Consider the following 113030-nt stretch of genomic DNA (forward strand, 5'->3'; position numbering starts at 1 on the left):
ATCCCGCTGGACGGCGCGAATATGCCGGCCTATCTGATTCCGGCCGTCGGCCATCAGAAGGACGTCAGGCCGCTCGTCATCTTCACCAACGGTTATGACGCCACGGTGACGGATATGTATTTTGCAAGCGCCGTGGCCGCGTCGCGCCGGGGTTATCACGCCCTGGTGTTTGACGGGCCAGGGCAGGGCGGCATGCTGTACGAACAGGGCGTGACAATGCGGCCCGACTGGGAGACGGTGGTGCGCGCCGTGGTGGACTACGCGATCACGCTGCCTATCGTGGACGCCAAACGCATCGCACTCAGCGGCTGGAGCCTGGGCGGCCACCTGGCGCCCCGCGCGGCGTCCGGCGAACCCCGGCTGGCGGCCTGCATTGCGGACCCGGGCCAACGTAGCCTCGCGGGCTCGTTCCGGCCGTTGGCCGTCAAGCTGGGCGCCAGCCCGGAAAGCGCGCAGAACCTGGGTGAGGTGGACCAGCCCGTGATGGACCGCCTCTGGCAGTTCGTCACGGGCAGCCCCGTGCTGACGTGGAAGGTGGTGCAGCGCGGCTTCTGGGTGCACGGCGTGGACAATCTGCGTGACTACCTGCGAGCAATCGAGCCGTTCACCCTGGAGGGCCGGGTCGACCAGATTACGTGCCCGACGCTCATGACGCTGGCCGAAAACGACCCGCTGGCGTCTGGCACGCTGCAGTTCTTCGACGAGTTGCGCTGCCCCAAAACGCTGCTGCGCTTCACCGCGCAAGAGGGCGCGGGGGATCACTGCGAATCCGCGAACCGCTCCCTGTTGAACCGCCGCGTGCTGGACTGGCTGGACGGCGTGCTGTAGGGCGGACCGGGCCGCGCCCGCCGCGCTGCCTATAATTGCACCGATCCCCGCTTTTTAGACGGCAGTCCTGCCGTGCCTCATGTCGACCTTGCCTTTGCGCGTGCTGTCGGTGATTCCACCGATGACGCAGCTGAATACCCCGTACCCGTCCACCGCCTACCTGACCGGCTTCCTGCGTTCGCGCGAGGTCACCGCGTATCAGGAGGATCTGGCGCTTGCCCTGGTGCTGCGCCTGTTGTCGGCCGACGGCCTGCGCGCCGTGGCGCAGCGTATCGACGCGCTGCCCCTTGAAAAACACACGCAACCGATCCAGGCCTTCGTCGCCATGCAGGCGCGCTATCTGGCGACCATTGGGCCGGTGATCGGCTTTCTGCAAGGCCGCGATCCCACGCTGGCGCACCGCATTGCCGGGCGCAACTATCTGCCGGAAGGCCCGCGCTTCAGCTCGCTGGACGTCTATCTGGACGAGGATGGCGGCGATCCGCTGGCGTGGGCGTTTGGCGCGCTGGGCCTGCAGGACCGTGCCAAGCATTTGGCCACGCTGTATCTGAACGACCTGGCCGATGTGCTGCGTGACGCCATCGACCCGCGCTTTGAATTCGTGCGCTATGCCGAATCGCTTGCGGGCAGCCAGCCGACGTTCGACCCGCTGGCAGAGGCGCTGGCTGCACCGATGAACCTGGTGGACGAAACGCTGCGCGAACTGACGGATGCGGCGCTGGCGCGTCACAAGCCGACGATGGTTCTGCTGTCGGTGCCGTTCCCGGGGGCGGTGTATGCAGCCTTTCGCATCGCGCAGGCCATCAAGGCGCAGGACCCCACCATCGTCACCGTGCTGGGCGGTGGCTTCGTCAACACCGAGCTGCGCGAACTGAAAGACCCGCGCGTGTTCGATTACTTCGACTTCGTCACGCTGGACGCCGGCGAGCGCCCCTTGCTGGCGCTGCTGGAGCACGTGCAGGGCAAGCGGTCGCGCCAGCGGCTGGTGCGCACGTTCGTGCGCGATGCGGACAGCGGCGCGGTGCGGTACGTCAACCTGGTTGAACCGGACGTCGCGTTCGCCGAAGTGGGCACGCCCACGTGGGACGGCCTGCCGCTGGATCGCTACCTGTCGCTGCTGGACATGCTGAACCCGATGAACCGCCTCTGGAGCGACGGCCGCTGGAACAAGCTGACCGTCGCCCACGGCTGTTACTGGAAGAAGTGCAGTTTTTGCGACGTGGGGCTGGACTATATCGGCCGTTACGAGGGCGCATCCGCATCCGTGCTGGCCGATCGCATTCAGACCATCGTGGCCGAGACCGGGCAGACCGGCTTTCATTTCGTGGACGAAGCGGCGCCGCCCAAGGCGTTGAAGGCGCTGGCGGCCGAGCTGATCGAGCGCAACGCCGGCATTTCGTGGTGGGGCAACATCCGCTTCGAAAAGACCTTCAGCCCGGAACTGTGCGAACTGCTGGCCGACAGCGGCTGCATTGCGGTGTCCGGTGGCCTGGAGGTTGCGTCGGACCGGCTGCTGAACCTGATGAAGAAGGGCGTGTCGATCGACCAGGTGGCGCGAGTGACGCGCGCGTTCAGCGATGCTGGCGTGCTGGTGCACGCCTATCTGATGTACGGCTTTCCGACGCAGACCGTGCAGGACACGGTGGATGCGCTGGAATATGTTCGCCAGCTGTTCGAAAACGACTGCATCCAGAGCGGGTTCTTTCACCGCTTCGCCTGTACGGTGCATTCACCCGTCGGACTGAACCCGGACGAATACGGCATCACGCTCAAGCCCTTGCCCGACGTCACGTTCGCCAAGAACGACGTGGGCTTTCACGACCCCACGGGCGTGGACCACGACGCGCTGGGCAAGGGCTTGAAGAAGGCCATCTACAACTTCATGCACGGCATCGGCCTGGAAGAGGATGTGCGCAGCTGGTTCCCGTTCAAGGTGCCGCGCACGACGGTGGCGCGGCATCGGATTGCGCGCGCGCTGAGCCAGCGGGGGTAGTGGTCCAGGCCTGGCTTGCGTCGTTACAGCACGAAGCCGCCATCCGCAGTCAGGCTGGCGCCCGTGATGTAGCCGGCGTCGGCCCCCGCCAGAAATCCCGCAAGACCCGCGATTTCCGTCGATTTGCCCATGCGCCCCAGCGGAATGCGGGGAATGAGCTGCGCCGTCCATTCCGCCGTCAGGTCCGTCTGGATGGGACCCGGCTGGATGTTGTTGACGGTGATGCCGCGCGGCGCAAGGTCCAGCGCCGCGCCGCTGACCATCGCGGCGACGGCGGCCTTGGTCATGGCGTAGACGCTGCTGCCGGGCGAGCCGGTCCGGATGGCGGTGTTGCTGCCGATGGTGATGATCCGTCCGCCGTCGCGCATGTTGGCGGCCGACGCCTGGATGGCGAGGAACACGCCGCGCACGTTCACTGCCAGCATCTGGTCCAGCTCGTCGAGCGGGACTGCGCCGATCGGATTGGCGCGGTAGATGCCGGCGTTGACGACAGCGACACTCAGCGGCCCGAACTGTTGCACGGCGGTGTCCACTGCGCATGCGATGGCTTGCGGGTCGGCGCTGTCGGCTTCAATGGCCAGCGCGCGACCACCGCTGGCCTCGATGGACGCGACGACCGAGTTGGCGCTGTCCGCGCGGCTGGCGTACGTTAGCGCCACTGCATAGCCGGCTTCCGCGAGCCTAGCGGCAATGGCGGCGCCGATGCCGCGGGAGCCGCCGAACACGAGCGCGGCGGGGGATTCAAGGGGTGGGATTTGTTCCATGATGTGCACCGTTTTCAGTAGGTGCTTGCATCATCCCGCTGAACCCGCGCCCGTGCATCACCGGATTCAAGTCGCAGTGTGTGCGGCAGGAATCGCGGATACATGCCGGTACGATTCCCCTTGCTTGCGCGCGTTCCGGCCCGCCGTGTTGGCGCAAAGACGTGCGGAATCTGCCGCTTGATGCCGCCCCTCAGGCCGTCGGCGGTGCGTCCGGCACCGTGTTCAGCACCGGCTCAGCGGCCTCGGCGCCGTGTACCGCGTTGGTCAGATCCTCGGTCATTTCGTGATCGAGCGCACCCTGGATCAGGTCATCGGTCACGCGCAGCTCCACACCCACCGGCGACATCTGCGCGGCGGCCGCAAAGGGCGCCACGGGGGCGGGCGCGGGGCGTTCGTTGCGGCGCCAGACAAAGAACGTGACCAACCCCAGGTTCAACAGCGCAAAACACCAGAACAGGCCCGCTTCGCCAAACTTCGCCATGACCGGCGAAATCGCCAGCGGACTGAGCGCCGATCCCAGCGAGTTGATCAGCAGCAGCCCCTGGATCATACGCACCAGCGCGTCGGCCGGCGCGCGGTCGGCCGCGTGGCTGACGGCGACCGGATAGATCGCAAAGACGCCGCCGCCCAGCAGGAACAGCAGCGGCATCAACAGCGACGAGCCCGGCGGCAGCATCAGGATCAGCAGGCTGAGCACGGCGCAGAATACGGCCAGCGCGATCAGCACCACCTGCCGGTCTCGCAGATCCGACCAGCGTCCCACCGGGTACTGCAGCACCATGGCGCCCAGAATCACCGCGCCCATCATCTTGCCGACCTCGGCAACGTCCAGGCCGATGCGCTGCAGATAGAGCGGCAGCAGGGTGTAGACGGCGGCAATGGCCACGCCCGAGCCAAAGCAACCCATCACGCCCGTGGGCGTCATGCGCGCCAGATGCTGCGGCAGCAGCGGCTCGACGCGTTCGACCAGCGGCGACACGCGCGGAATGATCACCATGGGCAGCACGGACAGCGACGCCAGCAGGCCGGCCACCATGAACGGCGCCATGTCGCCCAGCCGGGTGATCGCGCCCAGCTCCAGCTGGCCCAGCATGCCCGAGCCATACAGCGCGATCATGTACAGCGCCAGCAGACGTCCGCGCATCTTGGCATCGCCCGCCAGCAGCAGCCAGCTCTCGACCACCAGAAAGACGCCGACGCTTGCCCAGCCGTTGATCAGGCGCAGCACGAACCAAGCCTCGCGATTGAAGATCAGGCCCTGCAGCAGCACCGTCACGGCGATCAGCGACGCAAAGCTGCTGTAGGCGCGGATATGGCCGATGCGCAGGATCAGGCGGTCATTGAAGATCGCGCCCAGGGTCAGCCCGATGAAGTACGACGAGGAAATGATGCCGACCACCGTGGCCGATTCGCCGGCGGCGTCCAACTGCAGGGTCGTGAGGGAAGAGATGAAAGCGTTGCCGATGCAGACAACGAACAAGCCAAGTAGGGGCCCGAGCACCAGGCCCAACAACTGCCGAGACATGAAATCCTCGATTTCCAGAACAGCAAAAGCATCCGGTGCGACCGGACAAACGATCAATGGGGTTTGGGGTAATGCGTCATGGTTCGCCTGGCTTGGGAGGGCAATGCCATGCGCTTGGGCGCGGGCCGGGTGGCGCGGGGCACGCTCGGCGGGAATCCGGCGCGGATTGTAGCGCTGATTGGCGGGGGGGCTGTCGGGCCCTCCGGGCGCTTGCGGCTGGCTTGCCAGATCGGGCTGAACCGGTCAGCATCGCGCCCCATGCGACCTTTGAACGAACTCATCAACGAAACCGAGCCGGCCTTGCCGCTCGTCCATGATTGGATTGCCGGTGCGGCTATTCAGTGTGAAATCCTGCCGCCTTCCCCACGCAACGACGACGTCCTGCTTGCGTTGCAAGTGACGACCCGGTCCCCGATGGGAGCCATCGCGCACGGCACGGGCGGCCTGCTGCTTGATGGCGGCTGGCTTCGCGTGCTGGGCAGCGGGCATCCGCGCCTACCGCGCCACCTGGCCGGCTGGAACGCGGGGCGGGCGGATGGCTTCCTGCTTGTGGCGGACGACGCAGCGGGCGGCTTCTTTGCGCTGAACGGCGGTGCGCTGGGCGATGATCCGGGCATGCTCTATTACCGCGCGCCCGACAACCTGCAATGGGAGGCGCTGGAGCTGGGCTACTCCGATTTCCTGCAAGCCATGCTGGCCGGACGGATCGAGGACTTCTATGCCGCGTTGCGCTGGCCCGAATGGCAAGCCGACGTGAAGGCATTGGGCCCGGATCAGTGCTTTTCGTTCTATCCGTTCCTGTGGACCCAGGAGGGCTCGCCGGCGGCCAGTTCGCGCAAGGCGGTCGATGTCGCCGAACACTACGCCCTGACATTGGGCGTTGACGTTGGGCATTGAGGTTAGGCATTGAGGTTGGGCATTGGCCCGGCCGGCTGACAGCCCGCCCGGCGCGCCGGCGCCCTACGTCAGCGCCATCCCGCCGTCCAGCCGCAGGTTGGCGCCTGTGACAAAGCTGCTCTCGTCACTGGCCAGATACAGCGCGGCGCGCGCCAGTTCGTCGGGGCGGCCCATCCGGCCCAGCGGAATGGCGGCGGCCATGGCGTCGTCCAGCCCCGCGCGCTGATCAGCGGGCAGTCCCAGCTTTTCCAGGATGGGCGTATCCACCGGGCCGGGGCTGATGACATTGACGCGGATGCGCCGCGCCTTCAGTTCCAACGCCCAGCTGCGGGCCATGGCTTCGATGGCGGCCTTGCTTGCCGCATAGACGGCATGGCCTTCCAGTACCTTGGCGCTGGCAATCGAGCTGACCAGGATGATGGACGCGCCCTCGTTCAGTACGGGCAGGGCTTTGGTCACGCCAAAAAACACCCCGCGCGTATTGGTGGCGAACTGACGGTCGAAGTGTTCGACGGACACCTGCGCCGACGGCTCCAGAATGGCGACGCCCGCGTTGGCCAGGTAGATGTCCAGGCCGCCGAAGCGTTGCCGGACGTCGGCGGCCACGCGGTCGTGCGTGTCCAGGTCGGCCACGTCCCCCGTGATACCCAGCGCGTCATGGCCGATGGCGCGCACGGCTGCGTCCACCGCGTCCTGCCGGCGGCCCAGGATGACGATCTGCGCGCCGGCCTGGGCGAAGGCGAGGGCGGAAGCGAGCCCGATGCCGCTGTTGCCCCCGGTGATGAGGGCGACTTTTCCCTGTAGTTGGGTCATGGTTTTTCCAGAAAGATGAAGGAAAGCCCACTCTATCTATTCCAGAAGGCGTTAAATAGGAGGTCTTTGTACAAGCACCTATTCCGCAAGGTCATCAATGGACATGCCGCCTGACGTCTCCGCGTTGGTTGCCTTTGCCACTGCCGTCGAGGCCGGCTCCTTCAGCAGCGCCGGCCGGATCCTGGGCACGTCGCCTTCTGCCGTGTCCAAGGCCATCGCGCGGCTGGAGCGGCGTTTCGGCATCCGGCTGTTCCAGCGCTCTACGAGAGTGCTGTCGCTCACACCCGAGGGGGCGGCCTACTACGAGCGCGTGTCGCCGCTGCTGCGAGCGTTGGATGATGCCAGCGAGGTGATGCAGCCGGCAGCGACCCCGCAAGGGCGCCTGCGGATCACGGCGCCCGGCGACCTGGGGCGCTTGCTGATGACGCCCATCGTCAACCGCTTCCTGCCCGCGCACCCGGACTTAAAGCTGGAAATGAGTCTTGCCGACCGCCATGTGGATCTGATCCGCGAAGGATTCGACCTTGCGATCCGCGCGGGCCGTGTCGCGGATTCGGAACTGAATGCGCGGCAACTGGCGCAACTGCCACTGACGCTGGTGGCGTCGCCTGCGTATCTGAAGCGGTGTGGCACACCGCGCAGCATCGGTGATCTGCCGCGCCACGCGCATGTGCGATATCTGCTGGCCGGAAGCCCTTTTCCCATCACGTTTGCATCGGGGGAGGTGGTGCGCCCGGAGGGCGTGTTCGACACCGACGACGGCACGGCGCTGCGCGCGGCCGCGTTGGGCGGCCTGGGCATTATCCAGATCCTGCGGCTGGCGGTCGCCGACGACCTTGCGGCCGGGCGGCTGACCGAGGTGCTGCCCGAGGCGCAATTGCCCCGCGTGCCGGTGTCCGTGCTGCACGCTTTCGGCCGCCACGCGCCCATGCGGGCGCGGCTGTTCATCGAGTTCATGGCGGATCAACTGCAGTCGCTTGCATAGCGTCATCCGACCGAGCGCAGGACGTGTGGCGGAATTAAAACAGGTCCACATCGAATCGTTTGCGCGAGCGCAAATTCTTCGCGCCCGCCAGGCTGACCACTGCCGTGTTAACGATATTTTTCGTAAGATAAGCGCCTATCATTCTCATTTGCATTGAACTTGAGGGCGTGGAAAGTGTCTGAGGAAAAATTGTTTTTGATGGATTCGCGGGTAGCGCGAATCGCCCCTGGCGTGGCGCTCACCCTGATGTTGCCGTTGCACGCGGCGTACGCGCAGGACGCGCAGCAGGCGACGACGTTGCAGCCGGTCACCGTGACGGCGGGCGCCTTGGGCGACGGGGACCTGCCACCGGTCTATGCCGGGGGCCAAGTCGCAGAAGGCGCGCGGCTCGGCCTGATGGGAAACCAGTCCGTCATGGACACGCCGTTCAACGTCACCAGCTATACGTCCGAACTCATCAAGAACCAGCAGGCGCGCACGCTGGCCGACGTCATGGCGAACGATCCGTCCGTGCGCTTCACGACCTCCAGCGGCCACGCCTACGAGAACTTCCGCATCCGGGGTTTCGACGTCAACCAGAACGACGTGGCCATCAACGGCATGTACGGCCTGGCGCCCATGGGCCGCACGCCCGTGGAATTCGTCGAGCGGGTTGAAGTGCTGAAGGGGCCCAACGCGCTGTTCAGCGGCATGGCGCCCAGCGGCGCGGTGGGCGGAACGGTCAATCTGGTCACCAAGCGCGCGACCGACACGCCCACGGCCACGTTCGGCGTGGACTGGCTGTCCGATGGGCAACTGGGCACCACGATTGACGCCGGCCGGCGCTTTGGGACCCGCAACGAATGGGGCACGCGCTTCAACGGTTCGTTCAGCGACGGCGCCACCACGCTGGACGGCCAGTCCAGAAAGCGCGAATTCCTATCGGCTGGCCTGGATTACCGCGGCAGCGCGCTGACGGCGTCCATCGACGCCTACCACAGCCAGGAATCATTCACGGGCGGCACGCCGGCCATGTTCTGGTTTGCGAGCCCGGTGGTGCCGGTCGCGCCCGATCCTCGCATCAACCAGTTCAGCACCGCCTACGGCAGCATCCAGAGCAACGCCGTCATGGGGCAGGCCGAGTACCGCTTCAATGAGCACGTGTCGGCGTTCGGGGGCGTTGGCCGGCGTGACAGCGACCAGTCCGGCCTCATCAACGGCACGCATGCCCGGCAGATCCAACCCAACGGCGATTTCACCGGCCAGATCGTAGGCCAGCGCGCCTACACCGACGCCACTACCGCCGAGGGCGGCTTGCGCACACGCTTCAAGACGGGGAGCGTGGGCCATGAACTCGTGCTGCAGGCGTCCTACCTCAAGCTCGAGGACGGATCTGCCACCGGTCCGGCATCGGTGTTCCGCTCCAACATCTACAACCCCATCACGCCGGTCATGCCGGCACTGCCGGGCAGCCCGCCCAAAACCAGCGAGAACACGCTGACCAGCCTGGCGCTGGTCGACACCATGTCGTTCCTGGACGACAAGCTGCGCGTGACCGGTGGCGTGCGCAACCAGCGCGTGAAGACCAGCAACTTCGACAAGACTGGCAAGACCACGGCGCGCTACGACGAAGACGCCGTGACGCCAGCGGTGGCCGTCGTCGTCAAGCCGTGGGGGCCCGATCTGTCGTTCTACGCGAACTACGTGGAAGGCCTGAGCAAGGGCGACAGCGTCACCGACACCACCGCGACCAACTTTGGCGAAGTCTTTGCGCCCTACAAGACCAAGCAGAAGGAGCTGGGTGTGAAGTGGAACGCCGGCACCTTCACCAACACGCTGGCGCTCTTCGAGATCGACAAGCCGATGCTCGTGACCGAAGGCTCCACCGCCCAGCCCACCTATGCGGACGGTGGCGAAAAGCGCGTGCGCGGCGTCGAGTGGAATACGTTTGGCGAGATCGCGCAGGGCGTGCGCGTGCTGGGCGGCGTCACGTACACGCAGGGTACGCAGGTCAAGACTTCATATGGCCGCTACAACGGCAATACTGCCGTCGGCGCGCCGCGCTGGCAGGTCAACACCGGGGTGGAATGGGATACGCCGTGGGTACCTGGCCTGACGCTGACCGGACGCGTCCAGGCGACGTCGCGCCAGTACGCGGATTCGGCCAACAACATCGATATCCCCGGCTGGGGCCAGGTCGACCTGGGCGCGCGCTATGCGACGAAGGTCAATGGCCGCGACGTGGTGCTGCGCCTGAACGTCAACAACGTGTTCAACAAGTATTACTACGCGGGCATCTTCAGCGACACCACGCCCATTGCGACGTTGGGGCCCGCCCGCAGCGTCATGGCGTCCGCCGCCATCACCTTCTGACAGGCGGCCTGCATGGCGTCCGCCGCGCCCTCCGTTCCAGCGATCGGGGCGTGCGGCGGACCCAGACATCATTTATTCCGGGGTGACCATGCCAGTCCTCATTCTTGCCAGCCTGATTGCCGTGTGCATCGGCTGCTTCTGCATCTATCGCGCATCGCCCAACCAGCAATGGGCAAGCGCCCCGTGGCCCGCCGCGCCCGCCCGCACGGCAGGCATCGCGCTGCTGGCGTTGGGCGGCTGGGGATGCTTGTACGGATTCACCGTGGTCACCGCGGTGTTCGTATTCTGTACGGCGCTGATGCTGTTCTTCTGCCTGATTCCGCATCTGGGCGTATTGCGTCGGATGTACGGCAGAGGCGTGCCCGGGGGAGTACGCGATGACGCCCGCTAAGCCCGCGCCCATCCGCCGTGACTGGGTCTCAAAGACCCTGGCCGGCACGTTGTTGGGATTCGTGATCGCCCTGGGCGGCAGCGCGCTGCTGGCCGCCTTGACTTCCGCCGTACCGCTTGCGACGCGCTCGCAGCTTGCCATGTGGCTGGTGCCGCCCGTGTGGCTGGGCATCGCGTCCACCGTCTACTTCTTCGGCAGCGGTCTGCGCGCCTGGTGCTGGCTGGGCGGGATCTGCCTGGCGCTGTACGGCGGGCTGTACGCGGCCGGCGCGTTATAAGCAGGAGGATCGCCATCATGCGAGCCGACTACATCCGCATCTACAAATCCGTCCATACCTGGACGGGCATTCTGACCGGCATGGCGCTGTTCATTGCGTTCTATGCGGGGGCGCTGACCCTCTTCAAGGAACCTATCGCGCGCTGGGCGTCGCCGCGGCCTGACGTGGCGATGGCGCCGCTTGACACCGCGCCCGACCTGATCGCCAAGACGCTGGCGGCGCGGCCCGACGTGGCCAAGGGCTTCACCATTCATCTGCAGCCCACCGAGAACGTGCCTGCGCGCATGGCATGGGAAGTGCGCGACCCGCAGGCCGACGACCATGACGAGTCATCCGTGCGGCATTATGTCGCCCGCCTGGACGCGGCCGGGGCCGTGCAGATCGGCGAGGCCGAGCCCAGCGGGCTGGGCAATTTCATCGACGTGCTGCATCGCGTGGTCGGTTTGCCGGCGGACAGCGACCCCAACCGCTGGTTCATGGGCGTCGTCGCGTCGCTGTATGCGATTGCGCTGGTGTCCGGCGTCATCGTCCTGATTCCTTCGCTGGTCAAGGACTTCTTCGCGCTGCGGGTGGGCAAGAACCGCAAACGCATGTGGCTGGACGCGCACAACGTGGTGGGCATCATCTCGCTGCCGTTCCATATCGTGATGGCGCTCAGCTCGGTCGTGTTCGCGTTTCACGATGGCATCTACGACATTCAGGACCGGATGATGTACGGCGGCAAGCTGGAATCGGTGTTTCAGCGCGGTGGTGGCGCTACGCCCGACGCCGCGCCGCGCGATCCGTCCGCCATGCTGACGCCGCAAGAGTTGCTGCAGCATGCGCGCAGGCTGTCGCCATCGTTCGAGCCCATTGCGCTGCAGTACACGCAGGTGACCGCGCCACGCGCCATCGTCCGCATCTGGGGCAAGGACCCGGCCGCGGTGTCGCCCCGCGCCCGCGGCGGCTTCGTGGCGATGGACCCGTACAGCGGCAAGGTGCTCAACACTGACTACCTGCCGGGTCGCCAGGATGCGGCCAACCTGTGGGTCAGCAGCTTCTTTGCATTGCACATGGCGTCCTTCGGCGGCGCGGCGGTGCAGTGGTTGTATTTCCTGCTGGGGCTGGCGGGCGCGTGGCTGTTCTACAGCGGCAACCTGCTCTGGATCGAGTCGCGGCGCAAGCGCGCGGACCGGCGAACCGGCGCGGTGCCGGTGCAGCGGCTCGACACGCGGTTGATGGCGTCCGCGACAGTGGGCGTGTGCCTGGGCAGCGTGTGCGGCATTTCGCTCATGATGTTCGCCGCCAAGGGTTTGCATGGGAATGTCGCCGACTTGGACATGTGGATCAAAGGGCTGTACTACGCGGCGTTCTTCGGGGCCATTGTCTGGTCGTTCTTGCGAGGCGGTGCCGCGGCGGCGGTGCATCTGCTATGGCTGGCGGCCGCGTTCACATTGGCAATTCCGTTGACTTCACTGTTGGGCGTGGTGGCGCCGTCAACCGGCTTGTGGGCGCACTCGTCGGCAGCAACGTTGGGCGTGGATGCGACCGCGCTGGCCATGGCGCTCGGGTTCGCATGGAAGGCGCGAGTCACGCAGCGACGGCTGGCGCACGGCGAGGCAGATAGCGCGTGGGCGCTCCGGCGCTCGCGCCCCGAGGCGGACACCACAGCTGAAACGCACGCTTGAGCGCCGGGCCGCCGGCCCGGCGCCTCATACAAGCAAAAAACCGCGCGCTATTGCAGATTTTTAGTCTCTGTGCCCGGCGATCCAATCCTCGTTAAAACATGAATACCAGACAGATCTGATTCAGTCAGAGTATTTGTGCTCAATGTTTATTCGGAAGGGTTTTCTAGCATTGCCCCCTAATGCAAACGTCCTGCGTCGAGCGCGACCAATTGAAATTGGCTGCGCCGCTCCCGGTCCACTCGCTGGGCGTGATGACGACGCGGATTTATCAGCCAATCCAAGCAGGGGGGAACATGCGTTGCAGGTGCGATTCTGTGGAAAGCGGCGTGCATGCGGTTTCAAAGGCAACCGGTCACGCAAAAATAAAGAAATCCATATTCGTTGATCGCGGGAACGCCGGTCCAGGTGCTTTCAGACACCGCCGTGCAACGTGTTTCATCGCGAGCGTGGCGTTGCTGGCGCCGGTTTCGGCGCTGGCGGACATTATCGGTGAAAGCGGTGTCGCCGGCTTGGGTGGCACATCCGGCATGCGCGGCGGCGATGGCGGCGCCGGGCACACCGCTGTCGTTATCACGGACACCACGCCGTTCGAGAACGCGGAACGTCTGATCGGCGGCGCGGGGGGCGGTGGCGGCGGTGGCGGCGGGGGCGGGGGCCAGGTAAGCGGCAGCGGCGGAGCCGGCGGCAATGGCGGCCAGGGCGGACACGGTGTCGAGCTGTCCGCGGACGGCGCGGTGTTGACCAACCGGGATCTGATGCAAGGGGGCGCCGGTGGCGGCGGCGGGGGCGGCGGCGGCAGCGCGTTCAACATGGGGTCGGCCGCCGGGGGGCGAGGTGGCGATGGCGTGGGCGGCGCGGGCGGCGGCGGCGGCGGTGGCGGCGATATTCCCTTGAATGGAGTGCCTATGCTGCCAGGCGACGGCGGCAACGGCGGTCAGCCAGGGCTGGATGGCACCGTGGGCACCGCTTTTTATGGCGCCGGCGGCGGCGGTGCGGGCGGCAGCCTCAATCCGTTTGGCTGCGAAAGCGGCAACGGCGCCGATAGTGGTTGCGGTGGCGCGGCCGGGGCCGGCGGCGGGTTGGCCTACGGCGCGGGTGGCGGGCAGCCTGGCGCCTCCAACAACCTGAATGGCACGAACGGCGCGAACATCGTTTCTTCCCGGACCGGCGCCGGAGGCGGAGGTGGCGGCGCGCCCGGTGGCCTGGGGGGCAGAGGCGGCGGCGCCGAAGGCGGGCCTACGGGGTCAAGCGCTGGCGGCACGTCGTTGGGCGGCTATGGCATACACGTCGTGGGCGCCAACACTGTGATCACGAACGCCGGCCGCATTGTCCCGGGCACGGGGTCGGAGCAATCGGTGGCGATCCTGTACGCCGACACGGCCCACAATTCAGTGCTGAGGTTGCAGGCCGGCAGCGATATCCAGGGCACCGTGGATGCCACCCGATCCACCAACAACACGCTGGTGCTTGACGGCACGGCAGGCGTCGACCCGACGACCGGCGCTTCAATGGCTTTCGACGTTTCGAAGTTGGGCGCTGCGGGGGGCGTTGGCGCCAACAAGGACGTGTACCAGGGCTTCTCCGCTTTCGAGAAAGCCTCCGAAGGCACCTGGCAATTGGTCCATGCGCCCACGCAGGCACGCACCGCGTGGCGCATCACGGGCGGCACATTGGCCATCACCAGCGGCGACAGTCTTGGCAGCACGCTCGATGCCGTGACGCTGGACGGCGGAACGCTGCAGCTCCAGGACAACGCGGCCCTCCACCATGATGTGGTCGTTGACAGCACGGGCGCGATCAGCGTCGACGACGGACAGCAGTCAGTGCTGCACGGCGTGCTGACCGGAGACGGCAGCGACTTTGCCAAGACGGGCGGGGGCACCCTGGCCATCGCAGCCGACGGCAACTTCCACGGCGTCACGCATATTGACGACGGCACGCTGCAACTCGGCGCGGGCGGCACAAGCGGCGCCATCGGAAGCGGCGCCTTCATCAACCACGGCACGCTGGCGTTCAACCGCGCGGATGACTTCGTGTTCGGCAATGCGATCGCCGGCACAGGGAACGTGGTGAAAGCGGGCCCGGGCCTGACGACGCTGACGGGGCCGCTGACTTACACCGGCTTGACACTGCTGAACCAGGGAGAACTGGCCATTGACGGTACGACGCTGGGCTCGATGTCAAGCGCGGCGGGCGTCATGGCAAAGCTCCCGCCGCAACACACGCTGACCTTGCGCAATGCAGAGTTGAACGGCTGGATGCATGTGCCGGACACATTGAACGTGGATGCCTCCAGCCGCTGGAACATTTTCACCGGGCCGGACAATCCCGCATACAACCCCGTATACGCGACCACCAGTCACGGGACCATAATTAGCTTCGCTGGCGAGATCAACCTTGCCGGCCGCATCAACTTCATGCCGCCCGGCACGGCCAATGGCCTATCCGGCGGCAGCGTGCTGGTCGCCGACAACCTGAACGGCCAGGACGGTATCGTCCAACTGCATGTGCAGTCGACGGAAACCGGATTCACCGATCTCATTCGGCTCAACGGCGGCGCCGTCGGAACGACACATCTGGTTCTGCAAATGGATGAATCCTCCGTTGGGGACGCGCTTACCGGCGACGGCGTGATGGTTGTCCAGGCAAATGGCCTGACCGACAACGCGTTCGTGCAACGGGAGGAAACGCCAGGGGCAAACCGCAGAGGGGCTTTTCTCTACCGGTTGCAACACGGATCAAATGTTGTCAATGGCGTACAGGCTGCTCCGCATAATTGGTATGTGCGCAGCGAAGCGCGGCCCGAGGTTTCCCTGTATTCCCAACTGGGCAATCAGGCCGCGCGCCACGGAGAACTGACCGTCGGCACGCTGAATGACCGGATGGGGGCCACGGAAAGCCTGGCCCGCAAGGTTTACCCCATCGTGTGGGCACGCAGCCTGGCGGACTTGGGGCGTAATCACGGCAGCAGCGCCGGACTGGCCGCGCAAGACGTCGCGACGCGCTCCAGGCTGGCGGGCGTCCAGCTTGGAACCGACGTCTATGTAAACTTTCAAGGCTTGTCGCGGCGCAGTGCGGGGGTCTTTGCGTCAGCCAGCACCATGAAGACCGACGTGGACCATTATCTGGAAGTCAGCAAAGAAACCGTCGACGCGGGGCGCAGCGAGCAGACGGCGTATAGCTTGGGCGGCTACTTCACGCTGCTGGATGGAAAGGGCAGCTATCTGGATCTGGTCACGCAGGTCAGCCGCTACGACGTCAAGGCCAATTCGGCTGCGGGCGCAGGTCAGTTGACGACCACGGGGTGGGGCGGCTTGATCTCCGCGGAGGCCGGGAAATCATTCACCGTCGGCGACGACGCCAGCAACCTCCGGCTTGAGCCCCAGGCGCAGGTGATCTATCAGCGGATCAAGTTCTCGGGCAGCCAAGACGACGCAAGCGCGGTGGAGTTTCCCGGCGTGAACAGCTTGACGGGCCGACTGGGCCTGCGCCTGTCCAAGACATGGGATGCCGATTCCGCCAAGGCCAGTACGGCTTGGGCGACGGTCAACCTCCTGACCACCGCAGGCCACTCGTCAAGCCGCTATGCGACGGCCACGCAGGGCGACATCACCTTCAAAAACAAACTTGCGGGTCCGCGAGCGGGTCTGACGCTGGGATACGACAGCCTGCTGGGCGGAAATACCTTCCTGAATGTTCAAGCCGGCACGGAGCAAGGTATCGGTAGCCGCAAGTCCAGCAACTACAACCTCAACGCCGGGATCAAAATCATTTTCTAACGATGGCGGAGCATCGCGCGCGCTAATTACTTGACGACGTAATTCTTCGCCTCGGCCTCGCCCGCCCACTTGCGCAGCGCGCTGATGAACTCCGGGCACACATTGCCATCGACGCTGGTGTCGGTGATGACGCTGTCCTGCATGCGCATCAGCACCTTGCACTCATACACACGCGTGCGGTTGGCGTAGTGGCCGGTGCTGCTGTTCTGGAACACCGGCGTGGCCGCCGTGGTGTTGGTAGCGGGGATCATGCCCACGACCTGCTGGCTGGTGCTGTCCACCACCCATTCGGTGTAGGGGGCGGACTGGTAGTCCGACCATTCCAGCTCCATCGTGTTGCCCACCGGCCGGATTTTGGAGGGCTCGCCCAGCGCCGCAATGGCGTCGTCGATGGAGCGGCCTTCCATGTTCTTGGCCACGTTCACGCTAGGCGAAAACGACAGGCCCGATTTGAACACTTGGCTCAACGACGGCATCGTGGAACTGCCGCCGGTGGGCATCGGCGCGCAGCCGGCCAGGCCCAGCGTGAGGAGCAGGCCGGTCAACAGATGGAAGGAACTGCGGTGTCGGTTGGAATGCGGTGTCGGCTTCATGGTGTGTGGTCCAGGCTTGCGGGGTGGCAGGTCCCTCGGTAGGCGAGGACACGGCGCCGATTGTTTCTGTTCGTGACGGGGCCATTGATCGCTGGCGCCCGCGACGGCAATTCGCGCGGCCGAGACAAGGATGGCCCGCGCTGGAAAGTGCGACATTTTTACCGAAAAAGGGGGCCGGAGTTCGCAATCCGAAGTGTGAAATTTGTTACCTAATATGCCGGTTAAGCAACGCCATAGAGGGACGGACCCCGGGGACGCTGCGCTAAGATCGTCCCCGCCCAATCCACTGGATTTCACGACGATCATGCCCGCTCGCTTTCAATTCCTGATCCGCGCCGCGTTCGCGGCCCTGGCCCTGGTGGCGGGGCTGGCATCGCCCACGGCGCACGCCGCCGAAAAGCTCTACGGCGGCATCGCCACGGACGGCAAGCATTCCCGGATTTTCTGGGTGCTGCCCGAGACCGACGGCAAGGCGGCCGAAGCCGCCGCGCTGGCCGAATGCCGCAAGGCCGGCGGCAAGGAATGCAAGGTCTTGAGCTGGTTCTCCGACAGCTGCATGGTGTACGCGCGCAACTCCGTCCAGGATCTGTTCCCGGGCAACAGCGTGTCGCCCGAGATGGCCGCCAAGAAGGCGATCCGGCGCTGCACCGCCGGCAGTCCCGACGGCAAATGCCGCCTGACCACCATGCCGCTGTGCGTGGGCCCGGGTTACAGCGCCGCCGACATGCAGGCGCCCGTGAAGGCCACGCCCGCCGATCTGGAGCGGCTGTCGGCCAAGCTGAACCAGCGCGAATACTGGGGCGCCATCGCCGAAAACGAAGAAGGCGGCCTTCTCTATGCCGACGGCTATCCCAACGAAAACGATGCGCTGTCCAAGCTGCTGGATTGGGAAGACTGCAAGGGCTGCCGGAAGGTGCTGACGTACACCGACAGCTGCGTCGGTCTCGCGTGGCCCAAGGGAGCCAAGGGGCGCGGCACCAACTTCACCGTCCTCAACCCTGATCCGAAGACGGCCCGCGATGAGTCGCGTGCCGCTTGCAGCGCCAAGACCGGCAGCCCGGCCTGCGTGGCGATGGTGCGTTGCTCGGGCCGCCCGTATATCGACGGCTATGCCGGCGAGGGCGAAAAGCCGAACTGATGTTGGCGCAGCACAATGCCGCATTCAAAACAAACGGGCCTGCGGGCCCGTTTGTTTTGTTGAAGGCGCCGCGCGGCGGGGACCGCCAAAGCGCGCAAGCTATCGGCGCATATATGCAAATAAGCCCGCGTCTTTAAGGCTTCTGGCAATGTCCAAGCAATTACAACCTCTTTGTCTGGTTGTACTTGCGCGGCCTAGAATCAGCCCTGTTCCATAGCAGGCGGCAGGGCATGTCATCGCGACTTTCGATCGAATCGGTACAGCTTCCATTCCTGTCGCAACGGCATCAGGCCGTCCGCGATTTCTACCATCGGATCATCGGTTTGGAAGAGATGCCGGGCGACGGCGACCGCCTGCGATTCGCCTTGGGCGACGCCACGTTGTCGCTGTCGCCGGTGGACGAAGTGAGCCGCGCGGTCAAACCCGACTACCTGGGCATCAAGCCCAGCGCCTACGACGACATCCTGTCGCGCCTGCGCCTGGCGGGTCATCATCCCGTGTGCTCGCTGCCGGATGCGCTGCCGCGTGTCATGTACGTGAAGGATCCGTCCGGCAATCAGCTGGCCATCCTGGACTGAGGCGCGCACGATGAACTTCCAGCAATTGCGATCCGTGCGCGAAGCCGTGCGCCGCGACTTCAACCTGACCGACGTTTCGGAAAGCCTGCACACCTCCCAGCCTGGCGTCAGCCGGCAGATCCGCGAACTGGAAGAAGAGGTGGGCGTCGACATCTTCGTGCGTTCGGGCAAACGTTTGATCGGACTTACGCCGCCCGGCGAATTGATCCTGCCGCTGGTGGAGCAGATCCTGCAGGCGGCTGACAACATCCGGCATGCGGGCGCAGAGTATGCGGACAGCCGGAAAGGCGTGCTGTCGATCGCGGCCACGCACTCGCAGGCGCGCTATGCCTTGCCGCCGGTCATCAAGGAATTTCGCCAGCGCTACCCCGAGGTCGTGCTGCATCTGCACCAGGGCTCGCCCAGGCAGGTCTCGGAGATGCTGCTCGAAGGCGAGGCCGACATCGGCGTGGCGACCGAAGCCGTGGCGGACTACCCAGGCCTGGTGAACCTGCCGTGCTACCGGTGGAGTCACAGCGTCATCGTGCCGCGAGGCCATCCGCTGGCGCGCCAGCACGACGGCGTCACGCTGTCGCAGCTATCGCGCTATCCCATCATCACGTATGGGCGCGGCTACACGGGCCGCGCGCATATCGACGAAGCCTTTGCACGCGCAGGCATCACGCCCGACATCGTCATGACCGCGATGGATGCGGATGTGATCAAGACGTACGTGGAACTGGAATTGGGCGTCGGCATCGTGGCCGCGGTGGCCTGGGACGCCGAGCGCGACAGCCGGCTGTGCGCCATCGATGCGCGGCATCTTTTCGAGATCAACCTGACGCGGCTGGCGATCCGGCGCGGCGCATGGCTGCGCGGCTACGCCTTCCATTTTGTGGAGATGTTCGTGCCCACGCTGACACGGGAAGTGGTGGAGCGAGAGCTGAAGGGCGACGGCTGACGCCGCGGTCATCGGGGCGAAAAAAAAGGAAGGCGCGGTGCCTTCCTTTTTCATATCGCAACTACCGGATCAGCTCTTGATGAATGCCAGCAGGTCGGCGTTGATCACGTCCGCGTGGGTCGTCAGCATGCCGTGCGGGAAGCCCGGATAAACCTTCAGCGTGCCGTTCTTGAGCAGCTTGACCGACAGGCGCGAGGCGTCGTCGATCGGCACGATCTGGTCGTCGTCGCCATGCATCACCAGCGTCGGCACGCTGATGGCCTTCAGGTCTTCGGTCTGGTCGGTCTCGGAGAAGGCCTTGATGCCTTCGTAGTGCGCCTTGGCGCCGCCGATCATGCCCTGGCGCCACCAGTTGTTGATCACGCCCTGCGAGACCTTGGCGCCGTCGCGGTTGAAGCCGTAGAACGGGCCCGCGGCCACGTCCAGGAAGAACTGCGCGCGGTTGTCGGCCAGCGCCTTGCGGAAGCCGTCGAAGACTTCGATGGGCGTGCCGCCCGGGTTCGATTCAGTCTTGACCATCAGCGGCGGGACGGCGCTGACCAGCACGGCCTTGGCGACGCGGCCCTGCGGCTCGCCGTGGCGGGCGACGTAGCGGGCGACTTCGCCGCCGCCCGTCGAGTGGCCGATGTGCACGGCGTTGCGCAGGTCCAGATGTTGAACCACGGCGGCGGCATCCGCGGCGTAGTGGTCCATGTCGTGGCCGTCGCTGACCTGGGTCGAGCGTCCGTGGCCACGGCGGTCGTGCGCAATGACGCGATAGCCCTGGGCGAGGAAGAACAGCATCTGGGCGTCCCAGTCATCGCTGGACAGCGGCCAGCCGTGGTGGAACATGATGGGCTGGGCCGTCTTGGGGCCCCAGTCCTTGTAGAAGATTTCAACGCCATCGGGGGTAGTGATCGTGCTCATGTCTGGTTCTCCGGGGGGTAGTTGGACCGCAGGGATAGACTAGGGCCTTATGCGTCACCGGGAAATCCTACGCTGGGCTTGGCGCGTCATACAAAGGTATAGGCGGGGTTTGGCGGCGGATGTGTCCAATCTGCCACCTCCCGCCTTTACGCGGGCTGCGCGCCTTGCAACGCGTCGGCCACGCACTGCGCCATGGCTTCGCCGTCCACCGGCTTGTCCAGGTAGGCACAGGCGCCCAACGCCAGCAGCCGCTGCCGCGCCGCCTCGGTGGGGAAGGCCGTCATGAAGATCAGGGGAAAGCGGCGCCCTGACGCGATGAGCTCGGCCTGCAGCTGATCGCCCGTCATCGGCGACATCTGGACATCGGTGATCATGCAGTCCGGGTCGCTGCCTCGCGGGTCGTTCAGGAACTCGGGACCCGAGCCATAGGCGCGCACCTCGTAACCAAGCGAGCGAAGCAGGCTGCAAAGCGCGATCCTGACCCCCTCGTCGTCGTCGACAACCGCGATAGTGGGTGTGTGGTTCATGTAAGAAAATCCTTCGGGCCGGTCGGATCACGATGCGCATCCGATGCCCGGCATGTTCCGTTATGAACCTTTGCGCCTGGCGCGAAAATCATACGGAGGTTTGTCCCATCCCCGGGTCAGGACGCGGAAACGCCCAGCGCCTCGGCATGGCGGACCAGATCGGCGAGCGATCGGACCCCCATCTTGCGCATGACGTGGCCGCGGTGGATCTTGACGGTGATCTCGCTCAGGCCGATCAGGCCCGCCACCTGCTTGTTCATCAAGCCCGACACCACGTGCGCCATGACCTCCCGCTCGCGCGGGGTCAGGGTCTCGTAGCGGGCGCGCAGGCCGTCCATGGCTGCATCGCGGGAGCGGCGCTGGGTGTCACGCTCGATGGCAGCCGAAACCGCATCCAGCATGTCCTGTTCGCGGAATGGCTTGGACAGGAAGTCGACCGCGCCGGCCTTCATGGCGCGCACGGTCATGGGAATGTCGCCGTGGCCGGTGATGAACACGATCGGCAGGTCGATGCCTTGGCGGATGAGCTGGTCCTGGAAGTCCAGGCCGCTGATGCCCGGCAGCCGCACGTCCAGCACGATACAGCCGGGCGCGTCGGGAATCTGGATCTGCAGCAGTTCGGCGGGCGAGGCGCACAGGGTGGTGCGCAGGCCGATCGAGCGGAACAGGCTGTCCAGCGAGGCGCGCACGCTGGCCTCGTCGTCGACGACGATCACCTGGGATTGCGGAGCAGCGGGCGCGGCCCCGGTGGCGGTAAGGTGGTTCATGTGGAAGGGTTCCCCTGCGTGGTGGCGAGCGTCAGCGTGAAGGCCGCACCCGCGCCAGGCTTGTTTTCGACGGTAAGGCTGCCGCCATGGGCCTGCGCCGTGGTGCGGCAGATCGGCAGGCCCATGCCCATGCCTTGCGGTTTGGTGGTGAAGAAGGGATCGAACAGGCGTTCCAGGTCGTCCGGCGCGATGCCCGGACCGGTATCGCCCACGGAAACGGCGACCAGACCGTCGTCGTGGCGCCGGGCGCTGACGGACAACTGGCGGGCCTGCGTCTGGCCGGACATGGCCTGGCTGGCGTTGACCATCAGGTTGACCAGCACCTGCTGAAGCTGGATCCGGTCGCCCATGATGAGCGGCAGGCCCGGCTCGATGTCCACCTGCAGCGCCACGCGCTCGCGCGTGAGTTCGTGTGCGACCAGGCGGGTGGCTTCGTCGATGACGGCGCCGATATCCAGCGGGGCCTGCTGCACCGGCGCCTTGCTGAGGAACGCACGAATGCGTTTGACGATCTCGCTGGCGCGCCGGCCTTCGGAAATGATGCGTTCCATGGCCAGCTCGACCTCATGCAGATCGGGCTGGGGACGGCGCAGCCAGCGCATGCCCGCGTCGCCGCTGGTGACGACCGCCATCAAGGGCTGGTTGACTTCGTGCGCGATCGACGCCGTCAGTTCGCCCAGCGTGGCGACACGCGCCGCGTGCGCGAGTTCGGTCTGCGCCAGCAGCAGCGCGTCCTGCGCCTGCCTGCGCTCGGTGATGTCCACCACGAAGACCAGCACGGAACCGTCCACGTCGTCGGCCGGCGGAAAGGTGATGGTGAACAGCACCGGCACCCGCGAGCCGTCCGCGTGCACGACCTCGGTCTCGCCTTCGTGGAAGGCGTCGCCCTGGGCGAACGCCGTCAGGGACCGCGCAAACATGCGGTCGTCTTCGCACAGGATGTCGTCCACGGAGTAGGGTGCGCTTGGGGCGGCCGGCCGGCCCACCATGGCCAGGAACGCGGGATTCATGTCATCCACGTCGGTCAGCTTGCGCATCTGGCCGATGAACTCGGGATGCTGGGCGAGGTGGGCGGTGAGGGCGGGGCCATCCATCAGACCCAGGGCGGTCAGCTCGGTGCGCACGGCGCGCCAGTCTTCCTGGATGACACCGATGCGGCTGGCGTCGAACATGCGGCGGTAGCGTCTTTCGCTGCTGACCAGCGCGGTGTAGGCGGCCTTGCGGTCGGTCACGTCGCGATGCGTTTCCATGACGCCGGTGACCCGGCCCTGATGATCCCGTTGAAGCACCCAGCGGCTTTCCAGCACCAGCGTGGCGCCGGCCTGGGTCTTCTGTTCCAACGTACCATCCCAGCTGCCGGTAGACAGGAGTTCGGCCTCGATGGCCTCGCGGCGGTCGGGGTAGCGGGTATGCAGCAGGTCATCGGCAACGCGGCCCAGCGCCATGCTGGCGGGCCAGCCATAGGCGTCTTCGGCGGTGCGGTTCCAGAAGTTGATCACGCCTTGGTGGTCGCGCACGAAGATCATGTCGTGCGACAGATTGAGCAGGCGCGCCTGCGCGGCGAGCCTGCGGGTGGCGCTCTGGTTCTGCAGCGCCAGCAGCGCCGCAATGCCGATGGCGGCCAGGCTGACCAGCGCCCGGGCCGTGGGCGAACCCACATGGTTCAGACCGTGGGAATTCAGATAGGCCGCGATGGTGAGCACGATGCCGCCGGTGCCCGCCACGATGATGTCCAGGCGCCGGAATGTGCGCGCCGCCAGCAGCACCACCACGACATAGAGCACGGCCACGGCGCCGTCGAAGTCGGTGAATGTGTCCACCACGGCAATGACCAGCGCCAGCAGCAGGGCGGCCGCGCGAAACAGGAATTGCATGCGATGCGGGCCCGCGGTCTCCGGGGCGCCGGGACGCGACTGCTGCGGCGGCTGGCCAGGTGCGCGGCCGAGTGTCGACGTGAGCAAGATCCACCTCTGGGTAAGGGCGCGCGCGTCGGGCAGGAAACCGGGGGCACGCAATGAGACCCGCACATTATCAGCCATCTTTGGAAGAAGACACGCGTATTTCCTGGGTAAACCTTGGTATGACCGGAGAAAACGATGAGCCGATTTTGCTGGCGGGGCGCCGTGGCTATTCTGGTTTCCATCGGGAATCGAAGCCCGAATCGTGAAGCCAACCCCTGAAGCCAACCCGGAGAAATTCCATGAACGATCTTTCGCTTCAAAGCCGCATCACCGCTCCCCTGCGCACCCCCACCGACCTGGGCGCCGAGGCCAGGGTCGACATCGCCGCCGCCCTGACGGGCCTGCTGGCCGACATGTTCGCGCTGTATCTGAAGACCAAGAACTTTCACTGGCATATGTCGGGTCCGCACTTTCGCGACTATCACCTGATGCTGGATGAGCAGGGCGACGAGATCTACGCCACGACGGACGTCATTGCGGAACGCGCCCGCAAGGTAGGCGGCACGACGCTGCGTTCGATCGGACACATCCAGCGCCTGCAGCGCCTGGCCGACAACGACGCCGACTACGTGACGCCCGAAGACATGCTGGCCGAGCTGGCCGACGACAACCGCCGTCTGACGGGCTTTCTGCGCGCCACGCACGCCGTGTGCGAGGAACACAACGACGTCGCCTCGACCAGCCTGATCGAAAACTGGATCGACGAGGCCGAGCGCCGCACCTGGTTCCTCTACGAATCGACCCGCGCCGCACGCTGATCCAACCCGGCCACATGCAGTCCTGACCTTGGCGCCGCGTGCGGCGCGTCCAGGAGACGTTTCATGTCATACGACTATCCCGCGGTCGTCCTGCCTGCCGGCACGACCGCTCCGTCCTTCGCCTTGCCGGCCACGCCGGACCAGACGGTTGCGCTGGAAGAATTGCGCGGCCGGCCGCTGATCCTGGCGTTCTATCCCGCGGATTGGAGCCCCGTCTGTGGCGACCAGATGGCGCTGTACAACCAGATCCTTCCTGAATTCCACAAGGCCGGCGCGCAGCTGGTCGGCATTTCGGTGGATGGGGTCTGGTGCCACGCCGCGTTCGCCGCGGACCGCAAGCTGCATTTCCCGCTGCTGGCGGATTTCGAGCCCAAGGGCGAGGTCGCCCGGCGCTACGGCGTCTATCGCGAACAGGAGGGCATCGCTGATCGTGCGCTGTTCGTCATTGACGCCGAGGGCGTCATCCGGTGGAGCTATGTGTCGCCGCTGGGCATCAACCCGGGCGCTGACGGCATCCTGGACGCGCTGGACAAGCTTGCCCCCGCTTTGCAAGGAGTTCAATCATGAGCCGCCTTTTCATCCCCGTGAATGCCCAAGATCACGCCGAAGGGCCGGACACCGCGCCCGTGACGCTGGTTGAGTATGGCGATTACGAATGTCCGTATTGCGGCGAGGCCTATCCCGTGCTGAAGGCGGTGCAGCGTGCGCTGGGCGACCGGCTGCGCTTCGTCTTTCGCAACTTTCCCATTTCGGAACTGCACCCGGACGCGGTCGCGGCGGCGGAATTTGCCGAGGCCGCCGCGCAGGCGGGCAAGTTCTGGCAGGCGCACGACATGCTTTATGAGCGCCAGAACGCGTTGAAGGAGAGCGATCTGTTCACCTATGGCGAGGAGATCGGCTTGTCGCCGCAGGTGCTGCATCGCGCCTTTGGCGGCGCGTTCGACTCCAAGATCGAAGTGGACTTCAGCGGTGGCGTGCGCAGCGGCGTGAACGGTACGCCCACACTTTTCATCAATGGCGTGCGGTACGACGGCCCGCGCGATGCGGACAGCCTGATTGACGCGCTGAACCAGGCGGCGCGTACCGCCCCGGTCCATGCGTGAAGGGGTAGGGACCGGCATCGCCCGGTCGCCGCGTTGCCCTGGGACTTAAGTCTGGCGTTTTGCTGCCGTTACATTTCTCAAAGGAACCCCGGCCGGGTGGCAGGCTTGCCTCCGGCTTTCCAGAGGAAGAGACGCCATGACATCCGTTGCCTCCATCGGCCCCGTGACCACGATCGGTCTGGCGCCGCCAGCCACCGGCGTGACCCGTGCGGGCGACAAGGCCGATATCGCGGCCGTGCCTGCATCGACGACGGTCACGCTTAGCCAAGGCACGTCCCCCGCGCTGACCTACACCTCGCAGCCGGCGGCCGCGGGCGTGGTCTGGGAGCGCGAGGCGGCGGACAAGGAGTCCTCCGTCATCGCCGACACGATTTCCGCGCGCACGCTAGCGGGGCGTCTGGAAGGCGTGGCTTCTGCGCTGCTGGACCGGTTCCAGACCGACGGCAGCAATTATTCGCAGTCTGCCAGGTTGTCGCCGGGCGCCGGCCAGATCGACGCCCTGGGCAACGTGCAGGCAGGTACGGCCACGCAGGCCGAGGATGCCTACACGCTGCGCATCACCACGGCCAGCGGCGTGAAAGTCCAGGTCAGCCTGACCAACACCGCAGATGGCATTGGGGTGCAGATCGACGTGGCCGAGGGCGAGCTGTCCGAGACCGAGCGCAAGGCCATCGCCGGTCTATCCAAGGCGTTCCAGGACGCGGTGGATGGCTTGGCGTCGGTGCCGCCGCGCATGGCGTGGTCTAGCCTGGCGAAGTTTGATTCCGCGGTGCTGTCGTCGGTATCGCTGCAGGCCACGACCACGACGGATGGTGTCGTTTCGCAATCCATCGATTTTTCCGCGGACAGCAAGCAGCGGTCGCTGACCATCAAGAACGCCGATGGCGTGGTGAAGGTCGACGTCGACGTAAGCAAGGCCGCGCTCTTTGGCAATGCGCAGCAGCGCGCTGCTGCCGTCAGCGATTATCTGCAGCAGTTCGACGCGGCCCGCAGCCGCGGCAAGGGCAACGAGGCCCAGATGGCGGTGTTCAAGGACGCATTTGCCGAACTGCACCAGAGCTACGAAGCCGGCGCCGCCCCGTCCAGCCAGTCGCCGCGCATCGTGGCGGCCGGCTACACGTACCGAAGCCTGCTGTCGGGCGTGGCGGACTTCTCGGCCTCGATCTCGCAGACCATGGACGCGAGCAATCCGTACAGGACCACCGAAGTCGATCAGTTCACCTATCAGGTCTCGCAGAACAGCAGCACGAGCGGCCGGCCCTTGTTCGACCTTGGCGTCAAGCAGGAACAGCGCGCCAATCTGACCGCCAGCTACCATTTGGCACTGACGCCGCAGCAGACGCTTGACCTGTCCAAAGACAAGGACTCGCAGAACTACAAGTTCATCCAGATCAAGGACGAGGTCACCAGCCAGACCGGCATCCAGTACGAGCTGGGCGCGCTGGCCGAAGCCACTTTCACGCATACCCGCAATCTGTCGACGCGGGTGCAGTCGTACGTGAAGGGCGAGCTGATCGAAGACACCTTGACCCCCGTGATTGAAACCCGCACGCGCGACCTGCTGTCGCTGGTGCGTGCCGCGGAGCTGGAACCTTCGGAGAGCGAGCGCCTGCAGCGCCGCGACCCGGCGGCGGCGGATGCGATGCTGCTGAACAAGCATCTGGCGCTGTCGCGCGCGGTGGCGCGGGAACGGCAGGACTGAGCGGGCTGCGGGGTCGGAAGATCGCCCGCAGCCGAGCCGCTTTTTACTTGAACAGCGCGGCGTTCTCTTCCAGCACCGCATCGGCGCATTGCGCGTCCAGGTTGCCGCCCGGTGCGCCGGCCACGCCGATGGCGCCGATCACGCTGTTGCCGGCCTTGACCGGCACGCCGCCGCCCAGCAGCAGAAAGCCCGGAATGTCGGTCAGGTTGGCCGCGCCGGGGTTCTTTTGCGCGTTTTCCATCATGGTCAGGGTGGGGGTCTTGGCAGACACCGCGGTAAACGCCTTGGCGCGGCTGGCTTCGATGGTGTGCGGGCCGGCGTTGTCGGCGCGCGCAAAGGCCTTGAGCAGGCCGGCGCGATCCACCACCGAGGCGCTGACGTTGTAGCCCTTGGCCTGGCAGGCGGCGACGGTGGCGGTCGCGAGCTTCTGCGCGTCTGCCATCGACAGGTTGTTTTCGCTCAGCACGGCAGCGTTGGCGGCGCCGGCGAAAGCCAGCGTGGAGAGCAGGGCGGCAAGCGACAGTTTCTTCATGGTCTGCATCCTTTTCGGGGGTGTTGCGGTAGGAGCAGACAGTGTGGCCAAAAGGCCGCGGGCGCGGTATACGCCCGACTACGCGCGCGCCTCCGTAGCGTTACGGAGGCGGCGCTTCAATCGAGCAGCGTCGCGTACTGGCGTATCAGCTGCGCCAGCGACTCGGCTTCCAGCTTGGCGAAGACGTTGGCACGATAGGTCTCGACCGTGCGCGGCGACAGATCGAACTCGCGCGCAATCTCCTTGTTGCTCATGCCACGCACGATGCGCTCCAGCACCTCGTGCTCGCGTCCCGACAGCCGTGCCAGGCGGTCCGCCGCCGCCTGCGTGACGGCGAGGCGTTCGCGGCTGGCGATGTGCGTGCGCACGGCCGCCTGGACCGCATCGAGGAACACGTCGTCGTCGACCGGCTTTTGCAGGAACTCCATGGCGCCGCCCTTGAACGCGCGGCGGCACAGGTCTACGTTGGCATGGCCGGTCAGCATGACCACGGGCAGGTCGGACCGTTCGGCCAACTGCGCCAGCACGTCCAGTCCGCTGATGCCGGGCATGCGGATGTCCAGCACCACGCAGCCGATCACCGGCTGCGCCAGCGCGGCAAGAAACGCCATCGGGTCCGCAAAGCCCGCGCTGCGCAGGCCAACGCTGCGCAGCAGCAGCCCAAGACCGTCGCGGACCGCGTCGTCGTCATCCACCAGATAGACCAGCGGGGAATGATCGTTGGGATTCATGCGGCGGCTCCGGCCTGCGGCAGGCTGACGGTAAAACAGGCGCCAGCGGGGCTGAGGTTGCGCGCGGCGATGCGGCCGTCCATGGAACCGGCCAACGTATCGCACAGCGCCAAGCCCAGGCCCATGCCCTGATCGCGGGTCGTGAAGAACGGTGCGAAAAGGCGCGGCATGGCGTCCGCGGCAATGCCCGGGCCGGTGTCGCTGACGCTGAATTGATAGCTGCCGTCGGCTGCGCGGCCTTCCAATGCGATCTGGCGCGTACCCGAGGCGCCGTCCAGCGCATCCGCCGCGTTCTGCACGAGGTTGTGCAGGATCTGTTCGAGGGCCACGCGATCGCCCAGCGGCCGCGCGCCGGGACTGGCGTTGGTCCAGGTCAGGCGGATGCCCTGCCTTGCAAGCTCCGGCTCGCGCAGAAAGCGCAGTGAGGCCACCAGCGCGTCGGGGTCGATAGCTTCGCGCCGCGCGGGCGAACTGGGCTGCACCAGCGCGCGCATGCGGCTGATGATGTCGGCGGCGCGCTTGGCTTGTTCGGCGCTGGCAAGCAGCGCGTGGCGCACGACCGGGCGCTCGTCCTCGTCATCCAGCAGGCGTGCAGCGGCGCGGGTTTGCGCCAGGATTGCGGTCAGCGGCTGGTTGAGCTCGTGCGCGATGCCGGCGGCCATTTCGCCCAGCGTGCTCAGGCGCGCCATGGCCGCCAGACGCACCTGTTCCTGCTGCCGGCGCGCTTCTGCGCGCGAGCGATGCCAGGCGGCGGCGCCGGCCACCAGCAAGCCGCTGGCCACGGCCCAGGCCAGCCAGGCGGTCCACGGCCAGAATCCGGGCGTCAACGTGCGGGTGCTGCGCATCTGAAACGGCTGGCTGGCCGCGCCCAGCGGCTTTTGCAGCGCCAGCGTCCAGCCGGGCAGCGCATCGTTGGGTTGCTTGTCCAGCAGCGGTAGCGGGGTGCGATCCACCGTCAGGGTCAGGTTGCCCAGGCCCGGAGGAAAGTCGGCGGCCGGCACGAGCTGCCGCGCGTCGATCAGCAGGCTCCACCCGGAAGGCGACACCAGCCAGTAGCGCGCGTCGTCCACGGCAATCGTCACGGGGCGGCCCAGTTGCCGGGCGCGCTCCACCGCTTGTTGCAGGCCAGCCGGCGCGGGCAAGCTGCCCGCCCAGACGCCGCCCGGCAGATGGCCAAGCCCCAGTAATTGCGGCATGGCGGGGTGCAGGCTGGGAAAGAGACGTTCGGGAGCGGGAGGATGCGACAACGCGGCCAGCGTGGCCAGGACGGCTTCATGCTGCACCGTCTTCTGGCTCAGCATGCGCTGGGCGATGCTGGTGCTCTGGAAGAAGCGCTCGTACTGGTCCACGTACTCCTGCCGCGCGATCCAGATTGCGCCCAGAAAGAACAGGACCAGCCAGCAGATGAAAGCGCGCGTGCGCGAGAGGGGATTCACGCCGGCAATTATGCCTTGCGGCAAATGCGCACCGGAATCCGTAGGGCTACGGAGGGTCAGGCGGCCAGCTTGTGCGGTCCCGCACCGCCCGCGGGCTGCGAGTTCGCGGACACCGCGATCTGATACAACGCGGCCACCAGATCCGATTGCGTCACCAGCCCCTGCAGATGGCGCGATTCGTCCAGCACCGGCACGCAATGCAGGCTGTCCGACATCGGACGGGCCAGCTCGATCACGGGCAAGCCGGGTGTAGCGAATGGCACTTCGCTGCGCATGCAGTCGGCCACGAGCAGGTCGGGCGCCGATTCGGCATCCGTGGGGACCGGGGTCAGACGGCTCTTTCTCGCCAGCACATCGCCCTGAGCGATCATGCCGGCATAGCGGCCCGCTGAATCCAGCACGGGCAGGGCCTGCACGCGGTGCTTGTCGAAGAGGCGGACCGCGTAGTCCAGCGGATCCTTTTCCATCACGGTCACCACATCGCGCGACATGATGTCGGCGCAACGCACGTCGCCAAAACGGCGGACGCTGGCGCGCAACTCCGCAGCCAGCACGATCTCTTCCAGGTCTTCCTTGCTGATGTCCAGCAGCTCGCCGCGCTGGCTCAGCGCTTCGTCCAGGTCGGTTCGCGAAAAGCCCAGTCGTGCGCTGGGAATCGGATCGCGCGTGTTGTGGCCGGCAGCCGGTTCCGCGTGGCGGCGGGGATAGTTGCGTTTCAGCGCGCCGTTAAAGACCACGGCAATGCACAGCAGGATGACGGAGTTCAGCGCAACGGGCCACAGGGCGAAGGCGTAGCCCAGCTTGGCGACCGCGGGGCCCCCCAGCACGGCGGTCAGCGCGACGGCGCCGCTGGGCGGGTGCAGGCAGCGCAGCGAAAACATGGCGCCAATGGCAAGCGCCACGGCCACGGCCGCGGCGATACCAGGGACAGGAATGAATTGGGCGCAGAAGACGCCAATCAGGGCAGACACCAGGTTTCCGGCCATCAGCGACCAGGGCTGGGCAAGCGGGCTGGCAGGTGCTGCAAACAGCAGCACGGCCGACGCGCCCATCGGGGCGATGAACCACGGGTTGTCGGCGCCCAGCGCGTGACGTCCCACCCACTCTGTGCAGAACAGGCCGAGCAGGGCGCCTACCGCGCCGTAAAGTTTCTCGCGTCCGTTGACGCCCACGGGCGCTGGCGCGAACGACCCCAGCCAGCGCTTGAATGCAACACCCAAGACAATCTCTCCTCGCGACGCATTGATATGTCGCGGGGCGACAATTTATCACGCCGCTTATTTCCGGGCGGCATGAGCTTATGCCGCGCAGACGCAGTCGAGGGTGAAAAACGGTTGGATCAGTCCTTGCCGGTCTCGGCGCCCATGCGTGACAGCAGCCGCGTCAATAGCGGGCGCATCGCGTGCAGTTCTTCGAGGTGAGAGGCGGACAGATCTTCGAGCATGCGCTCGGCCTTGGCAGTCAGCACGACCTCGACGCGGCGTCCGTCTTCGGGGTCGGCTTCGCGGCTGACGAGATCCAGCCGCGCCAGACGGCCTACCAGTTCGGCGGCGGTGTGCGGCCGGATCAGCAGACGGTCGGCGATTTCGCCGACATATAGTCCGCGCCGTCCGGGCGCGGTCTTGCGCGTGCCCTTGATAGCGAGAAGCGCCTGATGCTGCTGCGGCATCAGGTCCAGGCCCGCGGCCGCGCTTTCGCTGAACGCCGCGAATTTTCGCAGCGCATAGCGGAAATCCGCGAGCAGTTCGTAGTCGGCGGGAGACAAGCGAGTGGGTGTCGGGGAGGCGTTCACCCGGCGATTCTAATATATGTCGTGCTACGATATATATGACTTTTCGCAAACTCCGTGCGAATACTTCCAACCCTTCCTTGACCATGCCCCCCATTTCCTCTTCCGCCAAGCCCGGACTGCGGCTTGGCGACTTCACCACCGACCGTCGCGTCGTCCTCTTGATGGGCCTTGCCATACCGGTCGGACTGGCCAGTGTCGCCGCCGCCTGGCTGCTTCTTCGCCTCATCGCACTGTGCACCAATCTCGCCTATCACGGCCTGTTTTCGTTTGCCGACCTCCCCATCACGACGGGGCGGCTCGGACTCGGCTCCGTGTTCATTCCGGTCGTTGGCTGCCTCATCATTGGCCTGATGGCGCGCTACGGTTCCGAGAAGATCCGTGGTCACGGCATCCCCGAAGCCATGGAAGCCATCCTGATCGGCAAGAGCCGCATCCAGCCGAAGGTGGCGGTCCTTAAACCCGTGTCGTCGGCGGTGTCCATCGGCACCGGCGGCCCGTTTGGCGCCGAAGGGCCGATCATCATGACCGGCGGCGCGATCGGCTCACTGCTCGCGCAGACCATTCACCTGGACGACGGCGAACGCAAGACGCTGCTTGTTGCGGGTGCGGCCGCCGGCATGACCGCGATCTTCGGCACGCCGCTCGCCGCCGTGCTGCTGGCGGTCGAGCTGCTGCTCTTCGAATGGAAGCCCCGCAGCTTCCTGCCCGTGGCCGTGGCGGCGCTGGTGGCGGCCGCAACGCGCGCCTTCATCATGGAGCCCGGCCCGATCTTTTCGTATGCCGGCGCGCTGGCCTTCACGCCGTGGCACCTGGTGGCCTGCGCCGCCGTGGGTGTGCTGGCGGGCTTGGGGTCAGGCGTGCTGACCTCGTTGGTGTACGCAGCCGAAGACCTGTTCGAGAAGCTGCCGATCCACTGGATGTGGTGGCCGGCCATCGGCGGGCTGGCGATCGGCATTGGCGGGTTGATCGAGCCCGCCGCGCTTGGTGTGGGCTATGACAACATCCGGCACATGCTCGCGGGCGATCTGGCTTTTCAGGCCGTGCTGGTGCTGCTGGTGGTCAAGGTTGCCATCTGGTCGATCGCGCTGGGCTCCGGCACGTCCGGCGGCGTGCTGGCGCCGCTGCTGATCTTCGGCGGCGCGATCGGTGCGCTGGCGTCGCCCGTGCTGCCGCAGGCCGATCCCGGCTTTTGGGCGCTGGTGGGCATGGGGGCGATGATGGGCGGCACGATGCGCGCGCCGCTGACCGCCACCCTGTTTGCCGTCGAATTGACCGGCAACATGCACGCGCTGCTGCCGGTGCTGGCAGCCTGCGTGTTTGCGTATGGCGTGACGGTGCTGCTGCTCAAGCGGTCGATTCTGACCGAGAAGATCGCGCGTCGCGGCCACCATATCAGCCGCGAATACCGCGTGGATCCGTTCGATCTGCTGCGCGTGGCCGACGTCATGACCACGCCGGTGCAGACGTTGCCCGACACGATGACGGTGGCGCAGGCCGTCGCGCATTTCACGACCGCGCAGCCGGGGCATACGAGTTATCCGGTGCTGGACGGGCAGGGCGTCGTGGTGGGCGAAGTGACGCGCGCCGACACCCTGGCGTGGGCGCTGCAAGGTGCGCCGGACGAACGGACGCTGGCGCAGGCGCTCGATGGGCGCGAGCTGGTGTACGGGCACGCTGATGAATTGGCCAGTCAGATCGCCGACCGGATGGCGTTGTCCGGGGCGGGGCGCGTGCCTATCCTTGATCGCGATAGCGGCCGCCTTTTGGGCATCGTTGGACGCAAGGATCTGTTCCGGTCCCGCGCGCGGCGGTTGCGCGAGGAAAGCCAGCGGGCGGCGTTCTTTCGCCGGGCACAGAAGCCAGTTTGACTAAGTCGCCGCAGCGCCTTTGCCGCCCGACGCGCGTAATTCCCACAGCACGTCCAGTACGTGCTGCGTGGCGGCTTCCACTTGCCCGGCACGATGCGCGATGCCCAGTGGACGCCACAACGCGGGCCGCACCGGCCGCATGATGACGCGGGGATCGGGTTGCGGCGCGGTGGCCTCATGGGGCAGTAGCGTCGCGCCATAACCTGCAGCCACCAAACTCTTGATGGCGTCGTTGTAGTTCAACTGAATGCGCGCGCGAGGATTGAGTCCAGCGGCCGCGAACCATTCTCCGGTCAGGCGCGACAGCCGCGTGCTGGCGTCATTCAGAATCAGCGGCCGTTCAGCCAGCCACGCGGGCGTGAGGCGCGCTGGCGCTTTCCAGGCCGCCGGCAGAAAGGCCATCACCGGGTCGCGGCGCCACGGACGCAGCACCAGACCGTCGATGGGCGGCTGGGGCAACGCGACCAGTCCCACATCCAGCGTGCCTTCGGCCAACCGCAACAAGGTTTCCTGCGACGTCAGCACCGCGACTTGCACGTCGATGCCGGGGTGATCGCGTCCCAATGTTTCCAGCGCCTGCGGCAGCAGGTGGGCGATGGCCCCGGTTGACGCCCCAAGCCGCACGCGGCCCGCCAGCCCTTGCACTTGCCGCTGCACGTCATCCAGCGCCTGGTCTGCCTCCGCGAGCAAGCGGCGCGCACGTTCCAGCAAGGTTTCTCCGATTGACGTCGGCCGGACCTGGCCGCGTTTCCGGGTGAGGAGCGGGGCGCCGACGCGGGATTCGAGGTCCGATACGTGCAGGCTGACCGTGGGCGGCGCCAGATGCAGGGCGCGCGCGGCGTCGGCGAACGAGCCGAGGTCGGCAATGGCGACCAGGGTGCGCAGACGGTCCAGGCTGATTTCGCGCATGAGAGTTTCCGGGGCTGGGTGTCGGCTTCGGTTGCGGATTCAGGGTCAAATCCGATATCGGCTCAGTTCAGAAATCCTGAACCAAACGATCATGATATTCGACTTTTCTTATCTCGCCCGCAGATCGAAGATAAGGTCCATTCCTGAACGAATCAGGCAACGCCGAACCACCCGGACAGCATCATGACCCAACCACTTGTTTTCATCGACGGCGACCAGGGCACGACCGGTCTGCAGATCCACGAACGGCTCAACGGCCGCAGCGATCTGCAACTGCTAACGCTGCCCGAGTCCGACCGCAAGAACCCGCAGCGCCGCGCTGACGCGATCAATTCCAGCGACATCGCAATCCTCTGCCTGCCCGACGATCCCGCGCGCCAGGCGGCCGCGTCCGTCGTCAATCCCAAGGTGCGCATCATCGACGCCAGCTCCGCGCATCGCACGGATGCGGGCTGGGTTTACGGGTTTCCGGAAATGAGCGATGGCCAGGCCGAGCGCATCGCCCACGCGCTGCGGGTCAGCAACCCGGGTTGCTACCCCACCGGCGCCATTGCGCTGCTGCGGCCGTTGGTCCAGGCTGGCCTCGTGCCCGCCGACTATCCGGCGGTCATCAACGCGGTGTCCGGCTACTCGGGCGGCGGCCGGGCCAGCGTGGATGCCTACGAAGGCGCGGATGGCCCGCGCGGTCCCGCGTTTCAGGTCTACGGTCTGGGCTTGGGGCACAAGCACACCCCCGAGATCGAACGGCACGCCGGCCTCACGCAGCGTCCCGTTTTCGTGCCGTCTTATGGCGCTTTCCGCCAGGGCATCGTCCTGACGATTCCGCTGCACCTGCGCCTGCTGCCTGCTGGTGTGGATGCCGAAAAAATTCACGAATGCCTGCAACAGCACTACGCCGGCGCGAAGCACGTGCAGATCGTGCCGCGTGACGAGGCCGCCGCGCACACGAACCTGAATCCCGAGGCGTTGAACGGCACGAACGATCTTCGCTTGGGCGTCTACGGCAATGCGCAGCACGGCCAGGTACTGCTGACGGCCGTGTTCGACAACCTGGGCAAAGGCGCCTCGGGCGCGGCGGTGCAGAATCTGGATCTGATGCTGGCGGCGATGCGTTGACGCCGATGGCCGCGGGGCCGAGCCATCGGCCGCCGCCCCGGGAACACATCTCTACTTGTCGAGCCAGGGCGCTTCTTTCCAAAGCTGCTGGAACTGCGCTTCGCCCGCCTTCAGCTCTTTCGCATACTCAGCGGGCGGCAAGTAACGCAGCGGCGCGAACATTTCCCGGGCCTTGGCCTGGAATTCCGGATCGTCCACCGTACGCTTGACCGCCGTGACCAGCTTCGTGCGCACGTCGTCCGGCAACCCCTTGGGTGCGGCCAGCCCGCGCAGCGAGGCCAGTTCAAAATCGAAGCCCTGTTCCTTGAACGTGGGCACGTCCGGCAGCGCGGCCGAGCGCGTGTTGCCCATCTGGCCCAGGAAGCGCAGCGGCGTGCCGCCTTTCTGATATTGAAGCGCCTCGCCGACGTTGATGGCGCCGATCGTGATCTCGCCGCTTGCCAGCGCGCCGCGCACTTCGCCTGCGCCCTTGTACGGGATGTGGCTGAGCTTCGTGCCCGACGCCCGCTCGAACCGGAGCATGGCCAGGTGGTCGTCCGACCCCGTGCCCGTGGTGCCGACGGTAACCTTGCCGGGGTTCTTCTTCGCGTAGGCGGACAATTCCGCAAGGTTCTTGACCGGGTTGTCGTTCAGGACTGTGAAGGCGCCGGGATCATCGATCAGATTGCCCAGCAGGTCAAAACTCTGCCAGGTGAAGGCGGTCTTGCGTTCGATGGGAATCGTCAACAGGTTGGGCGTGTTGATGAAGCCGATGGTGTAGCCGTCCGGCTGCGCGCGCGCCAGTTCCGCAAAGCCGATTGCACCGCCCGCGCCCGGCCGGTTCAGCACGACGATGCGCGCGTCACCGCCCAGGTGCTTCTGCAGGTAGGGCGCCATCATCCGGGCCACCAGATCGGTGCCGCCACCCGGTCCGTATGACACGATCAGGTTGATCGGTCGGTCCGGATAGCCGGCGGCCTGCACGGCGCCGGAGAACATTGCGGCGCCCGCGAGCAGGGTGGCCAGGGTGCGCAGCGTGCGGCGCTTGTTTTGTTGTTGCATGGTTGTCTCCTCAGGGGTTCTGGCGGTCACCGCGCCGGCCGTTGTATCTGGACCCGCGCGTGTGCCGCGTTGTTATGTCAGCGTGGCGATACGTTTGGCGGCCAGAGGCCATACCTCCGGATTCACAAGTTGCGGCGGCCGCTCGCCGCGCAGCATCGCGGCAAGCTGCGTCGCCGATGAGCGGGCGACGCTGCGGCGCGCCTCGTGCGTGACGCCCGCGGTGTGGAAGGTGGCGACCACGTTGTCCAGGGCCAGCAGCGGGGCCGAGCGTTCGGGCGGCTCCTGTTCCCAGACGTCGAGCCCCGCGCCTCGCAGATGCCCATTACGCAGCGCGTCATGCAATGCGTCCTCGTCGTGGATGCCTCCGCGCGCCGTCGAAACGAACACCGCGCCGGGCTTCATCGCTGCAAAGGCCTTCGCGCCGATCAGTCCTCGCGTGGATGCGTCCAGCGGGCAATGCAGCGACACGATGTCCGATTGCGCCAGCAACTCGTCCAGCCCGACCGGTTCAGCGCCGCGGCTGCGGATGGTGGCGGCTTCCAGCAACGGATCGTGGGCGATGACGCGCAGGCCGAAGCCTTGCGCGATACGGGCGACGCAGGTGCCGATCTTGCCGATGCCCACCAGACCGATGACGCTGCCGTGGATTTCATGGCCCATCAAATCTTCGCGGGAAAAGCCCGTGTCCCGGCGCAGGCGGTTGTGCGATTCGACAATTCGCCGTTGCACGGCCAGCAGCAGCGCATACGTGTGTTCGGCCACGGATTCCGCGTTGCCGCCGGCCTGATTCACGACCGCGATGCCGGCCGCGGTGCAGGCCGCCACGTCGATGGTGTCGTAACCCGCGCCGCCCGACGACACGCACACGAGGTCAGGGCATTGCGCGATCAACTCGGCGTTGACGAACCACTGGCGCGGCAGCTCATCCTTGGCCGCGGACACATGGTAGGCGTGTGCGGTCTTCAGGCCGGCCAGCGTGCGGGCGTCGTCGCCGGTCGCAGGAAGCACCGACAACGTGATCCCGGGCGTGGCGCCGATGATCTCGTCGAACACCGGATTGAGCCAGAGATCCAGCCTGCAAAGGCGTGCCGAGTGGCGGGGCGTAGCGGTCGTCACAGCACGCCTCGCGACTTGAGGGCCGCGTCGACCCAGCTGCGATCCAGCGTGCCGCTATCGATGTCCTTCAGGACTTGCGCCTCGGCTTGGGCGATGGCGCGAACGCGTTCTGCAATGGCCGGGGCCTCGTCAGGCCGGATGGCCAGCAATCCGTCGGCGTCACCCACCAGCAGGTCGCCGGGCATCACGACCATGCCATCTACGGTGACGGGCACGTTGATGGCGCCAGGGCCGTCCTTGTAAGGACCCCGATGCGCGACGCCGCGGGCATAGACGGGAAAATCGCCCTCGCCGATGGTTTCGCTGTCGCGGATGGCGCCGTCAATCACAAAGCCGCCCAAGCCGCGCTTGGCAGCCCAGCCCACCATGATTTCGCCGATGATGGCGTTGCTCATGTCGCCGCCCGCGTCAACCACGATGACGTCGCCGGGCTGCGCGGTATCAATGGCCTTGTGCACCATCAGGTTGTCGCCAGGCCGGGTGCGCACCGTGAAGGCGCGGCCCAGGATCCGGCGCGTCCGGTGAATGGGTCGCAGGGACGACGTGCCCGTGCCGCGGCTCATCGCATCGCTGATGTTTGCCACCGCCAGGTCTTGGTAAGCCGCGAGCGTCTCGCGACTGGGACCGGGCGGGCAGTCGTGCAGGGTGAATCCAAAATCCGGCATGTCGCCTCGTCTCCAGAGTGATTGTTTGAGGCGACTCTACGCCCGCATATTCCGGAGATAAAGCGAATAATTTGACTGCGTAAACAACGCTTTTTGGAAACGGTGGCAAGCGGGGTCAGCGTTCTGCGCGGTCAGATCATGCCGGTGGGCGCGTGGAAATCCAGGCACGCCTCGGCTTGCGCGCGCAGGGTTTCAAGCATCGGCCGGGTATCGTCACGGCGCCATTGGAAGGTGTAGGTGAGGGGGCGCAACGGCGGAAATGCAGGCAAGGGTTGCAAATGGCCCCTTTCGATCAGAATGCCGGCCCACGCTGATGGCAGGAAGCCCACGCCCAGGCCTTGCTGCAACATGGCTGCAATGCCGCCCCAGCCATTGCAACACTGGTTGCGGCCGGGCGATACGCGCTGCTCGGTGAGCCAGTCGTCGAGAATGCGGATGGCGCCCGAGCTTTGCGGGAGCGTGATAAGCGTCAGGCCTGGCAGGTCGGCCGGGGTGACCGCGGCGGGGTTCGTGACGGCGCTTGGCGCAGCGACCCATTCGAATTGCGCGCTGCCGATAACGCGGGACGCGATGGCGGGGCGGGACGAAGGGCCCGCGATCACGGCGAAGTCCAGTTCGCCTTCCTCCAGACCGCGCTCGACCAATTCGCCGACGCCCACGAATGGCTCGACGAGCAGGTTGGGGTGGGCCTGCTGGATGACTTCGATCAGCTTGGCCATCCACGTCAGCGAGGTCAATTCGCCCGCGCCAAACCGGCAGCGGCCCGAGTAGCTGAGGTTGTTGCTGGCCTGCTGCATGAACTGGTCGGCGTTGCGCAGCAGATCCTTGGCGTGCGGCACCAGTTGTTCGCCCAGCGCTGTCAACGTCGCGCTGCGCGCGCTGCGGCTGAAGAGCTCAGCGCCGATCGATGATTCCAGTTCGCCAATGCGCTTGGACAATGACGAAACCGAAATATTCAGGCGATTCGCGGCGATCGCAAAATTCTTGCACGTGGCGGCCCAGTAGAAGGCCTCGAGTTGCTTTAGCGTCATGGGGGGCGGTAGGCTGGACGACATCGAGAGTGAACAAAAGTGTATGAAAGGCGCTCGATAAAGTCACTTTATTCAAACGGCGCGCGCGCCTATAGTCCCCGGCGATATCGAAAAAACAATAGACGGCCACTCGCAGCAGTGGCCGCCGGAGGAGCCAGACATGTCCGATCCCCTGCGCCGCATGCTCAGCCTGCACGACTTCGAACCCGCAGCCAAAGCGCTGCTGCCCGCACCCATCTACGCTTATGTGTCGGGCGCTGTCGAAGACGGCCAATCGGAACGCGCCAATCGCGAGGCGTTTGCGGAATTTGCTTTCCGGCCGAAGGTGCTGGTGGACGTGTCCGCGCGCAGCACACGGTGCACGGTGCTCGGCCGCGACTATGCGGCGCCCGTGGGCGTTGCCCCGATGGGCATCTCCGCGATCTCCAGCTATCGCGGCGACGTCGTCCTGGCGCGCGCGGCAGCCGAGGCCGGCGTGCCCTGCATCATGAGCGGCTCGTCGCTCATCCGCCTGGAGACCGTGATGGAAGCGGCGCCGGACACCTGGTTTCAGGCATACCTTCCCGGCGACGAAGCGCAGATCGCCGCGCTGATCGACCGCGTGGCTGCCGCCGGCGTCAACACGCTGGTGCTGACGGTAGATACGCCCGTCGCCGCCAACCGCGAGAACAATGTGCGGGCCGGCTTCTCCACGCCGCTACGGCCCAGTCTTGGCCTCGCCTGGCAGGGCGTGACGCATCCGCGATGGCTGTTCGGCACGTTTCTGCGAACGCTTGCGCGCCACGGCATGCCGCACTTCGAGAACAACTACGCCACACGCGGCGCGCCCATCATGTCGTCCAGCGTCCTGCGGGACTTCTCCGACCGAGGCCACCTGAACTGGCAGCATGTATCGGCCATCCGCCGTCGCTGGAATGGGCTCATGGTGCTGAAGGGGATTCTCCATCCGGACGACGCGCGCGCCGCCCGCGCGATGGGCATGGACGCGATCATCGTCTCCAACCACGGCGGGCGACAACTGGACGGCAGTGTGTCGCCCCTGCACGCCTTGCCCGCCATCATGGATGCCGTGGGTTCCATGGAAGTGATGCTGGACAGCGGCGTGCGTCGAGGCACGGACGTGCTGAAGGCGATGGCCCTGGGCGCGCGCTGCGTGTTCGTCGGCCGTCCGTTCAACTATGCCGCGACAGTGGCCGGCCAACGCGGCGTGGCGCACGCGATCGCACTTATCAACGAAGAAGTGCGGCGCAATATGGGGCTGTTGGGGGTGGTTGATTTGAAGGAGTTGGGCGTGGAGTTTCTGCAGCGCGCGGGGGCTGATGTGTCGCGCGGGCGCTGATATGTGGCGCGGGCGCTGATGTGTTGCGCAAGCGCTGATGTGTCGCGTGGGCGCTGATATGTCGCCCATGCGTTGATATGTGCGCGAGATCGCCAACAGGTAAATCGCCTGGCGTTGCCTGTTCCGAAATGGGTTTGGCGTACCGCAGCGCGTCCAGCCGATTCGGACACCTGGTCAATAGGATTAGGTGGAAGGTGACGTGGGGGGCATTGGGCGGCAATCCTGCTGCGGATAGTGCATTTGACCTAGAATGCCCGCATCACTTTCATGTGCGGCGCCGCCGCCGATGCCGTTTTGCTGCCTCCTACGAAAACAGTTCCACCGGATCCCCGCCTTGCGCGGATATGCACGACCGTCGCGCTAGGGCTGTCGCTATTCATGACGCTGCCGATAGTGGCCCACGCGCAGGCGAGGCCAGCAACGGTCACTGATTCCTCCCCGAACAGGTTGGCGCCGCTAGGCGGCGACTTTGAATTGGTAGGCGAGCCGGGTTCGACCCTCCACCGGCTCACATTCCGCGGCAAGCCATACCGGCCTCTGAACGCGTACAAGTTCGCGCACGTCAGGGCGCTGGGTCCAACCCAGGGCGGCCAGCCGATCCTCCTGGCGGTCTCGAACGATTTCATAGGCGTGGGCACCATCCTGATCGCAGTGCAGAACGACACGCCGCTCGCGCGAGTGCTGAGTCCCTCTGTCGATTCGCGCGACCCGGACATGGGTCTGGCGCAGCCCGGACGTCAGGACGTGCTGCTGTTCACCGCCGGTTCGCGGGCGCTCGTGACGTCGACGGGAAAGGTGCTGTGGTTTGAACATCTGCAACCCAAGGAGCGCCTGCAGTCGACCCCGCTATTGGTGTCGGTGTCGCCAGACAATCGCCACGGCGCCGTGCTGCTAGACAACGAGATCCGCCTTAGCGTGGCGGACGAAGGTCCGTACGCCAGGGTCGCATTCACCAAGGCAATGCAGCGCGATGCTTTCAAATCGGCGTGGGACCAAAGCGCCGCACGTGCGCGCAAGGCGCTCGACGAAGGCAAGCATATCGACCAGCGGCGGCTCTACGACAACCTGAAGGCGGAATGGATCAACCGGAATTTTCGATGGCAAGAAGGGAAGGGCGGCTGGCAATTTGTTGGGCAGGGGTTGAAGCCAGCGCCGTTGCCGGTTCAACCGCGAAAGGAGCAATGAGATGACGCCGATTTCCGCGGTAAGTGGGTTGCGGTGGCTGGCGCTCGTGTGCACGGCGGCACTTGCCGGCTGCGCAAGCAACGCCGACGTGTATGAAAAACATGTCCGCACCGAAGACGCCACTTCGGCGGACGTCGTGATGACGCTGGATGTGGTGTTCGCACGGGCACCGGACCACGAGCCTCGGACGCTGGAGTACGGGTCGACGGTGAAGCGCGTGGAATATTCCGGCTATCCCAGTATCGAGGTTCCGTTCTATCAGAAGGGCGTCGGTTTCGACTTGGGCGTGGTAGGGGACCCGCGGACGTTGCTGGCCTTGCCGTATCCATCGCCTACGACGCGGACCACGTCCGCGCAATTGAAGATCTTTGGTGAGCGCCTGGATGCTACGCATTACCGGTTCGTGGTTTTGCCTAGGGCAGGGTGGAGCAGTATGAACAGCTTCCAGGTGTCGTTCGCGGTCAACGGGCGGCGCGAGGCGATGACGTTTGTTTATAGCGCGAAGAAAGTTTGCGAGAGCCAGTTTGATGTGACTACGCCGACTTATGGGTTTGGTATGTCGGTTGCGGCCAAGTTTCCAGGGGGAAAGGCGGGATGCTTGAAGGCATGTGACGCACGACCTGGGTTTCCGGGGCAGTGCGCCTTTCTTTCCGGCATTGAGTAAGGCTGGAACAGGCAGACTAGCCTGTTCGCTTTCCATACGCCCGTCGCCTAAAACGGGCCGTGCTTGCAGCAAGCTTATACTCACCTGACTTGCACGTCGCTCGCGATTCTCCTGGCCGTCAGGGTCACGGTCAAGAACTCCTCACGCTTATCGGCCGGAACGCGGTCCATTCTGTCACGCCCAAAGTCGGTGTGTTTCCCCTGCTCGAAACGGGGGTAATACCCCTTCCAAAAATAGCGTGCCTGTGTGCCCCCAGCGAACACCTTTTGAGCCGGCAATCCGGCCACGAAGCGCGTGTCAGCAGCTTCCTGCCGCGCGCGCAATGCGACACGTGCTTCGGCCAATTTCCAATGACATACCCCCCTTCCGTAATAGTCTTCGTCAAGCAGCATGTCGGCATATACGATGCCCACGTATTCCGTGGCCGATATGCGGGCCAGGCGGAATGGTTCGTGGCTGGATATCGTCGGCACGTGACCAGATACGGCGTTCGATGCAGCGCAGCGGGGGGCATCGCTGACGTCGAACTGTGCGGTACCGTCTCCCACGGTAAACGCCGATTTGCCGTCGGCTGCACTCGCGAGGTCCGATGCATTGTCAAGGATCAGCCGTACTTCATACGCGTGCGCAGGAGCGGGGTTCAGCTTGCGCAGCGCTGGCTTGGGCGCCGTGGAGTTAGCGCCAACCTCGGCCTGAGTATCGGCATAGCTCGTCTCGCAATGCGCAGCGGCAAGCAGCGTCAAGGCGGGTAATACGAGGCGCAAGGCCGGCGCCGAGAGAAATCGAAAAGCGTGCGGCAAGGCGACGTTTCCTTTCTAGTTATCGATATTGAAGGCCTATTCAACGACCAGCGAACGAATCATCCGCGATCGCTGCGCCGAAGGCGGGATTATCGCATCGCTGATATGAAGGCGTAGCTGTCTTTAGCTTGTACGGCAATCCTCCTTGCCGAAGTCTGGCGCTCTTGGCGACATTGATGCGTGGATGAGCCTGCATGACTTCCAATCGCCCGCTCGAAATCGGGTACGCTCCGATGCTGGAAAATTCGGGACAACACGATATGTGGCGCAAGTTAGGCAAGATGTCTCTGCTGGTGGGTTGGGCGCTTTGGTTGGCTGCCATGGCGTGGTTCGCGGTGGGCATGCTGCGGTATGTACCATCCGCGGATGCGACGCTGACGCCGATTGTCCTTACGCCAGGGCAGACGGGGCACGCCGAGGTCTACCGTATCCGCGAGGCGCCATGATGGATGGAGGCGCGTTTCGGCGGACCGATGGGCAGACAGCGGCCCGAATTGGGAGAATCTAAGACGCGTGTGGGCGCGCCTAATGCGGCGCCGGGCTTCGCCGACCCTGGAGAGCCGGTGCGGATTCGTGTACGAGATGGTAGGGAACTAGACGTAGTGATGGTCGCGGCTGCGCGCAGCAGCGCCAGCTCGACGCATTTCTATCGCAAGCTCTGGCCTGAAAGTCATATAGATGGCGTGCTGCCCGAGACCGTGCCGTCCTTTCCAAAGCTGGCGAAGGGGACTTCGTCGCTTACCTTCACGGTGCAAGAAATCGGGCCGACGCTTTTGGGCGAGCAGATCGAACTGGAAATCAGCACACCCATCGGCCTCAAGCGTACCGCGCCCGGCTGGGACGACGTCTCCACCTTCATTTTTTGGCCTTTCATCGCTGCGATCCTGGGCGTTTGGGCACTAGTGTGGGCGGGGCTAACCTGGTGGTATCGTTGCCGGCTCCGCCGGTCGCGCCCCTTGCATTGACCCAAAGGTCGTCCATATTCACCATCGTCGAAGACCAACCATTCCACGGGACCGCTGGTGCGTCTTGGGAGCGGCGGCAGTCATTCCCGTATCGTCGTGGGCGGTGACAGCGGGAGTTGATTAGCAGCCGCGGCGGATAGGGTTTGTAGCCTACTCCGTAAGCCTCCGATGCTTTAATAATGTTCCTCACTCCATGCTGCAATTACCGCTGCGTATTGGTACTTATGCTTGGTATATAAATGACCGGTCCTGGCTGGTTGCAGAACTTGGTGGCCCGTCCGCCTTCGACCCAAAGTGGTCTCTCGTCTCTACATTTCGAAGATTCCGATGGCGGTTAGCAAAGAAAGCGTTGGATCACAGCCATTGCAACGCGCCACCATGCGGATCCGTCCAGGCCGACGCATGGCCATTGGTACATAACAGGAACATCCCGGACGGTTGCGGCGTGGCTGCGGGCAAGAACTGCGGAAATACCAATGGACTTTCATTGCTGATCCAGACGCAACGCGAGGCCAACATGCTGCGTGCAAATTCATTGCGCAGTGCCTGGTCCATAACGTAGTTCAGAACAGCGGAGTGATACACAACCACGGTCGCTTCCGCCGGAGCCTTTTCGATTAAGGAAGCAAGATCCCGCAGCAGATCGCCCCGGACGATCTGAGGCGGCTCGCGTCCGCAGATCCGCAGCGCCGACTGAAGGCGTGCGAGTCGATTGCCATCCTCGGGCCACACCAGGTCTTCAAGCCACTTCCTATCTTCGTCGCAATGAACGTCGATTGGGCTCAAATCCAGTCCAGCCCTCCACATGATTTCAGGATAGGTGTGGGGGAGCGGACCCGCGCCGGTGACCTCACAAGGGAATACCGGATAGTCCGAATCGTCTCGACACGGAACCAGGCGTTGGGAACCCCAGTCGTAGCCGTATTTGTCCATCAGCAGGCACAGCCCTGCGGAGGCCCCCACCTCGATGAGCGCTATCTTGCCCGCGATCAAAGCGAGAGCAGGCAGCAATACCGCACAGCGCCCTGGTTCGTTGGTCTGCGTGGAACGCGCCAACATGAGGGCCCGGATGGCGTCGCCATGTTGCGCCAAGCCTGCATCGAATTCCGCCGTCGAGGTAGGCGCACCTACGGTATGCCGGAACGCTGCAAACAGCAGGTTTGGTTGCTGCTTATCTGCAGGCAGACCCTGTAAAAACGCCAGTGCGTCAAACGAATTCGCGACATGCAATGCCCATTTTTCATACAACGGCGAGCGACCCGCCGCCTCGATCTTTGCAAACCTCAAGTAGCGGTCAGCAATCGGATCCATTCCATCCCCCCTTACGCAGATGAGTCCCGGCTGAGTAGCACCGCTCGCGGAAGTCAGCCATGCTACTAAGCACCTAGCTGCTGGAATTGACGTTGCATTATGACCGCTCCTGGCCGATGGAGGTCGTTGCCAATATCACGCCTGAGTTCCTTCATGACGTATCCGGGGTATTGGGGGCGCCTGCAAGCCGCGGAAAGTCATGAGACGCCGCAGAGTCATACGCCGCTGGTCGTGCCACCTCTAAGGCCAATCCGTCGCCATTTAGACTGTCCAAGGCCAGCGATACGGTCCGGCCGTCCTCGAGGCTCATGACCGCCATTCCCGCCCCCGCCAGCAAATCCCCCCAACAACGCTAAAATACCGCCTCGCGGCATACCGCCCGCTTTCCCGGCTTTCTTCAATCCTGCGCCTCGCGCCCTCACAACGATGAAAAAACTGACTGCTGTACTTCTTGTGTCCGCCACCGCTCTGCTCACGGCTTGCGGTCCCAGCGACAACGCGCCTGCCGCTGGCGCCCAAGCGCCGGCCACGCCCAAGAAGGTCGTCGTTGGCCTGGACGACAACTTCCCCCCGATGGGATTCCGCGACGCCAGCAACCAGATCGTCGGCTTTGACATCGACATGGCCAAGGAAGCCAGCAAGCGTCTGGGCATCGAAGTGGAATTCAAGCCGATCGACTGGAGCGCCAAGGAAGCCGAATTGAACGGCAAGCGCGTCGACGTGCTGTGGAACGGTCTGACCATTACCGAAGAGCGCAAGAAGAACATCAGCTTCACCGCGCCGTACATGGCCAACCACCAGATCATCATCGTGGGCAACACGTCGCCGGTGAAGGTCAAGAATGATCTGGCTGGCAAGGTCATCGGCGCGCAGGACGGCAGCAGTGCCACCGACGCCATCGCCAAGGACCCGGTTGCCGCGCAGATCAAGGAAGTGAAGAAGTTCGGCGACAACGTCACCGCGTTGATGGACCTGGCTGCTGGCCGTCTGGACGCCATCGTGGTGGATGAGGTGGTTGGCCGTTACCTGATCAGCAAGCGTGCGGGCGAGTATCGCGTGCTGGAAGAGAACTTCGGTACGGAAGACTACGGCGTTGGCGTGCGTAAGGACGACAACGAGTTGCTGGCCAAGCTGGATAAGACGCTGGATTCGATGAAGCAGGACGGCACCGCCGGCCGCATCGCCACCCAGTGGTTCGGCGCCAACATCATCAAGTAAGCGGGAAGGCGCCTGTGGCCTAGCCGGCCGCGGCGCCTTTGCCGTTGCAGTTCGCAGCCCGCCGCAGTGCCGCAAGGCCAGGCGGGCTTGCCCATGATTCTCTCTTGCCCTCGCGGCGCGAACCCACTGCATGGACTACGTACTCTCCCTTCTGGGGCCCTTGGCGGAAGGCGCGAAAGTGACCTTGACGCTATTTTTCATCACGCTGGCGCTGGCCGTGCCGCTGGGGCTGGTGCTGGCCCTGGCGCGTATCTCTAAGTGGCCGCTGCTGAGCCGGGCGGTCAATGGCTATATCTGGCTGATGCGCGGCACGCCGTTGATGCTCCAGATGCTGTTCATCTACTTCGCGCTGCCGTTCGTGCCGGTGATCGGCATCCGGCTGCCAGATTTTCCGGCGGCGGTGGTGGCGTTTGCGCTGAACTATGCGGCGTATTTTGCCGAGATCTTCCGCGCCGGTATCCAGTCGGTGGATCGGGGGCAGTACGAGGGCAGCAAGGTGCTGGGCATGACGTACCTGCAGACGCTGCGCCGCATCGTGCTGCCGCAGATGGTGCAGCGCGTGCTGCCGCCGATGAGCAACGAGACCATTACGCTGGTCAAGGACACTTCGCTGATTTACGTGCTGGCGCTGAACGACATCCTGCGCACCGCGCGGGGCATCGTGCAGCGCGATTTCACGACCACGCCGTTCCTCGTCGCCGCTGCCTTCTATCTGTTGATGACGCTGCTCCTGACGTGGTTCTTCCAGCACATGGAAAAGCGCTATGCAAAATATGACCAATAATTCCCCGGCCGGGCTTAGTCAGCGTCCGGTCATGATCGAAGCCCGCAATATCGTCAAATCGTTCGGTTCGAACCGCGTGCTCGACAACGTGTCGCTGAACCTGGAGCAGGGCGAGGTCGTGGCGGTGATCGGCCCGTCGGGGTCGGGCAAGAGCACGTTTTTGCGCTGCTTGAATCATCTCGAGACGATCGACGAAGGCAGCATCCAGATCGAAGGCGAAACAATGGCTGCCTCCGTACCGGGCGGCCGCAGCCAGTACGCCAGCGACGGCGACGTGCGGCGCATCTGCCGCAAGATGGGCATGGTGTTTCAGTCGTTCAATCTGTTCCCGCACATGACGGTGCTGCAGAACATCATCGAAGCGCCCATTACCGTGAAGGGTATGTCGCGCGCGGAGATCGTGCCGAAGGCGGAAGAGCTGCTGCGCAAGGTGGGTCTGTCGAACAAGCGCGACAACTATCCGACGCGCCTGTCCGGCGGTCAGAAGCAGCGCGTGGCGATCGCGCGCGCGCTGGCGATGGAGCCGGACATCATGCTGTTTGACGAGCCGACGTCGGCGCTGGACCCGGAGCTGACCGGCGAAGTGCTGCGCACCATGAAGCAGCTGGCTGACGAGCGCATGACGATGTTGGTCGTGACGCACGAAATGGGGTTTGCGCGTGAAGTGGCGCACCGGGTCATTTTCATGGACGATGGCCGCATCGTCGAGGAAGCGCCGTCCGCCGAGTTCTTTGCCGCGCCTCAGCATGCACGCAGCCGTGAGTTCCTGGCGCATATGCTCTGATCCGAGCCGCCGCCGCATACCGTGAAGCCCGCCTTGCCGCGGGCTTTTCTATATGATGCCTACCCATGCAATCCGCGCCGATTCCCTCGCAAGTTGTTTCTGACGCGCCGCCGTTGCTCAGGCTTCGAGGCCTGTACAGCGAGCGCCTGGCGCCAGTTAGCCTGGATCTGGCGGCGGGCGAGTGCGCGGCTGTGGTCGGCGCGTCGGGATCGGGCAAGTCGCTGCTGTTGCGGCAGATTGCGGATCTGGACCCCGGGCATGGTGAAGCGGAACTGGACGGGCGTCGCCGGTCGGCCATGCGGGGTTTCGAGTGGCGGCGTCTGGTGATGTATTGCCAGGCCGAGGCCGGATGGTGGGATGACCATGTGTCCGCGCACTTCGCTGACCGCGCTGGTGCTACCGCCATCATGGGGCGTCTGGGCTTGGTTGAGTCCAAGTTGGACGCGTTGGTCCATGAGCTGTCCACGGGCGAGCGCCAGCGGATGGGTTTGGTGCGCGCGCTGATGCAGAACCCGCGCGTCCTGCTGCTGGATGAGCCGACCGCCGCGCTGGATCAGGAGGCGACAGCGTTAGTCGAGGCGGAACTGTCACGCGTCCTGGCGGCCGGGGCAGGCATTTTGCTCGTCACGCACAGCGCCGAGCAGGCCGAACGGCTGGCGCGCCGGCGTTGGCGGATGGCGCAAGGTCACATGGAGCCGCTATGGACGTGATCAAGCTGCAGGCGCTGGATTTGGTGATCGCGTCGCTGCTGGTGCTGCTGAGTGCCGGCATTTCCTTCGCGCTGCGGTTGAACCTGCAACGGCAGGTGTTGTGGGCGGCGGTACGCACGGTGGTGCAACTGCTGCTGGTCGGTCAGATCCTGCGCATTGTGTTCGCCCATGCCGCGCCGTGGCTGACGGCGCTGGTGGTGGCGGTGATGATGGCGCTGGCTGCGCGCGAGGTAGCGGCGCGGCCCAAGGTGCGTTTGACCGGGCATGGCAATGGCTGGGTCGGCACGTTGGCGGTGGTCAGCACCACGCTCGTCACGGCGCTTTTCATTCTGAATACCGCCCTGCGTCCGGACCCTTGGTTTGATCCGCGCTACACGATTGCGTTGGTTGGCATCGTGCTGGGCAGCGTCTTGAATGCGGCCAGTCTGGCATTGGACGGAATGCTGTCGGGCGTGCGCCGCGAAAGGCTGGGCATCGAAGCGCGCCTGGCGCTGGGCGCGACCGTGCACCAGGCGTTTTCGTCGTTGCTGCGCGAATCGGTGCGGCGCGGCATCGTGCCCAGCATCAACCAGATGTCGGCGGCCGGGATCATCACCTTGCCGGGCATCATGACCGGGCAGATCATTGCGGGCATGGATCCAGTGGACGCGGCCAAGTATCAGATCTTGTTGATGTTTCTGCTGTGCGGCGCGAGCGGCATGGCGGCGATGGGAGCGGCTTATGGTGCGATGCGCCGATTGACGGACGAGCGGGGGAGATTGCGGTTGGACAGGCTGATGCCGGGAGTTGCTGCGAAGCGATAGCAGGGCGTCAGAGGATGGCTTGCAGGCCTTTGTCCGCCAGGATGTTCAGCAGTTTAAGGGCCGGCCCTGTCGGGCGGGTGTCGCCTTGCTCCCACTTTCGGACGGTCGAAGCGCTGGTATGCAGATGCAGGGCGAATACGGGCTGGCTGAACCGTAAATCTTCGCGAAGCCGCTTGATGTCGCCAGGACTAAAACTTCGGACAGGTGCGGGGCAGATGGCGTCAAAGTCTCGCATTGTGACTTTGTCTATCGACCCGGCCCGGTAAAGCGCGGCGAGATCGTCGCGCAAAGATTCAATGAGTTTGGTCACAGTTCACCTCAAGTAACACGCCTGCCTGTAGTGCGCTCAAAAGGGCGGATTCCGTCAAGGCAAGAAAGACCTTGCCGGCGAATTGCAGGGCCTTGTACCCGTAACGGGCATGTTTATGCCGTGTATTTTTTACGCAGGCATTCGCTAAAGCATACGTTTGAAAGAGGCGAAAGAGGCTATCCAGTGGGCCGTAAGTCAGTCGTATTTTGGATAACGGCAGAATGGTGGTGCTAGGTGTCAGACACCCATCCGAGGACGCAGGCATCCAGAGAGCGCCGCAAAAAAAAACCGGCAGCCCCAACGGGACTGCCGGTTTTTCACATGCCCGCCAGCCGGCTAACGCCAGCCAGCAAGGGCAGAAGGCTTAGCCGATCGAGGCCAGCACCTTGTTCAGCGTGGCGCTGGGGCGCATGGCCTGGCTGGCCTTGGCTTCGTTCGGCTGGTAGTAGCCGCCGATGTCCACGGGCTTGCCTTGGGCTGCCTTGAGTTCGTCCAGGATCTTGTTCTCGCCTTCGGAGAACGCAATCGCGGCCGGGGCGAACTGGGCGGCCAGGGCGCGGTCTTCGGTCTGGGCGGCCAGGGCTTGGGCCCAGTACATCGCCAGGTAGAAGTGGCTGCCGCGGTTATCCAGGCCGCCGACCTTGCGCTCGGGTGACTTGTTTTCGTCCAGGAACTTGGCCGTGGCTTGATCCAGCGTCTTGGCCAGGATCTGGGCGGTCGGGTTCTTGTACGTGCGGCCCAGGTGGTCGAGGGACTCGGCCAGCGCCATGAATTCGCCCAGCGAATCCCAGCGCAGGAAGCCTTCTTCCAGGAACTGTTGCACGTGCTTGGGGGCCGAACCGCCCGCGCCCGTTTCAAACAGGCCGCCGCCGGCGACCAGCGGCACGATCGACAGCATCTTGGCGCTGGTGCCCAGTTCCATGATGGGGAACAGGTCGGTCAGGTAGTCGCGCAGCACGTTGCCGGTGACCGAGATGGTGTCCAGGCCTTCGCGGATGCGCTTGACCGAGAACTTGGTGGCTTCGACGGGGTCGAGGATGCGCAGGTCCAGGCCGCTGGTGTCGTGGTCCTTGAGGTACTGCTTGACCTTGGCGATGACCTGGGCGTCGTGGGCGCGCTTTTCGTCCAGCCAGAAGACGGCGGGCGTCTTGGTGGCGCGGGCGCGGGTGACGGCCAGCTTGACCCAGTCCTGGATCGCGGCGTCCTTGGTCTGGCACATGCGCCAGAGGTCGCCGGCTTCGACGGCCTGTTCCAGCAGCACGGCGCCAGCGGCGTCGGTGACACGCACGGTGCCGGCAGCCGGGATGACGAAGGTCTTGTTGTGCGAACCGTATTCTTCAGCAGCCTGGGCCATCAGGCCGACGTTGGGCACGCTGCCCATCGTGACCGGATTGAAGGCGCCGTTGCGCTTGCAGTCGTCGATGACGGCCTGGTAGACGCCGGCGTAGCTGCGGTCGGGGATGACGGCCTTGGTGTCTTGCAGCTTGCCTTCGGCGTTCCACATCTTGCCGGAGTCGCGGATCATGGCAGGCATGGACGCGTCGACGATGACGTCGCTGGGCACGTGCAGGTTGGTGATGCCCTTGTCGGAATTCACCATTGCCAGTTGCGGCAGCGTCTTGTAGGCGGCGTCGATGTCGGCGGTGATCGCGGCCTGCTGGTCAGCGGGCAGCGACTGGATCTTGGCGTACAGGTCGCCAATGCCGTTGTTGGGGTCGAAACCGGCCTGCTTGAGGGCGTCGGCGTGCTTGGCCAGAACGTCCTTGTAGAACACGGAGACCACGTGGCCGAAGATGACGGGGTCGGAGACCTTCATCATGGTGGCCTTCAGGTGGACCGAGAACAGCACGCCGTTGGCGCGCGCGTCGTCGATCTGGGCCTGCAGGAAGGACTTGAGCTTGGCGGTCGACAGCACGGCGGCGTCGATGATCTCGCCGGGCTTGACCGGGGTCTTTTCCTTCAGGACGGTCTTGGTGCCGTCAGCGGCGGTCAGTTCGATCTTGACGTCGCCGGCATCGGCGATAAGGGCCGACTTTTCGGTGCCGTAGAAGTCGCCTTCGCTCATGTGGGCAACGTGCGACTTGGAGTCGGACGTCCAGGCGCCCATCTTGTGCGGGTGCTTGCGGGCGTAGTTCTTGACCGACAGCGGGGCGCGGCGGTCGGAGTTGCCTTCGCGCAGGACCGGGTTGACGGCGCTGCCCTTGACCTTGTCGTAGCGGGCCTTGACGTCGCGCTCGGTGTCGTTGGCGGGGGCGTCCGGGTAGTCCGGTAGCTTGTAGCCCTGGTCTTGCAGTTCCTTGATGGCCGCCTTCAGTTGGGGCATCGAGGCGCTGATGTTGGGCAGCTTGATGATGTTGGCTTCGGGCTTGACCGCGAGGGCGCCCAGCTCAGCCAGGGCGTCGGACAGCTTCTGGCTGTCATCGAGGTAATCCGGGAACAGGGCGATGATGCGGCCTGCCAGCGAAATGTCGCGGGTCTCGACCGTGATGCCTGCGGGTTTGGCGAATGCCTGGACGATGGGCAGCAGCGAACGGGTTGCCAGTGCCGGAGCTTCGTCGGTGAGGGTATAGATAATCTTCGGAGTAAGAGACATGATCCTTGAATCTGTTCGGCTCAGGCGATTAACGCGCAAACCCGAACATGCTATGCGGCGTACGCCGGTAGATGTTGTCGAGAGTGGGTTCGTATGGCGGGACGCGCAGGCAAGCCGCCCCACCAACATGACTGCCGCCCGTCCTATTGTTCGGCTGGACCGGCCGGCCGATAAATGGGCCGTATCCGGGTCCGCCTTGGAAGGTGCGACCGCCACGAACCTTCCATTGTAATACCGTGCTACGCATTGCGCCGGGAAATGGTTCTGTTTCTTGATGGCGACGCAATATGCTTATGGCAGTTTTTGGGGGACGCATGAACGGGCGGGCGGAATTTGGCATCAAAGCTTCCACAATCGTCGTTTGACAAAGCCGGGCGATAGGAGGAAAGTACGCCCCATGAATTTCCGCGCCGTCCGCATTTCGCTGATTATTACCATCATTCCTGGAATGGTGGGTTAGCGCGCGACCGCAACAGTCACAAGCCACCCGCCCCACGAGGCGGGTTTTTTGTGGCCGCCTCTGCCGGGCAAGCAACCCAAAGCAGAGAAACCATGTCCGATTCATCCTCGCACACACCCTCGGCATTCCAGGCTGGCTCCGCTACGCCGATGGAGTACCTGCGGCAGATCCTGACCGCCCAGGTATACGACATTGCCCGTGAAACCGAGCTGGATCTGGCGCGTGGGCTGTCCGCCCGGCTGGGCAACACCGTTCATTTCAAGCGCGAAGACAACCAGCCGGTGTTCTCGTTCAAGGTGCGTGGCGCCTACAACAAGATGCGCAACACGCCGCGCGCCGCGCTGGAGCGCGGAGTCATCACGGCGTCGGCGGGCAACCATGCGCAGGGCGTCGCGATTTCGGCGGCCAAGCTGGGTGTGCGGGCCATCATCGTCGTGCCGCAGACGGCGCCGCAGGTGAAAGTGGACGCGGTGCGCGCCCACGGCGGCCCGACCGTGACGGTGGTGCAGGCCGGCGATTCGTACAACGACGCTTATGCGCATGCGCAGACGCTGGCGCAGGAGCAGGGCCTGACGTTCGTGCCTGCGTTCGACGATCCCTACGTGATCGCGGGGCAGGGCACGGTGGGCATGGAGATTCTGCGCCAGCATCCCGAGCCGCTGCACGCGATTTTCGTGCCGATCGGCGGCGGCAGTCTGGCGGCTGGCGTGTCGACCTATGTGAAGGCGGTGCATCCCGGCGTGAAGGTCATCGGTGTGCAGACCGAGGATTCCTGCGCGATGGCGCAATCGCTGCGCGTGGGCGAGCGGGTCATCCTGGCCGATGTCGGTCTGTTCTCGGACGGGACGGCCGTCAAGCTGGTGGGCGAGGAAACCTTCCGCCTGTGCCGCGAGTATCTGGATGAAGTGATCCTGGTGGACACGGACGCGGTCTGCGCGGCGATCAAGGATGTGTTTCTGGACACGCGTAGCGTGCTGGAACCCGCGGGTGCGTTGGCGGTGGCGGGGTTGAAGAAGTACGTGGAGCGCGAAGGCGCGCGCGGGCAGTCGCTGGTGGCGATCACGTCGGGCGCGAACATGAATTTTGACCGCATGCGCTTTGTGGCGGACCGCGCCGAAGTGGGCGAGGCGCGCGAGGCGGTGTTCGCGGTCACCATCCCCGAAGAGCGCGGCAGCTTCCGCCGGTTCTGCCGGGTGATCGGGCAGCGCAGCGTGACCGAGTTCAATTACCGGATCGCAGACGCGCGTACCGCCCGCATCTTTGTCAGCGTGCAGATCGCGCGGCGCGGTGAGTCCGCCGAAATCCTGGCCGCGCTGCAGGCAGAAGGATTCTCGGCCTCCGACCTGACGAACAACGAAGTCTCGAAGCAGCACATCCGCTACATGGTGGGAGGACGTTCACCGCTGGCTGGTGGCGAGCGCCTTTTCCGCTTTGAGTTTCCGGAGCGGCCGGGCGCGCTGATGAAGTTCCTGTCGGCGATGGCGCCCAACTGGAACATCAGCCTGTTCCATTACCGCAATCAGGGCACTGACTTCAGTTCGGCGCTGGTGGGCATTCAGGCGCCGGTGGCGGATGATGCGGCGCTGGATGGGTTCTTGCGGCAGCTTGGGTATGCGCACGCCGAGGAAACGGATAACGAGGCTTACCGGCAGTTCCTGATTTGAATGTTCGGCTGGGCATGCAGCCGGATGATCAGCCGGGCTTCCAAGCGGGCGTCCAATCCGCTGTGTACTTGGTCGCTACTTCGGCGCTATCTGGGCGTTAACTGGATGTCCCGCCACCTTTGCAGCCCGGCTTGCGCGGTAATTCCACGCCGGGCTTCAAGCGCAGCGTCGAGCGGCCCTGCGTTTGGGTCAGTTCCAATGCGCTCGCGCGCCACGCCGGGACGTCGTCGAACGCGATGGCGGGCGTGGCGCTGGAAGCGGATTTCGCGTCGGGCCGTTCGAATTGCAAGGCTGGCAGGCCCACACATGTGTCGTCGAAATCCAGCCGCGCCAGCTCGCGTCCATCGCTCAGGCGCACCGCGCGGAACGCCAGGGGCGCATCCACGAATTTGGTGATCTCGGGCACGTATTGCAGGTCGCCGTGCGCGTCTTGTACGCGGGCGGCCGGCTGCAGCACGACGACCTTTCTGCCCGGCGGCACTGCCAGATAGGCCACGTCGCCGGCGATATCCAGCAGTTTTCCTGGGCCAAGGTTTTGCGCCTTCAGCGGCGCATGGCGGATCATCACGGTTTCGTTCCAGGCCGAGTCCACGCGCGTCCAGCCGGGCAGGCGGGCGTCCTCGAACCGCGTGCTGTGGATGCTGTCGCGGTCCGGCTTGTCGGAAAGCGGCAGGCGCTGCACACGTAGGGAGCCGTTGACGACCTGCAGATGCGCGAGCACGGTGCTGGCGCTGGAACTGGTAAAGAACGCCAGCACCGCATCGGTTTCCAGCATAGCGACCGGACCGGGGCAGAAGAACGCGCGAGCCTGCCGCGCATTGCTGCCAGGATAGAGCAGCGCGCCGACGTCGGTGCCGCACAAGGGCTTGCCTTGAAAGGTGATGGTGGTGGCGCGCGTGGTCTGGCGCTGACCGGTGTTCCAGTCGCTGCGGCTGCCGGTTGTCACGTCGACGACGAGGCCGTGATTTTCGTAGACCACGGCGGCGCCGGAGGGCGCGGCAAACAGGCTGAGCAGAAACGCGAGGGCGCGGCGGGTGGGCACGGCGGACTCCCTGAATGGCACAAGGGGTGACTATATACCGGTGTGTCTGCGCTGGGTGTCTGACATTGATGCTGAAGGCCGGTGCACGTTCGCCCGGTGTCTGACACCCGTGTGAGATGGTCTGCACCCTGCGGGGCTGCGGCAGGGGTGTCAGACACCTACGATGCTGAGACTGGCGTCAGACACTCAGGAGGCTAAGCGATCAGCCAGCCCATCCACGTGGATCTGCGCCTGGCCCTGCGGACAATGCTCTACTCGCGCCCGCACGCGGTATACGCGGCGCAGCGTATCGGGCGTCACCACATCGCCCGGCAGCCCCTCGGCTTCGATCGCGCCAGCGTGCAGCAGCAGCGCGTGGTCAGCGTGACGCAGCGCGATGTTCAGGTCATGCAGCACCACCAACGTGATCAGGCGGTGCAGCCGCGTCTGGCGGCGCAGCACATCCATGACGTGGAATTGATAGTTCAGATCCAACGCCGACAAGGGCTCATCAAGCAGCAGCAGGCGCGGACGCCGCACCAGCGCCTGCGCCAGCGACGCCAGCTGCTTCTGCCCACCGGACAGTTCGTCCAGGTGGCGGCTGGCCAGCGGCGCGATGCCCAGTTCGGTGATGACCGCCATGGCGTCTTCCATCAGCGCATGGCCAGGCTGTCCGTGACGGCCGGATCGCGCCGCCACGAGCACGGATTCGAAGACGGTCATGTGCACGCCCTTCGGCAGGGCCTGTGGCATGTACATCGCGCATTCGGCGCGGCGGGACGGGCTGGCGTTGGCCAGGTCCTCGCCGTCCAGCCAGATCGCGCCTTGCATTACCGGGTGCAAACCGGCCAGCGTCTTGAGGAGCGTCGATTTCCCGCTGCCGTTCGGCCCCAGCAGCACGGTGACGGCGCCTTCGGCCATGGGACCGGCGCTGGCGTTGCGCAGCACCGGCCGCCCGCCATAGCCGGCGGACAGGGCCTGGATGCGTAGCTGCGTCATCGTCAGGATTGCAGCACCAGCGTGCCGCGCATGTGCTGCGCGTGCGCGGGGAACGAGCAGTAGTAGGTGTACGACTGGCCCGCGCGCAGGCGGCTGACGGGGAAGGTGACGGTGGCCGTTTCGCCGCCGCCCAGCATGGGCGTCTTGGCAAGGATGCGGGCGTCGCCCGGCGCCAGGAAGTCGCTGCTTGCGCCGGCCTTGATGCCGTCGACCATCACGGCATCGATGTCTTCCGTCTTGGTCAGCACCCAGTTGTGGCCCGCTTTTTCCTTGCTGTTCTTGCCCGTGTGGATCAGGCGCACGGTGAAGTCCTGGCAGGTCGCGGGCACGACGATGTGGTCGGGGCCGAATTGCTTGCCGGGACGGCCTTCGACGTCGATGGAGCAAGCGGGCGCGGCATGGGCGGTGCCGGCGATCGTCAGGGCCGCGAGCGTCAGCGTCAGGCGGAATTTCATCGGGGTGTCTCCTTGTTGCGGTTAATGCCGTCAGGCGCGCTTGAGGGCGCGCACGACGATGGTGAGAAAGAAGGGAATGCCGACCAGCGAGGTCACGATGCCGACCGGGATGAGCGCGCCGGGCAGCACGGTCTTGGATGCCACGGACGCCAGCGACAGGATCAGCGCGCCGGCCAGCGCGCTGCCGGGCAGGTAGTAGCGGTGGTCTTCGCCCAAGAGCAGCCGGGCGATGTGCGGGGCGACCAGGCCGACGAAACCGATCGTGCCGACGAACGACACGGCCAGCGCCGCCAGCGCGCTGACGCGCAGCAGGCTGACGAGGCGCAGCCGCTTGACGTCGATGCCGAAGCTGGCCGCGCGTTCCTCGCCCAGCCGCACGGCCGTGAGCTTCCAGGCGTCGCGCATTGAAAACGGAATGGCCAGGACCAGCGCCGCGGCCATGACGCCGACGGTGGTCCAGTTGGCGCGCGCCAGGCTGCCCATGGTCCAGAAGACGATGCCTTGCAGGGCCTCCTCGCTGGCGACGAATTGCAGCAACATCACCAGCGCCTGGAACGAATACACCAGCGCGATGCCAAAGAGCACCACCCCCAGCGTCGAGCCGCCGCGCCAGCGCGCCACGCGTTCCAGCACCAGCACGGACAGCAGGGTGCAGGCGAAGGCCGATACGGAAACCGTCATGCCCGCCGGCAGCGCGGGCAGATGCCAGTCCAGCGTGATGGCAAGCGACGCGCCGAACGCCGCTGCGGCCGAGACGCCCAGGGTGTAGGGGCTGGCGAGCGGGTTGTCCAGCATGGTCTGCATCTCGGCGCCGCCCAGGCCCAGCGCCACGCCGACCAGCAACGCCATCAGCGCATAGGGCAAGCGGAATTGCCAGACGATGACGCGCGTGCCGGTGTCTGACACCTCGGGGTGCAGCAGCGTGTGCAGCAGGTCGGGCAGGGACAGCGAAGCCGGTCCGCTGGCGATGTCGGCCAGCAGGCTGGCCACGATGGCCAGCACCAGTACAACGGTCAGCAGCAGGCGCTTGCGCACCGCGCGGCGGTACGCGGCGATGGGATCGTCAGGCACTGACGCCGCGGGCGATGGGGCGGCGGGGGCGAATCCGGTCATGGCGGACTACTTTGCAGGTGCGGCCGGAGACGTCCAGAAGGCGCCCGCGTTGTCCAGATCCAGGAACTGGCCGTACAGCGCGTCCAGCGTGCCTTGCGGATCCAGCGCGGCGGCGCGTTCGGGATACAGCCATTTCGCCATCGCCTCGATGGCGGCAACGTTATAGGGCGAGTTGTAGAACGCGTGCCAGATGCCGTAGGCGCGATGCTGCTTGACGGCGTCCAGATCGCGGATGCCGTCGCGGTCCAGCAGCGTGGCCAGGCTGTCGGCGGCTACCTTCGGATCGGCGCCGGGACCGGCCAAGAGGCCTGGACGGCCGGGTTCGGAGCGGCTGCCGGTGGCGATGTAGACATCCGGCTTGGCGTCGATGACGAACTCCAGGCTCACGTCGCCGATCGCGCCGGGCAGCACGGGCGCCGCGACATTGACGCCGCCCGCGGCTTCCAGCAGGTCGCCGAAGCTGCCGTTGCCAGTGGTATGGCAGCAGGCCGGCCACACACCCGCCAGCATCTCCACGAAGACGCGCGGCCGCTGCGCGGGCGGCACGGGTCCCACGACCTTGCGCACGCGGGTCAGGTGGTCTTCATAGAAGGCGATGTAGCTTTCCGCCTCGGCTTCGCGATCCAGCGCTTGGCCCAGGATGCGCATGCTAGGCACCGTGTTGCGCACGGGGTGCTGGCGGAAGTCGATGAAGACGATCGGGATGCCGGCTTCCTGCAAAGCCGGGATCATCGGATTGTTGCGGCCAGGGCCATGGCCGCTGACGCTGAAAATCGCCACGTCGGGCCGCAGCGAGACGATCTTTTCGGGGCTGACGCTGGCTTCCGACGTCTTGCCGATCAGGGGTACGTCGGCCGCCTTGGGGAAGCGTTTGACGAGCTGGTTCCAGGAGTAGGGATCCTGTTGCTTCAGCTCTCCCTGCCAGCCGACTACACGCGCCACGGGATCGTGCCGGTCCAGCAGCGCCATCGCAAAGGCGAAGCGGCCTTCGCCCAGCAGAATGCGTTTCGGGTGGTCGGGCACTGTCACGACGCGGCCGGCCAGGTCGGTGACCTCGCGGGCATGGGCGCCGGGCAGGGCGCAGATCAGGGCGGCGGCGGTCACGGCCGCACGGAAAAGGGCAATCGAACGCATGGCGAATCCTTCAGGGGCGTCAGCCGCGGGGTGCAGGTAACGCGAACCATTCTTATCGCCGGGCAGTGTCCGCCAACCCTCCTCAAGAATTCGTTAAGACGCGCAGCGGCTGTGGCAATGGCGCCGCAACGCTGCCGCGCTCTTGGCCGCGCCCCTACAATGTGAGATTGATTGTTATTCGCCGAGCGGTCCCGCCATGCGCGTTCTCGTCATCGAAGACGACCCCGACATTCTTGCCAACATCACCCATCACCTGACGCGGCGCGGCTACATCGTCGACTGCGCCGAAGACGGCCAGCGCGGCTATGCGATGGCGGCCTCCGGCGAGTTCGACCTGATCGTGCTGGATCTGATGCTGCCGCGGCTGGACGGCTACGAGTTGTGCCGCCGGCTGCGCACCGAGGCCGCGTGCAACACCCCCGTCATCATGGTCACGGCACGCGATACGCTGGACAACCGGCTGACCGGCTTTGACGCGGGCGCTGACGATTACCTGGTCAAGCCCTTTGCGTTGGCCGAGCTGGCCGCGCGGGTGAAGGCGCTGCTACATCGCGCCAGCGGGGCGGGCGCGGCCCGCGTGCTGCGTGTGGGCGACCTGACGCTGGACACCGGCACCTTGGCGCTGGCGCGCGCGGGCCAGCCGCTTCGCCTGCCGCCGTCTCCGCTGCAACTGCTGACCCTGCTGATGCGCGCCAGTCCGTCGGTGGTGCATCGCGCCCGGCTGGAAGAGGCGTTGTGGCGCGACTCGCCGCCTGACAGCGACAGCCTGCGCACCCACATCCACCAGATCCGCCATGTGGTCGACAAGCCCTACGACACGCCGCTGCTGCACACGGTGCATGGCATCGGCTACCAGTTGCGGGCCGCGAATGAAGGTTAACCAGGGCAGACGCGCGGCGCGGCGCGGGCTGGCGCGCCATCTCGTATTGACTTATGTCGCGCTGGCGCTGCTGGTGGCGGGCCTGCTGACCTGGTTGTCGGTGTGGAGCGTCGGCAAGCTGGAGGCGCATCTTCAGCGCATCGACATGGGCATGGCGGTGGAGCGGGTGCGGGGCGATTTCCTGGCGGGCATCGACCCGGGGCGGCCCAACCGCTTCTTTCATGGCGATCCGGGAAGCGCGGCGTTTCCCGATTGGCTGCGGCCGCTGGCGCCGGGCTTTCACAAGATCGAGCGCAACGATCGCGTGTGGCACGTGATGGTCGACGACTTCGAGGGCCAGCGCTACATGCTGCTGCGCGACTACACCGAATACGAGCAGAACCAGTCGGCGTCGCACTGGACCGCAGTGACGGGACTGGCGGCCAGCCTGGCGCTGGCGTTCGTCCTGGGCATCCTGGCCACGCGGCGTCTGCTGCGTCCGCTTGCGCGGCTGGCCGCCCAGGTCAATACGCGGGGCGCGCAGCCGCCGCAGACCCGGCTGGCCGAAGACTATCCGCCGGACGAGATCGGCCAGCTTGCGGCGGCCTTCGACTCGACCTACAACCAGCTCGAACAGGCGCTCAGGCGCGAGCAGCTCTTCACGGCCGACGTGGGGCACGAGTTGCGCACGCCGCTGATGGTGATCTCCAGTTCCTGCGAACTGCTGCGCGAGGAGCAGACGCTGGACGTGGCGGGACAGGCGCGCCTTGCCCGCATCGAGGCGGCGGCGGCCGACATGGGCGAGCGGCTGGACACCTACCTGATGCTGGCGCGCGGCGGCGACGCGGCCGGCCTGTTTCCGCGCGAAAGCGCCGCGGACACCGCGCGCGGTCAGTTGGCCGCCTGGTCACCGGTGGCGCAGCGGCGCGGCATGCAGTTGACGCTGAACGCATCGGGTGCCCCGGAAGCGGCCTTGCTGTTTCCCGCGCCGCTGCTGCGCGCGGTGCTATCCAACCTGATCCGCAATTCGCTTCAGTACGCGGGTCCGCAGGCCAGCATCGTCGTCACGGCAGGGCCCGATTACGTTCAGGTGAACGACAACGGTCCCGGCATTCCGGTGGAACGGCAGGCTTCCATCTTCAACCCCTTCGTACGTGGCGATCAGTCGGACGACGGCAATCTGGGGCTGGGCTTGTCGCTGGTGCAGCGCATCTGCGAGCACCAGGGCTGGCGCGTGTCGCTTCAGTCGCGCCCCGGGCAGGGCAGCCAGTTCCGGGTGGACCTGGCCGGCCCCGCGCCGGCCCCTGCGGGTTAGAACGCGACGTCGGCCGTGAACAATGCCGTACGTCCCGCGCCCGGCACCCCGTACAGCTGGAAGCCATCCAGCGAGGCGCCGATGCGGCTGTAATAGAACTTGTTGAACAGGTTGTCCACGTTCACCCCTAGCGTCACGTTCTTGTTCAACCGGTAGCGCGCCGCCACGGAATGCAGCCAGTAGGACGGCGCCTTCTCGTTGTCGCGGACCCAGACCGGATGCGTGCCGTACGGTCCGGATACGGTGGAACTGTTGTTGTTCTTGCCGCCGACGTACTTGTTGTCCGTGTAGCGCCGCTTGCCCACGTACTGCGCGCCATAGCTCAGCGATAGGTCTTCCGTGGCCGCGTAGGTGGCCCACAGGTTGAACGTCAGGTCCGGCACGTTCTTGGCTTCTTCGCCCTGGTTTGCGCCCTTGGTGATGCGGCTCTTCATGGCGCTGACGCCGGCAAAGGCGGACCAGCGCGGCGTGATGTTGCCCGACAGGCCCAGCTCGATGCCGTCCACGCGCTTGGCGGGCAGGGCGCGCACGACATCGGTGGCGTCGTCGCCGTATTCCCATGAGTCCGTCAGTTCCGTGCGGAAGATGGCGCCCGTCAACGACAGGTCACCGCCCGCCACGTCCCACTTCGTGCCCAGTTCCCACGTGCGGGCAACGGCCGGCTTGTAGGTGTCGGAACCGGTGGCGCCGTAGATGTTGTTGTTGGTGGATGCGCCCATCGCCGACGGTTGCGCGGCCTGGCTGTATGACACATAGACGCTGCCGTTCTCCACGGGCTTGTACGTCAGGCCGACGCGGCCGCTGAAGGCGCCGTCGGTGACGCGTTGCGTGGCGGCGCCCGCCGTTTGCGTGACGCGGTAGCGGTCGTAACGCAAGGCGCCTTGCAGCATCCATTGCGGGTTGAAGGTCACGGTGTCCGCAGCGTACAGGCCGGCATTGAAGACTTCGGCCTTGTTTCCCGAATCGCCCTTCAGCGTATCCACGCCGCCCATGTCCACGCCGCCGGTGTTGCGCAGGTCGAGCACGGGATTCACGGACGGGGCGCGGATCGTGCGCGCATGGTCGCCGTAGGTTTCTTTGTAGAACTCCACGCCCGTCACTACGGCATGCTTGATGCCGCCGGTATGGAAGTCGAGGTTCAGGTTGGTCTGGTTGGCCAGGATGGTGTAGCGCTTGGACGTGCCGAAGTCGTTGCCGCGCAACTGGGCATAGGGCGAGGGATCGCGCAGCGGCGTGAAACCGCTGTACGAGGCAATGCCGTCCGCGCTCTGCACCAACGGGCCGGCACCCACATAGCCGTATGAAGTGCGCGACGTGGAATTGAAGCGCGCGGGGGCCAGCACGCCGATGCGGTCGGTCTGCTGCCAGCGGCTGATGTTGGTCACGCGCGCCGCGTGGGTGAAGTCATGCTCGACCTTCATCGTTGCCTGATCGGTGCGCGTCTGCTCCGTGTACAGGCCGGGGTCGCCGTACCAGGCATTGCGCGCTACGTTGGGCATGCGCTTGCCGCCCGTGCCGCGCTGGATCGGCACGCCGCCGTCGGGAATGTTGTCGTCTTCCTGATGCAGGTAGTTCACGGTGACACGGGTGGGCGAACCCAGGCCCATTGCCAGCGAGGCCGCGACGCCAGATCGGTCAAACTCCGTCACGTCGCGCTCGGCCACGCCGTTGTGATGGCGCATGAGGTTGACGCGCAGGGCGGCGCTGTCGGACAGCTCCTGGTTCAGGTCCGCGGTGATGCGCCGGTAATGATCCGTGCCCAGTCCGCCGGACAGCTTGTAGAACGAGCCCAGCCGAGCTTCCTTGCTGGCCAGGTTGACGCTCCCGCCCACGGCCGAGATGCCGGATTCGATGGAGCCCGTGCCCTTGAAGACCTCGGCCTGTTCCAGGTTGAAGATGTCAGTGCGGCTGGACAGGCCCGCGTCGCGGATGCCGTCAACGGTAATGCTTTGCTCCGCCGAAAACCCGCGGATCGTGAACATGTCGCCCCAGCCGAGGTTGCCTTCGCCCGAACTGAACGTGATGCCCGGCACGTTGCGCAGCACATCCTGCAGGCTCTTGGCCTGCTGCTCTTCCAGCACCACGCGCGGCACGACGGTGATGCTTTGCGGTGTGTCGAGCAGCGGCTCGGTGAACTTGCCGGACTGCACGCGATCCGCCTTGAAGGGCGGGGCATCGGCCTGCACGGTGACGGGCGCCAGCAGTACGGCGTTGTCCGCCGGGGGCGTCTGGCCGTGGGCCTGCGTGGAGGCGGCGGCGCCCAGCGCCATGCCCAAGGTTTTCAGGGCGAACGCGCCCTGGGTGTGTGTTTTTTGTTGTTGCGCCATGGCGATCTTGAGTGCCTCAATGAGAATCGTTCCGGATTCTAGGGAGGCGTGTCTCAAGATCCTGTTAAGACGCTGGAACGGCGGCAGCACGGACGATTGTGCAGGTTGGCCAACCGCCGGGTGGGCTGCGAGCGCGTCGATTTGTCTTGGAATAGTAATGTTATTACATTACTATTCTGGCTTTTTTCGTGCGGCGCGCCGCCCGGCGTGCCACCAGCATTTCAAGCATCTCCCGCATTCCTCCATGGCTTCTCTCATTTCCCCTCCCGCCGCCACCCGGCTGCGGTCCATCGACGCGCTGCGCGGCCTGGTCATCGTCATCATGCTGCTCGATCACGTGCGCGAAACCTTTTTCCTGCATCACCAGGTCGGCGACCCGATGGACGTGTCCGCCACGCCGCCGGACCTGTTTTTCTCCCGCCTGCTGGCGCATCTGTGCGCGCCGGTGTTCGTGTTTTTGACGGGCCTGTCGGCCTGGCTGTACGGCGCGAAGGCGGGTGACCGCAGCGCCACTGCGGCGTTTCTGGCGAAGCGGGGCGCATTCTTGATCGCGCTCGAAGTCATTGTCGTGAACTTCGCGTGGACCTTCCAGTTTCCGCCGTCCGTCGTGTACCTGCAGGTGATCTGGGTGATCGGCCTGTCCATGCTGTCGCTGGCGGCCTTGCTGTGGTTGCCGCGCTGGGCGCTGGTCGTCGTGGGCGTGGTGCTGGTCGCCGGCCATAACGCGCTGGATGCCGTGCACTTTGCCGCCGGCCACGTGATGCACGTGCCGTGGGCAGTGCTGCATGATCGCGGCTGGATCGAAGTCAGCGACACGTTGCGCTTGCGCACGTCGTACCCGTTGCTGCCGTGGATCGGCGTGATTGCGCTGGGGTATGCGGCCGGACCGTGGTTCCAGCCGGGTTCGGACGCCGCCGAACGCCAGCGCCGTTTGTGGACGGCCGGGCTGGCGGCGGTGGCGGGCTTTGTGGTCCTGCGTGCGATCAATGGCTACGGGCAGTCGCAGAAGTGGGCGGTACAGGATGACACGCTCCATACCATCATGAGCTTTGTGAACATCACCAAATACCCGCCGTCGCTGATGTTCCTGCTGCTGACACTGGGGCTGGGACTGTGCTTGCTGGTCCTGATCGAACGCGCGCAGTCGGCGGCCTGGGTCCGCGCGTTGTGCGTGTTTGGCGCCGCGCCCATGTTCTTCTATCTGCTGCACCTGTATGTCTTGAAGGCGCTGTACCTGGGCGGCGAAGCGATCTGGGGCCTGAACCAGGGCAAATACTTCGGCGTTGATGGCATGGCGTCGGTGTGGGTGATTTCGATCCTGCTGGCCGTGGCGCTGTTCTGGCCCGTGCGCTGGTTCGGACGCCTGAAGGCCGCGCGCCGCGATATCGCGTGGCTCAAGTACCTGTGAGGCAGGCGATGGCAGCACGCAGGTTTGCCGTGGGCGTCGCGGCATTGATGGCGCCATGGGCGGCCGACGCGCAGCAGAACGCAGTGACGCTGTATGGCGTCGTGGACCTGAGCATCGCGGGCTTTTCCACGCAGGAACGCGGCACGGCCATCAACATGCAGTCGGGCGTGCAGTCCGGCTCGCGCTGGGGGCTGCGCGGCAGCGAAGAGTTGGGCAACGGCCTGCGCGCGAACTTCCAGCTGGAAAGCGGCTTCCTGGCCAACAACGGCAATTCGGCGCAAGGCAGACGCCTGTTCGGCCGCGCGGCGTGGGTGGGCGTGTCGGGCGGTTTCGGCGATCTGCGGCTGGGGCGGCAGACCTCGGTCTCGTCCGCCACGCTGGCGGACTACGATGCGTTCCTGGCGTCGTACCTGATCACCGGCGCGCAGACCGCGCTTCTGCCGTACAACGCCAATCGCGCCGACAACACGGTGTCGTATTGGAGTCCATCCGTGGGCGGCCTGCGTGCGGGTGTGGATGCCAGCATGGATTACGACGGCGGCGGCGGATTCAAGACCGCGTCCACCAACAAGCTGTACAGCGCCGCCGTTGTGTTCGACCAGCCGGGTTATTCGATTGCCGCTACCTACGAAGGCGCGAGCTGGGCGGACGGGACGGTGCAATCGGCCGCCATGGCGAATGCCGGGGCAGACCGCCGGCCGTACGCGTACACGCTGGCAGGCCGCGCGACGGTGGACGCGTTCACGCTCTATGCCGGCTGGTCGGTGATGCGCAATGGCTCGACCATCCCGGCGGTGCCGTCACCCGGGCAGCGGGTGTACTTTCCGGGCAGCACGGTGCACGGCGTAATGGCGGGCGCCGCCTGGCGCACGGGCGCGAGCACCGTGATGGCGTCGTGGCAGGGCAGCCTGCCGGGCGGTGGGGCGCTCAAGCGCGATGGCGCCACGCATTCCCAGCAGATCTATTCGGCAGGCTACGTGTATGACCTGTCCAAGCGCACCAACGTGTACGCCATCTACGGCTATATGCGGGGCGCCTGGGACGATCCGTCGTGGCATCAGTCCCAGTACGCGGTGGGCATGCGCCACCGCTTCTGACGCTGTATCAGTAGGCCTTCCCGGCAATCGAATCCGCATAACCGAGATCCAGCCATTTGCCATCGGCCGGGATGCGATCCAGATTGCCCAGGTCGATCTGGGTCTGGAGCGCGTCCTTCAAGGCCTGCTCGGGCACCGCCACGGAATCGGCGAAGACGCCATCGTCGATCAGGCGCTGCACCGACGCGCGCACGACGGCGGGGTCCAGGTTGGGGAAGAGCTTCAGGCCGCTGGCCACGGCGGCGGCCGGGTCCTTGCGGATCGTCTTGAGCGCGCGGTCGATGCCGGAGACGAGCTTCTGCGAGACCTGAGGGGAAATGTCCTGGCGCGTGGAAATGGCCGAGAACGTGTACGGACCGATCTCGCGCGAAAACGCGGAAACCACCTTGAAGCCCTGGGCCTGCGCTTGGGATGCGCCCGGCTCGTAGAGCACCGCGCAATCGGCCTGGCCGGAACTGAGCGGGCCGATCTCGTTGCCCAGGGGCACTTCCAGCAGATTCACGTCGCGCTTGGGGTCCAGGCCTGCGTTCTTGACCAGCTTGATGAACGCGGACGAACTGGTGGTGGGCATGGCGCCGGTGGCGATGGTGGCGCCTTTCAGGCTCTTGAAGCCATCAAACGCGAAGGCCGGCTTGCAAGTCAGCCACACGCCCAGGCGGTTCAGCGTGCCGCCCACCACCTTGACGGGCGCGCCGCGGCCGAAGGAGATTGCGGTCCATTCGGGGCCGTGCAGGGAGAAGTCAGCACTCTTGGAGATGACGGCGGCCAGCGCGTTGGTAGACGACGACGCAACGTCGATGCGCACGTCCAGGCCTTCGTCCTTGAAGTAGCCGTGTTCCTCGGCGAAATACACCGGCAGGTAGAACACGGACTTGAACGCGGCCGAGACGACGGCCTTGTCATTGGCCATCGCCGACACGGACAGCAGGGAGGCAGCCGCGGCGGCGGCGATGCGCAGGGTGGTACGGATTTTCATGGGTTTGCAGCGGCGCAATGTGCGCTTCACAGTTTAAATTGAGTGGCGTAGGTCTGGTCTTTCCAGCGCAGCAGGCGCTTTTCGGCGATGTCCACGCCGGCATACAGGACGAAGCCCAGCGCCATCAGCGAGAAGATGCCGACCCAGACCGTGTTCAGGTCATAGAGCGACGAGGCGACGAAGATGATGTGGCCCAGGCCGTACTTGGACGAGATGAATTCGCCCACGACCGTGCCCACCAGCGCGAAGCCGATGTTGATGCGGAACGTGGCGATGATGGCGGGCAGCGCCGACGGCACGACGACCTTGGCGAAGATCTGCCGTTTGGTGGCGCCCAGCGACACGAGCATCTTCTGGATGTCCGGGTCCGCGTCCTTGGCGGCCTGAAAGGCGGCCAGCAGCGCGACGATGGACGTCAGGGAGATCGACAGCGCCACCTTGGAAATCAGGCCCGTGCCGAACCACAGGATGACCAGCGGCGCGAACGCGATCTTGGGGACGCTGTTGATCGCGACCAGAAAGGGTTCGACCACCTTGGCGCCATAGGGCGAATACCACAGCGCCAGACCCGGAATGGTGCCCACCACGGTGCCGACGACGAAACCGGCCGCCGACGCCCACAGTGTGTAGTTGGCGTGCTCCCAGAGTTCGCCGGACACGATCAGCTTCCAACCCGCCTGCACCACGCCGGCGGGGGATCCAAAAAGAAAGCCCGACACCGCGCCGGTGCGCACGGCGGCTTCCCACGCGCCAAACAGCACGGCAAGAATGAACAGCTGCGTCGCCAGGACAGGAACGCGAAAGCCCGGACGCGGGCGCGCGGGTGCGGGCGAAGCGACGCCCTGGGCAAGAGATGCGGAGGTCTGGGTCATGCGTGGGTGCCGTCCTTGCGGGCGGTCTGTATGTCGAGTTCCTGGCACAGCAGGTCGAAGTAGCCGGGAAAGCGGCTGTCGTGGCGCGCATGCAGCGGCGAGCGTGTGCCCAGCTCGATCCGGTGCTCGCTTTTCAGGCGGCCGGGGCGGGCGCTCAGCACGAAGATGCGCTCGGACAGCGCGATGGCTTCGTCGATGTCGTGGGTCACCAGCACCACGGTCTTGCCTTGCTTGCTGACGGTGTCGGCCAGCATCGATTCGAGGAACAGGCGGGTCTGGTAATCCAGCGCTGAGAACGGTTCGTCCAGCAGCAGCACGTCCGGATCGGGCAGCAGCGTGCGCGCCAGGGCCACGCGCTGGCGCATGCCGCCGGACAGCGCCTTCGGATAGCTGTCCTGAAAGGGCAGCAGGCCGAAGGTGTCCAGATACTCGCGGGCGCGTTCCACGGATTCGGCCTTGGGCGCGCCCCGGATTTCCAGGCCGACCAGGACGTTGTCCAGCACGGTGCGCCACGGCATCAGCAGGTCGCGCTGCAGCATGTAGCCGACGCGCCCGCGCAGGTTGGGCAGCGGGCGGCCGTCCAGCGCGATGGTGCCGGCGTCGTGTTCCAGAAGACCGGTCAGGATGTTGAACAGCGTGGACTTGCCGCAGCCGGACGGGCCGATGATGCTGACGAACTCGCCGTTGGCGGCGTTCAGGCTGATGTCGTCCAGGACCTGCACCGGGCCGGTGTCGGTGTGGAAGCGCTTGGAGAGATTGCGGATCTCAAGTTTCAGGGGCGGGGTAGGGCTCATGGCGAAACGACTGCACGGCGCCTCAAGCTGCGCCAGGCTCCAGTTCCAGGGCCACCACGTCTTCATGCGGCACTTCCAGCGCCTCGTTGAAGCGCTTGAAAAAGCTGCACAGTGCGATGCGGATGGTCAGCTCCACGATCTGTTCTTCGCTGAAGAACGATTGCAGCTTCGCGTAGAAGGCATCGCTGACCTGCGCCGGCGTCAGCGTGACCAGCACCGCGTAGTCGCGCACCACCAGGTCTTTCTCGTCCAGGCCCGGCACCTGCGGTTCCAGCAGGCGGTCGATGGCTTCCTGCGAGATGCCGTGCGCCGCCAGCTTGGGTGTGTGCAGCGTGACGCAGTAATGGCAGGCATGCGCCTTGGACGCGGTCAGCAGCGCGATCTCCAGGTGCCGCGGCGAAATCAGCCCGTCTTCGCGCGACTGCACCAGGTACGAAAAGAAGTGCTTCAAGGCCGGCGGGCGGGGCGCGAACGCGCTCAGCATGTTCGCGTACGGGCCGTAGTCCTGCAGAAGCTGATTGAAGAGTTGGGCGGTCGCGGGATCCAGCTTGGCGGGATCCAAAGGAGTGAGGCGTGACAAGGCAATTCCAGCGTAGGGAAGAAGAACGCTGGAATCCTAAGAGACATGCGGCCGCGTGAAAAATACCGATATCACATATGTATATGGGTATGCCGGCGTCGCGGGCGGCTCCGCTGCCTTGCCGCGCCAGCATCGCGCCTGTCTACAGCCGCTGTCCTCCCGTCGCGTCGATGCGCTGTCCCGTGACCCAGCGCCCCTCGTTGGATGCCAGGAATGCCACGATGTCCGCGATGTCGTCAGGCTGGCCCACGCGGCCCAGCGCGATGCTCTGTGCGATGACGCGGCTCAGTTCCGGGTCGCGGGCGCGCTGGTTCAGATCAGTGGCGGTGGCGCCGGGCAAGACCGCATTCACGGTAATGCCGCGCGCGCCCAGTTCGCTGGCCAGCAGCAGCGTCAGCGCTTCCAGGCCCGCCTTGGCTGGCGCGTAGACGCTCATTTCGGGATACGCGGCGCGCGTGCCCATCGAAGAGATGTTGATGATGCGGCCGCCATCGCGCAGGAACGGCAGGCAGTGCTGGATCAGGAAGAACGGCGTCTTCAGGTTCACTTGCAGCACACGGTCGAAGTCCAGCGGCGTCACCTCGGGCAGCCGGGCGCGCAGGCCTACGCCCGCGTTGTTGACCAGGATGTCCAGGCCCTCGTCGCCGGTGCGTTCGCGCAAACTGGCGCGTGCTTCCTGCGCCAACCGCTCGGCCGCCTCGGGGTCCGCCAGGTCGGCCTGCAACGTCCAGGCCTGGCCGCCGGCCGCCTGGATCTGGCCGGCGACTTCATCGGCAGCGTCGGCCTGCGCGTTGTAGTGCACGGCGACGAGCGCGCCGCGGCGGCCCAGCGCCAGCGCGATCGCGCGGCCAATGCCCCGGCTGGCGCCGGTGACGAGGGCGGTCTTACCCGCCAGGGAATCTGGTGTGGCGCTCATGCGGCCTCCTTTTCGGGTTGTGTCCAGGCTTGCCGGGCTTCCAATGCCCGCGCCTGCAGCAGCAAGGCATTGCGATCGACCTTGTTGGTGCCCGCCCACGGCAGGTCGTCCAGGAAGCGGATGCGGCGCGGGTGCTGGTAAGCCGGACCGTTATCGAGAGCGTGCTGCTTGAGCGTGTCGGCGTCCAGCGTGCTGCCGGCACGCCGTACGACGAACGCGACCGGGATGTGGCCGCGCTCTTCGTCGGCTAGTGGCACGACGCAGCTCTGGCGAACGTCGGGGTGCGATTCCAGCAGCTTCTCGACTTCAACGGGATAGATGTTCTCGCCCGCGCAGACGAACATGTCGTCCGCGCGGCCTACAAAGTAGTGGAATCCGTCGGGATCGCGGCGCATCACGTCGCCGCTGTAGTACCAGCCGTCTTTCAGCACCTGCGCGCTCTTCTCCGGCAGGTTGTGATAGCCGCCCAGCACGGCGGGATTCTTCATTTCCAGCACGCCTTCGTCCGGGGTGGCGCCGCCCGTCAGCCGGACCTGCGCGGCGTCCAGCGGATAGCCGACCGACAGCGGCGGCGTGGGCAGGCCATCAGGATGCGGTCCGAACACGGCGGGACCGGCCTCGGTCGTGCCATAGCCGTGGGTGATGCGCACGTGCGGCAGCGCGCGCTGGATGCGGTCGAACAGAGCCGTCGTCATCGGCGCAGAGCCCAGCATCACGCGCTCCAGCGCCGACAGGTCGCGGTCCTGCAGCAAGGCGGGATCCTTGACCAGCCGCGCAAACATCGTGGGCACGGCGGTCAGGATGGTGATGCGATAGCGCGCCAGCGCATCGGCGTAGGCGGCCACGTCGAACCCGGGCTGGATCACCAGCAGGCTGTTGCTGGCAAATGCGCGCTTGGACATGAAGAGACCATTCATGTGAAAGAGCGGCTGCGCCAGCAGGTAGCGCGCTTGCGGCGCGTCCGGATTCGCGGGGCCGGACGTGGCGGTCAGCGCCCACAGTTGTCCGGCATGGGTCAGCGGCACGCCCTTGGGTTTGCCGGTGGACCCTGACGTGTACAGCATCTGCGCGATGTCTTCGGGCGCGGGCGTGACGCTCGTGAATGTGGTGGGGACGATCTGCGCCGCAAACCCCTGCGGGCCCGCGTCATCGAAATCCAGCACCGGCACGGTTGCCTCGAAGCCGGCGCGGCGGGGGCCATCCACGAACGCGAGCGCAATGTCCGCGTCGCGCAGCACGTAGTCGATATTCTCCTGCGACTGCTTGATGTTGATGGGCACGGCCACGTGACCGGCCCGCATGATGCCGAAGTACGCCAGCAAGTATTCGGCGCGGTTCAGCGCCGCGATGGCGATGCGCGAGCCCGGCGGCAGGCTGCGCGCGGTCAGCCACGCGGCCACGCCGCCGGCCAGGCGGTCAGCCTCGCCGTGGGTCAACCGCCAAGGTGCGTCAGGCACGCGCAGGTCGATGAGCGCGGGCAGCTCGGCCGGCAGGCGCGGATCGGCAAGATCGCCAAGGTTTCGGGGGGAATGCGTCATAAGAAGGACTTCCAGAAGTTGGCGGCTCAGCGCTTTTGCAGCTTGGGATTGAGCGCGTCGTTCAGGCCGTCGCCGACCAGGTTCAGCGACAGCACGGTAAGCATGATGGCCACGCCGGGCACGGCGCAGATGTACCAGGAGGATCGGATCAGGCTGCGGCCTTCGCCCACCAGCCGGCCCCAGCTTGCGATGTTGGGATCGCCCAGGCCCAGGAAGGACACCACCGACTCGTAGAGGATGGCGCCGGCCACGACCAGCGACGACATCACGATGACCGGCGGCAGCGCATTGGGCAGGACTTCTGCGGCGGCGATGCGCCACGGGTTCATGCCGACGGCGCGGCAGGCCTGCACGAACTCGCGCTCCTTGAAGGACAGGAATTCCGCGCGGGTCAGGCGGGCGATCGGGGGCCAGGACACCACGCCCACGGCGAGCGTGATGTTCTCGATTCGCGGTCCCAGCACCGACACGACCGTCAGCACGAACACCACATTGGGAATGATCTGGAACAGCTCGGTCAGGCGCATCAGCCCCTCGTCGATCCAGCCGCCCGCCCACGCAGCGGCCGCGCCGACGGTGACGCCGATCAGCGTGGCGGTGGCGGCGGCCACCAGGCCGATCAACAGCGTGGCGCGCGCGCCGTGGGCAATCAGTGCGGCGATGTCGCGGCCCATGGAGTCCGTACCCAGCGGATAACGCCAGGACTCGAACGGCCAGATCTCGGGCGCGCCCACGATGCGCAGCGGATTGACGGGGTATAGCCAGTCGGCGCTGGCCGCCACCAGCGCGACCAGCAGCAGGAGCAGCGCGCCCGCCACGGCGCCGCGGTTGCGGGCAAAGCGCACGGCGAATGCGTCCGGCCGACGGGCGGCCGGCGCGCCTGCAGGAATAGTTGCAGCGGAAGGTGCGGACATGTCAGGCGGCCTTGATGCGCGGATCCAGGCGCGTATATGCCAGATCCACGAAGATATTGGCGATGATCACGACGACCGAACTGAGCACCAGGATGCCCAGCACGACGGGATAGTTGCGGCTCATGACGCTGTCGAACAGCACCGCGCCGATGCCGGGCCAGCTGAACACCGACTCGATCACGATGCTGCCGCCCAGCACGGCGCCCAGTTGCAGGCCCAGCAGGGTGACGATGGGAAGGACGGCGTTGCGCAACACGTGGCGCAGCACCACGGCGACGCGCGTCAGACCCTTGGCGTAGGCGGTGCGCACGTAATCCATGCGGCTGACTTCCAGCATCGATGCGCGCATCACACGCGCGTAGGCTGCCGAATAGAACAAGCCGAGTGCCACCGCCGGCAACGCCAGATGATGCAGGATGTCCAGCGCCTGCCGCCACAGCCCGCCGTCCAGCCCGATGGTGACCATGCCGCCCACCGGAAACCAGCCCAGCTTCACCGAGAACATGATGATCAGCATGATTCCCAGCCAGAAGCTCGGCGCGGCAAAGCACAGCACGGCGAAGGCGGACACGGCGCTGTCCCACCATGTGTTGACCTTGACGGCCGACACGATGCCGGCCGCCACGCCCACCAGCACGGCGATGGCAATGCTGGCCAGCATCAGCACCAGCGTGGCGGGCAAGTGCGCCAGGATGACGTCCAGCACCGGCAGGTTATGCCGGTAGGAATAGCCCAGGTCCAGCTGCGCGACCGACCCGATGTACTTGAGCAACTGCACTGCCGGTGGCTGGTCCAGCCCGTAGGTCACGCGCAGGCGCTCGATCAGCGCCGGGTCGGTGACCTGCTGCTCGGCTGTCATGACATCCAGGAAGGTCCCCGGCACGGACTGGATCAGGGCAAAGTTCAGGACCACCACGCCCAGCAGCAGCGGGATGGCCTGAAGCAGCCGGCGCGAGATCAGGCGCAGAGCCATGTCGTCCTCAGGCCTGCAGCCAGACGTCGGCCAGCGTCTCGCCCTGGACGTTGGCGCCGGTCGTGAAGTTGCGCACGTTCTTGCCGGCCAGGGTGAACGACTGGATTTCCACCAGCGGCACGATCGGCACGTCGGTGGACGCCAGGCGGGCGAACTGCGCGGCCAGCTTGCGGCGGGCCTCCGGATCGGTTTCGACGGCCAGCTTGCCGACGATGCCATCCATCTCCGAACTGGAATAGCCCGTGGCGTTGCGGAACGCGGCGCCCTTGACGATGCCGTCGGTCGTGAAGAACTGCGTCACGGTGGGCACCAGCTCCAGCGGTGACGTGAAGTTGGACACCGCGATGTCGTAGTCGTATTCGCCATAGATGCGCTTGAGCGCGGTAGCGCGGTCCACGGAATCGAGCTTCACGGCGATGCCCACGTCTTCCAGCGCCTGCTTCAGGTACTGGCCGAGCTTGGCGTTTTCCTCGAACCAGGCCGCGGCCAGCAGGTTGACGGTGAAGCGCTTGCCGTCCTTGACCGGCAAGCCTGCCGCATCCAGCAGGACGGCCGCCTTCTTCGGATCGAAGGCATAGCGCGGCACGTCCCCGGTGAAGAACAGCGGATTGCTGCTGAAGATGGGCGCAATCGCCGGCTTGCCGCGGCCGTAGTAGATGGTGTCGACGATGAACTGGCGGTCGATGGCGTGCAGAATGGCTTGGCGGACCTCGCGGCGGTTGACGATGTCGCGCCGCTGGTTGAACTCGACGGTGACCGTCCACGCGGTGTTCTGATAGCCGCGCGTGTCCACGACAACCTTGCCGGTCTTGACCAGCCGGTCGATGTCGCGGGCCGGCACCGGGTTGGAATAGGCCAGGCCCAGCTCGCCGGTTTCCAGCGCCGCACCGCGCGAGGCCGGGTCGGCCCACCAGCGGATCACCAGCTTGTCCAGGTTCGGCTGCGTGGCGTTCCAGTACTTGTCGTTGCGCAGGTACTCGACATGGCTGCCGCGCACCCACTTGCCGTACTTCCACGGACCCGTGCCCACCGGCGTGTTGTTCAGCGGGTTGGTGATGAGGTCCTTGCCGTCGTACAGGTGCTTGGGCACCAGCAGCTGGTATTGGCCAGACAGCGTGGACTTCAGGAAGAACTCGGGCACCGGCGCATTGAAGGTCAGCACGACCGTGTGCGGGTCGGGCGCCGTGGCTTCTGTCAGCGACTTGAGCGCGATGCCCGCGGAAATGGGCTTCCAGTGCTGCAGCACGTTGTAGACCACGTCGGCCGACGTGAATGGCGTGCCGTCGTGCCAGGTGACGTTTTCGCGCAGCTTGATCGTGTAGCTGCGGAAATCGGCGGCCGGCGTGACCGACAGGGCCAGTGCGGGCTGGAACTTCAGGTCGGCGTCCAGCTTGAGCAGGCGTTCCAGGATCTTGGTGGATGTCTGGAACGGGCTGGAACCACCGCCACCGGGCACGAACAGGGCTTGCGGCTCCAGCCCGCCCCACGTGGCGACGAGCGTGCCGCCGCGGCGGGCGGGGCCGGCGTCGGACCCGGGGCGGTCCGTGGCAGCGAGCAGCGTGCGCGGCGTGACGCCCAGGCCGGCCGCAGCCAGACCGCCGGCGGCGGAGCGGGTCAGAAAGGCGCGCCGTCCGGCGCGGGTTGCTTGTTTCATGACGGAAGTCCTTGTCTTGAGCGCGCGGCTCAGCCCTGGCTGAGCGTGGCGTAGGTGGCGCGGCCGATGGCCACCAGCGCGCCCTGGTCGTTGTAGAGGTCGACGTCGGCCACACCCACGCTGCGGCCGTTGCGGCGCACGCGTGCCACCGCGGTCAGCGAGGTATTGATGGCAGGGCGCAGATAGTCGACGCGAAAGTTGATGGTGGGCAGGCCGCGTCCAAGCAGCATGCCGACGGCAAAGTCGCCGACCGTGTCGATCACGGCGGCCAGCGGACCGCCATGCCATTGGCCGCTCTGCGCGCCGCGTTCGAACTCCGGACGGAAGGGGGCGACCACGGTCAGTTCACCCTGTTCGTGGTCGACGTTGCGTACCGACAGGTCCAGCCACGCAATGAAGGGCGATCCGTCGAACTTGGCCTGGATATCCACGGCGTTCAGCTGCGCGCTCATGACGCCACCAGCACTTTGCCGACGATCTTGCGATCTTCCAGCGAGGCCAGCGCCTCGGCGCCTTGTTCCAGCGGCCACACGCGGTCCACTTCGACGCGCAGGCGGCCATCGCGCACCAGCGCCAGCAGCTCGTGCAGGTCCTCGCGGTCCCAGCCGTTGGAGCCGCGGATCTGCAGCTCGAAAGTCCAGATGTAGCGCAGGTCTTCCTTGGGATCGAAGCCCGCCGTCGCGCCGCAGGTCAGGAGGCGTCCGCCCAGGCGCAGGCAGCGCAGGGACTTCACCCACGTGTCGCCGCCCGTGAAGTTCACCACCACGTCCACGCCGCCCGGCTTGCCGCCGCGCCGGCGCGAGGGCTTGCCGAAGCGTTCCTGCACGGCCTTCAGGAAGTCTTCCTCGGTGTACAGGATGATGTGATCGGCGCCTAGCGCGCGCAGCGCTTCGCCTTTCTCCGGCGTGCCGGCGCAGGCGATGACTTCGGCGCCCGCCAGCTTGGCGAGCTGCACCGCGCACACGCCCACGCCGCCGCTGGCGCCCAGGATCAGCACCTTTTCGCCGGCCTGGACCTGGCCGATGCGGTTCATCATGCGCAGCGCGGTGCCATAGGCCACCGGCAGCGCCGCGGCCTGCTCGAAGCTGACTTCGTCGGGCAGGCGCAGGAGCTGGTGCGCGGGCACGCGGCACAGCTCGGCCAGTCCGCCGTGGATGGTCTCGCCGACCAGTCCGCCATCCACGCGGTCGATCGGGTCGACCAGCACGCGGTCGCCGGCCTTCCAGTCGTGCACGTTCTCGCCGGTCTTCACGATCTCGCCGGCCACGTCCAGGCCAATGATGACGGGGAAGGGCAGCTTGATGCCGGGCATGCCGCGGCGGGTGAAGACGTCGTGGTAGTTCAGGGACGAAGCCTTGACGCGGATCACCACGTCATCGGGGCCGGCCACGGGATCGGGGAAGTTGGTTTCCAGGCGCAGCTTTTCGTTGCCGCCGTGCTCACGCAAAACAATCGCTTTCATGAATGCCAGATAAAAGGGGATTTAGAGAAAGGAAGTCACCAGCCCGCGACGCCGTCGATGGCCTGGCGGGTGATGTGCAGGCCATGCGAGACGACGCTGCGCCGCCACACGCTGGATACCGGTACAAACGCGTCCACCAGGTCCGCGCGCAGTTGCGCATCGCGGGCGGCATCGGGCGTCTGCGGCGCCTTGAAGCGCAGCCATTGGTCCAGCCGCAGCGCGGGCCGCATCTGCAGACCGCGCGTGCCGAATTCGACGACCGCGCCGGCCAACGGACGATCGCCCAGGGCCTGCTGCACGCCGCGGAACACCAGGCCCTGATAGTCGGGGCGTGCCAGGCCGTGCGGGCGCTGGTCGCGCACGCGTTCAGTACCCCACCAGCGCGCGGCCTGCGTTTGCTCGGCGCTGTCTTCGTCGTTGAAGCACAGGAAGAAGGGCTCGCCGTATTCGCCGATGCCGGTGTGCCAGTCGATGAACGCGACACGCTCGCTGGCCGCCAGGTGCTCGTCCACAATGCGCCGCAGCGTGCGGTTGGACCATTCCGGCCCCTGGCCGCCGTAGACGAGGCCGTCCGGATGCGTGTACTGGCCGCTGGCCGTCACGTTGAACAGGGTATCCGCGCCATGTGTGGCCTTGAACGTGTCCAGCGCCTGCGCGGCGGCCTCGTGCGTGGCCTCGGTCCATTGCGCCGGAATCAGGTGGGGATGCAGCGTCGCGTAATGCGGATTGGCGGGATAGGGCCGCGTGTGGTCGACGAAGTTGCGATTCAGGTCGACGTTGTTTTCGGTGGTGCGGGTGTCGTGGGCGTAGCCGTACGGGTTCAGCGCGTGCACCAGGACGACGTTCACGTCGTCGGGCAGGAGCTTCGCGCCGTCGGCGGCCAGCCATGCGCGCTGCACCGCGGACCCGGCCGCGCCTTCGAGCCCGTGGGTGCCGCTGATCGCAAGGTGCGTGCGCGGGGCATCGCGGCGGCCCAGGATCGCGACGTCCACGCTCAACGCGTCGCCCTGCGGGTCCTTGAGCGTGGGGTGTTCATAGCGGAACAGCGCGGCCCCGCGCGCGGCCGCGTCGTCGACGAAAGCCTGCCGCGCGGACGAATAGTCGTTGGCAAAGCAGTTCCAGTAATCGGGCAGGGGCTGGCTCATGTCACGCCTCCTGCACGAAGACCTGCAACGCGCCGCCGGCGTCGTCCGGCGCCACTACCAGTTCGCCGCGTGCGTTGGCGCGGTACGTCACCTGGTTGGCGTCAAACAGCGCGCGTGTCTTGTCCAGATTCCGAACGCCGATCACGGAGCCCGCGAACCATCCGCCCTGCGACGCGGCGGGTAGGCCGGTGGGCACGCGAACCTGCGGGTAGCGCGGCTCGAACGCGGCGGGCGTTAGGAAGTCGATGCGCAGGCTTCCGCGTCGCACCTGCAGACCGCCGTCGGGCAGGTCACTGGTCGCGATGGCGCCGAAGACGCGCTCGTAGCCTGCGCGCAGCGAACGGGGCTCGGGATGCACGACGATCAAGGACTCGATGCGGCGCGCGCCGTTGGCGTGGTCCTGCCATTCGGGGCGGTAAACCAGATGGCGCGTCAGATGGCCGCAGGTGAAGAAGTCGGGCACGCCAAGCAGGCCAGCCGGAAACTGGGTGTTGTTCCAGGCCGCGTCTTCACTGCCCTCAGGCAGATGCACCGGGCGGCCGCCGCTGATGGGCGGTTCGGCATCGATGCCCAACTTCGCCAGTTCCGCATGCACGGCCGTGCTGTCTGTGGTCTGCAAGGCAGTGGCCACCGGGCCTTCGTACGCATCGTCAAACCCGCCGAAGCGCGATTGCGCCTTGAGTTCTTCGGGGAACGTCAGCAGTTCAAGATAGTTGGCATCCAGAATGATCGTCTGGTTGCGCGTGCCGCGATGGTGCCGGCCCTGCGGGGCCAGGCTGAAACCCAGCTTGACGTAGCGGTCGGTCGCCGCCTGCAGGTCGTTGACCCGGATGATGTAGTGGTCCAGGCCCGTGACTGAAGGAAGGGACATCGGTATTCCTGTATGCGCTTAGAGAAAGACGCAGTCTGGCCGATGCGCCGTCGCGCTAGAACGATTGAATTCTCATGTCGATATCTGATTTCTGATTCGGCGCCCCTGGGCCGCAGCGGGGCTGCAGCGGCATATTCAAATCACTAATACGCATTCCGGGGGGATGCGGGGCGGCAGCGCCGCGTTCTGGTTCTTTCGGCCGCTTGTTGCGGAGACGCCAAGCAATCCCCAAAAGAAAAAGCCGCCTTGCAGGAAGGCGGCTTGAAGCACTGCTTACCGGTTTTTCAGCGCGTCAATGCAGGATCTGGCTCAGGAACAGCTTTGTCCGTTCGCTCTGCGGATGATCAAAGAAATCGTCCGGATTGTTTTCCTCGATGATCTCGCCGCGGTCCATGAAGATCACGCGGTTCGCCACCTTGCGCGCGAAGCCCATTTCGTGGGTCACGCAGATCATCGTCATGCCGCTTTCCTGCGCCAGCGTCACCATCACGTCCAGCACTTCCTTGACCATTTCCGGGTCCAGCGCCGACGTGGGCTCGTCGAACAGCATGACCTTCGGGTTCATGCACAGCGACCGCGCGATCGCCACGCGCTGCTGCTGCCCGCCGGACAACTGGCCGGGAAACTTGGCGGCCTGATCGGGAATGCGGACGCGCTCCAGGTACTTCATGGCCGTGGCCTCAGCCTGGGCGCGCGACTGCTTCAGCACCCACATCGGGCCCAGTGTCAGGTTTTCCAGCACCGTGAGGTGCGGGAACAGATTGAAGTGCTGGAACACCATGCCGACTTCGCGGCGGATGGTCTCGATGTGCTTGAGGTCGCTGGTCAGCTCGGTGCCGTCGACGATGATCTGGCCCTTCTGGTGTTCCTCCAGCCGGTTGATGCAGCGGATCATCGTGGACTTGCCCGAGCCCGACGGGCCGCACACCACAATGCGCTCGCCCTGGGCGACGTTCAGATTGATGTTGCGCAGCACGTGGAACTGGCCGTACCACTTGTTCACGTCCTGCAGACGAATGATGGCATCGGACATGCCTGTTCTCCTTCGGGTTTACCGGGCGTGCCCGGTGGCCAGGCGCTGCTCGAGCGCGCGGCTGTATTTGGACATGGAATAGCAGAAGACGAAGTAGATCAGCGAGATGAAGAGATAGGCCTCCACCCCGAAACCTCGCCATGCCGCGTCGGACAGAGCCGCCTTGGCCGCCAGCGTCAGATCGAAGATGCCGATGATCACGACCAGCGACGTGTCCTTGAACAGGCTGATGAAGATGCCCACCAGCGGCGGGATCACGATCTTGAGCGCCTGCGGCAGGATGATCTTGCGCATCTGCTGCCAGTAGTTCAGGCCCAGCGAATCCGCGCCTTCATACTGACCCTTCGGAATCGCCTGCAGGCCGCCGCGCACCGTTTCCGCGATGTAAGCCGCGGCAAACATGATGATCGCGATCTGCGCGCGCAGCAGCTTGTCGATGGTGAAGCCCTCCGGAAGGAAGAGCGGCAGCATGACCGACGACATGAACAGCAGGCTGATGAGCGGCACGCCACGGATCAGCTCGATGTACACGACGCACAGGGCCTTGATGGCCGGCATCTTAGAGCGGCGTCCCAGCGCCAGCAGCACGCCGATCGGAAACGCGAAGGCAATGCCGAAGGTCGCCAGGATCAGCGTCAGCGGCAGGCCGCCCCAACGGGCGTTCTCGACGTAGGCCAGGCCAAACACGCCGCCCCACATCAGCACGGACACGGCCGCCAGTCCCAGCGTCCAGATGAGCGCCAGCTTGCCGTTCCAGAAACGGCGCATGCCGCTGGCTACGATCACCGCGATCAGGATGCCGGTGGCGATCAGCGGACGCCATTGCTCGTCGAACGGGTAGGTGCCGAACAGGATGAGCCGGTGCTTTTCAACGATGAACGCCCAGCAGGCGCCGCCCGCGGTGCGGCATTCCTGCGCGTTGGTGGCGTCAAAGCTCGCCTTGATGAAGGCCCATTCCACCAGCGCCGGCACGGCCATCAAGAGGCACCATGCCAGCAGCACGGTGATCAGGATGTTGAGCGGCGAGGAGAACAGGCGCGACCGCATCCAGGCCCAGGCGCCGGTTTGCGCGCCGGGCGGAGCGACATTGGCGCTCAGGGTTTGCGTAGTGCTGCTCATCTCAACGCTCCACCAGCGCGATGCGCTTGTTGTACCAGTTCATGAATATCGAGATCGACAGGCTGACCGTGAGATAGGCGGCCATGATGATGAGGATGCCCTCGATGGCCTGGCCCGTCTGGTTCAGCGTGGTGTTCACCACCGACACGATGTCCGGATAACCGATGGCCACCGCCAGCGAGCTGTTCTTCAGCAGGTTCAGGTATTGGCTGGTCATCGGCGGGATGATGACGCGCAACGCCTGCGGCAGGATCACCAGGCGCAGCACCAGCCGGCGCGGCAGACCGAGCGAACCGGCCGCTTCCCACTGGCCGTTGTTGACAGCCTGGATGCCCGAGCGCACGACTTCGGCGATGAAGGCGGAGGTGTAGACAGTCAAGCCCAGGAAGAGGGCGACGAACTCCGGCGAGAGCGTCAGGCCGCCCACGAAGTTGAAGCCCTTGAGCGCGGGCATGTCCAGCGTCAGCGATGCGCCGCTGGCGAGCCAACCGACGACCGGAAAGGCGACCAGCAGGCCGATGGCCGTGCGTCCCAGCTTGAACGGCTGTCCCGTCGCTTCCTGGCGCTTGGTGGCCCAATGACCCACGGCGATGATCGCCAGGATGGCCAGCCCCAGTCCGCATAGCACCCAGTCCAGCGATGCGCCTTCCAGCCCCGGCACCTTGAGGCCGCGGTTGGAGATGAAGACGCCCGGCAGCGGGTTATGCGCCTGGCGCGGGCCCGGCATGTTCTCGGTGATCAGCGCATACCAGAAGAACAACTGCAGCAGCAGCGGCACGTTGCGCATCACCTCGACGTACACCGAGGTGATCTTGTTGACCAGCCAGTTCTTGGACAGGCGGCCGATGCCGATGAAGACGCCCAGGACGGTCGCGGCGATCAGCGCCAGCAGGCCCACGCGCAGCGTGTTCAGGATGCCGGCGAAGATGGCGCGTCCGTAGGTGTCGGCGGGCGTGTAGGCGATGACGGATTCGCCGATGGCAAAGCCGGCCTCGCGGTTGAGAAAGCCGAAACCCGTCGCGATGTTGCGCAGCGACAGGTTGTGCAGCGTGTTGTGGACCAGGAACCAGACGGCGGCCCCGACGAGCGCCAGGGCCAGCGCCTGGTACACCAGCGCCCGCGTAGCCGGATCGTTCCAGGAAACCCGGCGCGGCGGCCGCTGCACCGGGTGTTGAGCGGTGTGCTGCGCCACAGTTCAGCCCGCCATCAGGGCGCTGACCGCGACGGCCAGACGGTCCATGCCTTGCTCGATGACCTCGGTGGAGGTCGCGAACGAGAAGCGCACGTACGGCGACAGGCCATACGAACCGCCGTCGATCACGGCCACGCCCGCTTCGCGCAGGAAGAACAGGCTTACGTCCAGGTCCGTCTTCAACTCGCCGTCGGGACCCTTCTTGCCGATCAGGCCCTGCACATTGGCGTACACATAGAACGCGCCGTCCGGCATGGCGCACGAGATGCCGGGGATGGCGTTCAGGCGGCTCACGATGAGGTCGCGGCGCTTCTTGAAGATCCCGACCATTTCCGTGACGCTGGACTGGTCGCCTTCCAGGGCTGCCTGCGCCGCCGCTTGCGAGATCGCGCTGGGGCACGAGGTGCTTTGCGACATGACGGTGCTCATGGCCTTGATCAAATCGGCAGGGCCGGCGCCGTAGCCGACGCGCCAGCCGGTCATGGCGTAGGACTTGGACATGCCGTTGACGATCAGCGTGCGCTCAACCAGCCTGGGTTCGACCTGCACGGGCGAGGCGTGGGCCTGGCCGCTGTACGTGAAGGGCGCGTAGATCTCGTCGCTCAGAATCCACACGTGCGGATGGCGCAGCAGCACGTCGGTCAGCGCGCGCAGCTCGGTGGCGCTGTAGACGGCGCCGCTGGGGTTGCTGGGCGAATTCAGGATCAGCCAGCGCGTGCGCGGCGTGATGGCCGCTTCCAGCGTGGCGGCGTCCAGCTTGAAGCCTTGCGACTCGGGGCCGGTGACGACGACAGGCTTGCCTTCGCCCAGCAGCACCATGTCCGGATAGGAAACCCAGTACGGCGCGCAAACGATCACTTCGTCACCCGGCTCCAGGCTGGCGGTCAGCGCGGCGGCGATGATCTGCTTGGCGCCGGCGCCCACGGTGATCTGGTCCATGCCGTAGCGCACGCCCACGGTCTGTTCGAGGCTGTTGGCGATGGCTTTGCGCAGTCCCACGGTGCCGTTCGGGCTGGTGTAGCGGATGTCGCCGCCCGCGATGGCTTCCTGGCCGGCGCGCGCGATGTGCGCGGGCGTGGGCATGTCGGGCTCGCCCAGCGTGTAGTCGGCGATCTCGCGGCCCTGGCGGCGGAGTTCGTCCACGACGATCTTGGCGGCCATGCTGGGCGAGGGTTTGATCTGTTTGAGTCGGGCGTTGACGATGCTGTTCATGGTGTTGCTGCGTAAAGAGTGTTCTGGCGCGGGCGTGCCCGCAGGCCGGGGAAATGAAGCGCGGCCCCGCACAGGGCGGAGCCGCGGGAGCGATGCTTAGCGCACCGGCCAGCCGTACATCAGGCCGCCTTGCGTCCACAGCTTGTTCAGGCCGCGGTCCAGCTTCAGCGGGCTGTCCTTGCCCATGGCGCGGTCATAGCTTTCGCCGTAATTGCCGACTTGCTTGATGATGTTGTAGGCCCACTTGTCGTCCAGGCCCAGGTTCTTGCCCATGCCCGGCGTCACGCCCAGGATGCGCTGGACGTTCGGGTTGGTGCTCTTCAACATTTCATCGACGTTCTTGGACGTGATGCCGTATTCCTCGGCTTCCAGCATCGCGTTCAGCGACCAGCGCACGACGTTGAACCACTGCTCGTCGCCTTGGCGGACCATGGGGCCGAGCGGTTCCTTGGACAGGTTCTCGGTCAGGATTTCCCAGTCGTCGGGCTTGGCCAGGCGCGTGCGCATGTTGGCGGCGGTATTGGACTTGTCGTTGGTGTAGGCGTCGCAGCGGCCCGATTCCAGCAGACGGAAGTTTTCGTCGTAGTTCTCGACCAGCACGGGCTTGAACGTCAGACCGCGGCTGCGGAAGTAGTCGGCCAGGTTCAGTTCGGTGGTGGTGCCGGGCTGCACGCAGATGGTGGCGCCGTCCAGTTCCTTCACGCTCTTGACGTTCATCGCCTTCTTCACGATCAGGCCCTGGGCGTCATAGAAGTTCACGCCCACGCCGATCAGGCCCAGCGTGGTGTCGCGGGTCAGGGTCTGCGTGGTGTTGCGCGACAGCATGTCGATCTCGCCGGATTGCAGCGCCGTGAACTTCGCCTGCGCGGTCAGCACGTTGCCCTTGACCTTGGAGGCATCGCCAAACATTGCGGCCGCGACGGCGCGGCACATGTCCACGTCCAGGCCGGTCCATTCGCCCTTGCTGTCGAGCACCGAGAAACCGGGAATGCCGGCAAAGCCGCACTGCAGGAAGCCCTTTTTCTTGACGGCGTCAAACGTCACGCCGGCCTGTGCGCCAGACGCGACGCACAGCAGGGTTGCCGCAACGGCGGAGCTCAGAAACTTGCGCATGGAGATTTCTCCTGGGGATCGAAAGTGATTGAAAAGCGGAGGGGTCGAAAACGGCCAAGCGTGCGGGGTCCGCCCCGGCAAGCCGGGGAGGGTGCGTCGCGCATTCGGACGGGGTACGGGAATTGGGGGAAAAGCGCCGGCTCGTGGCCGGTCAGGCGGTGCGCCGGTGAATGCGCGTGGCGTAGGGGTGGTACGTACTGCGGAGGGTAAGAATGGGGCTCATCGGCGGCACTGGTACGGCAGGTCTTACGGATCGCGGAAGACGCAGGCAGTACTGAAGCCGCGTCGTATTACGTTATGCAATAAGACGTATGATGGCAGCCGTCATACAAGTAAACAAGTAAGGGGATTCCCGTAATTGGCATTACGGGAGGGCACGCGAGCGTGGCTTAAATCGCTGGGGGATGGGACAGCAGCTTGCGGTACCGCGCGATGCTGTCGCCCAGGTGGCGGGCCATGGCGGCGCGCGCGGCGCCGGGGTCGCGGCGCATGATGGCCGTGAGGATGGCTTCGTGCTCGCGCACGTTGCGCGTCTCGTACATTTCAAGCTCTTCGGGCGTCTTGCCGCCGTGCTTGATGTTCAGATCGAGCATGACGTCGCGCACCGCCGCCTTCAGCAGGGCCGGAAAATGCGGGTTGTTCGACGCTCGGGCGATCGACAGGTGGAATTCATAATCGGCCTTGACGGCGGCTTCCATGTCGCGCGTAGCGCGGTTGAAGGCGTCGAAGGCTTCGACGATGCCGCTCAGATCCGCCGCGCTGCGGCGCTCTGCCGCCAGTCCACAGGCTTCCACCTCCAGGCCCGCGCGCAATTCCATGATGTGCAGCGCCCAACGTGGATCCGTGGCGGGTTCGACGACAAAATCGATGGGCTTTTCGCGGTCTTCGGTCACGAAAACACCGATGCCGGGCTTGCTGACCAGGCGGCCGCTCAGGCGCATGGAAGCCACGGCTTCGCGGATGACGGTGCGGCTGACCTCGAATTCGTCGCACAGCGCGTGCTCGGAGGGCAGCTTGTCGCCGGCGCGGTACTGGCGCCCATCAAGGCGCTTGGTCAGTTCCTCGATAACGAAATCGGTCAGGCGCGAGCGGGGTGGCCGGGCGGGAGTTTGCATTGTCTCTCTTATAGGGAAAATCGCTGCGGGCGAGGCTGGCGGCCTGGCGCGCAGCCGCAAGTGTACGCGTTCCTCAGATGCCCCACGGGTGTCCGGCCCGATGGGTTCGGCCGCGCCGATAGCACGCGACCGCAAGGATGCACTGGGGCCATATGACAACATACGGGGCGAAATCCGCCAACTTTTCTTTGCATCAAGAAGCAAAACGCCCTCCAGGGGAGGGCGTTCTGGCGGCTAGTCACGCACGGTCAAGTGCGGACGGTTTATTCGGCGCCGGACTTCTTGATCAGCGCGTGCAGCATTTCCATTTCTTCGCCGGTCAGGTCGGTCAGCGGTGCGCGCACCGGGCCGGCGTCGTGGCCGACCAGCTTGGCGCCGGCCTTGACGATGCTGACGGCGTAGCCGGCCTTGCGGTTGCGGATTTCCAGATACGGCAGGAAGAAATCGTCCAGCAGGCGGTTGGTGGTGTCGCTGTCGCCGGCGGCGATGGCGTTGTAGAACTCCATGGCCATCTTGGGCACGAAGTTGAAGACGGCCGACGAGTAGACCGGCACGCCCAGCGCGCGGTAGGCGGCGGCATAGACTTCAGCGGTGGGCAGGCCGCCCAGGTACGAGAAGCGGTCGCCCAGCTTGCGGCGGATGCGGACCATCGATTCGATGTCGCCGATGCCGTCCTTGAAACCGACCAGGTTGGGGCAGCGATCAGCCAGGCGGGCCAGGCTGTCGGCCGACAGACGCGACTGGGCGCGGTTGTAGACGATGACGCCGATGTTGACGGACTTGCAGACCTGCTCGACGTGGGCGGCGATGCCGTCCTGCGAGGCTTCGGTCAGGTAGTGGGGCAACAGCAGAACGCCCTTGGCGCCTTGGCGCTCGGCTTCTTGTGCGTAGGCGATGGCGGTGCGGGTGGGGCCGCCGGCGCCGGCCAGGATCGGCACTTTGCCTTTGCAGGTCTGCACGGCGGTGCGAATGACGTCGGAATACTCATCCGGGGCCAGCGAGAAGAACTCACCGGTGCCGCCAGCGGCGAACAGGGCGGTGGCGCCGTAGGGAGCCAGCCATTCCAGACGAGCTGCGTAGCTCTTGGCGTTGAAATCGCCGTTCTGGTCGAAGTCGGTCACGGGGAAGGAGAGCAATCCTTCCGAGACGATGGCTTTGAGTTCCTGGGGAGTCGTCATGGCTGTCTTCCAAATATGAGGAATGGGTATTGAAAAGGCGGTATGCCGTGGCCGCGGCGTTGTTCGATCCGCGATGTCAGTCATCGTACAACATATAAGTCGGGCATACAACGGCTTCGCAGGAGAAATGTTGTCGTACAACAAGCCGAGTGTATCTTTTGAATCTAGGAATTTCCCTATATTGAACGGAGAAGTCGGCCGCGCTATCCTCAGCGCTAATTGTCGTACGACAACGTACAAGAACGGCGACAATTCCCAATCTCTAGGAGACAAGTTTGAAGGCATTCCCCCTGTTGAGCCGCCTGTCGGCCGTCCTGGCCGTCGCCACCGCTTTTGCCGCACCTGTCCACGCCGCTGATGACTGGCCGTCTGCGAAGGCCATCACGCTGGTGGTTCCGTTTGCGGCGGGCGGCACGTCCGACATTCTGGGGCGCTTGATCGCCCAGGAACTGGGCACGACGCTCAAGCAGACCGTCGTCGTTGAAAACAAGGGTGGCGCCGGTGGCGTACTGGGCGCGGACGCCGTGGCGCGCGCCAAGCCGGACGGCTACACGCTGCTGCTGGGCACGATCGCCACGCACGCGATCAACCCGTCGCTGCTGCCCAGCATCAACTACAACGCGGCCAAGGATTTCTCGCCCGTGATCCTGCTGGGCAGCATTTCCAATGTGCTGCTGGTGGGCGCGAACCAGCCCTATAAGAGCGTGCAGGATGTCGTTGCCGCCGCCAAGGCCAATCCCGACACGATCGCCTTCGGCTCGGCCGGGCAGGGCACGTCGCAGCATTTGTCGGGCGAAGTGTTCAAGCAGCTGACGGGCGCGCACCTGACGCACGTGCCGTACCGCGGCAGCGCGCCGGCCATTTCGGACCTGATCGGCGGGCAGATCCCCAGCTCGTTCGAAACCGCCCTGGTCGCGTTGCCGTATGTGCAAAGCGGCAAGGTCCGCGCGCTGGCGGTCACGTCCGCCAAGCGCACCGCCGTGCTGCCGGACGTGCCCACCATGCAGGAAGCCGGCGTGCCGGGCTTTGACGTCAGCAGCTGGCAGGCCATCTACGCCCCGGCAAACACGCCGCCGGCCGTGGTCGAAAAGCTGAACAAGACGATCGCCGAGATCGTGGCCAAGCCGGAAGTCACCGCCAAGATGCAGGGCCTGGGTCTGGCCTACACGCCGAATACGCCGGCGGAATTCACGGCATTCCAGGCGGCCGAGCAGGCCAAGTGGGCCAAGATCATTGCCGATGGAAAGTTGAAGGCGCAGTGATTGCGTTGTCAGGTATGAAAGCCTGGCGCGGGGAGTCGATCCTCGCGCCAGGTTTTTTTATTGGGTTGGAGTTTTGACGGGGTGAATCGGGGTTTGCAATGGGCGTCTCAGTAGGTGTCTGACACCGGCGCGAAATGACGTAGGCCCCGGGCCGCGTGAGGCGGCGCCGGGGCCTGTGATCGGTTCAGTGTGACGCCCGAAATCCAGGCGTCAACCCATTACGCCTTGACCAGCGTGCCGTCCACCATGCGCGTCAGACCCAGCGGGTTACCGCGCTGGACGCCTTCCGGCAGCAGGCCGTCGGGCAGGTCCTGGTAGCAGACCGGACGCAGGAAGCGACGGATCGCCGTGGCGCCCACCGACGTCGAGGCCGGGTTCGACGTGGCCGGGAAGGGGCCGCCGTGGACCATGGCGTGGCTGACTTCCACGCCGGTCGGGTAGCCATTGGCCAGGATGCGGCCAGCCTTGCGTTCCAGCACGGGCAGCAGGGCGCGGGCGTCGTCCAGGTCGGCGTCGTCCACGAACAGCGTCGCGGTCAGTTGGCCTTCCAGGTGCTCGGCCACGGCGCGGACCTGCGCGGCGTCCTTGCACGCGACAACCAGCGAAGCGGGGCCGAACACTTCGGCTTCCAGCTCGTGCGAGGCCAGGAACTGGTCGGCGCTGGCGCCGAACACCACGGCGCCGGCGGCGTTGCATGCCGGGTTCGAGGGTTCGCCGCGGCCGACCGTCGACACGCTGGCGTGGCGCGCGAGGGCGTCCGCGCCTTGCTCGTAGGCCGAGAAAATGCCCGGCGTCAGCATGGTGGCGGCGCCCTTGGCCTTGACGGCCTCGGCGGCAGCCTGGCGGAAGCGGTCCAGCGCCGGACCTTCGATGCCGATCACCAGGCCAGGGTTCGTGCAGAACTGGCCCACGCCCATCGACAGCGAATCCACGAAGCCCTTGGCGATGGTCTCGGCGCGCGCTTCCAGCGCGGCGGGCAGCAGGAAGACGGGGTTGATGCTGGACATTTCCGCGTAGACGGGAATCGGCACGGGGCGGGCGTTGGCGGCGGCGACCAGCGCCAGGCCGCCGCGGCGCGAGCCGGTGAAGCCGATGGCCGTGATGGCCGGGTGCGTTGCCAGTGCGGTGCCGATTTCATTGCCGGCGCCAAACAGCAGCGAGAACGTGCCTTCCGGCAGACCGTGCTTGGCGACGGCTTGCTGGATGGCGCGGCCGACCAGCTCGGACGTGCCGGGGTGGGCATTGTGCGCCTTGACGATCACCGGGCAACCGGCGGCCAATGCCGACGCGGTGTCGCCGCCCGCAACCGAGAAGGCGAGCGGGAAGTTGCTGGCGCCGAACACCACCACGGGGCCCAGGGGAACGTTGGCCAGGCGCAGGTCGGCGCGCGGCAACGGCTGGCGCTCGGGTTGGGCCGGGTCGATGGTGGCGTCCAGGAAATAGCCGTCGCGCACCACGCGGGCGAACAGACGCAGCTGGCCGACCGTGCGGCCACGCTCGCCTTGCAGGCGGGCGACGGGCAGGCCGGTTTCCTGGTGCGCGCGCTCGATCAGCGCGTCGCCGATGGCCACGATGTTCTCAGCGATGCTTTCCAGGAATTGGGCGCGCGTTTCCAGCGGCAGGGCGCGGTACGGGTCAAAGGCGACGCGGGCCAGTTCGGCGGCGCGCGACACGTCGTCGGCGGAGCCGGCGGGGTAGGCGGGTTCCAGGCGTTCGCCGGTGGCGGGATTGATGGCGTGCTGGGCAGCGCCCGCGCCCAGGACGGCGGTCGAGCCGATCAACATCTGGCCGGTCAGGTTCATGGTCATCTCCAAAAATAGGCGCCGATCCGAAGGATGGGCGTTGTCGCCCCCGACGGGTCCGGGGAAAAAAATGCCCCCGGACCGGGGGCAGATAGCAGGTGTCAGTGCGGACCGATTACTCGGCGCCGGACTTCTTGATCAGGGCGGCAAGCATTTCCATTTCTTCGCCGGTCAGGTCGGTCAGCGGTGCGCGCACCGGGCCCGCGTCGTGGCCGACCAGCTTGGCGCCGGCCTTGACGATGCTGACGGCGTAGCCAGCCTTGCGGTTGCGGATTTCCAGATACGGCAGGAAGAAATCGTCCAGCAGGCGGTTGGTGGTGTCGCTGTCGCCGGCGGCGATGGCGTTGTAGAACTCCATGGCCATCTTGGGCACGAAGTTGAAGACGGCCGACGAGTAGACCGGCACGCCCAGCGCGCGGTAGGCGGCGGCATAGACTTCAGCGGTGGGCAGGCCGCCCAGGTACGAGAAGCGGTCGCCCAGCTTGCGGCGGATGCGGACCATCGATTCGATGTCGCCGATGCCGTCCTTGAAACCGACCAGGTTGGGGCAGCGATCAGCCAGGCGGGCCAGGCTGTCGGCCGACAGACGCGACTGGGCGCGGTTGTAGACGATGACGCCGATGTTGACGGACTTGCAGACCTGCTCGACGTGGGCGGCGATGCCGTCCTGCGAAGCTTCGGTCAGGTAGTGGGGCAACAGCAGGACGCCCTTAGCGCCTTGGCGTTCGGCTTCTTGTGCGTAAGCGATGGCGGTGCGGGTGGGGCCGCCGGCGCCAGCCAGGATCGGCACCTTGCCCTTGCAGGTCTGCACGGCGGTACGGATGACGTCGGAGTATTCGTCGGGAGCCAGCGAGAAGAACTCACCGGTGCCGCCGGCGGCGAACAGGGCGGTGGCGCCGTAGGGGGCCAGCCATTCCAGACGAGCCGCATAGCTCTTGGCGTTGAAATCGCCGTTCTGGTCGAAGTCGGTCACGGGGAAGGAAAGCAAGCCTTCCGAAACAATGGCCTTGAGTTCTTGCGGAGTCGTCATGTTGCGCTCATCCCTAAATGGCCGTCGCAGGCGAAAGGTAGGTGCTTGCGAACGGGATGCGGTGGTAAAAGGTGAGTCATCGTACAACATCAATTTGCCGGATTCAAGGCGTGTCCCCATGTGGCGCAGCATTTACAAGGGGAAACCCGAAATTCCTTTCTAGAGCCTTTCAGCGATATTCTCTTGGTTGTACGATAACGTACGGTGCCCGCAGCGGGGCATCCATCAGGCTAAAGGATTCATCATGCAGGTTGCAGTCGAGCAGGCGCCCGTTCTCATCAAGATTCATCCCGACGACAACGTCGCCATCGTGGCCAACGATGGCGGATTGCCGTCGGGAACCGTTCTGCCCGATGGGCTTCAGTTGGTCGACGCCGTGCCGCAAGGGCATAAGGTTGCCCTGACCGATCTGGCCGAGGGCGACGAGGTCCGGCGCTACAACGTGGTGGTCGGCTACGCCGCCAAGGCGCTGCCGCGTGGCAGTTGGATCAACGAGCGCGTCACCACGATGCCGACGGCCCGCACGCTGGAAGACCTGCCGGTCTCCACGCGGATTGCGCCGCTGCCGCCGCTCGAGGGCTACACCTTCCAGGGCTATCGCAACGCGGACGGCACCGTCGGCACGCGCAACATTCTTGCCATCAGCACCACGGTGCAGTGCGTGCAGGGCGTGGTCGAGCACGCGGTCGCGCGCATCCGCCGCGAACTGCTGCCGCTGTATCCCAACGTTGACGACGTGGTGGGCATCGAGCACACCTACGGCTGCGGCGTAGCCATCGACGCGCCCGGCGCGGCGATTCCCATCCGAACGCTGCACAACATCGCCCGCAACCCGAACTTCGGCGGCACGTCCATGGTCGTCAGCCTGGGCTGTGAAAAGTTGCAGCCGGACCGCCTCCTGGCGCCCACCGCCATTCCGATCCGCGCCGGCGAGGGCATGGGCGGCGACGGCGTGGACACCATCGTCCTGCAGGACGAAGAGAACATCGGCTTCGATTCGATGATCCAGCTCATCATGCGCACTGCCGAGCGCCACCTGCAGAAGCTCAACGCCCGCCAGCGCGAAACCTGCCCGGTGTCGGACCTGACCGTCGGCGTGCAGTGCGGCGGCAGCGATGCGTTTTCCGGCGTGACGGCCAACCCGGCCGTGGGTTTTGCCACCGACCTGCTGGTGCGCGCGGGCGGCACGGTGATGTTCTCCGAGAACACCGAGGTGCGCGACGGCATCGACCAGTTGACTGCCCGCGCCGAAACGCCCGAAGTCGCGGACGCGCTGATCCGTGAAATGGCCTGGTACGACGCGTACCTGCAGCGCGGCATGGCCGACCGCAGCGCCAACACCAGTCCCGGCAACAAGAAGGGCGGCCTGTCCAACATTGTCGAAAAGGCCATGGGGTCGATCGTCAAGTCGGGTTCCTCGCCGATTCATGGCGTGCTGTCGCCCGGCGACCGCCTGACACGCAAGGGCCTGATCTTTGCGGCCACGCCCGCCAGCGACTTCATCTGCGGCACGCTGCAACTGGCTGCCGGCATGAACCTGCACATCTTCACCACCGGCCGCGGCACGCCCTACGGGCTGGCGCAGGTGCCGGTCATCAAGGTCGCCACGCGCTCGGCGCTGGCCCGCCGCTGGCACGACCTGATGGACGTGGATGCCGGCGTCATCGCCACCGGCCAGGCCTCGATCGAGGAAGTGGGCTGGCAGCTCTTTCAGATGATGCTGGACGTGGCCAGCGGCAAGAAGCAGACCTGTGCGGAAAAACTCAAGCTGCACAACGCCTTGGCGCTGTTCAACCCGGGCCCCGTGACCTGATCGGGGACCCAATCCGTCCGTAGCGCCATCGCAGAATAAAACCACCGAGAGGAGACAGCCGATGGAAATTGACCCGCAAGTCCAGGCCGGCCGGCGCCGGCTGCTGGGCGCCGCGCTTGCACTGGCCCCCGCCAGTCTGGTGCACGCGCAGTCTTTCAGCTTCACCCCGCAGCAGCGCTACCCGGACCCCTCGGTCCGGATCCTGGACCCGGAATTCGCCAAGTACCGCATCTACAGCAGCAGCGTGGAGCAGCTTGCGACCGGCTTCCGCTGGCTGGAAGGTCCGGTGTGGTTTGGCGACGGGCGTTATCTGCTCGCCTCGGACATACCCAACAACCGCATCATCCGCTGGGACGAAACCACCGGCCAAACCAGCGTGTTCCGCCATCCGTCCAATTTCAGCAACGGGCTCGCGCGGGATCGCCAGGGCCGCCTGCTGGCCTGCGAACACCTGACGCGCCGCGTCACGCGCACGGAGTACGACGGCAGCATCACGGTGCTGGCGGACCGCTTTGACGGCAAGCCGTTCAATTCCCCCAATGACATCGTGTGCCAGCGCAATGGCGCCATCTGGTTCACCGACCCGCCCTTCGGCATCGGCGGACACTGGGAAGGCGACAAGGCCACGCCCGAGCTGCCGCATTCCGTCTATCGCATCGATCCGGCCAACGGCCGTGTGACGCTGGCGCTTGCCGACCTGGCCGGTCCCAACGGCCTGTGCTTTTCGCCCGACGAGAAAGTGCTGTACATCGTCGAATCGCGTCACCAGCCCAATCGCGTGATCTGGGCCTTTGACGTGGGCGCGGACGGCGCGTTGTCCAACAAGCGCCTGCACGTTGACGCGCAAGGGCCCGGCGCCATCGACGGCATCAAGTGCGACGAGGCCGGCAACCTGTGGTGCGGCTGGGGCAGCAACGGCTCGCCCGACGCCAAAGCCGAGGACCTGGACGGCGTGATGGTGTTCAACCCCGCTGGCAAGGCCATCGGCCACATCCGACTGCCGGAACGCTGCGCCAATCTTTGCTTTGGCGGCGCCAAGCGCAACCGCCTCTTCATGGCGAGCAGCCATTCGCTCTATGCCCTGTACGTGGAGACCCGCGGCGCGGCATAGGCACATCCCCACCGCGGCCTCTCCAGGCCGCGGGACACTTCAACACACATACCAAACAGTGTGGAGACAGCATGAACCCGAGCAAGAGACAGTTCCTGGGCAGCGCCGCGGCGCTTTGCCTGACGCCCCTGGTGCCGGCATGGGCCCAATCGGCGGAATGGCCGACGCGTCCCGTGCGCATCGTCGTGCCTTACCCGCCCGGCGGCTCGTCGGACATCATCGCGCGCATCCTGGCGCCCCGGCTGGCCGAAGTGCTCAAGCAGACCGTGGTCGTCGAGAACAAGCCCGGCGCCAACGGCAACCTGGGCGCCGGTCTGGTGGTGCAGTCGGCTAACGAAGGCCACACGGTCCTCTTGTGCGACGTCGGCGCGCTGGCGATCAGCCCGTCCGTCTACACGAAGCTGACCTTTGATCCGTCCAAGGACCTGCGAGCCGTCGGCATGCTGGCATATTCGCCGCACGTGCTGGCCGTGCACCCGGACGTGAAGGCCAAGACCGTGCAGGATCTGGTCGAGCTGTCCAAGAAAGAACGCATCAACTTCGCCGTCACTGCGATCGGCAGCGCGCCTCACCTGGCGGCCGTCGCGGTTCAGCAGGCTACCGGCGCGCAGTGGGAATACGTGCCGTACAAGGGCGGTTCGCAGGCCGTCACCGACACCATCGGCGGCCAGACGCAGATCATCATGAACGGGCTGCTGGCCACGCTGCCGCACATCAAGTCCGGCAAGCTGCGCGCGATCGCGATTTCCAAGAGCGAACGCATGAAGCTGGTGCCGGACATCCCCACCATCTCCGAGCAGGGCGTGAAGGGCTTTGAGTCCGGCACGTGGCAAGGCGTGATGGCCCCGTCCAACATGACCGACCCGGTGGCGGCCCGCCTGCAGATGCTGATGGCGCAGATCGTCACCCAGCCGGACGTTACGGCGCAGTTGAACGAGCAGGGCGCCGAGATCGTCACCAAGAGCCCGGCCGAACTTGCGCAGTTCTTCAGCAGCGAGCGCGCGCGCTGGGCCAAGGTCGTGGCCAGCACCGACATCCGCCTGGATTGAACGGCGCCGATCCCGCCTTGCTAGGGGCGGGGTTCGGGAGCACACTGGAATTGCGTCCAGGCTTCGGCCTGGACCGATTCCGTGGAGCCCGGTCAATGAAACCCTTGTTTGCCGCGTTGCTGGGGGCATTGGGTGCATTGTCGGCGCTGGCCGCTGCGCCTGCGCTGGCGCGCGATCCGCTTCCGACGGTGCCATCCCCGCCAACGTCAGCCCGCACCTTGCCGGATACGTGCCTGGGCACCGATTGCCCGCGCATTGTTGACCCGGGCAAGATCAATCGGGATTGTCTGGGCACCTCGTGTCCGGGGTCCCGCTATCCGTCGCCGGCGGCAACGCCCACGCGGCCGCAGGATCAGCCCGGGCTGAAGGCGCCCACCCGGACCTGGCTGCCGCCAATGCCGCCCCGGCCGGGTCAGACGCCAATAGGGCCGCTGACGCCAGCGCCCGCGCTGCCGCGATAGGCGCAGGGCTTGCGCATTATTCGTCGCCAGGCGGCATCACGAAACGGCATGGTGGACGCACGGCGCTCCAGGCCGCAGGTATGATGGCCTGCTTGCGCCTGTCAATCTCCGCGCCGGCCCACACGCGCCGGGCTTTCCGAAGACACCACACCCCATGAACGACCGCCTGCAGCAGACTCTGCGCCGCTTCGACGACTACAACGCCGCCGACCCCAACACGTTTACCTGGGAAGGCGAATCCTGTCCGCAGGAGCTGTTTCTTGCGCAAAAGCTGCACGAATGGGTCATGAAGCTGGCGCCCGATGCTTCCGAACCGCTGATCCTGGCGTCCCGGTGCCAGCACATCGGCCGCTGGGAGATCGCACGCGCCAGCTATCCCGAAGGCCGCATCGGCTACCTGACGTGGCGCAAGGCGCTGGCACGGCATCACGCCGGCATCGCGCAGGAGATCATGAAGGAAGCAGGCTATCCGCAGGCAGATTGCGAGCGCGTGGCGGCGATTCTGATGAAGCAGGGCATCAAGCAGGATCCGGACGTGCAGGTCATGGAAAACGCGCTGTGCCTGGTGTTCCTGCAATACCAGTACGAGGCCTTTTACCCGGCCCACGAAGACAAGATCGTCGAGATCCTGCGCAAGTCCTTGCTGAAGATGGACGGCGCGGGGCATCAGCAGGCCATGACGCTGACCTATTCCGAGAAGGGCATGGGCTACATCAAGCAGGCGCTGGCGGCGCTGGAGCCGGCAGGCTAGATACAGTCGCATCAATGCAGAAAGGCCTGCGCCAGACCGGGAAACATTGTCCCGGCCTGGCGCAGGCCTGAATTGCTTTTGGCGGGCTTATTCGGACGCTTGGGGCGTGACGTCTGCCTGGTTGGCGTCAGTGGGCGTGACGTCTGCGGACGTCGCACCGGCGGCCTTCGTGTCGGCGGCTTTCACCTCTGCGGCTTTCACATCCACGGCTTTCACATCAGCGGACGGCACGTCGGCTGGTTGCGTGTCAGGGGCGGCGTCAGCAGCCGGCGCCGGGGTCTGCTCAGCAGCCGTCTGCGCCTTTTTCTCGGCCCGTGCGCGGGCGGCGTTGCGCGACGCGTTGCGAGATGCCATGCGCTTGGCGTGACGCGCTTCGTTGGCGGTCACGGCGCCGGCGGGTTCGCCGTTCAGGTCCACGCGCGGCGCGTCCTCGACCATGCTGGCCCAGTAGCGGCGGCCATCGCACCAGGTCTTGACGGCTTCCTTGATCTGCGCCTCGTCGAGCTGCAGCTGCTCGGCGTGTTGCACCAGGTCCGCCAGCACGCCCAGCTTGAGCGGCAGCTTGGGCGCGGGGTTCTTCGGGAAAGCCTTGGGAAAGTGACGTTGCAGGCGCGAAATGGCGACGACCACGGGATCGACCGGCGTCTCGCGCTTTTCGGGACGCGGCGCACGCTGGCCCTTGTCGCCGCCTTGCGCGCGCTTTGCCTTGTCGCCGCCTTGCGGACGCGGACCCTTACCGGCGCCTTGCGGGCGGCGCGGCTTGTCCGTGCCTTGCGGTCGCGATTCGTTCTTCGAGCCTGCCTTGTCAGGCGACTGCTTGATAAGCAATTCCCGGATCGCGGCTAATTGTTCTAGTCCCATGTGCTACACAAAAAAAAGGTTGAGGCGGCGAGCGTATCCGCTGCGCCGCCAGTTGTCGGCCTTTCAGCAGCCCTGAAAACTTCTACCCGGAGATGACCACGAGCAGCGCCAGCGACAGCAGGATGCCGAACGCGGCCAGGGCAAACGGCAGTAGTAGAACATACACGCCGCGTTCTTGCCCCCGTCCATGCGCCAAACCGGCCGCAATCGACATCCGGACCGGCGAAAAAATCCCCATCGACGTGCCCGAGACGTGCAGCAGCGCGGCGGCCGCGGGCACGTTCAGACCGGCCTGAAGCGCTAATGATAGCTGGGAAGACATGAACAGGCTGTTCGGCGCATTGCCGCTGTTGGCCAGAATGCCGAACGCGCCGGCCAGAAGCGGCGTGATCAGGATAGTCCAGTCGCGCAGGCTCGAGAATAATCCATCGGCATACGCCCGGGAAATGCCCGCGCCCGCGAGTACCTCGGCCATCATTGCAAACAGAAAGACGGACATGACGGCATGACGTCCTGTCATCCACGCGGCGCGTGCCTGAGCCCGCAGCGCGCCCGGGTGGCGTTGCCAGGCGGCCATGGCTACCGCGCCCGCGATCAGCCAGCTTCCGGCGTGCAGAAAAGGCATCCAGGCCGGCAGGTCCGCATAAGGCTTGAAATCGGCCACGCCGGCAAGGCCGCGATTCAGGCCGGGGACGAGCCGCGTAGCCACCAGCCAGGCGATGAGGGCGATGTAGGGCAGGGCGCGGCGTGCGGCGTCCAGCGCTTGCCCGCGATCGGGCCTTCGGTCCGCCAGGAAGCGCAGCACGATCAGCGGACCATAGGCAGCCAGCAGCGCCGTTTCCGGTCCCAGCAGTGCGGTCGCTGCCGTCAGCAAGGCCAGGCTCGCGGCCATCCAGCCCGCTTCACGCCCCAGTTCGGCCGCAGGCGCGGACAGCGCCGCGCGTGCGGCAGTGCGCCAGTACAACGCCAGCCACACCCCCATCAGCAGCGCCACGGGCACCATGCTGTAAAGAGCAAGCTGCGTGGCCGGCACCCGCGCGTAGGCCGAGGCCAGCAACGTGCCGCTTCCCATCGCGCCCCACGGGATCAGCGTCTGGCTGAGCAGCGCGAACACCATGGTCTCGCGCGGCTTCAGGCCCAGCGGGCGGATCAGCATCACCGTTCCCAGCATGCCCACACCGAAGCCCGTGGCGGACTCGGCAAACGGGCCGACCAGGAAACAGGCGAAGAAGAGCAGCCGGCGCCGTGCGAGGGGTTCGAGACGCATGGCGTCCGGCGGATTGCCTGCCGCGCCCTTGCTCATGCCGCCCTGCGCCGCCATCTGCCAGAACAGCAGGCCGCCGAGGATGTAGGGGGTGATGATCCAGCCGATCCAGAGTCCGCGTTCCAGGGCAACGGCCAGTTGCGCCAGCGAGAACGGCGCGGGCGCGGCGAGCAGGGCGATGGGCAGCGCCGCCAGCAGGCCCAGCGCGGCGGCGATGGTCGTGTTGACGCGCCCGCTCGCGATCGCGGCGATCACGGTCAGCGCCGGCAGGGACCACAGCAGGTACATCATGAAAGAAACATCCGCATCGCCCGGGTGAAGTCGCGGCGCAAAGCGTATCAGTCTATGGCCGCAGCGGGTAGCTGTGGCGATGGGCGGCGCGAACGTGGATGACGAAGGCGGCGGGCGGGGTGCAGGCAGGGACGCGGACGTGCAGGCAGACCCCAGACGCAAGAACGCCGGCTGGCGTTTGCACGCGAGCCGGCGTTCGGGGTGACGGGTCAGGTCGGGATTGCGTTGTCTACTGGTTCGCGCCGCGGATGTTGCCGGCGATACCGCCGGCTGCACCGCCAATGGCGGCCCCGGTCCAGGCACTGCCCCCCGCGATGGCGGCAATGCCGGCGCCCGCCGCGGCGCCCATCAAGCCACCCGTGACGGTGCCTTGCTGTTCCTTGGTCATGTTGGTGCATGCGGCCAGCGATGCCATCGCAATGGCCAGGCCTATCGTGCGGATAGTCTTCATGGCGGCTCCTAGGGGGTGCGTTTCGTCTTGGTGGCAGGCACGACGATCTCAAACCAGATCGTCTCCATGACGGGGCGATCCAATTGGCCCGGATTGGCGGCATACCAGCGGTCGATGGTCTCGCGCACCGAGTCCAGCGTCTGGTTCTGAAGGCCCGCGGAGAACTTGGGCACCAGCGTCTGGGTATCCGGCACGGCCCGGCGTTGCTGATAGGCGCGTTCAACCTCAAGCGCATTGGCCACGCCCAGCAGATAGGCCTTCTTGAGGTTGGCGTCGGAATCGGTCCAGTGCTTGCCGGTGATGATCGGGGCGGGGTCCGAGGGGGCGGCCGTGACAGCCGACCCGACAAGCATCGAGAGGGCTACGGTCGCTGGGCCAAGCAGGTGTTTTACTCGCATCGCATCGCTCCTGTTGGGGGAACAAAAGATAGAAAACAACCTTCGCGCGCGATTCGGGCGGGGGGATCGAGATGACCGATCGAAAAGCGGTACCGATCAATTTATGCCTGAATGCGTGGTCATGCAAGACCGGATTACAGGACGGATCGGCCGCTTCGGGATGCTCAATAGGCGGCGGACGGGGCGGGCGCCGCGGCGTTCGGGTCCGCGCAAGAGAAGCTTGCCGCCAGCCGGCGGGCGCTATTTGCGTAAAGCAGCACGTCAACGCCTACCGCCACGAAGGTGCAGCCCAGTTCCAGGTAACGGCGCGCCAGCGCGGGGTCCGATGTCAGGGTGCCGGCTGCTTTGCCGTGTTCGATGATGACTTGCATGGCGCGCTCGATGGCGCTTTGCACGTCCGGATGCCCGGGCCGCCCCCGATACCCCATGGACGCGGCCAGATCGGCCGGCCCGATGAACACGCCATCCACGCCGGGCAACTCGCAGATCGCCTCCAGGTTCGACAGCGCCTGCACCGTTTCCGCCTGCACCAGCAGGCAGATCTCGTCGTCGGCGATTTCCAGGTAGTCCTGACGGGCGCTCCAGCGAGATGCGCGCCCCACGGCGCTGCCCACGCCGCGTATGCCTTGCGGCGGATAGCGGGTCGCGGCCACCAGGGCGCGGGCTTGATCGGCGGTGTCGACCATCGGCACCAGCAGGTTCTTCGCGCCGATGTCCAGCATCTGCTTGATGAGTGCGGTGTCTCCGGCCACCACGCGCACCACGGGCTGGGCGCGGTAGGGCGCGACGCTCTGCAGGGCGGCCAGGGTGCCGCGCAGGTCGTTCGGTGCGTGCTCGCCGTCGATCAGCAGCCAATCGAAGCCTGCCGTGGCGGAAACCTCGGCCAGATAGGGGTCGGCCATCGAGAGCCACAGGCCGACCTGGGCCTGGCGCGCGGCAAGGGCCGTCTTGAAAGGATTGTGTGCGGGCATGCGAGAAGGTTCCTGAAATGACGGGTCAGCTGACGATGCCCAGATGCCAGGGCACGAATTCATGGTTGCCCAGGCCCAGTGCTTCGCTCTTGGTCGGCGCGCCGGAGGCCGCGCGCAGGATATGGTCGAAGATGCGTTGTCCCATCTGTGCGATGTCTACCTCGCCATCGAGCACCGCGCCGCAATTGATGTCCATGTCTTCCACCAGGCGCGCATACATGCTGCTGTTGCTGGCAAGTTTGAGCGTGGGCGCGGGCTTGGAGCCGAACATCGACCCGCGGCCTGTCGTGAAGCAGATCAGGTTGGCGCCGCTGGCGATCTGGCCGGTGACGGCGACGGGGTCGTAGCCGGGCGAATCCATGAAAACCAGGCCTGCGCGGTCGATGGGCTCGGCATATTCATACACGGCCTGCAGCGGCGTCGTGCCGCCTTTCATGGCGGACCCCAGCGATTTCTCGAAAATGTTGGCCAGGCCGCCTTGCTGGTTGCCGTGGCCGACGACGCCGTTGAACTGCGCGTTGTGTCCGGCCGTGTACCTTTCCCACCAGGCCAGCCGGTCCAGCAGTTTCTGGCCCACTTCCGGCGTGACGGCGCGGCGGGTCAGCAGGTATTCCACCCCGTGGATCTCCGGGGTTTCGGACAGGATCGCCGTGCCGCCGTGCCGCACCAGGATGTCCATGGCTGCACCCAGCGCAGGATTGGCCGTGATGGCGGAGTAGCCGTCCGATCCGCCGCATTCCAGACCGATCTTGAGGTGGCTTGCCGGCACGGGGCTGCGGCGCGCGGCATCGGCCAGCGGCAGCATCTCGTTGATGGCCCGGATGCCGGCCTCGATCGTGGCCCGGGTGCCGCCCGTGTCCTGCATCACGAGCGTACGCACCCGCGCGTCCCCGGCCAGATCCTGCGATTCGATCAGCGCCGACACCTGATTGCGTTCGCAGCCCAGCCCTACGATCAGCACGCCGGCCAGGTTCGGGTGCCGCGCGTAGCCGGCCAGCGTGCGTCGCAGGACGTCGAAATGCTCGCTGGGCGACGACATGCCGCAACCGCTCGTCTGCGCGAACGCCACTACGCCGTCCACGTTGGGAAACGCGGCAAGGCGTTCGGGCGTGAAGTGCTGCGCGATGTGGTGGATGACCGTCGCGGAACAGTTCACCGACGCGAGGATGCCGATGAAATTGCGCGTGCCCACCCGGCCATCCCCCCGAACGTAGCCCTGAAACGTCGCGCGTTCGGCCTCGGGCAGGATGTCGACCGGCCGCACATCGCGGCAGAAGCCCGGATCCCGCTCGAAGTCGGCGAGCGCAAGATTGTGTGCATGCACGTGCTCGCCGGCTTCGATATCGCGCGCGGCCACGCCGATGATCGCGTCGTACTTGCGCACGGGCGTGCCTGCCGGAATCCGGCAGGCCGCAATCTTGTGGCCGCCCGGCACCTGCGCGCGTACCCGCAGGCCCAGCGCCGGGATAGGCATGCCCAAGGCCAGGGCCTCCCGGGCGACCAGCACATTGTCGTTGGCGTGCAGCCGGATCAAGGGATTGGAAGTCACCGGGGATCAGCCTTTCTGCAGCATTTCTTTCAGTTTCAGGCGCGCGATCAGCGCGGTCTCCTGCGCATAGACCGACGCCACATAAGCCTGGTAATCCGGTCCGTCCAGGTACATCACCGGCGCATCGATGCGGTCGGCCACCTGCTTGAAGGCGTCGCTCTTGACCGCAGTGCGGAAGGCCTCGCGCAGCTTGCGCTCGACGGCGGGGTCCAGGCCCTTGGGCGCGCCGATGCCGTTGGGGGCCTCGACCACGACGTCGTAGCCCAGTTCTTTCAGGGTGGGCGCCTCCTTGAAACGCGAGGCGCGCGACTCGCCCCAGGTCGCCAGAAGCCGCAGCTTGCCTGCCTCGACATGCGGCGCCCACGAGCTTGAATCCGCCAGCAGATCGATCTGCCCGCCCAGCACATCCTGCAAAGCGGCCGCGCCGCCCTTGTAGGCAATCGCATTGAAACGCACGCCGGCTGTCATGGCGAACTCTTCCATGCCCACATGCGTCGCGCCGCCGATGCCGGCGTGGCCGTATGTCAGCTTGCCGGGATTGGCCTTTGCGTAAGCCACGACCTCCTGCAACGTCTTGAACGGCGAGCTGGCAAGCACTGCGATGCCGAAGGTCTGGCCCGACGTACGGGCCAAATAAGTCAGCTCGCTGCGCGGATCAAGCTGCAACAGTCCCAATTGCGAGAAACGCGCCACCGAAATGGGAATCTGGCCGATGTTGTAGCCGTCGGGCTGCGCCTGCGACAGCGACTTCGTGCCGATCATGCCCGAGGCGCCCGCGCGGTTCTCCACCACGATGGACTGGCCGAGCACGCCCGACGCTACTTGGCAGAGCGCGCGCATGGACTGGTCCGCGGTGCCGCCGACGGGCCAGGGGCAGATGAAGGTGATGGCGCGCTGCGGATAGTCCGCGGCGCGTGCCAGGCCGGGAGCCAGCAGGCCGGCCGCGCCGGCGCCAGCCATGGCGCCCAGACAGGCGGCGCCCGCCAGGAACCTGCGCCGGTCCCGGTCAGGGGTGGGGATGTGCCTCATGGTTTGTCTCCGATGTGATTATTTTTGTGAGCACCCTCAAGGCTACAAGGCCGCCCGGATCTATTCTCGTGAGCTTATATATAACTATCCAATAGAATTGCCGCATCGATAGATAACAAGTCTGATATGTAAGGACGTTGGTATGGCGCACCTGGACCGCGTGTTCCGCTCAAACCTGAAGCTGCGTCACCTCCAATTGGTGGTGGCGCTGGACGAGTTCCGGCATTTGGGGCGCACGGCCGAGTTCATGGCGGTCAGCCAGCCGGCGGTGTCGCGCATGCTGTCGGAGGTGGAGTCCATGCTGGGTCTCGCGCTGTTTGCGCGGTCCGTGCGCGGCACGGAGCCCACCGACGCGGGCGCTGCAGTGGTGCGCTTTGCGCGCGGCGTGCTGGCGCAGTACGCGCGCACGCGTGATGAGATCGACGCCGCCGCAAGCGGCGCGGCCGGCAAGACGCGGGTGGGGGCGATGGCGGTCGCGTTGCCGGTGCTGCTGGCGCGGGCCGTGCATGCCTTGAAGCTGCGGTCGGCGCGCGCAACCGTCCTGATCGAAGAGGGCGACCTGACCCATCTGCTGCCCAAATTGCGGCTGGGCGAACTGGATCTGTTCGTGGGAAGGCTGGAGCCAGGCTACGCCGCGCCCGATCTGCATGCCGAAGCGTTGTTCGAAGAGCCGATGGTAGTGGTGGCGGCGCCCGGCAGCGACGTGGCAGGCCGCAGCGCACCGGGGTGGGCGGATCTGGCGGCGTTGCCTTGCGTGATGCCGCCACCGTGGGCGTCATTGCGGGTAAAGCTGGAGCAGCAGTTCCATCATCGCGGCCTGCAACCGTCGTCCGATCTGATGGAAACGTCGTCCTACCTGTCTACGCTGACTTTCATTCGTGAGCGCAATGCGGTGGGATTTCTGGCGAAGTCGGCCGCCCGCAGTTTCGAGCGCCAGGGCCTGTGCCGGATCCTGGACGTGCCGTTGGACTTGGCGTTGCCGCCGGTCGGCATCATCACCTTGCGTGAAGCCCGGTTGCCTGCGGCCAGCGCGCACCTCATCGAATGCCTGAAGGGCGAGGCAACGGCGCTGATGGCTGATGCGGCAAACGGCGCCGGTTAGGCCGGCGCCGTTCCCGCGATGGGCTTTACTTCGCGGCGGTGGTCTGGGCTGCGGCGGGCGCCAGCGCCTGCAGGAGCAGCTTGGCGTTGGCCTGCAGGTCGGCAACGGGATCGGCCCCGTCGGTGGCCAGCACGACGGCCTTGGCGCCGCCGGCTTCGATGGCCTGGCGCAGTTCCGGCGTGGGCTCGCGGTGCAGCAGCGCGGCGGCCGCGCCGTTGTCCTTGAGAGTGGCGGTCAGCGCCGCCAGCGTCTCAGGTGTCCAGTCCTTGTCGTCGCGCGCGTTCGTGTCGATCAAATCCAGATTGAACTCGGCAATCAGGTAGGGCAGGCGCTCGGATAGGCTGACGACGGCCACGTTCTCAGCCTGAGCCAATCCGGCCTGGCTGCTGGCGTTCAATTCGACCAGCGTGCGCTTGATCTGCGCCAGGTTCTCGGCGATGCGCTTGTCGTCGGACGGGGACAGGCGCCCCAGATCGGCGGCGACGATGTCGGCCATGCGTCCCAGGTTGACGATGCTGAGCCACGGGTAGGCGGCAAACTGTCCGCCGGGGCGCGTGTCGCTTTGCAGGGCAATGCCGTTCAGCGCACCATCGAGCGGGCGGGCGGCGTCGATTTCGACGATGCGGATGTTGGTGCGCCGCGCGTTGGCGTAGAGCGGATCGTCGGGCCAGATGGAGCGCAGGCCGACCGCGGCGTCCGCCGATGCGGCGGCCTTTTGCAGCGCAGCGCCGCCGCGCCCGCTGAAATACGACGTGAGGCGGGTGGCGGGCAGGTTGGCGGGCGCGGCGCGCTCCACACGGATGGTGCTGCCTTTGGCCAGGCTGTCGGTCAGCGCAAACACGACGGGATGCGCGGCCAGCACGGTGACGCTGCCCGTGGCGGCGGCCGTGGCTTCAGGCTGCGCGGCGCGCGCGGCGCGGCCGGATTTGGCCGCTTCCTGGGCCTGCGCCGTGACGGCGGCGCCCAGCGCGGATGCCAATGCCACGGCCAGGGCGGCGCGGCGCAGGGTGACTGACTTCAAACTCATGCTGCATTTCCTTTCAGGCCGGGGACCAGGCCGCGTGCCAGGGCCGAGATCGCAAACAAAACACCCGCGACCAGAATGATGGCCGCGCCGGATGGGATCGGCAGTTCCAGCTCGATCGGCAACATGATGCCGGCCAGTGTGCTGAACAGCGCGAACAGCACCGACATCGTGAAAAAGCCCTTGAGCGACTGCGCCAGCATCCGCGCCGCAGCCGCCGGAATCACCAGCAGGGCGCCGACCAGAATGGCGCCGATCACCTTGACCGAGGCCACCGTGACCAGCGTCACCAGGATCACGAACAGGTAGTCCATGGCCTTGACAGGCACGCCGCGCACGGCGGCCAGCTGCGGATTGAAGCTCGCCAGCATCAGCCGGTTGTAGTTGGGCAGGGCCAGCGCCAGCGCCAGGATCGCCACGCACGTCAGAACCGACAGGTCGTTGCTGTTGACGGTAAGCACCGAGCCGAACAGCACGTTTTCCAGGATGTGGATGTTGATGCGGCCTGACAGCACGAGCAACAGGCTTGCGCCCAGCGCCAGCGACACCGACAGGAACACGCCAATCAGCGTGTCGGGCGTGAGGCGCGTGCGATTGCTGAGGAAATTGAGCAGGATGCCGAAGATGAGGCAATAGCTGAACAGGCTGCCATACGGCCCGGTGTAGGGCTCGCCCAGCAGGATGCCGATTGCGACGCCGGTCAGCGCGGCATGGCCAACGGCTTCCGAGAAGAACGCAAAGCGCTTGACCACGACCAGCGTGCCCAGGCCGCCCAACACCGGTCCGATGATCAGGCCCGCAAGCAGGGCGTTGATGACGAAGCCGAAGGCCAGCGATTCCGGCAACACGCCGGATTCCGCCGCGCTCTGAATGAGCTGGCGCAGGTTGTCGAAAAAGGCGTTCATGCGGCGCGCTCCTGCGGCTGATTGCCAACGCGCGGCCGGGTTGAAAAGAGCGCAAGCAGGCGGTCGGGCGTCAGCACCTGCGCGGGCGGGCCGTCGCAAAGCACCTGGCGGTTCAGGCCGGTGACGCGATCGGCCAGGCGGCCAACGGCCTCGAGGTCGTGTTCGATCCACAGCACGGTCACGCGCTGCGCGCGCCAACTGTCCAGCAGTTCTTCAAACACGCGCACGCCGGCTTCGTCCAGCGCCGACATGGGTTCGTCCAGCACCACCATCGACGGGCTGGGCACCAGGCCCTGGGCCAGCAGCACGCGCTGGCGCTCGCCGCCCGACAGCGCGCCCATGCGGCGGTTGCGCTTGTCCTGCATGCCAACGCGTTCCAGCGCGTCGCCGATTTCTTTCGATTTCGCGCGCGACAGGCCAAGGAACGCAGGTTTGCGCTGGCACATCGCGGCCATGAAATCGTTGACGGTCATGGGCAGGCCACGATCGAACTCAAGGGCCTGGGGGATGTAGCCGATGACGCCCGCCCGGTCGCCCGGCCACGCCACGCTGAGCTTGCCGCGATGCGGCATCTGGCCCAGCAGCGTCTTGACCAGCGAACTCTTGCCGCCGCCGTTGGGGCCGACCAGCGCATGCACGCTGCCTGCCGCAACGGTAAAGGCGACGTCGCTGAGGATGTCGGTACGGCCGAGCGTCAGGGAGATGTGGTCGAAGGTCAGCGTGGGACCCATTGCGCCGCCCGGGTGAGCTGTCACGGGGCCGGTCACGCGCCGGCCTCTTCGATGGCGCGCACCACGGTGGCCAGGTTCTGCTTCATTTCTTTTTCGAACTGCTCGGGGCTGTATTCGCCATACGAGATGTGCGACAGCGCATACAGCTTCACGCCGGTCTCGCGCTGGATCGTCTCGACATACGCGGACGGGAAGTTCAGCTCGGAGAAGATCACCTTGACGTCCGCCGCGCGCAATTGCTCGATGGTGCCCTTGAGCTGCGCGGGGCTGGGCTCGATGCCGTGCGCCGGTTCCACGACCGCAGTGACTTCCAGGCCGAACTCTCGCAAGAGGTAGTCGTAGGCGCCATGGATCGTGGCCACGCGCAGGTCCGCGTTGGGCGCTTTTGCAAGCTGGCCAAGGGCGTCGGCGCGCAGCTTGCGCAGACGCTGGCCATAGGCGCGTGCATTGGCGGTGTAGGTCTGCGCGTTGGCCGGGTCGATACGGCCCAGTTCGCGTGCAATGGTGTTGATCTGGGCGATCGAGGCGGTGATCGACAGGAACGTGTGCGGATTCACGACCTTGCCGGAATCGCCGCCGCCGCGTGCGGCCATGCCCACGGCCGCCAGCAGCGGCACCTGCGCGTTCGCTTCGATCACGGGGATCTTCGGCGTTTCGCTGGCGGCGATCATGCGGTCCGCAAAGTCGTCATGGCCGATGCCGTTGAGCACCACGACATCCAGGGTGCCGATGCGCTTGATGTCTTCGGCACGCGGCTCGTAGGCGTGCGGATTGAAGCCCACCGGAATCAGCGGCACGACCTCGGCCTTGTCGCCCACGATGTTGGCGACGTAGCTGTAATAGGGATGCAGCGTCACGCCGATCTTCAGGCGCTTGGCCTCTTCGGCGTGGGCGGGCGCGGCGAAGGCGCCGGCCAGCAGCGCCAGCGCGGCGATCGGCGCGGCGCAGCGGCGCAGGAGCTGTGAGAAAGACGAAAAGGCAGACATAAATCCGTAGGCTCGTGTCGGAAGACGAAGGGGGAGGGGCCCGGTCAGGGCTTGTTCTGGCGGGTCACGCCGGCGTCGAACTGAGCGACGACCTGGCGCCAGCCCGCGGCGGCCAGCGCGGCGTCGTCGGTGGCAGCGGGCACGCGGGCCGCGGCATCGCGGGCCAGCCAGACATCGGCTTGGGCGTCCGCGCCATGGTCATGACCATGGCCGTCCTTGGCGTGGCCGTCTTCGGTGCGCAGCAGGAATGATCCGGCCAGCGCAACGTCGGCCGTCTGGCCCACGTATAGCGCCTTACCGCTCTGGCGTTGGAGCCGCCAGGCGTGTCCACCGCGCACGGCGGTGCTGTTGTCCGCCACAAACGGCGGCAGCCCCTGCGCGGCCAGTTCTTCAACCGAAGGCAGCGGCTCGCCGGCCTGCAGCGCGAAGCCGATTTCCTCGTAGGCGACGCGCAGGTCGGCGTAAATGCCTTGTTCGGCGGGCGTCAGGTCGCGCCGCGCATCGATCTGGGTGGCGGCGAGCGGCGCGCTTTCGGGCGGCGCTTCACGCAGGCCGATGTAACCTGCGGCGGCCGCGACGATGACCAGGCAGGCGCCCAGCACCGCCAGCGTCTCGTGTCCGGCGCCCGCGGGTCGGATGACTTGTGTATGCATGCTGCGAAGGGCCGGGGCTTACTGGATGTCGACGTGGTCGATTTCAACGACGTGGCCGGGGCCCGCGTCGAACAGCACGTAGAACTCGCCGTTGGGCCGCTTGAACGACATCTTGGAATCGGCATCCAGCTTGCCCGGCACGATGATCTGTTCATCGTACGAGATCACGTCCATGGTGACGCCGGCGGCGCCGCTGCCGTCGGAGAATCCGCCGGTGCACTGGATCTGTTCCTTGCCATCGGCCTTGCATTCGGCCATGGGGTTGTGCGCCAGGGCGGTGGCGCTGGCGCTCAGCAGCGCGCCCAGCAGGGCAGCGCGAAGGCCGTTAGCGAAAATTGCATTCATCGGGATGCTCCTTGTTTCTTCAGCCACTCGACGGTGGCGGGGGAGGCCATGGCAAGCGGCCAGGCCGCCTGGTGCACCGAACCGTCCCAGCCTTCCGCGGTGACCCAGAGCTCGGCGTCCGGGGCGGTGCGCGGCGGGATCGGCACGGTGGCAAAGGCCCGGTGCGGGCTGCCAAAGAAAATCGAACCTGCGGCACGCAGGCTGCGCGGTTTGCCCACGCGCACGTAGACCGCGCGGATCTGATCCTTGCAGCCTTCGCACTGGGCCATGGTGAAGGTCTTGACCATGCCGGCGGGGTCGGACTGGGGCGGCTCGACCTTCCACTCGGCAAACTTCAACTTCCAGGGACCCACGTCCAGCTCGCCCGCGGGGCGCTGGCCCAGCCCCATCAGCCCGCGCGACAGCGCCAGGTTGTCGAAATACTTCGGGACGTAAATGATGGGCAGGATGAGCAGCAGCGCGCTCAGGTGGAAGCGCCAGCGGCGCCAGAAACTGGGTTTGGCCGCGGCGGCGTCCAGGGTGGCGGTCTTGCTCATTCGGTCACCTCGCGAGCGGCGGTACGGTCTGCGCGGGCAGGGCGCAGGGCTTTGGCAGTGGCTTGCGCGGTGCGCTTGGTCCAGATCAGGAGGCCGCTGAGCGACATCATGGTCAGCAGGAGGCCAAACAGGAACCACACCAGCTTCAGCCAGAAGCCGCCGAAGTCGCCGGTATGCAGCGGCCGCATGGATTCGGTGAAGAACTCCAGGCCGTTGCGGTCGGACAGGCGGCGCACTTCCTCGACCGCGCCGTTGTACGGATTGATCTTGGCGTACTGGAACATCAGCGGGTACGCGCCGCGGCCCGAGATGGTGATCGGGTCATACGCGTTGCCGGGGAAGAAGACGTGCTGCGTTTCCAGGCCGGGCAGTTCGCGCTCGGCAATGGCAACGATCTCGTCGAGCGGCAGGCGTTTGACGGTTTCGCCGGCGGCGACGGTGGGCACCTGATCGCGGGCTACGACAGCCGGCACGCCCTGGGTCGAAATGGTGGTCGCCGTATCGGACAGGATCGCCTGCGCCAGGAACCAGATCGCGCTGACCGAAATCAGCAGGATGAACCAAACCGACCACAGACCCGACAGGCGGTGGAAGTCGCCCCAGAAAATGCGAGCGCCCTGGCCGACGCGCAGACGCGGCTTCTGGAAATAGGCGCGCCAGAACCGCTTGTAGACCACCAGTCCGGTGATCAGCGACAGCAGCATCGGAATCGACAACAGCGAGACCAGATACCAGCCCCAGCTATAGCCATTGTTGAACGGGATCAGCAGCCAGCCGTGCAGCGCGCGCATGAATTGGCGCAGGTCGAAGTTCAAGGCCGGACCTTGCACGTGGCCGGTGTACGGGTTGACGTAGATCGAGGTGAAGCGTGCGCCCGGATAACCCACGGCGGCCGTCAGGGCAAACTGCGATTCCTCAGGCCAGGACAGGCGCTGAACCGACGCTTCGGGTTCCTGTTTGGCGATGGAGTCCATCAGGGCCTGGTAGCCCATGCGGGGCGTATCGGCATCGGGCGCCTGGGCGCGAACGGCGGGGTTGATGAGCCAGACGATTTCCTGGCTGATGACGGCGATGGTCCCGGTCGCACAGATGAAGAAAAGGAAAATCCAGATTGGCAAGGCCAGCCAACTGTGGACGAGAAACCATAATTTGGAGCGCGATGGCTTGGCCATTCAAAAGCTATCCGGTAGACAGAAGAGGGTTGCCTGGTCCCCATTTAAGGGAGGCGTCAGGCGGAATTCTAGCAATAATAGTTCTCAATTGTCTTAGTCGCCCCTTTGCTCCGGCGCGCCGCGCCGGCGCAAAGCATCCGGAATTGACGGCCCGATGTTTAAAATGCCGGCTTGGCGACGGAATCGGCCGTCGCCCGGAAATCCCGCATGCCCGCCCGATCGTCCTGTCCGTCCTCCCGTCCAGTCTGCGCCGCCACCCTCGTGCGGCTGTTGCTGCTGCTTCTGCTGGTGGTGCGGGCGTTCGTGCCGGTCGGATACATGCCGGACGCGCAGGCGCTGAAGCAGGGACGCCTGGAACTGGGCTTCTGTGCCGCGGGCGGCGGGGTGTTTCCCGGCATGTCGGGCAGGGCCGATGCGCACACTGCCCACACCGATTCCTCTCATGACCACCATGAGCACCACGATTCTTCCCAGCACGTGGGCGCCGGCCAGGAATGTCCGTTCGGGCTGAGCGCACACCCGGCGTTGCTCGTGCCGCCCACCGTCGCGCTGGTTCCTGCCTTGCTCGGCTGGTGGGTGCAGGCGCCCCGACTGACCGACAGTCCGCGGCCGCCCATGCCGGCCGCCGGGCCGCCGCTGGGACAGCGCGCTCCGCCTCGAATCACCGGATGACATCCGTCGCCGTGCGCGCCAAGCGCACGATTGCCGCCTGCTGCAGGCGGCGTCCGTTGTTTTCGAGATCATCATGTCCACCGAGACCCTGGTTAGTCCGGCCGCCTCCACGCGGCCGAGGGCGGCAAGCGGCAGCGCGTTGCTCGCGCTGATCACCCGGCTGCATTTCTATATAGGCCTGTTCGTCGGCCCCTTCATCCTGGTCGCGGCCGTGACCGGCACGCTGTTCGTGCTGACCCCGCAACTGGAAAACCTCATCTACGCCGAGCAGTTGCGCACCACTTCCACGGGCGCGGCGCAACCCCTCGCGGCGCAGGTCCAGGCAGCGCAAAGCCAAGTCGGACCGGGTCCGCGCCTGTTCGCCGTCCGGCCCGCGCCCGGCCCCGGCGAAACCACGCGCGTGATGTTTACGCAGCCCGGCATGGGCGATTCCGAAGCCCGCGCGCTATTTGTGGACCCCGTCACGCTGAAGATCCAGGGCGACATGGTCGTCTACGGCACCAGCGGCACGCTGCCTTTCCGGACCAAGCTGGACTACCTGCACCGCAACCTGATGCTGGGTGACCTGGGCCGCAACTACAGCGAACTGGCGGCGTCGTGGCTCTGGATTGCGACGCTGGGCGGTCTGGTGCTGTGGTTTGCCCGGCGCGGGCGCGACAAGACGTTGGAAGCCCGCAGCCCGCGCCTGCGCGCCCGGCGCTGGCATGGACTGCTGGGGTTGTGGATCGGCATCGGCCTGGTGTTCTTCTCGGCCACCGGGCTGACCTGGTCCAACTGGGCCGGTGCGCGCGTGGACCAATTGCGCGCGCAGTTGGGGTGGATCACGCCGGCGGTGTCGTTGAAACTGCCCGACGCCGGGATGCCCGCCATGGCAGCCATGCCCGAGGGCGGCGAGCATGCCCATCATCATGGCGACCAGCATGACCACGCCGCCATGTCGCCGGCGCCGGACACCGTGCCGGCGGGCTTTGACCGGGTGTTGCAGGCCGCGCGCCAGGGCGGCATCGACAGCAGCCTGCTTGAAATCCGGCCGCCGCGCGGCGCTGGCCAGGCGTGGTTGGTGCGCGAGGTGGACCGCTCCTGGCCCACCCAGGTCGACACCATCGCCGTGGATCCGACCACCTATGCCATCACCAGCCGTGCCGACTTCGACACCTTTCCGCTCATCGCCAAGCTGATCCGCTGGGGCGTGGACATGCACATGGGCATCCTGTTCGGCTGGCCCAATCAACTCCTGATGGCCGCCATTGGCATCGCCCTGACGACGATGATCGTGCTGGGCTACCGGATGTGGTGGCTGCGCCGTCCGGCCGCGGGCGCGACAGGGCAGACGCTGACTCACGCCTGGCGCGAGC

106 protein-coding genes (2 of these 106 cut by a window edge) are annotated in these 113030 nt (G+C 65.8%); 41 read left to right on the forward strand and 65 right to left on the reverse strand.

The features are described from left to right. Together HV681_RS01545 and HV681_RS01550 are read left to right on the forward strand one after the other, a co-directional pair. On the forward strand, nt 1-828 hold the 3' portion of the coding sequence (locus tag HV681_RS01545; protein WP_175121389.1) for an alpha/beta hydrolase family protein. Its footprint begins 378 nt before the window's first position; the window shows 828 of its 1206 coding nt (coding positions 379-1206); its start codon lies beyond the left edge, outside the window; its stop codon occupies nt 826-828. Nucleotides 829-907: 79 nt separating this feature from the next. After that, nucleotides 908-2821, forward strand: coding sequence for a B12-binding domain-containing radical SAM protein (locus HV681_RS01550; protein ID WP_175121390.1), 1914 nt, complete (start codon nt 908-910; stop codon nt 2819-2821). 23 nt (nt 2822-2844) lie between these two features. On the opposite strand, the gene HV681_RS01555 is transcribed toward HV681_RS01550, so the two are convergent. Continuing rightward, on the reverse strand, nt 2845-3585 hold the full coding sequence (locus HV681_RS01555; RefSeq protein WP_175121391.1) for an SDR family oxidoreductase: 741 nt from the start codon (nt 3583-3585) through the stop codon (nt 2845-2847). A gap of 190 nt (nt 3586-3775) precedes the next feature. Continuing rightward, nucleotides 3776-5110 (reverse strand): MFS transporter, encoded by a 1335-nt coding sequence (locus HV681_RS01560; protein WP_175121392.1) that lies wholly within the window; start codon nt 5108-5110, stop codon nt 3776-3778. A gap of 258 nt (nt 5111-5368) precedes the next feature. On the opposite strand from HV681_RS01560, the gene HV681_RS01565 reads away from it, so the two are divergent. After that, complete coding sequence (locus tag HV681_RS01565; protein ID WP_175121393.1) at nt 5369-6007, forward strand: DUF2625 family protein; 639 nt, start codon at nt 5369-5371, stop codon at nt 6005-6007. A 63-nt stretch (nt 6008-6070) separates the two neighbouring features. Here HV681_RS01565 and HV681_RS01570 read toward each other — a convergent pair whose 3' ends face one another. Continuing rightward, nucleotides 6071-6820, reverse strand: a complete 750-nt coding sequence (locus tag HV681_RS01570) for a glucose 1-dehydrogenase (RefSeq protein WP_175121394.1) — start codon at nt 6818-6820, stop codon at nt 6071-6073. 103 nt (nt 6821-6923) lie between these two features. Here HV681_RS01570 and HV681_RS01575 point away from each other — a divergent pair, with 103 nt between their 5' ends. From HV681_RS01575 to HV681_RS28005, 6 genes are all read left to right on the forward strand, one after another. Then, on the forward strand, nt 6924-7805 hold the full coding sequence (locus tag HV681_RS01575; RefSeq protein ID WP_254594859.1) for a LysR family transcriptional regulator: 882 nt from the start codon (nt 6924-6926) through the stop codon (nt 7803-7805). A 198-nt stretch (nt 7806-8003) separates the two neighbouring features. Continuing rightward, nucleotides 8004-10157 (forward strand): TonB-dependent receptor, encoded by a 2154-nt coding sequence (locus tag HV681_RS01580; RefSeq protein ID WP_175121396.1) that lies wholly within the window; start codon nt 8004-8006, stop codon nt 10155-10157. A gap of 88 nt (nt 10158-10245) precedes the next feature. Beyond that, nucleotides 10246-10548 (forward strand): hypothetical protein, encoded by a 303-nt coding sequence (locus tag HV681_RS01585; RefSeq protein ID WP_175121397.1) that lies wholly within the window; start codon nt 10246-10248, stop codon nt 10546-10548. Then, on the forward strand, nt 10535-10825 hold the full coding sequence (locus HV681_RS01590) for a hypothetical protein (protein WP_175121398.1): 291 nt from the start codon (nt 10535-10537) through the stop codon (nt 10823-10825). Before HV681_RS01585 ends, HV681_RS01590 begins: the two co-directional genes overlap by 14 nt. Before the next feature lie 17 nt (nt 10826-10842). Then, nucleotides 10843-12492, forward strand: a complete 1650-nt coding sequence (locus HV681_RS01595) for a PepSY-associated TM helix domain-containing protein (RefSeq protein ID WP_175121399.1) — start codon at nt 10843-10845, stop codon at nt 12490-12492. Nucleotides 12493-12671: 179 nt separating this feature from the next. Continuing rightward, nucleotides 12672-16271, forward strand: coding sequence for an autotransporter outer membrane beta-barrel domain-containing protein (locus HV681_RS28005; RefSeq protein WP_175121400.1), 3600 nt, complete (start codon nt 12672-12674; stop codon nt 16269-16271). A 26-nt stretch (nt 16272-16297) separates the two neighbouring features. Here the strand turns inward: HV681_RS28005 and HV681_RS01605 are convergent, their stop codons facing one another. Beyond that, nucleotides 16298-16864, reverse strand: a complete 567-nt coding sequence (locus tag HV681_RS01605) for a hypothetical protein (RefSeq protein ID WP_246282780.1) — start codon at nt 16862-16864, stop codon at nt 16298-16300. 304 nt (nt 16865-17168) lie between these two features. Here HV681_RS01605 and HV681_RS01610 point away from each other — a divergent pair, with 304 nt between their 5' ends. From HV681_RS01610 to HV681_RS01620, 3 genes are all read left to right on the forward strand, one after another. Further along, complete coding sequence (locus tag HV681_RS01610) at nt 17169-18002, forward strand: DUF4189 domain-containing protein (RefSeq protein WP_254594861.1); 834 nt, start codon at nt 17169-17171, stop codon at nt 18000-18002. Between the two features lie 230 nt (nt 18003-18232). Further along, the gene (locus tag HV681_RS01615) at nt 18233-18580 is read left to right on the forward strand and encodes a VOC family protein (RefSeq protein ID WP_175121401.1); all 348 of its coding nucleotides are present in this window, start codon (nt 18233-18235) and stop codon (nt 18578-18580) included. Nucleotides 18581-18590: 10 nt separating this feature from the next. Further along, nucleotides 18591-19520, forward strand: coding sequence for a CysB family HTH-type transcriptional regulator (locus HV681_RS01620; protein WP_175121402.1), 930 nt, complete (start codon nt 18591-18593; stop codon nt 19518-19520). A 69-nt stretch (nt 19521-19589) separates the two neighbouring features. Here the strand turns inward: HV681_RS01620 and HV681_RS01625 are convergent, their stop codons facing one another. From HV681_RS01625 to HV681_RS01640, 4 genes are all read right to left on the reverse strand, one after another. Then, entirely contained in the window at nt 19590-20426 is an 837-nt protein-coding gene (locus HV681_RS01625; protein WP_175121403.1) for an alpha/beta fold hydrolase, read from the reverse strand. Nucleotides 20427-20572: 146 nt separating this feature from the next. Then, nucleotides 20573-20953 carry a response regulator transcription factor gene (locus HV681_RS01630; protein ID WP_175121404.1) on the reverse strand — a complete coding sequence of 127 codons (381 nt, stop codon included), beginning with the start codon at nt 20951-20953 and terminating at the stop codon, nt 20573-20575. 116 nt (nt 20954-21069) lie between these two features. Next, the gene (locus tag HV681_RS01635) at nt 21070-21720 is read right to left on the reverse strand and encodes a response regulator transcription factor (RefSeq protein WP_175121405.1); all 651 of its coding nucleotides are present in this window, start codon (nt 21718-21720) and stop codon (nt 21070-21072) included. Further along, nucleotides 21717-23594, reverse strand: a complete 1878-nt coding sequence (locus HV681_RS01640) for a PAS domain-containing sensor histidine kinase (protein WP_175121406.1) — start codon at nt 23592-23594, stop codon at nt 21717-21719. The genes HV681_RS01635 and HV681_RS01640 overlap by 4 nt, the downstream gene beginning before the upstream one ends. A gap of 326 nt (nt 23595-23920) precedes the next feature. On the opposite strand from HV681_RS01640, the gene HV681_RS01645 reads away from it, so the two are divergent. From HV681_RS01645 to HV681_RS01660, 4 genes are all read left to right on the forward strand, one after another. Further along, nucleotides 23921-24439, forward strand: a complete 519-nt coding sequence (locus HV681_RS01645; protein ID WP_175121407.1) for a Dps family protein — start codon at nt 23921-23923, stop codon at nt 24437-24439. A 63-nt stretch (nt 24440-24502) separates the two neighbouring features. Beyond that, nucleotides 24503-25006, forward strand: coding sequence for a redoxin domain-containing protein (locus HV681_RS01650; protein WP_175121408.1), 504 nt, complete (start codon nt 24503-24505; stop codon nt 25004-25006). Beyond that, entirely contained in the window at nt 25003-25542 is a 540-nt protein-coding gene (locus HV681_RS01655) for a DsbA family protein (protein ID WP_175121409.1), read from the forward strand. Before HV681_RS01650 ends, HV681_RS01655 begins: the two co-directional genes overlap by 4 nt. A gap of 136 nt (nt 25543-25678) precedes the next feature. Continuing rightward, nucleotides 25679-27244: a hypothetical protein gene (locus tag HV681_RS01660; RefSeq protein ID WP_175121410.1), complete on the forward strand. Its 1566-nt coding sequence runs from the start codon at nt 25679-25681 to the stop codon at nt 27242-27244. A gap of 43 nt (nt 27245-27287) precedes the next feature. On the opposite strand, the gene HV681_RS01665 is transcribed toward HV681_RS01660, so the two are convergent. From HV681_RS01665 to HV681_RS01685, 5 genes are all read right to left on the reverse strand, one after another. Beyond that, on the reverse strand, nt 27288-27776 hold the full coding sequence (locus tag HV681_RS01665) for a GlcG/HbpS family heme-binding protein (RefSeq protein WP_056566538.1): 489 nt from the start codon (nt 27774-27776) through the stop codon (nt 27288-27290). Between the two features lie 116 nt (nt 27777-27892). Further along, nucleotides 27893-28507, reverse strand: a complete 615-nt coding sequence (locus HV681_RS01670) for a response regulator transcription factor (protein WP_105239080.1) — start codon at nt 28505-28507, stop codon at nt 27893-27895. After that, nucleotides 28504-29943, reverse strand: a complete 1440-nt coding sequence (locus HV681_RS01675) for a sensor histidine kinase (RefSeq protein ID WP_175121411.1) — start codon at nt 29941-29943, stop codon at nt 28504-28506. The genes HV681_RS01670 and HV681_RS01675 overlap by 4 nt, the downstream gene beginning before the upstream one ends. A 56-nt stretch (nt 29944-29999) precedes the next feature. Beyond that, the gene (locus HV681_RS01680) at nt 30000-31163 is read right to left on the reverse strand and encodes an HPP family protein (protein ID WP_175121412.1); all 1164 of its coding nucleotides are present in this window, start codon (nt 31161-31163) and stop codon (nt 30000-30002) included. Nucleotides 31164-31282: 119 nt separating this feature from the next. Next, nucleotides 31283-31735 carry a MarR family winged helix-turn-helix transcriptional regulator gene (locus HV681_RS01685; protein WP_175121413.1) on the reverse strand — a complete coding sequence of 151 codons (453 nt, stop codon included), beginning with the start codon at nt 31733-31735 and terminating at the stop codon, nt 31283-31285. A gap of 83 nt (nt 31736-31818) precedes the next feature. Here HV681_RS01685 and HV681_RS01690 point away from each other — a divergent pair, with 83 nt between their 5' ends. Next, on the forward strand, nt 31819-33603 hold the full coding sequence (locus tag HV681_RS01690) for a chloride channel protein (protein ID WP_175121414.1): 1785 nt from the start codon (nt 31819-31821) through the stop codon (nt 33601-33603). Here HV681_RS01690 and HV681_RS01695 read toward each other — a convergent pair whose 3' ends face one another. After that, entirely contained in the window at nt 33604-34512 is a 909-nt protein-coding gene (locus HV681_RS01695) for a LysR family transcriptional regulator (protein WP_175121415.1), read from the reverse strand. Nucleotides 34513-34695: 183 nt separating this feature from the next. Between HV681_RS01695 and argC the strand changes: the two genes are divergently transcribed. Beyond that, nucleotides 34696-35628, forward strand: coding sequence for an N-acetyl-gamma-glutamyl-phosphate reductase (gene argC, locus HV681_RS01700; RefSeq protein WP_175121416.1), 933 nt, complete (start codon nt 34696-34698; stop codon nt 35626-35628). Nucleotides 35629-35679: 51 nt separating this feature from the next. Here the strand turns inward: argC and HV681_RS01705 are convergent, their stop codons facing one another. From HV681_RS01705 to HV681_RS01720, 4 genes are all read right to left on the reverse strand, one after another. Next, a complete protein-coding gene (locus tag HV681_RS01705) occupies nt 35680-36669 on the reverse strand; it encodes a Bug family tripartite tricarboxylate transporter substrate binding protein (RefSeq protein WP_175121417.1) in 990 nt (329 codons plus the stop codon). 72 nt (nt 36670-36741) lie between these two features. Beyond that, nucleotides 36742-37785: a hydroxyacid dehydrogenase gene (locus HV681_RS01710; protein ID WP_175121418.1), complete on the reverse strand. Its 1044-nt coding sequence runs from the start codon at nt 37783-37785 to the stop codon at nt 36742-36744. Beyond that, entirely contained in the window at nt 37782-38450 is a 669-nt protein-coding gene (locus HV681_RS01715; RefSeq protein WP_175121419.1) for an RraA family protein, read from the reverse strand. The genes HV681_RS01710 and HV681_RS01715 overlap by 4 nt, the downstream gene beginning before the upstream one ends. 131 nt (nt 38451-38581) lie before the next feature. Then, the gene (locus tag HV681_RS01720) at nt 38582-39481 is read right to left on the reverse strand and encodes a LysR family transcriptional regulator (RefSeq protein ID WP_175121420.1); all 900 of its coding nucleotides are present in this window, start codon (nt 39479-39481) and stop codon (nt 38582-38584) included. A gap of 160 nt (nt 39482-39641) precedes the next feature. On the opposite strand from HV681_RS01720, the gene HV681_RS01725 reads away from it, so the two are divergent. The 3 genes from HV681_RS01725 (at nt 39642) to HV681_RS01735 (ending at nt 42669) form a co-directional block, all read left to right on the forward strand. Beyond that, entirely contained in the window at nt 39642-40820 is a 1179-nt protein-coding gene (locus HV681_RS01725; protein ID WP_175121421.1) for an alpha-hydroxy acid oxidase, read from the forward strand. Between the two features lie 378 nt (nt 40821-41198). Further along, nucleotides 41199-42005 carry a hypothetical protein gene (locus tag HV681_RS01730; protein ID WP_175121422.1) on the forward strand — a complete coding sequence of 269 codons (807 nt, stop codon included), beginning with the start codon at nt 41199-41201 and terminating at the stop codon, nt 42003-42005. A 1-nt stretch (nt 42006) separates the two neighbouring features. Further along, nucleotides 42007-42669 carry a hypothetical protein gene (locus HV681_RS01735; RefSeq protein ID WP_175121423.1) on the forward strand — a complete coding sequence of 221 codons (663 nt, stop codon included), beginning with the start codon at nt 42007-42009 and terminating at the stop codon, nt 42667-42669. 80 nt (nt 42670-42749) lie between these two features. On the opposite strand, the gene HV681_RS01740 is transcribed toward HV681_RS01735, so the two are convergent. Next, nucleotides 42750-43469, reverse strand: coding sequence for a hypothetical protein (locus HV681_RS01740; protein ID WP_175121424.1), 720 nt, complete (start codon nt 43467-43469; stop codon nt 42750-42752). Between the two features lie 194 nt (nt 43470-43663). Here HV681_RS01740 and HV681_RS27770 point away from each other — a divergent pair, with 194 nt between their 5' ends. Together HV681_RS27770 and HV681_RS01745 are read left to right on the forward strand one after the other, a co-directional pair. After that, the gene (locus HV681_RS27770; RefSeq protein WP_254594862.1) at nt 43664-43915 is read left to right on the forward strand and encodes a hypothetical protein; all 252 of its coding nucleotides are present in this window, start codon (nt 43664-43666) and stop codon (nt 43913-43915) included. A gap of 3 nt (nt 43916-43918) precedes the next feature. Further along, a complete protein-coding gene (locus HV681_RS01745; protein WP_254594863.1) occupies nt 43919-44434 on the forward strand; it encodes a hypothetical protein in 516 nt (171 codons plus the stop codon). Between the two features lie 354 nt (nt 44435-44788). On the opposite strand, the gene HV681_RS01750 is transcribed toward HV681_RS01745, so the two are convergent. Continuing rightward, nucleotides 44789-45745, reverse strand: coding sequence for a DUF2332 domain-containing protein (locus HV681_RS01750; protein WP_175121425.1), 957 nt, complete (start codon nt 45743-45745; stop codon nt 44789-44791). A 426-nt stretch (nt 45746-46171) separates the two neighbouring features. Here HV681_RS01750 and HV681_RS01755 point away from each other — a divergent pair, with 426 nt between their 5' ends. The 5 genes from HV681_RS01755 to HV681_RS01775 all read left to right on the forward strand — a co-directional run bounded on the left by HV681_RS01755 (nt 46172) and on the right by HV681_RS01775 (nt 50044). Continuing rightward, nucleotides 46172-46963, forward strand: a complete 792-nt coding sequence (locus HV681_RS01755) for an amino acid ABC transporter substrate-binding protein (RefSeq protein WP_175121426.1) — start codon at nt 46172-46174, stop codon at nt 46961-46963. A gap of 130 nt (nt 46964-47093) precedes the next feature. After that, entirely contained in the window at nt 47094-47747 is a 654-nt protein-coding gene (locus HV681_RS01760; RefSeq protein WP_175121427.1) for an amino acid ABC transporter permease, read from the forward strand. A gap of 31 nt (nt 47748-47778) precedes the next feature. Then, the gene (locus HV681_RS01765) at nt 47779-48531 is read left to right on the forward strand and encodes an amino acid ABC transporter ATP-binding protein (RefSeq protein ID WP_175121977.1); all 753 of its coding nucleotides are present in this window, start codon (nt 47779-47781) and stop codon (nt 48529-48531) included. A gap of 65 nt (nt 48532-48596) precedes the next feature. After that, nucleotides 48597-49241 carry an ABC transporter ATP-binding protein gene (locus HV681_RS01770; protein ID WP_175121428.1) on the forward strand — a complete coding sequence of 215 codons (645 nt, stop codon included), beginning with the start codon at nt 48597-48599 and terminating at the stop codon, nt 49239-49241. After that, the gene (locus tag HV681_RS01775) at nt 49232-50044 is read left to right on the forward strand and encodes an ABC transporter permease (RefSeq protein WP_175121429.1); all 813 of its coding nucleotides are present in this window, start codon (nt 49232-49234) and stop codon (nt 50042-50044) included. The genes HV681_RS01770 and HV681_RS01775 overlap by 10 nt, the downstream gene beginning before the upstream one ends. Nucleotides 50045-50051: 7 nt before the next feature. Here HV681_RS01775 and HV681_RS01780 read toward each other — a convergent pair whose 3' ends face one another. Beyond that, on the reverse strand, nt 50052-50354 hold the full coding sequence (locus tag HV681_RS01780; protein ID WP_175121430.1) for a helix-turn-helix domain-containing protein: 303 nt from the start codon (nt 50352-50354) through the stop codon (nt 50052-50054). A 364-nt stretch (nt 50355-50718) separates the two neighbouring features. Next, a complete protein-coding gene (locus HV681_RS01785; RefSeq protein WP_175121431.1) occupies nt 50719-52947 on the reverse strand; it encodes an NADP-dependent isocitrate dehydrogenase in 2229 nt (742 codons plus the stop codon). Nucleotides 52948-53499: 552 nt separating this feature from the next. Here HV681_RS01785 and ilvA point away from each other — a divergent pair. Continuing rightward, nucleotides 53500-55071 (forward strand): threonine ammonia-lyase, biosynthetic, encoded by a 1572-nt coding sequence (ilvA, locus tag HV681_RS01790; protein ID WP_175121432.1) that lies wholly within the window; start codon nt 53500-53502, stop codon nt 55069-55071. A 97-nt stretch (nt 55072-55168) separates the two neighbouring features. Here ilvA and HV681_RS01795 read toward each other — a convergent pair whose 3' ends face one another. The 5 genes from HV681_RS01795 to HV681_RS01815 form a co-directional block, all read right to left on the reverse strand. Then, complete coding sequence (locus tag HV681_RS01795) at nt 55169-56113, reverse strand: hypothetical protein (RefSeq protein ID WP_175121433.1); 945 nt, start codon at nt 56111-56113, stop codon at nt 55169-55171. 186 nt (nt 56114-56299) lie between these two features. Next, nucleotides 56300-57091: an ABC transporter ATP-binding protein gene (locus tag HV681_RS01800; RefSeq protein WP_175121434.1), complete on the reverse strand. Its 792-nt coding sequence runs from the start codon at nt 57089-57091 to the stop codon at nt 56300-56302. 2 nt (nt 57092-57093) lie between these two features. After that, on the reverse strand, nt 57094-57546 hold the full coding sequence (gene azu / locus HV681_RS01805) for an azurin (RefSeq protein WP_175121435.1): 453 nt from the start codon (nt 57544-57546) through the stop codon (nt 57094-57096). A gap of 30 nt (nt 57547-57576) precedes the next feature. Further along, nucleotides 57577-58659, reverse strand: a complete 1083-nt coding sequence (locus tag HV681_RS01810) for a FecCD family ABC transporter permease (RefSeq protein WP_175121436.1) — start codon at nt 58657-58659, stop codon at nt 57577-57579. A 6-nt stretch (nt 58660-58665) separates the two neighbouring features. Next, nucleotides 58666-59793, reverse strand: coding sequence for an ABC transporter substrate-binding protein (locus HV681_RS01815; protein ID WP_175121437.1), 1128 nt, complete (start codon nt 59791-59793; stop codon nt 58666-58668). A 196-nt stretch (nt 59794-59989) separates the two neighbouring features. Here HV681_RS01815 and HV681_RS01820 point away from each other — a divergent pair, with 196 nt between their 5' ends. Continuing rightward, entirely contained in the window at nt 59990-60673 is a 684-nt protein-coding gene (locus tag HV681_RS01820) for a response regulator transcription factor (protein ID WP_175121438.1), read from the forward strand. Beyond that, on the forward strand, nt 60663-61967 hold the full coding sequence (locus HV681_RS01825; RefSeq protein ID WP_175121439.1) for a sensor histidine kinase: 1305 nt from the start codon (nt 60663-60665) through the stop codon (nt 61965-61967). The genes HV681_RS01820 and HV681_RS01825 overlap by 11 nt, the downstream gene beginning before the upstream one ends. Here the strand turns inward: HV681_RS01825 and HV681_RS01830 are convergent. Beyond that, on the reverse strand, nt 61964-64294 hold the full coding sequence (locus tag HV681_RS01830) for a TonB-dependent receptor (RefSeq protein WP_175121440.1): 2331 nt from the start codon (nt 64292-64294) through the stop codon (nt 61964-61966). The two genes, HV681_RS01825 and HV681_RS01830, sit on opposite strands and share 4 nt — an antisense overlap. Nucleotides 64295-64538: 244 nt before the next feature. Between HV681_RS01830 and HV681_RS01835 the strand changes: the two genes are divergently transcribed. Beyond that, nucleotides 64539-65702 (forward strand): acetyltransferase domain-containing protein, encoded by a 1164-nt coding sequence (locus HV681_RS01835; RefSeq protein WP_175121441.1) that lies wholly within the window; start codon nt 64539-64541, stop codon nt 65700-65702. Nucleotides 65703-65710: 8 nt separating this feature from the next. Further along, nucleotides 65711-66799: a porin gene (locus HV681_RS01840; RefSeq protein ID WP_175121442.1), complete on the forward strand. Its 1089-nt coding sequence runs from the start codon at nt 65711-65713 to the stop codon at nt 66797-66799. Nucleotides 66800-66806: 7 nt separating this feature from the next. On the opposite strand, the gene HV681_RS01845 is transcribed toward HV681_RS01840, so the two are convergent. From HV681_RS01845 to kdgD (HV681_RS01940), 20 genes are all read right to left on the reverse strand, one after another. After that, nucleotides 66807-67775, reverse strand: a complete 969-nt coding sequence (locus HV681_RS01845; RefSeq protein ID WP_175121443.1) for an ABC transporter substrate-binding protein — start codon at nt 67773-67775, stop codon at nt 66807-66809. A gap of 26 nt (nt 67776-67801) precedes the next feature. Further along, nucleotides 67802-68647, reverse strand: coding sequence for an ABC transporter permease (locus tag HV681_RS01850; protein ID WP_175121444.1), 846 nt, complete (start codon nt 68645-68647; stop codon nt 67802-67804). Beyond that, on the reverse strand, nt 68644-69441 hold the full coding sequence (locus tag HV681_RS01855) for an ABC transporter ATP-binding protein (RefSeq protein WP_175121978.1): 798 nt from the start codon (nt 69439-69441) through the stop codon (nt 68644-68646). The genes HV681_RS01850 and HV681_RS01855 overlap by 4 nt, the downstream gene beginning before the upstream one ends. A gap of 22 nt (nt 69442-69463) precedes the next feature. Further along, complete coding sequence (locus HV681_RS01860) at nt 69464-70021, reverse strand: carboxymuconolactone decarboxylase family protein (RefSeq protein ID WP_175121445.1); 558 nt, start codon at nt 70019-70021, stop codon at nt 69464-69466. Between the two features lie 142 nt (nt 70022-70163). Further along, complete coding sequence (locus tag HV681_RS01865; RefSeq protein ID WP_175121446.1) at nt 70164-70937, reverse strand: SDR family oxidoreductase; 774 nt, start codon at nt 70935-70937, stop codon at nt 70164-70166. Continuing rightward, nucleotides 70934-72475, reverse strand: coding sequence for a class I adenylate-forming enzyme family protein (locus HV681_RS01870; RefSeq protein WP_175121447.1), 1542 nt, complete (start codon nt 72473-72475; stop codon nt 70934-70936). The genes HV681_RS01865 and HV681_RS01870 overlap by 4 nt, the downstream gene beginning before the upstream one ends. 26 nt (nt 72476-72501) lie before the next feature. Continuing rightward, nucleotides 72502-73389 (reverse strand): ABC transporter permease, encoded by an 888-nt coding sequence (locus tag HV681_RS01875; protein ID WP_175121448.1) that lies wholly within the window; start codon nt 73387-73389, stop codon nt 72502-72504. Nucleotide 73390: 1 nt separating this feature from the next. Then, nucleotides 73391-74362: an ABC transporter permease gene (locus HV681_RS01880; protein WP_175121449.1), complete on the reverse strand. Its 972-nt coding sequence runs from the start codon at nt 74360-74362 to the stop codon at nt 73391-73393. Between the two features lie 7 nt (nt 74363-74369). Beyond that, nucleotides 74370-76016: an ABC transporter substrate-binding protein gene (locus tag HV681_RS01885; RefSeq protein WP_175121450.1), complete on the reverse strand. Its 1647-nt coding sequence runs from the start codon at nt 76014-76016 to the stop codon at nt 74370-74372. A 29-nt stretch (nt 76017-76045) separates the two neighbouring features. After that, nucleotides 76046-76468, reverse strand: a complete 423-nt coding sequence (locus tag HV681_RS01890; RefSeq protein WP_175121451.1) for a PaaI family thioesterase — start codon at nt 76466-76468, stop codon at nt 76046-76048. After that, the gene (locus tag HV681_RS01895; RefSeq protein ID WP_175121452.1) at nt 76465-77478 is read right to left on the reverse strand and encodes a quinone oxidoreductase family protein; all 1014 of its coding nucleotides are present in this window, start codon (nt 77476-77478) and stop codon (nt 76465-76467) included. Before HV681_RS01895 ends, HV681_RS01890 begins: the two co-directional genes overlap by 4 nt. Before the next feature lie 35 nt (nt 77479-77513). After that, nucleotides 77514-78623 (reverse strand): M14 family metallopeptidase, encoded by a 1110-nt coding sequence (locus HV681_RS01900; RefSeq protein WP_175121453.1) that lies wholly within the window; start codon nt 78621-78623, stop codon nt 77514-77516. Nucleotide 78624: 1 nt separating this feature from the next. Further along, the gene (locus HV681_RS01905) at nt 78625-79494 is read right to left on the reverse strand and encodes a VOC family protein (RefSeq protein ID WP_175121454.1); all 870 of its coding nucleotides are present in this window, start codon (nt 79492-79494) and stop codon (nt 78625-78627) included. A 292-nt stretch (nt 79495-79786) separates the two neighbouring features. Then, nucleotides 79787-80527, reverse strand: a complete 741-nt coding sequence (locus HV681_RS01910) for an amino acid ABC transporter ATP-binding protein (RefSeq protein ID WP_056318048.1) — start codon at nt 80525-80527, stop codon at nt 79787-79789. 18 nt (nt 80528-80545) lie between these two features. After that, a complete protein-coding gene (locus HV681_RS01915; protein WP_175121455.1) occupies nt 80546-81646 on the reverse strand; it encodes an amino acid ABC transporter permease in 1101 nt (366 codons plus the stop codon). A gap of 1 nt (nt 81647) precedes the next feature. Beyond that, entirely contained in the window at nt 81648-82838 is a 1191-nt protein-coding gene (locus HV681_RS01920; protein WP_254594260.1) for an amino acid ABC transporter permease, read from the reverse strand. Nucleotides 82839-82841: 3 nt separating this feature from the next. Continuing rightward, entirely contained in the window at nt 82842-84050 is a 1209-nt protein-coding gene (locus HV681_RS01925) for an aminotransferase class I/II-fold pyridoxal phosphate-dependent enzyme (RefSeq protein ID WP_175121456.1), read from the reverse strand. A 96-nt stretch (nt 84051-84146) separates the two neighbouring features. Next, on the reverse strand, nt 84147-85163 hold the full coding sequence (locus HV681_RS01930) for an amino acid ABC transporter substrate-binding protein (RefSeq protein ID WP_175121457.1): 1017 nt from the start codon (nt 85161-85163) through the stop codon (nt 84147-84149). Nucleotides 85164-85552: 389 nt separating this feature from the next. Then, nucleotides 85553-86278, reverse strand: coding sequence for a FadR/GntR family transcriptional regulator (locus HV681_RS01935; RefSeq protein ID WP_175121458.1), 726 nt, complete (start codon nt 86276-86278; stop codon nt 85553-85555). Nucleotides 86279-86541: 263 nt separating this feature from the next. Then, nucleotides 86542-87456 (reverse strand): 5-dehydro-4-deoxyglucarate dehydratase, encoded by a 915-nt coding sequence (gene kdgD, locus HV681_RS01940; protein WP_175121459.1) that lies wholly within the window; start codon nt 87454-87456, stop codon nt 86542-86544. Nucleotides 87457-87731: 275 nt separating this feature from the next. On the opposite strand from kdgD (HV681_RS01940), the gene HV681_RS01945 reads away from it, so the two are divergent. Next, complete coding sequence (locus tag HV681_RS01945; protein ID WP_175121460.1) at nt 87732-88718, forward strand: Bug family tripartite tricarboxylate transporter substrate binding protein; 987 nt, start codon at nt 87732-87734, stop codon at nt 88716-88718. A 218-nt stretch (nt 88719-88936) separates the two neighbouring features. On the opposite strand, the gene HV681_RS01950 is transcribed toward HV681_RS01945, so the two are convergent. Next, nucleotides 88937-90520, reverse strand: coding sequence for an aldehyde dehydrogenase (NADP(+)) (locus HV681_RS01950; protein ID WP_175121461.1), 1584 nt, complete (start codon nt 90518-90520; stop codon nt 88937-88939). Nucleotides 90521-90635: 115 nt separating this feature from the next. After that, a complete protein-coding gene (kdgD, locus tag HV681_RS01955; RefSeq protein WP_175121462.1) occupies nt 90636-91550 on the reverse strand; it encodes a 5-dehydro-4-deoxyglucarate dehydratase in 915 nt (304 codons plus the stop codon). A gap of 244 nt (nt 91551-91794) precedes the next feature. On the opposite strand from kdgD (HV681_RS01955), the gene garD reads away from it, so the two are divergent. From garD to HV681_RS01975, 4 genes are all read left to right on the forward strand, one after another. Further along, nucleotides 91795-93363: a galactarate dehydratase gene (gene garD, locus HV681_RS01960; protein WP_175121463.1), complete on the forward strand. Its 1569-nt coding sequence runs from the start codon at nt 91795-91797 to the stop codon at nt 93361-93363. Between the two features lie 61 nt (nt 93364-93424). Then, nucleotides 93425-94474, forward strand: coding sequence for an SMP-30/gluconolactonase/LRE family protein (locus HV681_RS01965; RefSeq protein WP_175121464.1), 1050 nt, complete (start codon nt 93425-93427; stop codon nt 94472-94474). A 71-nt stretch (nt 94475-94545) separates the two neighbouring features. Then, on the forward strand, nt 94546-95523 hold the full coding sequence (locus HV681_RS01970; RefSeq protein ID WP_175121465.1) for a Bug family tripartite tricarboxylate transporter substrate binding protein: 978 nt from the start codon (nt 94546-94548) through the stop codon (nt 95521-95523). A 615-nt stretch (nt 95524-96138) separates the two neighbouring features. Next, the gene (locus tag HV681_RS01975) at nt 96139-96735 is read left to right on the forward strand and encodes a DUF4202 domain-containing protein (RefSeq protein ID WP_175121466.1); all 597 of its coding nucleotides are present in this window, start codon (nt 96139-96141) and stop codon (nt 96733-96735) included. Between the two features lie 87 nt (nt 96736-96822). On the opposite strand, the gene HV681_RS01980 is transcribed toward HV681_RS01975, so the two are convergent. The 7 genes from HV681_RS01980 to HV681_RS02010 all read right to left on the reverse strand — a co-directional run bounded on the left by HV681_RS01980 (nt 96823) and on the right by HV681_RS02010 (nt 103549). Next, entirely contained in the window at nt 96823-97596 is a 774-nt protein-coding gene (locus HV681_RS01980) for a ProQ/FinO family protein (protein WP_254594864.1), read from the reverse strand. A gap of 82 nt (nt 97597-97678) precedes the next feature. Next, a complete protein-coding gene (locus tag HV681_RS01985) occupies nt 97679-99151 on the reverse strand; it encodes a hypothetical protein (RefSeq protein WP_175121467.1) in 1473 nt (490 codons plus the stop codon). Nucleotides 99152-99380: 229 nt separating this feature from the next. Further along, on the reverse strand, nt 99381-99602 hold the full coding sequence (locus HV681_RS01990; RefSeq protein ID WP_056318016.1) for a YMGG-like glycine zipper-containing protein: 222 nt from the start codon (nt 99600-99602) through the stop codon (nt 99381-99383). A gap of 8 nt (nt 99603-99610) precedes the next feature. Further along, nucleotides 99611-100000 (reverse strand): hypothetical protein, encoded by a 390-nt coding sequence (locus HV681_RS01995; protein WP_175121468.1) that lies wholly within the window; start codon nt 99998-100000, stop codon nt 99611-99613. 164 nt (nt 100001-100164) lie between these two features. Then, nucleotides 100165-100971 carry a 4-hydroxy-2-oxoheptanedioate aldolase gene (gene hpaI / locus HV681_RS02000; RefSeq protein ID WP_175121469.1) on the reverse strand — a complete coding sequence of 269 codons (807 nt, stop codon included), beginning with the start codon at nt 100969-100971 and terminating at the stop codon, nt 100165-100167. Nucleotides 100972-100996: 25 nt separating this feature from the next. Then, nucleotides 100997-102520 carry a UxaA family hydrolase gene (locus HV681_RS02005; RefSeq protein ID WP_175121470.1) on the reverse strand — a complete coding sequence of 508 codons (1524 nt, stop codon included), beginning with the start codon at nt 102518-102520 and terminating at the stop codon, nt 100997-100999. Nucleotides 102521-102526: 6 nt separating this feature from the next. Beyond that, nucleotides 102527-103549: a tripartite tricarboxylate transporter substrate binding protein gene (locus tag HV681_RS02010; protein ID WP_175121471.1), complete on the reverse strand. Its 1023-nt coding sequence runs from the start codon at nt 103547-103549 to the stop codon at nt 102527-102529. Nucleotides 103550-103691: 142 nt separating this feature from the next. On the opposite strand from HV681_RS02010, the gene HV681_RS02015 reads away from it, so the two are divergent. Beyond that, nucleotides 103692-104651: a LysR substrate-binding domain-containing protein gene (locus HV681_RS02015; protein WP_175121472.1), complete on the forward strand. Its 960-nt coding sequence runs from the start codon at nt 103692-103694 to the stop codon at nt 104649-104651. A 25-nt stretch (nt 104652-104676) separates the two neighbouring features. Here the strand turns inward: HV681_RS02015 and HV681_RS02020 are convergent, their stop codons facing one another. From HV681_RS02020 to HV681_RS02055, 8 genes are read right to left on the reverse strand one after another with little or no spacing between them, the layout of a single operon-like run. Further along, the gene (locus HV681_RS02020; RefSeq protein WP_175121473.1) at nt 104677-105678 is read right to left on the reverse strand and encodes a metal ABC transporter solute-binding protein, Zn/Mn family; all 1002 of its coding nucleotides are present in this window, start codon (nt 105676-105678) and stop codon (nt 104677-104679) included. Next, nucleotides 105675-106580 carry a metal ABC transporter permease gene (locus HV681_RS02025; protein ID WP_175121474.1) on the reverse strand — a complete coding sequence of 302 codons (906 nt, stop codon included), beginning with the start codon at nt 106578-106580 and terminating at the stop codon, nt 105675-105677. Before HV681_RS02025 ends, HV681_RS02020 begins: the two co-directional genes overlap by 4 nt. Beyond that, entirely contained in the window at nt 106577-107347 is a 771-nt protein-coding gene (locus tag HV681_RS02030; RefSeq protein ID WP_239213696.1) for a metal ABC transporter ATP-binding protein, read from the reverse strand. Before HV681_RS02030 ends, HV681_RS02025 begins: the two co-directional genes overlap by 4 nt. Beyond that, nucleotides 107344-108297, reverse strand: a complete 954-nt coding sequence (locus HV681_RS02035) for a metal ABC transporter substrate-binding protein (RefSeq protein ID WP_175121475.1) — start codon at nt 108295-108297, stop codon at nt 107344-107346. The genes HV681_RS02030 and HV681_RS02035 overlap by 4 nt, the downstream gene beginning before the upstream one ends. Before the next feature lie 44 nt (nt 108298-108341). Then, entirely contained in the window at nt 108342-108950 is a 609-nt protein-coding gene (locus HV681_RS02040; RefSeq protein WP_175121476.1) for a DUF6162 family protein, read from the reverse strand. An 18-nt stretch (nt 108951-108968) separates the two neighbouring features. Next, nucleotides 108969-109295, reverse strand: coding sequence for a hypothetical protein (locus tag HV681_RS02045; RefSeq protein WP_175121477.1), 327 nt, complete (start codon nt 109293-109295; stop codon nt 108969-108971). Further along, the gene (locus HV681_RS02050; protein ID WP_175121478.1) at nt 109292-109831 is read right to left on the reverse strand and encodes a PA2404 family protein; all 540 of its coding nucleotides are present in this window, start codon (nt 109829-109831) and stop codon (nt 109292-109294) included. The genes HV681_RS02045 and HV681_RS02050 overlap by 4 nt, the downstream gene beginning before the upstream one ends. Then, nucleotides 109828-111003 carry a PepSY-associated TM helix domain-containing protein gene (locus tag HV681_RS02055; RefSeq protein ID WP_175121479.1) on the reverse strand — a complete coding sequence of 392 codons (1176 nt, stop codon included), beginning with the start codon at nt 111001-111003 and terminating at the stop codon, nt 109828-109830. Before HV681_RS02055 ends, HV681_RS02050 begins: the two co-directional genes overlap by 4 nt. 207 nt (nt 111004-111210) lie before the next feature. Between HV681_RS02055 and HV681_RS02060 the strand changes: the two genes are divergently transcribed. Both HV681_RS02060 and HV681_RS02065 read left to right on the forward strand, forming a co-directional pair. Next, nucleotides 111211-111675 carry a DUF2946 family protein gene (locus tag HV681_RS02060; RefSeq protein WP_175121480.1) on the forward strand — a complete coding sequence of 155 codons (465 nt, stop codon included), beginning with the start codon at nt 111211-111213 and terminating at the stop codon, nt 111673-111675. 73 nt (nt 111676-111748) lie between these two features. Beyond that, nucleotides 111749-113030, forward strand: the 5' portion of a protein-coding gene (locus tag HV681_RS02065; protein WP_175121481.1) for a PepSY-associated TM helix domain-containing protein. Its footprint extends 134 nt past the window's final position; 1282 of the gene's 1416 nt are visible here — the first part of the coding sequence; the start codon lies at nt 111749-111751; its stop codon lies off the right edge, out of view.

It is taken from the genome of Achromobacter animicus, from assembly GCF_902859585.1.
GTDB classification, from domain to species: domain Bacteria; phylum Pseudomonadota; class Gammaproteobacteria; order Burkholderiales; family Burkholderiaceae_B; genus Achromobacter; species Achromobacter animicus.

Bases quoted from the DNA above. Each gene is read 5' to 3' on its own strand.
- garD (WP_175121463.1), top strand. From the start codon at position 91,795: ATGCAGGTTGCAGTCGAGCAGGCGCCCGTTCTCATCAAGATTCATCCC.
- HV681_RS01560 (WP_175121392.1), bottom strand. From the start codon at position 5,110: ATGTCTCGGCAGTTGTTGGGCCTGGTGCTCGGGCCCCTACTTGGCTTG.
- HV681_RS27770 (WP_254594862.1), top strand. From the start codon at position 43,664: ATGACTTCCAATCGCCCGCTCGAAATCGGGTACGCTCCGATGCTGGAA.
- HV681_RS01690 (WP_175121414.1), top strand. From the start codon at position 31,819: ATGCCCCCCATTTCCTCTTCCGCCAAGCCCGGACTGCGGCTTGGCGAC.
- HV681_RS01900 (WP_175121453.1), bottom strand. From the start codon at position 78,623: ATGAGCCAGCCCCTGCCCGATTACTGGAACTGCTTTGCCAACGACTAT.
- HV681_RS01665 (WP_056566538.1), bottom strand. From the start codon at position 27,776: ATGAAGAAACTGTCGCTTGCCGCCCTGCTCTCCACGCTGGCTTTCGCC.
- HV681_RS01835 (WP_175121441.1), top strand. From the start codon at position 64,539: ATGGCTTCTCTCATTTCCCCTCCCGCCGCCACCCGGCTGCGGTCCATC.
- HV681_RS01880 (WP_175121449.1), bottom strand. From the start codon at position 74,362: ATGGCTCTGCGCCTGATCTCGCGCCGGCTGCTTCAGGCCATCCCGCTG.
- HV681_RS01755 (WP_175121426.1), top strand. From the start codon at position 46,172: ATGAAAAAACTGACTGCTGTACTTCTTGTGTCCGCCACCGCTCTGCTC.
- HV681_RS02015 (WP_175121472.1), top strand. From the start codon at position 103,692: ATGGCGCACCTGGACCGCGTGTTCCGCTCAAACCTGAAGCTGCGTCAC.
- HV681_RS01885 (WP_175121450.1), bottom strand. From the start codon at position 76,016: ATGAAACAAGCAACCCGCGCCGGACGGCGCGCCTTTCTGACCCGCTCC.
- HV681_RS01735 (WP_175121423.1), top strand. From the start codon at position 42,007: ATGACGCCGATTTCCGCGGTAAGTGGGTTGCGGTGGCTGGCGCTCGTG.
- HV681_RS01570 (WP_175121394.1), bottom strand. From the start codon at position 6,820: ATGACCCAACTACAGGGAAAAGTCGCCCTCATCACCGGGGGCAACAGC.
- HV681_RS01905 (WP_175121454.1), bottom strand. From the start codon at position 79,494: ATGTCCCTTCCTTCAGTCACGGGCCTGGACCACTACATCATCCGGGTC.
- HV681_RS01695 (WP_175121415.1), bottom strand. From the start codon at position 34,512: ATGCGCGAAATCAGCCTGGACCGTCTGCGCACCCTGGTCGCCATTGCC.
- HV681_RS01915 (WP_175121455.1), bottom strand. From the start codon at position 81,646: ATGAGCAGCACTACGCAAACCCTGAGCGCCAATGTCGCTCCGCCCGGC.
- HV681_RS01725 (WP_175121421.1), top strand. From the start codon at position 39,642: ATGTCCGATCCCCTGCGCCGCATGCTCAGCCTGCACGACTTCGAACCC.
- HV681_RS01965 (WP_175121464.1), top strand. From the start codon at position 93,425: ATGGAAATTGACCCGCAAGTCCAGGCCGGCCGGCGCCGGCTGCTGGGC.
- HV681_RS01630 (WP_175121404.1), bottom strand. From the start codon at position 20,953: ATGAACCACACACCCACTATCGCGGTTGTCGACGACGACGAGGGGGTC.
- HV681_RS01820 (WP_175121438.1), top strand. From the start codon at position 59,990: ATGCGCGTTCTCGTCATCGAAGACGACCCCGACATTCTTGCCAACATC.
- HV681_RS01870 (WP_175121447.1), bottom strand. From the start codon at position 72,475: ATGACGCATTCCCCCCGAAACCTTGGCGATCTTGCCGATCCGCGCCTG.
- HV681_RS01715 (WP_175121419.1), bottom strand. From the start codon at position 38,450: ATGCCGGATTTTGGATTCACCCTGCACGACTGCCCGCCCGGTCCCAGT.
- HV681_RS01750 (WP_175121425.1), bottom strand. From the start codon at position 45,745: ATGGATCCGATTGCTGACCGCTACTTGAGGTTTGCAAAGATCGAGGCG.
- argC (WP_175121416.1), top strand. From the start codon at position 34,696: ATGACCCAACCACTTGTTTTCATCGACGGCGACCAGGGCACGACCGGT.
- HV681_RS02040 (WP_175121476.1), bottom strand. From the start codon at position 108,950: ATGCATACACAAGTCATCCGACCCGCGGGCGCCGGACACGAGACGCTG.
- HV681_RS01730 (WP_175121422.1), top strand. From the start codon at position 41,199: ATGACGCTGCCGATAGTGGCCCACGCGCAGGCGAGGCCAGCAACGGTC.
- HV681_RS02045 (WP_175121477.1), bottom strand. From the start codon at position 109,295: ATGAATGCAATTTTCGCTAACGGCCTTCGCGCTGCCCTGCTGGGCGCG.
- HV681_RS01660 (WP_175121410.1), top strand. From the start codon at position 25,679: ATGACATCCGTTGCCTCCATCGGCCCCGTGACCACGATCGGTCTGGCG.
- HV681_RS01620 (WP_175121402.1), top strand. From the start codon at position 18,591: ATGAACTTCCAGCAATTGCGATCCGTGCGCGAAGCCGTGCGCCGCGAC.
- HV681_RS02055 (WP_175121479.1), bottom strand. From the start codon at position 111,003: ATGGCCAAGCCATCGCGCTCCAAATTATGGTTTCTCGTCCACAGTTGG.
- HV681_RS01810 (WP_175121436.1), bottom strand. From the start codon at position 58,659: ATGACCGGATTCGCCCCCGCCGCCCCATCGCCCGCGGCGTCAGTGCCT.
- HV681_RS01970 (WP_175121465.1), top strand. From the start codon at position 94,546: ATGAACCCGAGCAAGAGACAGTTCCTGGGCAGCGCCGCGGCGCTTTGC.
- HV681_RS01590 (WP_175121398.1), top strand. From the start codon at position 10,535: ATGACGCCCGCTAAGCCCGCGCCCATCCGCCGTGACTGGGTCTCAAAG.
- HV681_RS01990 (WP_056318016.1), bottom strand. From the start codon at position 99,602: ATGAAGACTATCCGCACGATAGGCCTGGCCATTGCGATGGCATCGCTG.
- HV681_RS01925 (WP_175121456.1), bottom strand. From the start codon at position 84,050: ATGAACAGCATCGTCAACGCCCGACTCAAACAGATCAAACCCTCGCCC.
- HV681_RS01580 (WP_175121396.1), top strand. From the start codon at position 8,004: ATGGATTCGCGGGTAGCGCGAATCGCCCCTGGCGTGGCGCTCACCCTG.
- HV681_RS01825 (WP_175121439.1), top strand. From the start codon at position 60,663: ATGAAGGTTAACCAGGGCAGACGCGCGGCGCGGCGCGGGCTGGCGCGC.
- HV681_RS01950 (WP_175121461.1), bottom strand. From the start codon at position 90,520: ATGAACCTGACCGGCCAGATGTTGATCGGCTCGACCGCCGTCCTGGGC.
- HV681_RS01875 (WP_175121448.1), bottom strand. From the start codon at position 73,389: ATGTCCGCACCTTCCGCTGCAACTATTCCTGCAGGCGCGCCGGCCGCC.
- ilvA (WP_175121432.1), top strand. From the start codon at position 53,500: ATGTCCGATTCATCCTCGCACACACCCTCGGCATTCCAGGCTGGCTCC.
- HV681_RS01845 (WP_175121443.1), bottom strand. From the start codon at position 67,775: ATGAAAATCCGTACCACCCTGCGCATCGCCGCCGCCGCGGCTGCCTCC.
- HV681_RS01840 (WP_175121442.1), top strand. From the start codon at position 65,711: ATGGCAGCACGCAGGTTTGCCGTGGGCGTCGCGGCATTGATGGCGCCA.
- HV681_RS02010 (WP_175121471.1), bottom strand. From the start codon at position 103,549: ATGAGGCACATCCCCACCCCTGACCGGGACCGGCGCAGGTTCCTGGCG.
- HV681_RS01765 (WP_175121977.1), top strand. From the start codon at position 47,779: ATGATCGAAGCCCGCAATATCGTCAAATCGTTCGGTTCGAACCGCGTG.
- HV681_RS01930 (WP_175121457.1), bottom strand. From the start codon at position 85,163: ATGCGCAAGTTTCTGAGCTCCGCCGTTGCGGCAACCCTGCTGTGCGTC.
- HV681_RS01705 (WP_175121417.1), bottom strand. From the start codon at position 36,669: ATGCAACAACAAAACAAGCGCCGCACGCTGCGCACCCTGGCCACCCTG.
- HV681_RS01975 (WP_175121466.1), top strand. From the start codon at position 96,139: ATGAACGACCGCCTGCAGCAGACTCTGCGCCGCTTCGACGACTACAAC.
- HV681_RS01720 (WP_175121420.1), bottom strand. From the start codon at position 39,481: ATGACGCTAAAGCAACTCGAGGCCTTCTACTGGGCCGCCACGTGCAAG.
- HV681_RS01865 (WP_175121446.1), bottom strand. From the start codon at position 70,937: ATGAGCGCCACACCAGATTCCCTGGCGGGTAAGACCGCCCTCGTCACC.
- HV681_RS01575 (WP_254594859.1), top strand. From the start codon at position 6,924: ATGCCGCCTGACGTCTCCGCGTTGGTTGCCTTTGCCACTGCCGTCGAG.
- kdgD (WP_175121459.1), bottom strand. From the start codon at position 87,456: ATGACGACTCCCCAGGAACTCAAAGCCATCGTCTCGGAAGGATTGCTC.
- HV681_RS01625 (WP_175121403.1), bottom strand. From the start codon at position 20,426: ATGAGCACGATCACTACCCCCGATGGCGTTGAAATCTTCTACAAGGAC.
- hpaI (WP_175121469.1), bottom strand. From the start codon at position 100,971: ATGCCCGCACACAATCCTTTCAAGACGGCCCTTGCCGCGCGCCAGGCC.
- HV681_RS01890 (WP_175121451.1), bottom strand. From the start codon at position 76,468: ATGAGCGCGCAGCTGAACGCCGTGGATATCCAGGCCAAGTTCGACGGA.
- HV681_RS01855 (WP_175121978.1), bottom strand. From the start codon at position 69,441: ATGAGCCCTACCCCGCCCCTGAAACTTGAGATCCGCAATCTCTCCAAG.
- HV681_RS01830 (WP_175121440.1), bottom strand. From the start codon at position 64,294: ATGGCGCAACAACAAAAAACACACACCCAGGGCGCGTTCGCCCTGAAA.
- HV681_RS01565 (WP_175121393.1), top strand. From the start codon at position 5,369: ATGCGACCTTTGAACGAACTCATCAACGAAACCGAGCCGGCCTTGCCG.
- HV681_RS01895 (WP_175121452.1), bottom strand. From the start codon at position 77,478: ATGAAAGCGATTGTTTTGCGTGAGCACGGCGGCAACGAAAAGCTGCGC.
- HV681_RS01670 (WP_105239080.1), bottom strand. From the start codon at position 28,507: ATGAATCCCAACGATCATTCCCCGCTGGTCTATCTGGTGGATGACGAC.
- HV681_RS01650 (WP_175121408.1), top strand. From the start codon at position 24,503: ATGTCATACGACTATCCCGCGGTCGTCCTGCCTGCCGGCACGACCGCT.
- HV681_RS02050 (WP_175121478.1), bottom strand. From the start codon at position 109,831: ATGAGCAAGACCGCCACCCTGGACGCCGCCGCGGCCAAACCCAGTTTC.
- HV681_RS02035 (WP_175121475.1), bottom strand. From the start codon at position 108,297: ATGTCTGCCTTTTCGTCTTTCTCACAGCTCCTGCGCCGCTGCGCCGCG.
- HV681_RS01610 (WP_254594861.1), top strand. From the start codon at position 17,169: ATGCCCGCTCGCTTTCAATTCCTGATCCGCGCCGCGTTCGCGGCCCTG.
- HV681_RS01760 (WP_175121427.1), top strand. From the start codon at position 47,094: ATGGACTACGTACTCTCCCTTCTGGGGCCCTTGGCGGAAGGCGCGAAA.
- HV681_RS01785 (WP_175121431.1), bottom strand. From the start codon at position 52,947: ATGTCTCTTACTCCGAAGATTATCTATACCCTCACCGACGAAGCTCCG.
- HV681_RS01585 (WP_175121397.1), top strand. From the start codon at position 10,246: ATGCCAGTCCTCATTCTTGCCAGCCTGATTGCCGTGTGCATCGGCTGC.
- HV681_RS01800 (WP_175121434.1), bottom strand. From the start codon at position 57,091: ATGACGCAGCTACGCATCCAGGCCCTGTCCGCCGGCTATGGCGGGCGG.
- HV681_RS01645 (WP_175121407.1), top strand. From the start codon at position 23,921: ATGAACGATCTTTCGCTTCAAAGCCGCATCACCGCTCCCCTGCGCACC.
- HV681_RS01775 (WP_175121429.1), top strand. From the start codon at position 49,232: ATGGACGTGATCAAGCTGCAGGCGCTGGATTTGGTGATCGCGTCGCTG.
- HV681_RS02025 (WP_175121474.1), bottom strand. From the start codon at position 106,580: ATGAACGCCTTTTTCGACAACCTGCGCCAGCTCATTCAGAGCGCGGCG.
- HV681_RS01615 (WP_175121401.1), top strand. From the start codon at position 18,233: ATGTCATCGCGACTTTCGATCGAATCGGTACAGCTTCCATTCCTGTCG.
- HV681_RS01745 (WP_254594863.1), top strand. From the start codon at position 43,919: ATGGAGGCGCGTTTCGGCGGACCGATGGGCAGACAGCGGCCCGAATTG.
- HV681_RS01815 (WP_175121437.1), bottom strand. From the start codon at position 59,793: ATGCGTTCGATTGCCCTTTTCCGTGCGGCCGTGACCGCCGCCGCCCTG.
- HV681_RS01910 (WP_056318048.1), bottom strand. From the start codon at position 80,527: ATGTCCGATGCCATCATTCGTCTGCAGGACGTGAACAAGTGGTACGGC.
- HV681_RS01995 (WP_175121468.1), bottom strand. From the start codon at position 100,000: ATGCGAGTAAAACACCTGCTTGGCCCAGCGACCGTAGCCCTCTCGATG.
- HV681_RS02060 (WP_175121480.1), top strand. From the start codon at position 111,211: ATGCCCGCCCGATCGTCCTGTCCGTCCTCCCGTCCAGTCTGCGCCGCC.
- HV681_RS01605 (WP_246282780.1), bottom strand. From the start codon at position 16,864: ATGAAGCCGACACCGCATTCCAACCGACACCGCAGTTCCTTCCATCTG.
- HV681_RS01595 (WP_175121399.1), top strand. From the start codon at position 10,843: ATGCGAGCCGACTACATCCGCATCTACAAATCCGTCCATACCTGGACG.
- azu (WP_175121435.1), bottom strand. From the start codon at position 57,546: ATGAAATTCCGCCTGACGCTGACGCTCGCGGCCCTGACGATCGCCGGC.
- HV681_RS01555 (WP_175121391.1), bottom strand. From the start codon at position 3,585: ATGGAACAAATCCCACCCCTTGAATCCCCCGCCGCGCTCGTGTTCGGC.
- HV681_RS02020 (WP_175121473.1), bottom strand. From the start codon at position 105,678: ATGAGTTTGAAGTCAGTCACCCTGCGCCGCGCCGCCCTGGCCGTGGCA.
- HV681_RS01850 (WP_175121444.1), bottom strand. From the start codon at position 68,647: ATGACCCAGACCTCCGCATCTCTTGCCCAGGGCGTCGCTTCGCCCGCA.
- HV681_RS28005 (WP_175121400.1), top strand. From the start codon at position 12,672: ATGCAAACGTCCTGCGTCGAGCGCGACCAATTGAAATTGGCTGCGCCG.
- HV681_RS01635 (WP_175121405.1), bottom strand. From the start codon at position 21,720: ATGAACCACCTTACCGCCACCGGGGCCGCGCCCGCTGCTCCGCAATCC.
- HV681_RS01985 (WP_175121467.1), bottom strand. From the start codon at position 99,151: ATGATGTACCTGCTGTGGTCCCTGCCGGCGCTGACCGTGATCGCCGCG.
- HV681_RS01655 (WP_175121409.1), top strand. From the start codon at position 25,003: ATGAGCCGCCTTTTCATCCCCGTGAATGCCCAAGATCACGCCGAAGGG.
- HV681_RS01640 (WP_175121406.1), bottom strand. From the start codon at position 23,594: ATGCAATTCCTGTTTCGCGCGGCCGCCCTGCTGCTGGCGCTGGTCATT.
- kdgD (WP_175121462.1), bottom strand. From the start codon at position 91,550: ATGACGACTCCGCAAGAACTCAAGGCCATTGTTTCGGAAGGCTTGCTT.
- HV681_RS01935 (WP_175121458.1), bottom strand. From the start codon at position 86,278: ATGCAAACTCCCGCCCGGCCACCCCGCTCGCGCCTGACCGATTTCGTT.
- HV681_RS01980 (WP_254594864.1), bottom strand. From the start codon at position 97,596: ATGGGACTAGAACAATTAGCCGCGATCCGGGAATTGCTTATCAAGCAG.
- HV681_RS01770 (WP_175121428.1), top strand. From the start codon at position 48,597: ATGCAATCCGCGCCGATTCCCTCGCAAGTTGTTTCTGACGCGCCGCCG.
- HV681_RS01550 (WP_175121390.1), top strand. From the start codon at position 908: ATGTCGACCTTGCCTTTGCGCGTGCTGTCGGTGATTCCACCGATGACG.